General features: G+C 36.8%; 69 protein-coding genes, 2 pseudogenes and 1 riboswitch. Of the genes and pseudogenes, 59 read left to right on the top strand and 12 right to left on the bottom strand.

Annotated elements, in window-relative coordinates; translation table 11 throughout:
* The first annotated feature begins 243 nt into the window (after window positions 1–243).
* From ACFFIX_RS16250 to ACFFIX_RS16290, 9 genes are all read left to right on the top strand, one after another.
* Window positions 244–732: a GNAT family N-acetyltransferase gene (locus tag ACFFIX_RS16250; RefSeq protein WP_378935810.1), complete on the top strand. Its 489-nt coding sequence runs from the start codon at window positions 244–246 to the stop codon at window positions 730–732.
* A 1523-nt stretch (window positions 733–2255) separates the two neighbouring features.
* Window positions 2256–6266 (top strand): YobI family P-loop NTPase, encoded by a 4011-nt coding sequence (locus ACFFIX_RS16255; RefSeq protein ID WP_378935812.1) that lies wholly within the window; start codon window positions 2256–2258, stop codon window positions 6264–6266.
* A gap of 370 nt (window positions 6267–6636) precedes the next feature.
* A complete protein-coding gene (locus ACFFIX_RS16260) occupies window positions 6637–6915 on the top strand; it encodes an ArsR/SmtB family transcription factor (protein ID WP_378935814.1) in 279 nt (92 codons plus the stop codon).
* Window positions 6916–7025: 110 nt separating this feature from the next.
* The gene (gene glxB / locus ACFFIX_RS16265) at window positions 7026–7409 is read left to right on the top strand and encodes a methylglyoxalase (protein WP_378935816.1); all 384 of its coding nucleotides are present in this window, start codon (window positions 7026–7028) and stop codon (window positions 7407–7409) included.
* 140 nt (window positions 7410–7549) lie between these two features.
* Complete coding sequence (locus tag ACFFIX_RS16270) at window positions 7550–8257, top strand: DNA alkylation repair protein (protein ID WP_378935818.1); 708 nt, start codon at window positions 7550–7552, stop codon at window positions 8255–8257.
* A 521-nt stretch (window positions 8258–8778) separates the two neighbouring features.
* Window positions 8779–9432: a DUF1801 domain-containing protein gene (locus ACFFIX_RS16275; protein ID WP_378935819.1), complete on the top strand. Its 654-nt coding sequence runs from the start codon at window positions 8779–8781 to the stop codon at window positions 9430–9432.
* 772 nt (window positions 9433–10204) lie between these two features.
* On the top strand, window positions 10205–10522 hold the full coding sequence (locus ACFFIX_RS16280; protein ID WP_378935821.1) for an ArsR/SmtB family transcription factor: 318 nt from the start codon (window positions 10205–10207) through the stop codon (window positions 10520–10522).
* A 13-nt stretch (window positions 10523–10535) separates the two neighbouring features.
* A complete protein-coding gene (locus ACFFIX_RS16285; RefSeq protein ID WP_378935823.1) occupies window positions 10536–10961 on the top strand; it encodes an SRPBCC family protein in 426 nt (141 codons plus the stop codon).
* A 17-nt stretch (window positions 10962–10978) separates the two neighbouring features.
* A complete protein-coding gene (locus ACFFIX_RS16290; RefSeq protein WP_378935824.1) occupies window positions 10979–11371 on the top strand; it encodes an SRPBCC domain-containing protein in 393 nt (130 codons plus the stop codon).
* A 107-nt stretch (window positions 11372–11478) separates the two neighbouring features.
* Here the strand turns inward: ACFFIX_RS16290 and ACFFIX_RS16295 are convergent, their stop codons facing one another.
* Window positions 11479–11625 (bottom strand): hypothetical protein, encoded by a 147-nt coding sequence (locus tag ACFFIX_RS16295; protein ID WP_378935826.1) that lies wholly within the window; start codon window positions 11623–11625, stop codon window positions 11479–11481.
* A gap of 196 nt (window positions 11626–11821) precedes the next feature.
* Here ACFFIX_RS16295 and ACFFIX_RS16300 point away from each other — a divergent pair, with 196 nt between their 5' ends.
* The 24 genes from ACFFIX_RS16300 to ACFFIX_RS16415 all read left to right on the top strand — a co-directional run bounded on the left by ACFFIX_RS16300 (window position 11822) and on the right by ACFFIX_RS16415 (window position 48167).
* Window positions 11822–12712 (top strand): LysR family transcriptional regulator, encoded by an 891-nt coding sequence (locus ACFFIX_RS16300; RefSeq protein ID WP_378935827.1) that lies wholly within the window; start codon window positions 11822–11824, stop codon window positions 12710–12712.
* A 214-nt stretch (window positions 12713–12926) separates the two neighbouring features.
* Window positions 12927–14123, top strand: coding sequence for a M20 family metallopeptidase (locus ACFFIX_RS16305; RefSeq protein WP_378935829.1), 1197 nt, complete (start codon window positions 12927–12929; stop codon window positions 14121–14123).
* 53 nt (window positions 14124–14176) lie between these two features.
* A complete protein-coding gene (locus ACFFIX_RS16310; protein ID WP_378935831.1) occupies window positions 14177–15613 on the top strand; it encodes a YfcC family protein in 1437 nt (478 codons plus the stop codon).
* Window positions 15614–15658: 45 nt separating this feature from the next.
* The gene (locus tag ACFFIX_RS16315; protein ID WP_378935833.1) at window positions 15659–17389 is read left to right on the top strand and encodes a M28 family peptidase; all 1731 of its coding nucleotides are present in this window, start codon (window positions 15659–15661) and stop codon (window positions 17387–17389) included.
* A gap of 424 nt (window positions 17390–17813) precedes the next feature.
* On the top strand, window positions 17814–18071 hold the full coding sequence (locus ACFFIX_RS16320; RefSeq protein WP_378935968.1) for a hypothetical protein: 258 nt from the start codon (window positions 17814–17816) through the stop codon (window positions 18069–18071).
* 155 nt (window positions 18072–18226) lie between these two features.
* Window positions 18227–20170: a putative thiazole-containing bacteriocin maturation protein gene (locus tag ACFFIX_RS16325; RefSeq protein ID WP_378935835.1), complete on the top strand. Its 1944-nt coding sequence runs from the start codon at window positions 18227–18229 to the stop codon at window positions 20168–20170.
* The gene (locus ACFFIX_RS16330) at window positions 20167–22107 is read left to right on the top strand and encodes a TOMM precursor leader peptide-binding protein (protein ID WP_378935837.1); all 1941 of its coding nucleotides are present in this window, start codon (window positions 20167–20169) and stop codon (window positions 22105–22107) included. Before ACFFIX_RS16325 ends, ACFFIX_RS16330 begins: the two co-directional genes overlap by 4 nt.
* 23 nt (window positions 22108–22130) lie before the next feature.
* Complete coding sequence (locus ACFFIX_RS16335; protein ID WP_378935839.1) at window positions 22131–23702, top strand: SagB family peptide dehydrogenase; 1572 nt, start codon at window positions 22131–22133, stop codon at window positions 23700–23702.
* A gap of 342 nt (window positions 23703–24044) precedes the next feature.
* Window positions 24045–25412 (top strand): sigma-54 interaction domain-containing protein, encoded by a 1368-nt coding sequence (locus ACFFIX_RS16340; protein WP_378935841.1) that lies wholly within the window; start codon window positions 24045–24047, stop codon window positions 25410–25412.
* Between the two features lie 219 nt (window positions 25413–25631).
* The gene (locus ACFFIX_RS16345) at window positions 25632–27182 is read left to right on the top strand and encodes an AMP-binding protein (RefSeq protein WP_378935842.1); all 1551 of its coding nucleotides are present in this window, start codon (window positions 25632–25634) and stop codon (window positions 27180–27182) included.
* 12 nt (window positions 27183–27194) lie between these two features.
* Complete coding sequence (locus ACFFIX_RS16350) at window positions 27195–27986, top strand: enoyl-CoA hydratase (protein WP_378935844.1); 792 nt, start codon at window positions 27195–27197, stop codon at window positions 27984–27986.
* 164 nt (window positions 27987–28150) lie between these two features.
* Window positions 28151–29653 carry a sodium/proline symporter gene (locus tag ACFFIX_RS16355; RefSeq protein ID WP_378935846.1) on the top strand — a complete coding sequence of 501 codons (1503 nt, stop codon included), beginning with the start codon at window positions 28151–28153 and terminating at the stop codon, window positions 29651–29653.
* Window positions 29654–30061: 408 nt separating this feature from the next.
* On the top strand, window positions 30062–30235 hold the full coding sequence (locus tag ACFFIX_RS16360) for a hypothetical protein (RefSeq protein WP_378935848.1): 174 nt from the start codon (window positions 30062–30064) through the stop codon (window positions 30233–30235).
* A gap of 81 nt (window positions 30236–30316) precedes the next feature.
* Complete coding sequence (locus tag ACFFIX_RS16365) at window positions 30317–32482, top strand: sensor histidine kinase (RefSeq protein ID WP_378935850.1); 2166 nt, start codon at window positions 30317–30319, stop codon at window positions 32480–32482.
* Between the two features lies 1 nt (window position 32483).
* Window positions 32484–33851 carry a sigma-54-dependent transcriptional regulator gene (locus ACFFIX_RS16370; protein WP_378935852.1) on the top strand — a complete coding sequence of 456 codons (1368 nt, stop codon included), beginning with the start codon at window positions 32484–32486 and terminating at the stop codon, window positions 33849–33851.
* Window positions 33852–33861: 10 nt separating this feature from the next.
* Entirely contained in the window at window positions 33862–34806 is a 945-nt protein-coding gene (locus ACFFIX_RS16375) for an ABC transporter substrate-binding protein (RefSeq protein WP_378935854.1), read from the top strand.
* A gap of 334 nt (window positions 34807–35140) precedes the next feature.
* The gene (locus ACFFIX_RS16380) at window positions 35141–36277 is read left to right on the top strand and encodes a mandelate racemase/muconate lactonizing enzyme family protein (RefSeq protein WP_378935856.1); all 1137 of its coding nucleotides are present in this window, start codon (window positions 35141–35143) and stop codon (window positions 36275–36277) included.
* Between the two features lie 59 nt (window positions 36278–36336).
* Window positions 36337–37785 carry an aldehyde dehydrogenase gene (gene aldA / locus ACFFIX_RS16385; RefSeq protein ID WP_378935858.1) on the top strand — a complete coding sequence of 483 codons (1449 nt, stop codon included), beginning with the start codon at window positions 36337–36339 and terminating at the stop codon, window positions 37783–37785.
* A gap of 53 nt (window positions 37786–37838) precedes the next feature.
* Window positions 37839–39182, top strand: coding sequence for a lyase family protein (locus ACFFIX_RS16390; RefSeq protein ID WP_378935860.1), 1344 nt, complete (start codon window positions 37839–37841; stop codon window positions 39180–39182).
* Window positions 39169–40695: an aldehyde dehydrogenase family protein gene (locus tag ACFFIX_RS16395; protein ID WP_378935862.1), complete on the top strand. Its 1527-nt coding sequence runs from the start codon at window positions 39169–39171 to the stop codon at window positions 40693–40695. Before ACFFIX_RS16390 ends, ACFFIX_RS16395 begins: the two co-directional genes overlap by 14 nt.
* Before the next feature lie 34 nt (window positions 40696–40729).
* The gene (locus tag ACFFIX_RS16400; RefSeq protein ID WP_378935864.1) at window positions 40730–41896 is read left to right on the top strand and encodes a Zn-dependent alcohol dehydrogenase; all 1167 of its coding nucleotides are present in this window, start codon (window positions 40730–40732) and stop codon (window positions 41894–41896) included.
* Window positions 41897–41958: 62 nt separating this feature from the next.
* Window positions 41959–43152 carry an iron-containing alcohol dehydrogenase gene (locus ACFFIX_RS16405; RefSeq protein ID WP_378935866.1) on the top strand — a complete coding sequence of 398 codons (1194 nt, stop codon included), beginning with the start codon at window positions 41959–41961 and terminating at the stop codon, window positions 43150–43152.
* 101 nt (window positions 43153–43253) lie between these two features.
* The gene (locus tag ACFFIX_RS16410) at window positions 43254–44807 is read left to right on the top strand and encodes a BCCT family transporter (RefSeq protein WP_378935868.1); all 1554 of its coding nucleotides are present in this window, start codon (window positions 43254–43256) and stop codon (window positions 44805–44807) included.
* Between the two features lie 207 nt (window positions 44808–45014).
* Window positions 45015–48167 (top strand): DUF3427 domain-containing protein, encoded by a 3153-nt coding sequence (locus ACFFIX_RS16415; protein WP_378935869.1) that lies wholly within the window; start codon window positions 45015–45017, stop codon window positions 48165–48167.
* 19 nt (window positions 48168–48186) lie between these two features.
* On the opposite strand, the gene ACFFIX_RS16420 is transcribed toward ACFFIX_RS16415, so the two are convergent.
* The gene (locus ACFFIX_RS16420; RefSeq protein ID WP_378935871.1) at window positions 48187–48594 is read right to left on the bottom strand and encodes a (deoxy)nucleoside triphosphate pyrophosphohydrolase; all 408 of its coding nucleotides are present in this window, start codon (window positions 48592–48594) and stop codon (window positions 48187–48189) included.
* A gap of 161 nt (window positions 48595–48755) precedes the next feature.
* On the opposite strand from ACFFIX_RS16420, the gene ACFFIX_RS16425 reads away from it, so the two are divergent.
* Window positions 48756–48965 (top strand): hypothetical protein, encoded by a 210-nt coding sequence (locus ACFFIX_RS16425; protein WP_378935873.1) that lies wholly within the window; start codon window positions 48756–48758, stop codon window positions 48963–48965.
* A gap of 162 nt (window positions 48966–49127) precedes the next feature.
* A complete protein-coding gene (locus tag ACFFIX_RS16430) occupies window positions 49128–50687 on the top strand; it encodes a fatty acid--CoA ligase (protein WP_378935875.1) in 1560 nt (519 codons plus the stop codon).
* Between the two features lie 190 nt (window positions 50688–50877).
* On the opposite strand, the pseudogene ACFFIX_RS16435 reads toward ACFFIX_RS16430, so the two are convergent.
* A pseudogene (locus tag ACFFIX_RS16435) lies at window positions 50878–50982 on the bottom strand (acyl-CoA dehydrogenase family protein); the annotation flags it as partial.
* Between the two features lie 20 nt (window positions 50983–51002).
* On the bottom strand, window positions 51003–51929 hold the full coding sequence (locus tag ACFFIX_RS16440) for a bifunctional helix-turn-helix transcriptional regulator/GNAT family N-acetyltransferase (protein ID WP_378935877.1): 927 nt from the start codon (window positions 51927–51929) through the stop codon (window positions 51003–51005).
* 233 nt (window positions 51930–52162) lie between these two features.
* On the opposite strand from ACFFIX_RS16440, the gene ACFFIX_RS16445 reads away from it, so the two are divergent.
* Window positions 52163–53422 carry a DEAD/DEAH box helicase gene (locus ACFFIX_RS16445; protein ID WP_378935970.1) on the top strand — a complete coding sequence of 420 codons (1260 nt, stop codon included), beginning with the start codon at window positions 52163–52165 and terminating at the stop codon, window positions 53420–53422.
* Window positions 53423–53647: 225 nt separating this feature from the next.
* Here the strand turns inward: ACFFIX_RS16445 and ACFFIX_RS16450 are convergent, their stop codons facing one another.
* Window positions 53648–53770, bottom strand: coding sequence for a hypothetical protein (locus ACFFIX_RS16450; RefSeq protein ID WP_378935879.1), 123 nt, complete (start codon window positions 53768–53770; stop codon window positions 53648–53650).
* 178 nt (window positions 53771–53948) lie between these two features.
* Here ACFFIX_RS16450 and ACFFIX_RS16455 point away from each other — a divergent pair, with 178 nt between their 5' ends.
* The 4 genes from ACFFIX_RS16455 to ACFFIX_RS16470 all read left to right on the top strand — a co-directional run bounded on the left by ACFFIX_RS16455 (window position 53949) and on the right by ACFFIX_RS16470 (window position 57922).
* A complete protein-coding gene (locus ACFFIX_RS16455; RefSeq protein ID WP_378935881.1) occupies window positions 53949–54893 on the top strand; it encodes a beta-ketoacyl-ACP synthase III in 945 nt (314 codons plus the stop codon).
* A gap of 130 nt (window positions 54894–55023) precedes the next feature.
* On the top strand, window positions 55024–56259 hold the full coding sequence (gene fabF, locus ACFFIX_RS16460; RefSeq protein WP_378935883.1) for a beta-ketoacyl-ACP synthase II: 1236 nt from the start codon (window positions 55024–55026) through the stop codon (window positions 56257–56259).
* Between the two features lie 249 nt (window positions 56260–56508).
* A complete protein-coding gene (locus ACFFIX_RS16465) occupies window positions 56509–56697 on the top strand; it encodes an STAS domain-containing protein (RefSeq protein ID WP_378935972.1) in 189 nt (62 codons plus the stop codon).
* An 85-nt stretch (window positions 56698–56782) separates the two neighbouring features.
* The gene (locus ACFFIX_RS16470) at window positions 56783–57922 is read left to right on the top strand and encodes a M20 family metallopeptidase (protein WP_378935885.1); all 1140 of its coding nucleotides are present in this window, start codon (window positions 56783–56785) and stop codon (window positions 57920–57922) included.
* Here the strand turns inward: ACFFIX_RS16470 and ACFFIX_RS16475 are convergent.
* Together ACFFIX_RS16475 and ACFFIX_RS16480 are read right to left on the bottom strand one after the other, a co-directional pair.
* Complete coding sequence (locus tag ACFFIX_RS16475) at window positions 57919–58686, bottom strand: VanW family protein (RefSeq protein ID WP_378935887.1); 768 nt, start codon at window positions 58684–58686, stop codon at window positions 57919–57921. The genes ACFFIX_RS16470 and ACFFIX_RS16475 overlap by 4 nt on opposite strands.
* Before the next feature lie 37 nt (window positions 58687–58723).
* Window positions 58724–59572, bottom strand: coding sequence for a hypothetical protein (locus ACFFIX_RS16480; RefSeq protein ID WP_378935889.1), 849 nt, complete (start codon window positions 59570–59572; stop codon window positions 58724–58726).
* A 252-nt stretch (window positions 59573–59824) separates the two neighbouring features.
* Between ACFFIX_RS16480 and ACFFIX_RS16485 the strand changes: the two genes are divergently transcribed.
* Both ACFFIX_RS16485 and ACFFIX_RS16490 read left to right on the top strand, forming a co-directional pair.
* A complete protein-coding gene (locus ACFFIX_RS16485) occupies window positions 59825–60199 on the top strand; it encodes a nucleotide excision repair endonuclease (RefSeq protein ID WP_378935891.1) in 375 nt (124 codons plus the stop codon).
* Window positions 60200–60374: 175 nt separating this feature from the next.
* Window positions 60375–61820 (top strand): DEAD/DEAH box helicase, encoded by a 1446-nt coding sequence (locus ACFFIX_RS16490; RefSeq protein WP_378935893.1) that lies wholly within the window; start codon window positions 60375–60377, stop codon window positions 61818–61820.
* Window positions 61821–61926: 106 nt separating this feature from the next.
* On the opposite strand, the gene ACFFIX_RS16495 is transcribed toward ACFFIX_RS16490, so the two are convergent.
* Window positions 61927–63357: a Na+/H+ antiporter NhaC family protein gene (locus ACFFIX_RS16495; RefSeq protein WP_378935895.1), complete on the bottom strand. Its 1431-nt coding sequence runs from the start codon at window positions 63355–63357 to the stop codon at window positions 61927–61929.
* 147 nt (window positions 63358–63504) lie between these two features.
* Here ACFFIX_RS16495 and ltaE point away from each other — a divergent pair, with 147 nt between their 5' ends.
* The 4 genes from ltaE to ACFFIX_RS16515 all read left to right on the top strand — a co-directional run bounded on the left by ltaE (window position 63505) and on the right by ACFFIX_RS16515 (window position 66819).
* Window positions 63505–64527 (top strand): low-specificity L-threonine aldolase, encoded by a 1023-nt coding sequence (ltaE, locus tag ACFFIX_RS16500; protein WP_378935897.1) that lies wholly within the window; start codon window positions 63505–63507, stop codon window positions 64525–64527.
* Between the two features lie 71 nt (window positions 64528–64598).
* Window positions 64599–65219 (top strand): YitT family protein, encoded by a 621-nt coding sequence (locus tag ACFFIX_RS16505; protein ID WP_378935899.1) that lies wholly within the window; start codon window positions 64599–64601, stop codon window positions 65217–65219.
* 5 nt (window positions 65220–65224) lie between these two features.
* On the top strand, window positions 65225–65455 hold the full coding sequence (locus ACFFIX_RS16510; RefSeq protein WP_378935901.1) for a hypothetical protein: 231 nt from the start codon (window positions 65225–65227) through the stop codon (window positions 65453–65455).
* 989 nt (window positions 65456–66444) lie between these two features.
* On the top strand, window positions 66445–66819 hold the full coding sequence (locus ACFFIX_RS16515) for a sporulation protein (protein ID WP_378935903.1): 375 nt from the start codon (window positions 66445–66447) through the stop codon (window positions 66817–66819).
* A gap of 41 nt (window positions 66820–66860) precedes the next feature.
* Here ACFFIX_RS16515 and ACFFIX_RS16520 read toward each other — a convergent pair whose 3' ends face one another.
* A complete protein-coding gene (locus tag ACFFIX_RS16520) occupies window positions 66861–67250 on the bottom strand; it encodes a VOC family protein (RefSeq protein ID WP_378935904.1) in 390 nt (129 codons plus the stop codon).
* Between the two features lie 536 nt (window positions 67251–67786).
* Here ACFFIX_RS16520 and pepF point away from each other — a divergent pair.
* The 10 genes from pepF to ACFFIX_RS16570 all read left to right on the top strand — a co-directional run bounded on the left by pepF (window position 67787) and on the right by ACFFIX_RS16570 (window position 81901).
* Window positions 67787–69574, top strand: a complete 1788-nt coding sequence (gene pepF / locus ACFFIX_RS16525; RefSeq protein WP_378935906.1) for an oligoendopeptidase F — start codon at window positions 67787–67789, stop codon at window positions 69572–69574.
* Between the two features lie 79 nt (window positions 69575–69653).
* Complete coding sequence (locus ACFFIX_RS16530) at window positions 69654–70085, top strand: acyl-CoA thioesterase (protein ID WP_378935908.1); 432 nt, start codon at window positions 69654–69656, stop codon at window positions 70083–70085.
* A gap of 12 nt (window positions 70086–70097) precedes the next feature.
* Complete coding sequence (locus tag ACFFIX_RS16535) at window positions 70098–70865, top strand: 3-hydroxyacyl-CoA dehydrogenase (RefSeq protein WP_378935910.1); 768 nt, start codon at window positions 70098–70100, stop codon at window positions 70863–70865.
* A 73-nt stretch (window positions 70866–70938) separates the two neighbouring features.
* Window positions 70939–72084 (top strand): acyl-CoA dehydrogenase family protein, encoded by a 1146-nt coding sequence (locus ACFFIX_RS16540; protein ID WP_378935912.1) that lies wholly within the window; start codon window positions 70939–70941, stop codon window positions 72082–72084.
* A gap of 46 nt (window positions 72085–72130) precedes the next feature.
* Window positions 72131–73282 carry a thiolase family protein gene (locus ACFFIX_RS16545; RefSeq protein ID WP_378935914.1) on the top strand — a complete coding sequence of 384 codons (1152 nt, stop codon included), beginning with the start codon at window positions 72131–72133 and terminating at the stop codon, window positions 73280–73282.
* 255 nt (window positions 73283–73537) lie between these two features.
* Window positions 73538–74485 carry an oxygen-dependent tRNA uridine(34) hydroxylase TrhO gene (gene trhO, locus ACFFIX_RS16550; protein ID WP_378935916.1) on the top strand — a complete coding sequence of 316 codons (948 nt, stop codon included), beginning with the start codon at window positions 73538–73540 and terminating at the stop codon, window positions 74483–74485.
* 683 nt (window positions 74486–75168) lie between these two features.
* Window positions 75169–75361: riboswitch (cobalamin riboswitch) on the top strand.
* Window positions 75362–75617: 256 nt separating this feature from the next.
* Complete coding sequence (metE, locus tag ACFFIX_RS16555; protein ID WP_378935918.1) at window positions 75618–77918, top strand: 5-methyltetrahydropteroyltriglutamate--homocysteine S-methyltransferase; 2301 nt, start codon at window positions 75618–75620, stop codon at window positions 77916–77918.
* Between the two features lie 30 nt (window positions 77919–77948).
* Complete coding sequence (locus ACFFIX_RS16560) at window positions 77949–78422, top strand: acyl-CoA thioesterase (RefSeq protein ID WP_378935920.1); 474 nt, start codon at window positions 77949–77951, stop codon at window positions 78420–78422.
* Window positions 78423–78664: 242 nt separating this feature from the next.
* Window positions 78665–80545 carry a molecular chaperone HtpG gene (gene htpG, locus ACFFIX_RS16565; RefSeq protein WP_378935922.1) on the top strand — a complete coding sequence of 627 codons (1881 nt, stop codon included), beginning with the start codon at window positions 78665–78667 and terminating at the stop codon, window positions 80543–80545.
* A gap of 174 nt (window positions 80546–80719) precedes the next feature.
* Window positions 80720–81901, top strand: coding sequence for a glycoside hydrolase family 18 protein (locus ACFFIX_RS16570; RefSeq protein ID WP_378935924.1), 1182 nt, complete (start codon window positions 80720–80722; stop codon window positions 81899–81901).
* 377 nt (window positions 81902–82278) lie between these two features.
* Here ACFFIX_RS16570 and ACFFIX_RS16575 read toward each other — a convergent pair whose 3' ends face one another.
* The 3 genes and pseudogenes from ACFFIX_RS16575 to ACFFIX_RS16585 form a co-directional block, all read right to left on the bottom strand.
* Window positions 82279–82875: a class I SAM-dependent methyltransferase gene (locus ACFFIX_RS16575; protein WP_378935974.1), complete on the bottom strand. Its 597-nt coding sequence runs from the start codon at window positions 82873–82875 to the stop codon at window positions 82279–82281.
* Window positions 82876–83028: 153 nt separating this feature from the next.
* Window positions 83029–83157: pseudogene (locus ACFFIX_RS16580) on the bottom strand (hypothetical protein); the annotation flags it as partial.
* 268 nt (window positions 83158–83425) lie between these two features.
* The gene (locus tag ACFFIX_RS16585) at window positions 83426–83860 is read right to left on the bottom strand and encodes an RrF2 family transcriptional regulator (protein WP_378935926.1); all 435 of its coding nucleotides are present in this window, start codon (window positions 83858–83860) and stop codon (window positions 83426–83428) included.
* A gap of 110 nt (window positions 83861–83970) precedes the next feature.
* Here ACFFIX_RS16585 and ACFFIX_RS16590 point away from each other — a divergent pair, with 110 nt between their 5' ends.
* From ACFFIX_RS16590 to ACFFIX_RS16600, 3 genes are all read left to right on the top strand, one after another.
* Window positions 83971–84096 (top strand): hypothetical protein, encoded by a 126-nt coding sequence (locus ACFFIX_RS16590; protein ID WP_378935928.1) that lies wholly within the window; start codon window positions 83971–83973, stop codon window positions 84094–84096.
* Between the two features lie 247 nt (window positions 84097–84343).
* Window positions 84344–85729, top strand: coding sequence for an L-cystine transporter (locus ACFFIX_RS16595; RefSeq protein ID WP_378935930.1), 1386 nt, complete (start codon window positions 84344–84346; stop codon window positions 85727–85729).
* Between the two features lie 653 nt (window positions 85730–86382).
* Entirely contained in the window at window positions 86383–87273 is an 891-nt protein-coding gene (locus ACFFIX_RS16600; protein WP_378935932.1) for a nitrilase-related carbon-nitrogen hydrolase, read from the top strand.
* Window positions 87274–87748: the final 475 nt, after the last annotated feature.

Raw genomic sequence — 87748 nt, forward strand, 5'->3', positions numbered from 1 at the left:
AATCATAAAAGAGGTTAATAGAATTGGAAATCATGTGGCTCACTTTTTATGTGATCAAACTCTTGGAAAGTGGCTCAAATTTAGATTATCAAATACAATCGAGCTGCAGCTTTTTATTAAAAGGTGTTTTCGTATAGAATGGTACTTCTTAATAATACAATATTTTTTTTTATTTTATCCCAGGGATTCTTACAAATTATGATAATATTCAATAAAAATCGTTTACAAAATCGGGGGATAATAATGAGAATTTTTGATACGGAAAGATTAAGATTAAGACCTCTTAAGGTTGGGGATTCACAAGAGGTTGAAGAATTAGCTAGAGAGTATGATGTTTCAAAATCAACGTTGACTATACCACATCCTTATCCAGAAGGTTCTGCGAAAGATTTTATTGAAAAAGTTTTAGATTCCGAGAAAAGAGGAGAATTATTTAATTTCGCAATTACAAGTAAAGAAACACAAAATTTAATTGGAATGATAAATATTAAACTTTCGGGAAGACATAGCCGTGGAGAATTAGGTTATTGGATTGGTAAACCTTTTTGGAATATAGGGTATGGCACAGAGGCAGCGAGGGCTGTTCTAGAGTTTGGTTTTAACGATTTAAACTTAAACAAAGTTTACGCTCAAGCATTTAAAGAAACTCCTGGTTCTTGGAGAATTATGGAGAAGATTGGATTGAAATATGAAGGCACTTTAAAACAACACGTTTATAGATTTGAAATATAATTTAGCTCAATACGGTTTATTGAAGGATGAATTCTTAGGAAGAGAATGTCGTTCAATCAAAGGAGTTCTCATCGAATTGAAGGAGTTATTCAACAAACTGGGCGCGATTCTTTAGGATCGCGTCCTTTTCGTGTATCGGGCCATATTCTGGAGTAAGGAAGGAAAGACAGAGATTGGTGCCACACCTGCTCAAAAATTCGGCAAAACCGAAAAGAAATATGAAATATACGATCTTATTTTTCCTCGAAAAAAACTGAAAAATTAATAAGATTATGTGGTAATATATGTTAAAATGGGTATTTCTCCCCGAAAACCTAGATTTGAAATCATTGAGAACAATGTAGTTATTAGTGTTAAGAACCACTTAGAAGAGGGAGTAGATTTAGATTGTTTCAACATTTTCAACATAATTTATCAAATAATTTCACCTTTAGGAGTGAAATTCAATCAGTAATTATATCTTTATCCAAATTCAGAAAGAGTGGCTAGAATAACCGTATCCTTCAATAAAGATGATTATGATGATTTAAATATAAAAATGAAAGGTAGGATGACATAACTTTATATTACAATCGGGAGCTTATCTGTTAAAACGTAAGTGCATTATATTAGAATAAAATGGTTGAGTTTGTCATTACGTTTTGAAATAACTGGTAATAATCTATGAAGAAGTTTAAAAAAGCTGATATTTATTCATTTTTGTGAATTTGTTACCAACATTTATGTGCGTGAAATGTTGATAAATATCCTCCCTAACATTGGACTGCCTCCTTTTTCCGTTATCTTTTCAATAATGATATCATATTAAGAAAATTTTAAAAATAAACCTTGTTAGTGGTGATAATAAAAGCAAAATATATGATATTAGGGGTCGATGAATTTGTGGGCTTTGATTATGTTGAAATGCTTTATGCCTTTTAAATCTTATTAAAGGGGAGACTTTCTGAAAAATCTTTGGCTAATACCCTATAAGATCGTTATTAAGCAATCGGGCCCGTTTATTGAGAAACGCGTCTTTTCAAGTATCGGTCCAGATTGTGGAGGAACTCTGGTATTACGTAGTAGACTAAATACTGCGCAACAATGAAATTTAAGTTTTGTTTAATACTATATTTTCTTAGCAATGAGTTCGAAGAGGAATATACTGCAAAGGTACCTTATATAAAATACATGGTACCTTCTTTTTTAAACTATGGGATAATTTAGATGTGACAGCAATGGAGAGAGTAATAAATATTTATTTAGGATGATTATTTTAGCCTTTTTATATATTAAATTATTCCGGATATTTACTGAACACTAAAAAGCCCCATTAATTAGTTATTAATGGTTTATCATGCTAGCTTGCAATTGTATAGAAGTAATTCATCTCGATTTTTAGTATAATATTCTAAAAGTGTATATAGAAATGAAAGGAAATACGAAGGAAATTCAATATGTTATACATAATCAATATAAATTTTGAAGAACATACTGTAGGTTTTCCATTGTTTAAGTAGCATTAAGGGGTGAGAGTTTAAAGGATGGAACAATTAATTGAATTTGAAAGCTTAGCAGCAAAGAAGAAGCTAGAAGGAGATGCAGAGTTTTATCTTACAGTTTTAGATAAAGCATTAAATGATGAAGCTAATCTAAATCTCGCGATTACAGGTGGCTACGGAGCAGGGAAAACGACAATCATCGATTCATATTTCGATCAAAACGGAGAGAAAGCTAAAAAGATGTTGAGAGTATCAATTGCTACTTTCCAAACCGAGCAAGTTCGATCAGAAACTAATAATGAAATAACCGAAAATTTATTAGAGCAACAGATATTACAGCAAATGTTTTATCAAGTTAATCCCGACAAAATTCCAAATTCAAAGTTCACGAAAATTAGTGATCTATCTTTTTGGTATGTTTTTCGTAGATTGATATTTTTATTAACAGTAATAGCGTTTACTTATCTTACAGTCAGTCGAGGATGGTTTACTAAAATTCATACTTACTTTAGTGAGAATATAAAGAATGCTTTTTTGAGCAATAGCCTGTCAATAGTAGCAATATGGCTATTTTTATTATTAGTTGGTGTGTCTATTTATCTTTTACTCTTAGTCTTCAGAAAATTAGGTGTCAGCAAGTTTGGTGTAGCCAGCACGAGGATAGAGTTCAATTTCCAAGATGGAAGTACTGTTTTTAATCACTACCTAGATGAGATTATCTATCTATTTAAAAAAACAGATTATAAATATATCGTTTTTGAAGACTTGGACCGATTTGGCAATGTAACGGTTTTTGAAAGGCTTAGAAGCCTAAATACAACTATTAATAATGCTGCGCGATTAAAGAATAGGGATATTAAATTTATTTATGCACTAAAAGACGATATTTTTTCTAACGAGGATGAAACAGAGTTAATCTACAATCGAACTAAGTTCTTTGATTTTATTATTCCAACAGTCAAAGTTCTGCATGGCTCCAACGCAGAGTCTGAGTTTTTGAAGAAACTAAAAGGGATTAAAAAAATAGAGTCAATTGATATCTCTAACACTAATCAATCCATAAGTGGAAATTTAATTGAAGATATAGCAATATTCATTAATGATAAAAGAACGTTGGTCAATATCTGCAATGAGTTTGAAATCTATCGACACAGACTAAAGAATTCTAGTATCACGTACAGTCATCTTTTTGCTTTCATTGTATATAAGAACATCTATCCAAAAGATTATTCTGACTTGCTTGAGAATAGAGGGATAGTTCATAGTGTTTTTCAAGAAAAAGATCAACTCATTTCTTCATTAGAGGAAAAGATTCAAAAATTACATGTTGTTTCGTCTAATGGACTCGGTAGTATTTTGACTGAAAAGCAGGACCTATCAATTCTCTTCATTAAAAAGCGAAATTTATTAGGTAAGAATGTTCAATTTACACAAGGACATGTTAATCTAAGTAACTCTTACCTAAATCATTTAAACGCGGGGAATCAATTATTTGATTTTGTTACAGTTAGTAAAATTACTGGAGAAATAGTAATTAAACAAAATGAGTCTTTAGTTGTAAGATTCAATGATATAGATGATTTCATGACAATTGATTCAGTTAATTATCTGGACCTGTATAAAGAGTTTGAAAACAACAAAGTTAAAAAGCAAGACGAATTAAATAGCCAAATCTCAAAATTGAAGGAAAAGATTAAGCACATTAGAACAAAGTCAATCTCAAGATTACTTATAGAAGATAGAATAGAACTTCATGTCGACCTATCATATAAACGGTTGTTACATTTACTGATACGTAAAAATTGGTTGAACGAATCATATGAAGATTTTCTTACTGTATTCCGTGAAGGTACTCTAAGTGCTAACGACAATGAATTAATGAAATTAATTAAACTAGGTTCTGTAGAACAGATGCTAGAGTACGAACTGAAGAACAAAGGGAAGATTGCAGAAAAGGTTAGGGTAGATGATATTAACAGTATTGCTGCAGTAAATATTGACTTTATAGAGCGTCTACTAGTTCATAAAACTGAAGGCAACACTGAAAAAGTAGAGAAGATTATCGACGTAATCTTCCGAGACATTGAAGTGAATTTCGACCTTCTTTTTGAGTTCTTATTATTGTTGAAGTCTAGAGAAGCTATTAGTCCTTCAAAGAACTTGGTTAGGGACTTCTTAAACTTAGCTATCCTCAACGAAATGGATATATGGGATATAACAAATAATATAGAAGTTACAGAAGAAGTTAAAGGTTGTTATGCAACAATAATATTGGAAAATGCTACTGCGGAAAGTTTATTAGGATTAGAAAGTATTGAATGTTTGGGTACTTTCGTTTCTCAACAATTAGATGTAATTACATTGCCAGAAACTGAAGAATTTTATGAGGCATCAGCTATTCTTGGGGTGAAATTCACTTCGTTGGAAGGTATACCAGAGCATGCTCTTGAGAAAGTAAAAGAAATCAATGGGTATGAGATTAATCTACACAATCTAAGAACAATCCTTAACAGTAACCATGTTTCAATGAAGTTAATACAGAGTGAACAATTTGTTTATGATTATTACAAAATTAATATAAGCGATTTTATAAACAACGTAATACTAAAGCAAGATGTTTATAAAGAAGAGGAATCTATATTTATTGAATTTATACAAAAAAAAATTGATACTGAAGCTATTAATGTTAACACAATAGAATCGTTGATCGAGCATTGGGATGGAGTAATTGAGAACTTAACAGAAGTAAAAGCCTTTATTGCTCTTAAAAAGATTTACGAGTTAAAGAAGTTTACTCTTACATGGCAAAACATTAGTTATTGTAAACACGTTTACAAGGAAAATAGTCAAGATTTTGATGTAGACTATATCTTATCAACTGATGGAAATTGGACAGAACTCATTGAAAAAAGTTATAAAGAAGTTCAGAATGTGTATGTAAATGATGATAAGTATTTGGATTTTGTGAAAACTATTCTACAGTCAAAGAATACTAAGAATCCGAGAGTTAAAGAATTTATTGATAGCCTACATTATTATGTAACTTTAGCTGAAAGTGCAAACATAAGTCCAGATGTCGTAAAACAACTGGTTCGCAGTAAAGTTCTTGCATGGGATCCAGACATATACCGTTCAATTGATACTAAACAACTTAAAAAGGAATACGTTCTTGATACCTTTAAAGAAGCTCAAAAAGATCTAAGTACTTTAATAGAAGATGATGAATTAATTTGGTCCTTTGAACTGTTAGAATCGCTTCTCGAATGTGAGATGATTAATTCGACCCGTATTGAAAAGTATGTAGTAAATAGAATTCAAGAAATTGAAGCACCAGAATTTATTAGTATCCTAGATAAAAAGTTAATTGGACATAATGCTGAGGCGCTTGAAATCATGCTAAATGATTCTAATGAAATAAAATTGATTAAGTATTTGATGTACCTTATTTCTAATGATTATTCGTATGTAGTAATTGAAGTAATAAGGAATCATCAAATACCATGGGATCATGAATTATATGATAGGGTCAAATCACATGATGTTGATTCGGCAAGCCATTTGTTGTTGGGTAATCAAGACAAAATCAAAGATATTCAGATGGATCAAGAATTGTTTGAGTCTCTTATAATAAATTCAGATGATGTTCAATTAAGCTTGAATACTATTAAAAGATCATCAAAGGGTATAAAGATAAACTCTCAAATTTCTAATAGAATTTTTGAACAACTATTAGAGGATTCAAAACTAGTTCTTGAGAACATGGACAAGGCTTTAATTGTTAAAATTGTAAGGTATTTAGAAATAGGAAATGCAGCTAGTTTTCTATTGCAATTTTTCAAATTTGATCAATTAACCAGAGATGAGATTTTTGACATTCTTTCAAAATTGGAACATCCATTTGAGAATATAAAAAAGAATGGGAAAAGTTTTGAAATCAGTGTAACTAACGAGAACTTGGTAAAACTCTTGGATTATTTTAAAAGTGATTTATTAGTAATATACGAGTACGAAGAACTTGAAAAAGGGTATTTGGTAAGAAATAAAAAAAAATAAAAGACAAGAGTATAAATACATATGAAAAGGCATTTGAGCCTGATTTCTTTAATCTTACAAATATTTCTCATAGTCTTCTTCATCGAACGGGTGCTAATATTTAAAAAAGAAAGATGAAAAAACTATAGATCCGTTTGCTGCACAGTACAACGAAACTATTCATTAGAAAAGGGGGATATTCAAGAATCTAGCGCGTTTATGTAGGAACGCGTCTCTATTCTTGTATCAATCAGGGACTTTCTCCTATGTCGTGTCTGCTGGAAATTGTTCAGTTGTTACTGTTAAGATTGCATGATATGGTTTCTTTATCACGCAACTCTACAGTTGCTTATACTTGACAAGCAACCGTATAGTTGCATATGCTAGTTATATGAACTGTGACAAAGACGCTATATTCAAAGCACTCGGCGACTCGACTCGGCGGCTGATATTAGACGAACTATCCGACCGCAACGAGCAGACGTTGTATGAACTTACGGTACGTCTTATTACGCAGCATGACCTTGCCATTTCGCGACAGGCGATCGCTAAACATCTCTCTGCATTGGAAGAAGCAGGACTGGTAAAATCAAAACGAAAGGGAAAATATCGAGTACTAATGTTCAACAACGAACCACTTAAAAACTTGCTGAAAGGATGGATAGAGTAATTTTATAAAATCGGAACAGGACTTCTTACGAATGTATGGGTTGTTTTGAGTGCAACCAGATTGGTAGTACAGCACCATGCGGCACAAATATCAAAGGAGGCAAAAACAGTATGAAAATCATTGTTACAAGTATATTCGTACAAGACCAAGACAAGGCACTGGAATTTTATTCAGAAAAGCTGGGATTTGTAAAAAAGCATGACGTTCCTATGGGGAAATTCAGGTGGATTACGCTTGTTTCTCCCGATGCTCATGACGGTACCGAGCTACTACTCGAACCGAATGAGCATCCTGCCGCAAAGGAGTATCAAAAGAAGATATCTGCCGAGGGCATCCCAGCAACAATGTTTGGCGTTGCAGATATTCATAAAGAGTACAAACGATTATTGGAAAACGGCGTGAAGTTTACTATGGAGCCGACAAAAATGGGCGAAGTCACAATAGCTGTCTTCGACGATACATGCGGCAACCTTATTCAGATAGTGCAGAAGTAACTTTAAGTTTTTAATAACAACAAGCTAGAGAATCAGAACAGGTAATGAGCATTGCTTTAGAATTAAGATTATTTCATTAAAGTGGCTTTAATGGGGTAACGAAAAAAGCCCAAATTTCCAAAGGAAGGAAGTATAAAACTATGGACCTCGAAACAGTTGTGCAGGAGCTTGAATCCCTCGGTAAGGAACGAACTAAAAAAATGTACATATCCAACGGTGCGCACGAGCCGCTTTTTGGCGTGGCTACAGGTGCTATGAAACCAATTGCAAAGAAAATAAAAAAAAATCAACGTTTAGCTGAAGAGCTTTATGCCACAGGTAACTACGATGCAATGTACTTTGCAGGCATTATTGCAGACCCAAAAGCCATGACTGAGTCGGATTTTGATCGTTGGATGGATGGAGCGTATTTTTATATGCTGTCCGATTATGTGGTTGCAGTAACTTTAGCTGAAACAGATATTGCACAAGACGTTGCCGATAAATGGATCGCAAGCGGCGACGAGCTAAGAATGTCAGCGGGCTGGAGTTGTTACTGCTGGCTTTTAGGGAATCGCCTAGACATTGAATTTTCCGAAAACAAGATTTCCAATATGCTTGATATTGTGAAAAATAAGATTCATGATTCGCCAGATCGAACGAAATCCGCTATGAATAATTTTCTATACACCGTGGGGATTTCATATTTGCCGCTACATGAAAAGGCAGACGAGACCGCAAAGGAAGTAGGTACTGTAGAAATCAAACGGGACAAGAAAAAAAGCAGTTTCATAAATGCTTACGAAAGTATTCAAAAAGAAATTGATAGAGGCAAGCTTGGTTTCAAACGCAAATATGTAAGATGTTAATAATTAGCTTATCATCGGGGTGTTGATCCAAGAAGGATTGACGCTCTTTTTGTTGAAGTTACTGAACTAACGGTTAGTGGAATAAACTTATCGGATAGGAAAGTGGTAATTTTTGAGAAAAGGCGCTCTCCTTACTCAAGAAAAGCGGCAATAAATGAAAAAACTTAACAGGTGTTTTTAACATTTTTATGTTAATTAACACCTAATGCAATTTTTATAAGTAACCAAATGCTTATCCCAGGAATCAAAAACAACATAGGTAAAAAAACAGGACCAAATAGCACTCCATGACATGCTCTAGGGTTTTTAGGGGTAGAGTTTCTACACAAAAAGGAAATTGGAATAATTATTTAATTAAAATGAGGTTAATTGTTTTATTTTTTTGTTGTTTTTTATCTGTTGTTTCTAATGCTTTATAAATATTCAAGAAAAGCAAAAAAATGACAGATAGAATTGAAGAAATTGAGATTGATCATTCTTGACTGTCAGCTGATCGAAAAATTGAAGAGGGGTGTTCCTTGATGACAAATAGTAGAATGAATCCTAAGGTTGATGAATTTTTAAGTAAAGCTAAAAAGTGGAAGGAAGAATATGAGAAGTTGAGAAATATCGTTCTTGACTGTGAGTTGACCGAAGAATTTAAGTGGATGCATCCTTGTTACACGTTTGAGAAAAAAAACATAGTTTTAATACATGGATTTAAAGAATATTGTGCGCTTCTGTTTCACAAAGGTACCTTGTTACAGGATGCCCATGGGATTCTAATCCAACAAACGGAGAATGTACAGGCTGCGCGCCAGATTAGGTTCACCAATGTTCAAGAAATAGTTGAAATGGAAACCATCTTGAAAGCCTATATTTATGAAGCCATTGAAGTTGAAAAAGCCGGTTTGGATGTGAATTTTAAAAAGAATGAAGAATACATAATTCCTGAAGAACTTCAAAATAAATTCGATGAAATCCCTACCTTGAAAACTGCTTTTAAAAGCTTGACGCCGGGACGGCAAAGAGCATACATTCTTTATTTTTCGGGGCCCAAACAATCCAAAACTCGAGAATCAAGGGTTGAAAAATATATGCAGCAAATTCTGGGTGGAAAGGGATTAAAGGATTGCACTTGTGGACTATCTCAAAAGCAACCCTCCTGTGACGGCTCGCACAAGAATATTCGATAAGAAAATAAATTAATCAAACTTTACGATATTACCTCACTTTGCGTTCATTCGAACTCCTTTTTAGATCGCAGGTAACACTCAATCAAATAACTTAAAATGAAAAAAAACAAAAAAGTGATTCGTAGAGTATAAGCAAACTAACGTGTAACAGGCTTACGCATTACCAGGAAAGAAAAGAAAAATACTGCACACAAAAATGTACCCTTTGGCTTTTTGATACAGACACAACGGAGATGAATAATCTAATGGAAAATCGGGGCTGTCCAATAAGTCCCTAAAAGGAAAGCAGACAGGAAAAATGATCAATTTTTCGTGCCTGATTTTTTGTGCATTTGTTTATTCACTTCGGAAATGCTCATTTCATAAGGATGATTCCTTTTGTCATAAATTTAAACCAAGAGTGGATTGTAGCGGAAGGCACTTGACTCCTGCGGGGTGTAGAGGAAAGGTCGAGACCCCGGAGGCGTAGGTGAGGAGGCTCTACTTCCTCCCCGCGGAAAGCAAGTGCCTGTAGCAGAAAGGAACGGTCAAGGTTCAAAATGAAAAACAACATTCATAGAGAATAGAGTCTTCCCAAAAACGGGGCTGTCGGAAAGTCATCTTTCACTGACTTTCTGGGCAGCCCCATTTTTTTAGTTATTGGAAATTTAGCTCTTTTATAATTACTCCATTTTTAAATAATAATTACAATGGGAGTAGAAAAGATATGTATATAATGTAGCATACACTTAATTAAGTTGACGCTTAATTAAGTGTATGCTAAATTATAAATATGATTGAAAAAGTTATTCATTCCATCTCAGAGCCTAATCGGAGAAACATCCTTTATTTATTACGTAATAATGAGCTAAGTTCTAGTGAAATTGCTACTTACTTTCGTATTTCTGCACCTGCAATCTCACAGCATTTAAAAGTTTTACAAAACTCAGGGCTAGTTGTTGTCCGCAAAGAAGGGACAAAACGCTACTATCGCATTAGAAGGGAAGGCTTTAAAGAATTAAGGGAGTATTTAGATAGCTTTTGGGACGATAGCTTGCTGCTATTAAAGGAAGCAGCTGAAGCAGAAGAAAGGAGAAATCGTGATAGTTGATTCAAAGGAAAGTTTGAAAAAGCAAATTTATATTAAATGCAGCCCAAAGACGTTATTTTCTTTTTTTACTAACCCAGAAAAAATGGTCCAGTGGATCGGAAAGAATGTATTAATGGATCCTACAATTGGGGGAAAATACCGGATTGATATAAACGGTCAAGACATTGCTATCGGAGAATTTAAAGAAATTGTTCCTTATGAAAAAGTGGTTTGGACGTGGGGTTGGAATGATTCTGACATCATGCCACCAGGATCTAGCACCGTTGAATTCAATCTGATTCCTCATGATGGTGGGACAATTCTTGAATTACATCACTACAATCTCCCGGTTGAAAAATTCAAATCCAATAGTAATGGCTGGTCGCATTACATGAACCGACTTCAAATCTTAGCTGAGGGAACTGATCCAGGGATCGACCCTTGGTCAATAAAGGAATAATAATAGGAGGAATTTTTATGACATTCACAATCAAGCAGGAAAAATTATTTAAAGAAACTCCGCAAAAAATATATCAAGCACTCATTGATTCAGCTCAATTTAGCCAAGTAACGGGTGGAGCTCCAACAGAAATCAGTAGTGAATCAGGTGGTGCCTTTTCTTTATTTGGAGGGATGATCTATGGAAGAAATATTGAGTTAATTTCCAATGTTAGAATGGTCCAAGCATGGCGTGCTGGTAACTGGGAAGAAGGTGTTTATTCGATTGTTAAGATCGAGTTAAAAGAAAAAGGAGAAGAAACACTTTTAGAATTAACTCACACAGGTTTTCCTGAAGGCCAAGGCGAGCATCTTTCAACAGGTTGGGAAGAGAATTATTGGGGACCATTAAAAAAATATTTGGAAAAGTAAAAAATAGATTTCGCAGTGGACAAGCCTACGGGCATAAGGACAATTTTGAAAAGACTGAACTCTAAAAGAAACAGTGTTCAGTCTTTTTTTGATTAAGATACAAATACTTATGAATTCTTATTTTTATTTGGAATTCTATTGTTTTGACTACCATTTCCTCTGGAAAATTCCTTCGGTTCAACATCATGTCCATTTTCGATTGCTCTTTTTTCAGCTCTTGAGCGAATTTGTCGTCCATCACTTTGGTTACCCATATCATCATACTCCTTTACCTATTTATCATAAATAGCATTGGTTTTTTTCATGAAAAATATTTATTTAAGAATTAATCTAAGCGGAGAATAATGGGAAGCCTTTAAAGCATTTATGTAAAGACAACACCCTTACACTATGTTTAAATAGAAAATAACTTAATAAATCTAGTTTAAAATAATAGGGCAGGTGATTGTTTTGGATGAGAAGGATTGTCTGATCTTGCAATATTTGTATGAGGATTCGAATTTAACAAAGGCAGCAGAACGTTTTTATATGACACAGCCAGCTTTGACGTATCGATTGCGGCAAATTGAAAAGGAATTTCAGATTAAGATCTTCTCAAAGAATGGGAAAAACATTAAGATAACACCTGCTGGTATCTATATAGTAGAGTATGCGAAAAGAATGCTTACTGATTTACGCAAGACGAAAGAATACTTACTTAATATGGGAAATGTAGTGCAAGGAAATTTAAAAATAGGCGTAAGCAGCAACTTCGGACTTTACCAATTGCCTTCGATTTTAGAATATTTAGTGAACCAATATCCGAAAGTTCATGTGAATGTGGATACAGGTTTTAGTACGGAAATGCTTGATTTGCTTATGGAAGGCACGATTGATGTTGCAATAGTAAAAGGGGATTATAATTGGTCAGATCAAAAGTATCTTCTCAATGAAGAAAATATTTGCCTGATTGCGAAGAATGAAATTGATTTACATGAACTTCCTAAATATCCGATGATTAATCGAAAAGAGCCAGCTGTATTGATGAAATATAAAAATATATCATCAAGTCCTTTAGACAAAAGCATTGAACGCTGGTGGGACGAACGATATGATCAATCACCGTTTATTTCCATGCAGGTAGACAGCTATGAGACGTGTAAAGAGATGGTGAAAAGAGGACTAGGGTATGCAATAATACCAAGGGCATTCATTAACGAAATGGATGAATTAACTTGTCAGGATTTAATTTTTAAAGACGGTCAGGAACTGAAAAGAAGAACATGGATGATCTATCGTGAATCATCCCTGCAATTAGCCACAGTCTCTACATTTGTAAATTATATAAAGAATATTGGTTAAAAAGAGAGAACACTACAAATGGTGTTCTCTTTTTCTTCTTTTAAAAAACTATTCCGTAATAGTAATTAATAAAGTATTATATTTCTGTATATTTATACTATAAAAAAATTTTATATATAACCAAAAAAACATTAATTGTACTTATAGTTCTAGAGAACGTAAAATGAATAATCAAATCATGAATTTTCAGAATGTTGAGGGAGGTTGTATATTTATGAGTTTTGGTTTGGTAGAAGGAAAAGATGCGATTCAAGCAGCTGTAGATGCTCGTGACCATGAGCTACGTGAATTATCGTTAAAGATTCACGCGAACCCTGAACTTTGCTTTCATGAATATCAGGCAATGGAATGGTTAACAGAACCTTTAGAAAAAGCTGGTTTTGAAATTGAAAAAGGAATATCCAATCTAGAAACATCGTTTAGAGCAATTTGGGAAGGAAAGCCTGGTGGACCGACCGTTGCCTTATTAGCAGAATACGATGCCTTAAAAGGACTTGGCCATGGATGTGGACATAATATTATTGGAACATCCACAGTCGGTGCGGCTTTAGCATTAAAAGAGGCACATCCAAATCTTCCAGGGAAAATCGTTGTTATAGGCACACCTGCTGAAGAAGAAGGTGGAGGCAAAATCATAATGGTTCAAGACAACGTATTTGAAGATATTGATGTGGTGATGATGTGTCATCCGCAGAAACAATCGATGGTCCTTCGCGGTGGACTAGCATGTGTCGATGCAACATTTAAATATTATGGAAAATCGGCGCATGCATCTTCTGCCCCAGAAAAAGGAATCAGTGCTCTTGACGCTGTGATTAACACATTTGTTACTGTCAACTCATTGCGACAATTTTTCAAAGATGATATTAGAATTCATGGGATTATCACAAAAGGCGGAGAAGCAACAAATGTTGTACCGGACTACTGTGAAGCAGAATTTTTATTAAGAGCGGAGACAGTAGAAGAACTGAATGTCGTTCGCGACAAGGTATACGCAGCTGCGCGTCATGCTACAGAAGCGGTTGGTGCAAGGATTGAAATCACAGAGGGTCTCGTTTATGCGGAACGAAATAATAATAAAACGTTAGCCTCCTTATTTAAAGAGAATTTGGAATTATTAGGTGAAGAGGTAATCGAGCCACCAAAAAAAGGAGGAATCGGTTCGTCTGACATAGGAAATGTCGGTCAAGTAACCGCTACGATTCATCCGTATATCAAAATTACGGATGTTGCCATCACTCATACTCCAGAATTTGTCGAAGCTTCAAAATCAGAGGCTGGCATGCAGGGCTTAAATAAGGCAGCAAAAGCCTTAGCAATGACTGCTTATGACGTATGCTGCAATAATGCTCATTTCCAAGCGATCCGAGAAGAATTTGAGATGTGGAAGATGAAAAAACAATCTAAGTAAGTACAAGTTGAATTTATCATTAGTTAAATCCTATAAAAAAGGTGGTTTTTATATTGAATACGAAATCAACAATTGAACCAAAAGCAAAACCTCCGTCGAAATTAGCTAGCTTTTTCAAAATGCCACATACATTTGTTATTATTGTTTTCATTATTTTATTAGCTGCACTCTTAACATATATTTTACCAGCAGGTGAATTTGATCGAGTTGAGGATGAAGAAACAGGTAATACGGTTGTAGTAGAAAATACATTTCAATCAGTTGAGCAAAATCCCGTTAGTCTTATTGAGGTCCCATTAGCCATTGTTCAAGGGTTAACAAGTGCAAGTGATACCGTATTTTTCATTTTTATCATCGGTGGAGTGTTCCAAATTATTAATTCTACGGGAACGATTGAAGCAGTAACAGCAAGGGTTGGAAAAACCTTTATGAATCGCAGACTTGTCGTCATCCCGATATTTTTAACTTTGTTTTCTGTTGGTGGCTTTACAATGGGAATGTCTGCAGAGGTTATGGCGTTTGTACCAATCGGAATTGCGATTGCTAGATCGTTGGGATATGATGCGATAACAGGTACTGCCATGGTGATGTTGGGTGCAGCTAGCGGATTTACAGCAGGGTTGTTAAATCCTTTTAACGTAGGAATTGCTCAATCAATTGCAGAGATTCCATTATTTTCTGGCATGTGGCTACGAGCAATTTTATTAGTTGTTTTGTTAGTTGTCACAAGTGCTTATATTATTCGCTATGCCAAAAAGGTGAAAAAAGATCCTTCCCTTAGCCTTTCTTTAGAACTTGAAAAAGAGGAAGGGGCAGGAAAAATGGATATCTTGGCCTCTTTACCAAATTTAAAGGTAACTCATTATTTAACCATCATAGCTGTGGTTGCAGGTTTCGGTGTCTTAATTTGGGGTGTCTCAAGCAAAGGTTGGTGGATGGAGGAGCTTGCGGCGTTTTTCTTATCATTAGGTATTGTTGTTGGATTTTTATCAAAGTATGGACCAAGTAAAATTGCGAAGGAATTTGTGATCGGAGCAAAGGAAATTACCTTTGGTGCTTTTATCGTCGGTATTGCCAAAGGAGTTGTGGTCGTCTTAGAACAGGGTGCGATCATTGATTCAGTTGTAAATGGAATGTTTACTTCAATTGCTCATTTGCCAAGTCAAATTCAAGTGTTAGGTATTTATGCCGCCCAAAACATCATGAACATCTTTATTACTTCTGGTACAGGGCAAGCAGCAACGACCATGCCAATTTTAGTACCTCTTGCTGATTTAATTGACGTGTCAAGACAAACGACGGTTTTAATTTTCCAATTAGGAGACGGCTTATCCAATTGTATCCTTCCTACTTCTGCAATGCTTATGGGAAGTCTCGCTGTTTCTAAGATTAAATATCAAGATTGGATCAAATTTTTCTGGCCATTGCTTTTAATCTGGGTAGTCATTGGAGCTGGTTTTATCCTATTCGCAGATTATATTCATTATTAAAAATTATTACTTCTCCATTTTGTAAAGAAGTAAAGGGTGAATAAATTGAATAACTATAAATTTAATCCTTCAACATATGATGGACTGTTGGAATTGATTGAAAAACAACAATTGGATGAACATATAAAAACGTTGACCCAGTGGGAACGATTAACAGGAGAACATGAGGCAGAACAAGCTGCTGATTATATTTTAGAACAGCTTAAAAATTTTGGAGTCCAAAAGGAACGTTATGAATTTGATGGGTATTTCAGTGATCCAATCCATGGAGAAGTGATCGTAAGCTCTTCTGAAAATTTTAGCATAAACGCAAAGGCGCGCTCATTTAGCCAGCATTGCCCGGAAGGAATCGAAGGAGAAGCTGTTTATGACTTCTTCAGTGAAGAAGGTTATAACGGTACTGACCAGATGGACCGTTATCAAAACTTTAAAGGGAAAATTGTTGTGAGCTGGAATTTTTATGAGGATTACGTTAAGAAAATCGAGAGTGCTGGTGCGAAGGGATTAATTCATATTTGGCCATCACCTGAAACGGTCATTCATGAAGAAACGGTAGGCGCAATTTGGGGAACTCCTACTATTGATAATGTAGATCAGTTAACAAGCATACCTGTCGTAGGGATTAATAATCATGATGGGTTGCATTTATTGAAACGAATGGAAAAAGAAGATACCAAAGTCATCGTGAAAACAAATGTACAGAGTGGAATAAAACGAGTAAGTTTACCGATTGCATCGATACCAGGAAAGACAGATCAATACATTTTAGTTTCAGGTCATTACGATTCATGGCATAAAGGCGCAACCGATAATGCCGGCGGTAATGCATTATTGCTTGAATTAGCCCGGATATTCTCAAGTGAAAAAGGAAGTTTGCTTCGAGGGATTAAATTGGCATGGTGGCCAGGTCATTCAAATGGAAGATATGCGGGCTCTACTTGGTATTGTGATCATTTTTGGAATGAAATCAATGAAAATTGTATCGCACACATCAATGTAGATTTCCCTGGAACAAAAGGTAGCATTAACGTCATACCACGGTCAAGCTCTATTGAAGATAAACGATTATTAGAATACATTATCGCATATTTTACAGGTCAAAAGCCAAATCATTTCGCATACCTTCCTCGCGGTGCAGATCAATCTTTCTGGGGGACGAATATACCGATTCATATTCAGTTCAAGTATGAACAAGCAGAAAAAATCTATCAAACTCCTGGCGGGAATTGGTGGTGGCATACAGAGGAAGATTTGTATGACAAAATAGATTTAGAACTTTTAGTTCGAGATACGAAGATGCATATTTCCCTGGTCCATGAACTTGCCAATTTGGAAATTCTGCCAATTAATTTAAGATCGTTTGTAGATAATACCAGAAAAATTATCGAAGAAGTGGACAGAAATTCTGATGATCAATTTGATTTTACACCGATTCATGATGCGCTAGGTTTCCTTTCTAAAAGGGTAAAGACACTTTCAGAAACAGAAATAGAACATGTTGATGCATTTAACAACCTATTAAAAATAGTTGGAGGAACATTAAATAGACTAATGTTTTCTTATTCTAGTAAATATGAATATGATAATACCTTCCCATTTCAACCTTATCCAGGTTTAGCAAAAGTGAAAAATATCTACTCGGGCAATGTATCATCAGAAGATTTTTTATTTACCATGACATATTTTATTAGGCAAAGAAATCGTTTTGTGAATGAAGTAAGAGAGGTATGTTGTAGAATTGATGATTATCTAAAGATTATTTTCTGTAATTCATAATTTAGATTAATGTAAGCACCCCCTAAATATACTATTTAATTAAAAATTACAAGATTGCAAAGGAACACGGCATCGTTTTTAACAAGTGCCGTGTTTTTAGCGTTTTAGCTATTACTTTATCAACGTTTGATGTTCTAAAAGCCCACTGAATTAGTGCTCCTCCAACTTCTGTTGTATAACCATTCTTCCCTATAGTCCCTTTCAATTCCTTTAGCTCTCTGGAAACCAAATAAAAATAGGTATTTGAATCAGTAACAATACCCAAGCAGAGTTCATATTTTGTTGAGGAGAGTATTCAAAGTATGGGTTTTAGTCTCTTGTTACACAATTGTTTTCGTTCGGATCCCCTTTTAGGTGATTGGCACATGTTGTTAATTTAAATATGGAGGTAATAAATGTGAATAATTTCCAAAATGAACTTCAAATGTTGAATGTTGGTGATTTCCAGGCGAACGAGGCAATTCCTTGGGACCCTAATCAAAACTATACGGATCAAGATCGACAAATTGGGATTTTTTTCAGATGTTTTAGTTGTTTCAATTGTTTTAACTGCTTTAACTGCTTTAATTGCTTTAATTGTTTTCGTTGCTCTAATTGCTTTCGCTGTGGTGGCAATTGCGGCGGTCGTTGCGGTGGTCGTTGTGGCGGTCGTTGTGGCGGGGGACGTTGCGGCGGTCGATAATTTTAGTTTTCGAGAAAAACCCCTGCATAAATTGCAGGGGTTTTTCTTGAAAAGATTAGACATAAGAGACAAATTACGGTACATAGGATTGTAGTGGAAATGGAATATGAAGCTATTTTTAATTTTTGGACAGCTCACGGATAAGGAGGAGCGGAATGACAAATTTGAACCCTTCTATGTGTCTGAAGGTGAAAAGGGACACTTTTTTTCTCCCTGATCCAAACAGCGGTGTGTATTTTCGAAACAATTTGAGTTCGTTCCATATGAAAGGCAGTACGATAGATCAGTGGGTTAACAAACTGATTCCAATGTTCAATGGTGAGTACACGTTGGGGGATTTGACAAATGGATTGCCGGGTCCATATCGAGATCGTGTGTATGAAATTGCAGAAGTGCTATATCAAAACGGGTTTGTTCGGGATGTAAGTCAAGACCGTCCTCATCAATTGGGAGATCAGATTCTTAAAAAGTTTGCTTCTCAAATTGAGTTTTTAGAAAACTTTGGTGATTCAGGTGCGTACCGTTTTCAAGCCTACCGTCAGACCAAAGTGTTGGCTATCGGCTCAGGCTCTTTTTTTGTCTCGTTAGTTTCTTCGTTGATTGAAACTGGATTACCTAAGTTTCATGTGTTGATTACGGACTCAATACCGACAAATCGGCTGCGGTTAGAAGAATTGGTTGTACATGCCCGAAAAACGGACCCCGAGGTAGCTGTAGAGGAGGTCAACCTGAGAAAGGAGGGGGAAAGTTCTTGGCGGGAAATCGTGCAGTCGTTTGATTCGATTTTGTATGTGTCCCAGGAAGGCGATGTAGAGGAACTACGAGCTCTTCATAAGATTTGTAGGGAAGAAAAAAAGCTGTTCCTCCCTGCTATTTTTCTGCATCAGGTGGGTCTGGCAGGTCCTCTGGTTCATCCAGACTCTGAAGGATGTTGGGAGTCTGCTTGGCGCAGCATACACCAATCAGTGTTTGATAATGACGAGCAATTACACAGCTTCACTTCCACAGCGGGAGCGATGTTGGCCAATGTGGTCGTGTTTGAACTGTTTAAAAACGTCACGAGATTAACTGAATCAGAACAGATAAATCAATTCTTCCTGCTTGATTTGGATACGTTGGAAGGAAATTGGCATTCGTTCATGCCTCATCTACTAGTGACCGGACGTGCTGCAGCTGAATGGGTTCAAGATTTTGATTTAAAGCTCAAACAGATTTCGAGCAGAGGAGAACCGAGAGGGTTGCTTATGTACTTTAGCCAGTTGACATCAAAGGAATCCGGTATTTTTCATCTTTTAGAGGAGGAGGATTTAAAGCAGTTACCGTTAGCACAATGTCGCGTTCAAGTAGTTGACCCGTTGTCGGAAGGACCTGCAGAGCTGCTACCAAGTTTTGTCTGTTCAGAATTGACACATGAGAAGGCCCGGAAAGAAGCGGGTCTATCTGGAATTGAAGCGTATGTGTCGCGGATGGTGGATATGCTCGTTACCACACTTCCTCCACAACAGAAAGAAGAGAAGAGTATCGTAGAATCCGAGGAATATGTTGGTATCGGAGTGGGAGAAACAATTGCAGAAGGCGTTTGTCGTGGATTGCAAAAGTGTTTAACAGTGGAAATGAGCAAACAACTGGTCGATCAGAAGAATGTTGTCTCTCGGGTGCAGTTAAGTGATGTAGAAGATGAACGTTGCCGGTTTTATTTACAGGCACTTACCACGATGCAGGGTGCACCGATCATCGGCTTGGGAAATGAAGTGTCCGGCTTTCCTTCGATATGGGTCGGTACAAATAATCGCTGGTATGGAAGTGTAGGTTTGAATACAACAAGGGCGTTGCAAAAAGCGTTACAACAGGCGCTTATGGATGGGGAAAATCAAGGGTTGATTGATTCGTCCGTGTTTTTGGTAGAAAAGGTACCCAAAAGCCTAGTAATCCATACGAGTGAAGACATATCACAATCCGAGGTCTTGCAATCCGCAATGCAAGTCTTAGAACGGAACAACAAGAGGCTCTTGGTTTTCGAACTAGCATTGGAACCATTATGGAAAAAGGAACTGTTAAGTGTGTATGGTATGTTGCTACGAGAGGAGGAATCCCGGTGAGTGCAGTGGTAGTCGTTGTCGGAGAAGGAATTTTAGCCGACCACGTGTGTGAAGAATTGTCAGCCCAATACCAGGTAGTTCGATATAATGATTTCGAGTCAGGACTACCTGAAGCGACTGAATTAGTTCTAGTGTTGCACGATGCTTGGAATCCCTCCGTTCATCAAAAAGCGGAAGAGGTTTTACGTCCAACCGGCATCCGTTGGCTACGAGGCTTCATTTCATTTGGAGAAGGAGTGGTCGGGCCGCTAGTTCGCTCGGACACAAAAGGGTGCTCTCAATGTGCGGATTTGCGATACCTTATGGCAGGACGCGATCGTAAAGAGATGTGGGAAATTGGGCAGAAGTTAGCAGCGGAAGGTGGAATATCACGTGACGCGTGGGCATCGCGTATAGGGCTTTTACAAATCGCTCACCTACTCGGGGCTGAGGTACAAAGGATATTGCAAAGTGATAAGGTGCACTCGGAAGGACGGGTATGTTTAATCAATCTGAATACACTAAAAAGTTCATGGCATACTTTTCTGCCTGATCCATTATGTCCGGTTTGTAGTCAATTACCTGACGATTCACCAACCGCGGCTCGAATGTCACTCAAACCAAGTCCAAAGATTGAAGGCAGTTACCGCTGCCGTTCGATGGACGATCTAAATAAAGTTCTCGTTAAAGACTATCTGGATCACCGGACGGGTATTTTTAATGGAAAAATGTATGACCTTGTACCGCCTTTTGCTGATGTAGGTGTAAATTTACCGTTATTCTCAGGGGACGAGGGTGTAGCAGGCCGGACTCATTCATACGCATTAAGCGAGTTAACTGCCATTTTGGAGGGCTTGGAGCGGTCCTGCGGTATAACACCACGTGGAAAACGGACAGTGGTCTATGATAGTTACAATAATCTGAAAGATCAAGCGCTTAATCCTATCAAAGTAGGAGTTCATGCGAAGGAACAGTACGCACGGCCTGATTTTCCATTTGAACAGTTTAACCCTGATCGTCCGATAAATTGGGTATGGGGCTACTCGGTATTGCAAGAGCGTCCAATTTTGGTTCCTGAGTTGCTTGCCTATTACAGCTTGGGGTGTGGAAAAGGATTTGTCTATGAAACTTCCAACGGATGCGCATTAGGAGGTAGTTTGGAGGAAGCCATTTTCTACGGTATTTTGGAAGTGGTGGAACGTGATTCGTTCCTAATGACTTGGTACGCAGAGTTGTCCCTCCCACGTCTTGACCCTTATTCCGCTAATGATCAAGAATTGCTGTTGATGATCGACCGTGTGCGGGCCGTGGGAGGATATGATCTGCATTTTTATAACTCGACGATGGAACACGGAATTCCAAGCGTTTGGGCGATGGCAAAAAATAGGAAGCAAAAGGGATTGAATATCATCTGTGCAGCTGGAGCTCATCTGGATCCAGTACAGGCGGTCAAAAGCACGATTCACGAGTTGGCTGCCATGATGCAGACGCTTGATGAGAAATTAGAGACGAACCAGGAAGAGTTTATGCGAATGCTGCAAGATCCTTCCTTGGTGCAGAAGATGGATGATCATGGCATGCTGTACGGTTTGCCGCAGGCTCAAGAACGCCTAGAGTTTTTGCTAGACGATAATCGTCCGATGCGAACGTTTGCTGAGGAATTCAAGTGGAAGTCGAATCATACAGATCTGACCGATGATCTGCATGACATTCTTCAGAAGTTTCGTCAATTGAACCTCGATGTGATTGTGGTGGATCAGTCGACATCGGAAACGAAACGAAACGGACTGCATTGCGTGAAAGTGCTGATTCCGGGGATGTTGCCAATGACATTCGGACATCACCTTACGAGAGTGACAGGTCTAGAGAGGGTGCTACGGGTACCAATGGAACTTGGGTTTACGAAGCAACCGCTGACACTTGAACAGCTCAATCCACATCCACATCCGTTTCCATAAGTGGTAACTAGGAGGGTAGGAATTTGGGTCTAGAGACATTTTTGCACAATCTACATTTTGACATTGACAAGGCAAGCCCAACGGACTGGGAAGTGGATTGGGAAGATGCACCGCTTCCGTATAAGCTCTACCGTGACTTGCCTGTTTTTCCGCTATCGCTGGAAGTACCACTGACGCTTGAAGAATTGGAAGCACCAGAACAGCCTAATCTTCGGAAAATCGGTCATTTTCTCTGGTATGTATTCGGCCTTACTCAATTTTCCCAGTCAGCTTTTCCTACTACAGATCAAGCGCCGGAACTAATGCAGTCGTCTCGGCGATTTGTTCCTTCTGGTGGGGCCTTGTATCCAAACGAGTTGTACATTTATCTGAAGATGGAGGATTTGCCTATCGGGGTGTACCATTATGATGTGGCACACCATCGTTTAGTATGCCTGAGAGAGGGTAATTTCGATTCATATATAGCCCGGGCCCTAGGTAATCGCTGTGACGTGTCCGCTTGTTTTGGTACGGTTTTTGTGTCAACAATGTTTTGGAAAAACTTCTATAAATACAATAACTTTGCTTACCGCCTGCAAGGGTTGGATACTGGTGTGCTGATTGGACAGATACTGGAAGTAGCAAAACGGTTTGGTTTTGCTTCAGGTGTGTACTTTCAATATCTAGATCGGGCGATCAACCATCTACTTGGACTAACCGAGGAAGAAGAGAGTGTGTATGCAGTTATCCCTCTAACAGTGGAACCTACAAGTTGGTTTACGAATGGGGGTGGCAGAGATGAGCTTGTTTCTGCTACCGAACTGTGCCTGGAGTTGCAAGCGATTCAAACTAATCACTACATCAGGTCACAGAGGATCAAAGAGTTTCCAATGTTAACGAAGATGAATGAAGCGTCCATGCTAGAATCAACACAATCGTTTCGGCAAATAAAGCCGAGGGAGAAGTTGAATTGTGAGAGTCAAGTGGTAGCTCTCCCTCACATGAAGCGGTTATCGTATGATCTAGCGTCGGTTTGTCAAAAGCGATTTTCACCAGACATGGATTTCATTTTTGGAAAGGTAAGCATGTTTCAGTTGGCCACTCTGCTGCATGAAGCTACGTCCGCATACTTGTATCGAAACGATTTGGATGAAACACATAAGGAGCGCGAGTCCCGTGTCTCACTGTATGGCTGTTTGAAGAATGTTGAAGACATTCCTGACGGTGCTTATCATTATGATAGTGATAATCATGTGTTACGCCAGGTAGATCTCGGTGATCATCGACTTCGTATGCAATCCGGAATGTCTGCAGGGAATGTGAATTTATTCCAAGTGCCGCTTTGCTTTCATGTGGCAGGGGATAAAGATCACTTCATATCGGAACTGGGGTACAGAGGATATCGTATTCAACAAATGGAAGCGGGCATGCTCGTGCAACGATTACTGTTAGTAGCGTCAGCTCTAGAGATGGGAGGACACCCACTACTCGGATTTGATGCGAACCTGTGTGATGAAATATACAAAATGGACCGACAAGGAAAAACCAGCCTAATTCAAATCCCGATCGGTCCCTATCGACCGCGCCCTTGGATAAAGGGAAGTTTACAAAGCTAATGAAGGTGAAAATGAAGCTATTTAAAAGCGGATAATATGTCCACAGGGTCAACATAAGTTGAATAAAATAAATTGAAGAACCATCTATCATTGAACCTGATAGGCGGTTCTTTTCGATACTCTTGGAGATTTGTAGATCTAATGTTAAGATTTACTAGAAAATTACTCCTATTAAATTACGAAAATCTTACCTAGAAGTGATGAGTTACCTTCCTCAAAATTAAAAGAATTAAGAGTCAATATACATATAACCCATTATTAAATATAACTAGTTAAAAGCGCACTGAATTTTAATTAATGCTAGTATATAAATAAAGAACTCTTGTAAGAGGAGAATATTGAATGGAAAAGACTGAATTTTTAAATAATGAAGTATTGCTAGATTCAATATTTGAAAGCGTTTACGATGGGGTTGTAATCGTGGATAGTAATGGAGATATTCGCTATATGAGCGACAACTATTGCCGTTTTTTAAAAGTTGAACAAAGTAAAGTGATTGGTGAACATGTGACAAATGTAATTGAGAATACGAGAATGCATTTAGTAGTACAGACTGGGAAGGAAGAAATGACAGATTTACAATTCTTACGTGGGGATTATGTGATTGCTAATCGAATTCCAATCCTTAAAAATAAAAAAATCATCGCTGCAATTGGGACAATCATATTTCGTGATCTAGAAGAATGGAAAAAAATGAACAGTCACATTAAGGGGATGTTATCTGAACTTAACTTTTATCGTAATGAATGGAAGGAAATCAACGGCTCAAAATATTCCTTGCACGACATGGTTGGAAACTCTCAAAAAATAACCGAGTTAAAGGAACAAGTATTAAAGATATCTAGCGGCGATATCTCCGTACTAATTAGAGGTGAAAGTGGTACGGGGAAAGAGATAATTGCTCATAGTATTCATCTGCTTAGTGACAGAAGTGAAAAACGGTTTGTTAAAGTGAACTGTGGATCAATTCCGGAACATTTGTTAGAATCTGAACTATTTGGATATGAAGAGGGTGCGTTTACAGGGGCAAAAAAGGGAGGGAAAATCGGGAAGTTTCAATTCGCGGATGGAGGAACCATTTTTCTAGACGAAGTAGGAGATATGCCTCAACATATGCAAACGAAGTTATTAAGAGTGCTTCAGGAAAAGGAATATGAGCCAGTAGGTTCTCTACAGTCAAAGGAAATTGATGTTCGAGTTATTACAGCTACAAATCGACCTTTAGAAAAAATGATCGAAAACAAGCTTTTTCGAGAAGACCTGTTTTATAGGATTAACGCTGTGCAGTTGTTTCTTCCGCCATTAAGAGAACGAAGAGAAGATATTTCAATCCTAGTAAAACATTTTCTGAAAAAGGCCTCAACTCGGATTAGAAAGCGAGTCACATCGTTTCAACCAGAGGTCATTTCAATAATGGAGCAATATGATTGGCCAGGAAACATTAGAGAATTAGAAAATGTTATTGATGCATGTATCCACTTATCAGATAACGAGGTTATTGAGACGGATACACTTCCAGAGTATTTGAGAACCCAGACGTGGAAAGTAGAAGAGAGAAGTCTAAGAGAAATTGTGGAGGAAACAGAAAAGAAAGTGATCGAAAGAGTTCTTAAACGTGTGAATTTTGATAAAATCAAAGCTGCGAAAGCTCTAGGAATGGGAAAGTCTAGCTTGTACGAAAAAATAAAAAAGTATCAAATCACTGATTAAATCCGGAATCGTGGAAATTTCTCCAGAATTCCGGATTTTTTTATTGTCCTTTACTATAGCTATTAAAAAGATATTGTTAAAGATTAGTTTCCGTAGATCCGGAAAATATATATGGTATTTTTTAACTAAGAATTCAGAGAACACTGAAATATATAAGTTTATACCTTTTGGCACAAAACTTGCTATTAAAGTGATAGTGAATAGAGAGGAGGAGTTTTCTTGGATATCGGTTATTTCTCAAGAAGAATTTCAAGTGACTCAAGGACAGTGAACCCTTATAAAATTGCAATAAAAGATGAAGTAGGAAATTGTTGGACGTATGAAGAGCTCGATCAAATATCTAATTCTTATGCAAATAAACTACTTCAAATTGGAATTCGAAAAGGGGATCGTGTCGGTATTTTGCTTTATAACTGCCTTGAATATTTTGGTCTTTATTTTGCTATTGCAAAGATAGGAGGAATCGCGGTTCGTCTAAATTTTAGGCTTTCAAGTGCTGAATTTGAATATGCATTAAGCGATTCAGATACAAAAATTTTGTGCTTCCACTCGAACTTAGCTTCTCAGTTGGATTCCATTCGAGAATGTGTACCTGTTGAGCATTATATTTGTTTGCCGAATCGAAACCAGACAATTCCAGATTGGTCAGTGCCCTGGAGTGTTTTAGAGAGTGGTTCAGTAGCTGAAATTAATGCAGATCAACTTAAAATGAGCGACCCAGTCATGCTGATGTATACGTCAGGAACAACGGGAAGGCCTAAAGCTGCAATTTGGACACATGAAACGACATTTTGGTTTTCTGTCATGCAAGCATTGAAATGGAATTTCACAGGAACGGAAGTTGGAATGACGACCGGACCACTCTACCATGTCGGGGCAATGGAGGATCTCGCACTTCCAGTTCTTTTGATGGGTGGAACTGTTGTTATTACAAGAAGCCAAGGTTTTGAGATTGAGAGAATTCTCTCCGTAATTGAAAACGAAAATGTAACTGATTGTTTTTTGTTTCCTTTTATGATTTATGAAATGTTAAATTCGCCATTAATCGACCAGCATGAGCTAGCAAATTTACGAACAATTTATACTGGCGGAGATCCTCTAATGCCATGGGCACTTGAACAACTAAAGCAAACATTTCCTCATATTGAGGTAGTTCAAGTTTACGGACTAACAGAAGGAACACCAATCGCAGCCTCTTTAGATCCACAAGACGCCTTTACAAAAGGTCATACTGTTGGAAAGCCGATGCCTCTTACAGAAATTAAAATTATTAATGATAGTGGAACACCAGTATCTGTCGGAGAAATTGGAGAAATTTCGATTAAAAGTCCAGCGGTTTCAGTGGGCTATTGGCGAAAGCCTGAGGCTACGAAGGAAACCTTTATAAACGGATGGTGTAAAACGGGAGATTTAGGAAGATTTGATGAGGATGGCTTCCTAACTATTGCAGGCAGAAAGAAGGACATGATTCGGAGTGGCGGTGAAAACATTTACTCAGCAGAAATTGAGGATGTTTTATTCCGGTACCACAAGGTCAAGGATGTCTCGATCATAGGTATCCCTCATTCAAAATACATTGAAGCTGTATGTGCAATTGTTGTAAAGAAAATAGGAGAGAATCTTACTGAGGAAGAGATTATTGAATATTGTAAAAAACATCTTGCTAGCTATAAAAAACCTAAAAAGGTCATCTTTGTTAACGATTTGCCTAGAACACCTTCTGGTAAGGTTAAGAAATATCTATTAAGACAAGAGTTTAGTAGTATTTGAGGAGGATATAGGATGGAAAAGCAGCAAGTTGTATCATGGTCGAAAGAGGGGAATATTGCAACGATTTTAATAAAAAATCCACCTTTAAATGTGCTAAATGTAGATGTGATTGAACAATTGTCACTGGTTGCAGATGAAATTGTAAGCGATTTCAATATAAAAGTCGTCATTCTTACTGGTTCAGGTACAAAGGCTTTTGTTGCAGGAGGAGATATTAAAGGCTTTCCAGATTGGATGGGAAAAGGGATGGAGGAAGCAAAGGAAAAGTCACTTTGGCTCCAGAAACCACTAAATAAAATAGATCGTTTGCCTCAACCAACAATCGCTGCAATTAACGGTCATGCATTAGGGGGAGGTTGCGAGCTTGCATTATGCTGTGACATTCGCATTGCAGAAGAACATGTGCAGATTGGTCTGCCTGAAATTAAGTTAGGTCTGTTTCCAGGGGCAGGGGGAACTCAAAGGCTTCCGCGATTAATTGGTAAATCTAAAGCAAAGGAAATGATCTTTACAGGGGAGGCGCTAACAGCAGAAAAGGCGAAACAAATTGGACTTGTCAGTCATGTCGTTCCAGCTGGGAAATCACTTGAAAAAGCAAAAGAACTGGCAAAAAAGATGTGTAGCTTTTCTTTACCATCTCTTTCTTATGCTAAACGTGCCATAGATGATGGGTGTGAACAATCAATTGAGAAAGGTCTAGTAATTGAGGCAGTTAATTTTGGTCATGTTTTTCAAACGAAAGACGTGAAGGAAGGTGTGGAAGCCTTTATTCAAAAACGAAAGCCAAACTTTGTTGATCAGTAAATAATAAAGTATCAATATACCAAACTATTTCAAGGAGGTTTTTAAATGTTTGGATTATCATCATTAATGACTTTTATGTTATTTGTATTTTGGCCTTTATCACTAGTAGCAGCGGGGATCTGGGGTGCTATGGCATTCAAAAATGAAGAAGAGGGTGATGTTTAATGATACTTACTATAGGAGTACTATATTTACTCGTTATTTTAATTATCGGGTTATTTTCAATGAAACATCAGAAGGACATGGACACGTTCTATACAGGAGGAAGAAGGTTTGGTCCTTGGCTTGTTGCCCTAGCAATTTCTTCAACTACTATGTCTGGTTATGGTTTTATAGGGCTAACTGGCCTCGTATATGAGCATGGTTATGCAATTTTTATGATCGGGATTTTTGCAACGGCTGGTATTTTTGTTAGTTTTTTAGTACTTGCAAAACCAATGAGACGAATTACTCAAAAATTTGGTGCACTAACGATTCCAGATTTGTTAGAGATTCGATATAACAGTAAAGCTGTTCGTGGAATCACAGCACTAGCGATTCTAGGGGGAGCTATTGGTTATCAAATGGCGCAATACAAAGCGTTAGGTAATATGTTACAAACAGTTCTGGGTGTAGATTACAAGCTTGCCTTATTCATAGGGGTTGCTATTTTAACAGTTTACGTCGTTGGCGGTGGGATGATTAGTGCTGTTTGGACTGACCTCGTTCAAATGATCGTGATGGTCGTTGGGGCGCTTATCGTTTTTATCGGCGGAATGAGGATGGTTGGTGGAATGTCGCAGTTAAACACAGAGTTGGAAAGCATTAACCCTGACATGGTGCAGGCCTTCCATACGACAGGTCCAATTGGGATTTTTGCCTTCATCTCCTATTTTTTCATTTATGTTATAGGACATCAAGGACAACCGCATGTTGTATCAAAGTTTTATATGATTAGAAAACTTTCTATGCTGAAATGGGCTTGCATTATCGCTGCATCAACATATGCACTTACAGCTCTACTATGGTTTGTTGGTCTTTATACTAGGGTCATGGTTGAGCGTGGGGAGATGGCTGTTCCTGCATCACCTGATCTTGTCGCACCAATGTTTATCGAAACTTTCTTTCCCCCGCTTGTTGCAGGTATTATTTTTGCAGCTGTAATGGCAGCGATTATGTCAACAAGTGAAGCATTTCTCTTGGTTGCCAGTTCTTCCATTGTAAGAGATATTTACCAACAAATTATTAAAAAGGGTGAAAAGATTCCAGAAAAGACAGAGCTTGCTCTCTCTAGATGGATTACACTAGCAGTTATCGTTGTAACATTTTTACTTTCGTTAAACCCGCCAGATATAGTAGGGTGGCTAGGAAACGCATCATGGGGTATCTTTGCAGCATCTCTAGTTCCGGTTTTAAGCATTGGTATATTGTGGAAAAGAGCAACGCGCATCGCGGCAATATGGTCATCATCACTAGGGTTTATTTTTAGTGTAGGGCTTTATATATTGAAAGTAAAAGAAATTTATGTTCCTGCCCTAGACACAGGGGCAATCGCATTAATTATTTCAACTGTGTCATTTGTGGGTATATCACTGATAACAAAAGCGGAGTCTAGTCCTATATTTGAGGAAAAGGGAAGGCAGATTGAAAAAGGAATAGAATCACCAGCGAGTATTGATGCAGGATAACTAATAGCCTGTGTAAAAGTACCTCATATTAATAGTTCATAAAGACTGGCCAACACTGAAGAAAAATAACAGGGTCAGTCTTTTTATGATCTCAACTTTTGCAGAATGAAGTCAGAAAATAGACCTTAATATACCACAGACTGTCCTTCCTAAAAGCCACTGTCCACCCGAAATTTGGCGACGAATTGTCGACATACTTTGGGTAGTGACCAGGCACTTTTTAGTGATCAAGAGCTGTAAAAGAAGCGACAAATAAATTCATGTATTATAATCATAGTATAGTTAAACGATGAGAAACGGAGGAACAGAAATGAAATGCTCTGAAGTTCGTCAGCATTTCCCAGAACGCTGTGTCTTAGTGGAACATTAACATCAATAACTAAAGGAAAAGAAAGAGTCATAGAAGAAATGTCAGTAATTGACGACTTTGAGAACGGCAATGCAGCATGGAAAGTATATAAAAGACTACATGCTGAAAACCAAACTCGTGAATTATATATTTTTCACACAAATAATGAAGAAGTAAAAGTAATTGTAGCTCCTTTTAGGTATAGGTATATGCCATTAATTAGTATTGAATAAAAAGGATCATAGTACTATGATAAATAATATATTTCTTTATAAGAGACGTACCTCCTCTTTCTAAGTTATGGAGGCGATGAAATGAAAACGCTTTATACAAAATTGATTGAACCGATCAAACGAAGTATCACAAAAAAATACGTTATTTTATTTGCAATTACTTTTATTCTTCCGACTATCCTTATTTACCAATTAATCGTTGGGTATGCAGAACGAATGATTGAAAGAGACATTATCGAAACAAATATATCTGATACGGATAGCTTAGTAAAAAGAATTAATAAAGAAATATCTGAAATTGTCCTTCAATTACAATTAATTTCTGGGAACGATACAGATGATGAACTTGATGTAGATTTAATCTATCAACGCTCAAAACTAGCAATCTCTCAAAGTGCTATTATTCATACGTTATATTTTTTAAATGACGAAAAAAAATTAATATTTGAAGCACCTTTTGTTCCTAGAGTGGAGGATTCAATTGTCTATGATTATCCGAAATTTGAGGAGGTTAAATGGAATCGAAATTATGCAGTTTCTGATTATACGATTAATTTTCGTGACGACTTGGCTGTTTCAGTCGCAGTTCCAGTATTTAATGATAAACAGCAGTTTATAGGAGTTTTAGTAGCTGAACTGAGTCAGGACTTTCTAGCAGATACTTTAAGAAGTTTTAGTGTTTCAAGAGGGCATTTTAGTTATATTGTTGATAGGAAGGGTAGAGTGTTCTCCTCATCTAATGAAAAGGAAATTGGTTTTGATTATTCATCTGAATTAATTTTTAACAAATTATTACATGATTCATTTGGAGTTATGAAGGAAGACTATTTAGACGAAAAAAGTATCATTGCCTATCAAACGATGCGTGATGGTTGGGGACTAGTATATGGGGTTCCAGAAAACATTGCTTTTGAGCCTATTCGAAAGCTTTCATTTCTTTTTACGATTAGTTTTTTAGGAATTATCGCTCTTTCTCTTCTTTTTATTTGGATGGGCATTCGCAATATCGTCTATCCAATTGTTCGTCTAACAAAATATTCTAAACAATACCGTGAAAAAATGTTCTTCGAGTCTGAAAATGAGTATCCGAACGAACGAAATGATGAGGTAGGAGAGTTAAGAAGAACAATTATCTCAGTTGGAAATAGTAATTTTAAGAACCAAAAAATGTTAGAGGAGAAGGAAAGATACCTTCATGATGTAATCGAGGGAATTCCTTATGGAATCATAACAATTAATAAAGATGCGATTATTACATATGTAAATCAACAGCTAGAAAAAATGGTTGGTTATTCTCGTGAAGAAATGATCGGTATTCCTCTATCTGAACTTCCCATAAAGAATGATAACAGAGATTTCAAGTTGCTCCATTCTTTAGTTTCTCACCAACCATCAAGCGAGAGTGAAAGTTATATTATAAATGCTGATGGACAAAAGCTTATGATAAAAATTGCGACAGCTAGATTTTATAACGAGCAAAAAGAGTCAATTGGAAGTATCGCTGTTCTACAAGACATTTCACAAGTGAAACTTTTAGAATCACGACTAAAGCAAAATGATAAACTTGCTCTCATTGGACAAATCACAACCGGAATTGCTCATGAGATTAAAAACCCATTAGCGATTTTATCAGGATCCTCGGAATTATTAGTTGAAGAAGTAGAGGAAGCAGCTTGCCCAGAAGAAATTATTGAATTGTCAAAGGACATTAAACAGGTAGTCGTTCGGATGAACGTAATTGCCAATAATTTTTTGAGTTTTGCCAAGATTAATAAAAAAGATGCAGAACCCATTGATGTTAGGAACGTGATGGAAGAAGTACTGCATCTAGTGCGACTAAAATCAACTGAGTCGAAAGTACAAGTCATTCGAGATTTTGATTTTGTGCCAAAACTGATAGGTGTCGAAGATCAGTTAATACAAGCTTTTTTAAATTTAATCTTAAATGCTTTAGATGCAATGTCAAAGGGTGGAACACTTACTGTTTTTATTTATGAGAAAAAACAAGTGCGAGAAGGCCAATTTGTTATTGTGAAAATAGTAGACACAGGTCAGGGGATTCCTGAAAAAGAAATAAAGTGGCTATTTGATCCATTTTTTTCGACAAAAGAAACAGGGAACGGTCTTGGATTAACAATTGCAAGAGACATTATTCGAGAGCACAACGGAGAATTAACAATTCATAGTTCCAATGATGGAACAAAAGTAGAATGTTGTTTTTTTGTAGGACACGAGGGGAACGTGTAAAATGACTAAAAATTTGTCAGTGTTAATCGTAGATGATGAAGTACAGCTTTGCAAACTAATCGCCCGTAAATTAAAGAAGACTGATGTAATCACGTATCTTGCCCATAGTGGGAATGAAGCACTTTCAATAGTTAAAACCCAACATGTTGATGCTGTAATTTTAGATTATATGCTTCCAGATATGACTGGATTGGATGTTCTAAAAAAAATACAGAAAATGAATAAAAGAATCCCAGTGGTTATGTTAACAGCATTTAGTAACGTAGAAAGTGCTGTTTCAGCAATGAAACTAGGTGCCGTCGATTATTTAAATAAACCGATGGATTTAGAAGAATTAAAAAATATTGTGTTGAAAATTTGTAATCAAAAAAGTAATGAGAATAAAACAATAGAAAAAGAAGTTCGGGACACCTTTGCCTTTCAAAGTAATAAAATGAAAAAAATCATCGACCTTTTGAAACAAGTGTCAGAAACAGATGCTAGTATTTTAATCTTAGGGGAAAGTGGTGTTGGTAAAACAACCCTTGCCAAATGGATTCATGAACAAAGTAATCGTAAGAAAGGACCACTTCTGGCAATAAATTGTGCGACAACTCCCGAGTTTTTATTAGAAGGCGAATTATTTGGTAATCAACAAGGAACAGCTAGCGAGGCAAATCATACAGAAAGCGGAAAAATAGCAGCATCTTCTGGAGGGACAATTTTCTTGGACGAAATCGGTGAGATATCTCCGAACATGCAAGCAAAACTATTGAATGTTATAGAAAACAAGCAAGTCATGCAACTAGGCAAGAAAGATTACCAGTCTGTAGATGTACGAATTATAACTGCAACAAATAAGAACCTTAAAGAACTAGTGAAAAATAGAATATTCAGGGAAGACTTGTATTATCGGTTAAATTTAATAGAAATTGAGATTCCACCTCTAAGAGAGAGAAAAGAGGATATACCTATTTTTATTGAACACCAGATTTCACTACTAAATAGCAAGTACAACAAGGACCTTAAAATTGATCGTAAAAGTATGACTATTTTTCAAAATCATTACTGGCCAGGAAATATACGTGAATTACTTAATGCACTAGAGCGTGTTCACATTCTAAAGCGTTTTGGAACAATCCTGCCGGAAGATTTAGTTCACACTTCTTTTCAATTTGAACCAACCGATGACGATGCCTCAACAAATCATGCAGATAATCACAACTTCCTATCAGGGAATCTTCCACAGATTTTAGAAGAAGTCGAAGAGAAAATGATTAAGCAAGCGTTAGAAGAAACAAATGGAAATCAAACAAAAGCAGCAGAAAAACTAGGTATAGCAAGACATACACTTATCTATAAAGTGAAAAAATTCGGCTTGAAGATATAGGGTGGTTACTATGACATTTAAAGCCCTTTTATTTAAAAATTCCTTTCTCATCATAATTTCGATACTTTTTTTGACTTCGTGTAGTCTACGAGAGAAAGAGGAGAAAAAGAGACCAATTCCTTCAACTGATTTACCAACAATTACAATAGGTGCCAAGTCATTAACAGAACAATATATCTTAATGACGATGACATCAATACTTTTACGCGATAGAGGATATAGCGTCAATGAAATTCGCTTTTTGGACAGCCCCGCTATCCGTAGCGCGATTGAAGAACAAGTGATTGATTTGTATTGGGAATACACGAATACTGCTAGAATGTATTATCATAAATATCCACCAATCTATGATCCATATGAGGCCTTTGATACAGTAAAAAAAGAAGACGAGCGTAAAAATATCATATGGCTTGAAAATAGCCATTTTAACAGCAGTTGGGGGATTATGGTTAAAAAGGGGTTAGCAAAGCAACATCAGTTAAAGACAGTTAGCGATTTAATTGAATATATGAAAAAAAGTAATCATCAATTAAAGTTCGCCACAAATGAGGAATTTTTAATACGAGAAGACGGATTAAATCATTTAGAGAAAGTTTATGAATTTACCTTGTCTGAAAATCAATTACTAGCGATAGAATCAGACTTATTGACCCTTGCAGTGCGAGAAGAGCGAGTTGATGTATCTATTGGAATGGTCTCAGATAGTCGGATTAGTGAATATGGCTTACTACTCTTAGAAGATGATCAAAAAGCTTTCCCACCATATAATGCTGCACCTGTTGTTACAAAGAAAATAATCGAAAATTACCCTGATATTCAATCAATTCTAGTAAAGTTGTCAAAAAGCATCACACATCAAGAAATGATCCAATTAAATTATCAAGTAGACGTTCTACATATCGAAGAAACGAAAGTAGCGAAAGTATTTCTTGAAGAAAAGGGATTAATTAATTAACGTTTGTTCTATTTTTTCAATTAGATAGTAAACTGAGGACCGATCTTTAATAGACGGTCTTTTTGTTGTTGGAAAAAACCTAGTCGCTTCTTTGATTTAAGTGTAAGTTGTAGTATTTTTATTCATTATAAATTTGCTTGATCACTGGAGAAAGGCGAGTTGAGTTAAATAAATTGAAAATTTATAACATTGTATAATTTTTCTACAATTAGTGAAGAAAATTCATACAACCAGAGAAAAAAGAAGAGTGCTAAGATACGGCTATAATAAAAGTTTTACTTTTGACTTTAGTTTTGAAAACAAAAGTGAAGGCGTTAGCAATAGGAGGACTAAAATGAAAATTACTTCAATCGACATCAAACAATATTTACTGCCACTAGAACCACCATTTAAAGCAGCTTGGGATCCGGAACCGCGCAAGAAATTTGCTACAACAGTTGTATACGTACATACAGATGAAGGAATTACTGGTGTTGGTTCAGGCGACCTAATGATGGGTTTTGAAGGTAATGAACATTTATTTATTGGGCAAGATCCATTTGCAATTGAGCGTCATGCACAAGTGATTGATAATATTGATTTCCACTATGGTCGCTGCTGGCCGTTAGATTTAGCTCTTTGGGACTTGATGGGAAAAGCAACAGGTCAACCAGTTTATAAATTACTCGGTGGTCGATCGAATAAAATACTCGCTTACGCATCTACAGGTGAGATCGTTACACCTGAAGAACGAGCAGTAGGTTTTGTTGAACAAGGATTTAAAGCAATGAAAATTCGGTTTCATCACAAAGATGTTCGTGATGACATTAAAGTAGTCGAAGCCGTTAGAAAAGCAGTTGGTGACAAACTTGAGATAATGGTCGATGCAAACCAAGGATGGAAAATGCCATGGGATGTGGAAAGTACTTGGGATTTGAAAATGGCCTATCAAGTGGCAAAGGAATTAGAATCGTTAAATGTGTTTTGGCTAGAAGAGCCCCTTCCATGTCACCAATTTGATTTAATGGCAAAACTTCGTGATAAGGTTGGAATTCGCATTGCAGGTGGAGAGATGAACCGAAATTGGTATGACTTTAGAGAAATGAATAAGGTGGGTGCACTTGATGTGTATCAACCAGATGTTGCACTAGCAGGCGGAATTACTCAAACGAAGAAAGTCGCAGAACTTGTACAAGGAAGTGGTGCTTGGTTTAGCCCACATACATGGACAAATGGAATCGGATTACTTGCTAACTTACATTTAGCAGCTGCAATAAGCAATTGTCCATATTTAGAGTTCCCTTACGATCCCCCTGCATGGTCAAATGATCGTCGTGACTATATCCAAAAAGATCGTTTAATGATTGATTCTGATGGATACTTGGTAGCACCAGAAAAACCAGGATTAGGCATAGAGTTAGATGAGGAAGCGCTCAGAAAATATGAGATTAGACATTTCTATGTGGGTGAAAGTGGAAACGTCCCGGTTTAATAATTGTAAGCGCTAACGATGGATTAAACCAAACGATAGAAAATTTCAGAAAACAAAGGGTGGATTTTTTGAAACAGTATCAAGCATATATTCAGGGAAAATTTGTAGAAAGTTCAAATCAAACGTACTTGGATGTACAATATCCCGCAACTCAAGAAATTGTGGCTAAAGTACCTGCTTTAACCGAAGAAGATACGAATAAAGCGATTGATAGTGCTGTCGAGGCTTTTCGGAGTTGGAAATCAGTCCCAGCCTATCAAAGAGCAGAATATGTTATGAACTTACTTAACCTAATGAGAAAAGAAGAGCATTTAGATAGAATCGCAAAAGCAATCACATTAGAAACTGGCAAACCGTTGTCCGCAGCAAAATCAGAAGCTTTTTATGCGACAGATCTTGGAGAATATCAATCACAATGGGCAAGAAGAATTGAAGGAGAAATTGTCGAGAGTGACAATGCTGATGAAAAGATTCTCATGTACAAGGAACCATTGGGGGTCATTGTCACGATTATTCCTTGGAACTTTCCGATTTATGTGTTAATTAGGAAAGTAATTCCAGCCCTTATTTCAGGAAACACAGTTGTGATCAAACCTAGTATTAAATCGCCTACCTCTGCTTTGGAATTTGCAGAGTGTGTTGATAAAGCAGGTTTTCCTGAAGGAGTGATCAATATCGTCACTGGAGATGACAATGTTGTTGGTGAAACGCTAACCTCCTCAACTAAAGTAAACATGGTCACGTTCACTGGCAGCACAAGAGTTGGAAAGATGATTGCTGAAAAATGTGTGAAGAATATGGTGAGAACATCATTAGAACTTGGTGGGAAAGCACCTGCAATCGTTATGGAAGACGTCGATCTCGACTTAGCTGTGAATGCTGTTAAAGGTGGAAGATTAGCCAATTCCGGTCAAGTGTGTAATAACACGGAAAGAGTGTATGTTCATAACAGTGTTGTAAATGAGTTTACAAAACGTCTAATCGAAAAGTTTCAAGAGGTTCAAATTGGCGATGGATTAGAAAATCCAGATATTGAAATGGGATGCTTGATTAGTGCTGGTGATGTAAAACGAGTACACAATATGGTCCTTGATGCGGAACAAGAAGGCGCTACAATTTTATGCGGTGGTAGTTTAATCGAAGGATTAAGTGACAGCTTTTATCCACCAACGCTTTTGGGAAATTGTACACAAAATATGAAAATCGTTACTGATGAAGTGTTTGGTCCCGTGCTTCCTATTATCACATTTGAATCATTAGAAGAAGTGATTGAAATGGCTAATGATTCAGAATACGGACTGACTTCAAATATCTATACAAACAATTACAAGTATGTGATGGAATTAACGACAAGGCTTGAATGTGGAGAAGTATACGTTAATAGACAGCAAGGTGAAGCCTATCAAGGATTTCATGCTGGATGGAAGCAATCAGGTATTGGCGGAGATGATGGAAAACACGGATTTGAGGAGTTTTTACAAATCAAAACGGTTTATCTAAAGTATTAACTAGCATTTTTGTTTTACACAAATTGATAGAGTAGCAGAAGAAGGTGTCACTTTTGAAAAAAATCAGAATCGAAGAAGACATGTTCGGTGCCGTTGAACTTCCTAGCTATGTACTATATGGAATCAATACGTATAGAACAGTAGAAAATCTATCATTCTCAGGTAAAACGCTTAGTAGGTATCCTGAATACATCAAAGCACTAGCACGCGTAAAAAAAGCTGCAGCATTAGCTAATTTAGAATCAGGCTTGTTACCCAGATCAATAGGGAATGCAATCGTTTCAGCATGTGATGAACTTATATCAGGAAATCATCACGAACATTTTCCAGTTGATATGTTACATGGTGGTGGCGGTATTGGTACGAATATGAATACGAACGAAGTAATCTCGAATCTAGCGAATAAAAGCTTGGGAGGTGCACTAGGAGACTATGCGCCGGTCCACCCGATAGATCATGTGAATGCTTCTCAATCGACATCTGATGTGTGTCATACCGCAATTAGACTAGCTATTACCGAAAAGTTTCCGAGTCTTCGACAAGAAATTGAAGCAGTTATGCAGACAATATTTGAGAAAGTTGTCGAATTTAAAGAGGTAACGACCATTGCTCGCACATGCTTACAAGATGCGATGCGAGTGAAGGTGGCTGACAAGTTTAGTGGGTATGAAGCAATGCTAAGGCGGCGATTTGCAACACTAAATGAAGCAGTTATTCCGTTACAAAAAATAAACCTCGGTGGTACTGTCATTGGATCAGGTGTTGGAGCTCCAAAAGAATATCGGGATGTTATCGTTCAAAAGCTTTGCGAAGTTACTAAAATACAGCTTCGTCACCGTGATAACTTATTTGATGCAGCTCAAAATATCGATGATCTAGCAAACGTTTCAACCGAATTACGTTTGTTAGCATCTTGTCTTATTAAACTAGCAAAAGATTTACGACTCCTTTCATCAGGACCTGAGGCTGGTTTCGGGGAGATTATTTTACCTGCTGTACAGGCAGGATCATCATTTTTTCCTGGTAAGGTGAATCCTGTTATTCCAGAGACGTTAATTCAGAGTTGTTTCCAAGTTATTGGTAACGATCGTGCGGTCGAAGCCACACTTGAGCATGGTGAGTTAGATTTAAATGTGTTTGAAGGATCAGCAGCTACTAATATATTTGATTCAATGACGATGCTCGAAAAAACGCTATCCTCCTTTCGAGAAAACTGTTTAAAAGGTTTAAAAGTGAATGAAAAGCGCTGTGAGAATTTATCTAACACGGTAATCCCATTAGTGGTTGAACTGAAGGAAAGACATGGCTACAAAGCTATTACACAATTAATGAAGGAAACAGGCATAGACGGAGTAAAAACGTATTTTTATGGAGGCGACAAAATTGACAAAAACTGAGGAAACCATTTATTTTGATGGAATTCATCAACCAAAATTAGCATGGGCAAAAGAATGGTTAAAGGAAACAAAGAAATTATATATCGATGGACAATGGGTGAACAGTTCAAGTGAAGAAATAATTGAATCAATTAATCCTGCGAATGGTCAAGTAACAGGTTCTATTCACAGCGCAACAGAAGCAGACGTCAATAAGGCTGTACAAGCAGCAAGAGATGCGTTTGACCAAGGTCCTTGGCAAGATGTGACTCGTAAAGAACGTGCGAAAAAGTTGCGACAAATTAGTGCTCTTATAATCGAACACCAAGCAGAACTTGCAACTCTCGAATCACTAGATAACGGAAAGCTATACAAAGAGTCTTATCAAGATGACGTTCAAGAAGCGGCTGATTTATTTGAGTACTATGCGGGTTGGACAGATAAATATTACGGTGAAAACAATCCAGTTGAAGGTGATTTCTTAAGTTATACGACTCGTGATCCAATTGGCGTATGCGGTCAAATTGTTCCATTTAATTTTCCAATTTGTATGGCTGTTTGGAAGCTTGCACCTGCTCTGGCAATGGCAAATACAGTCGTTCTTAAACCTTCGAGCACAACATCTTATTCTGCGATTCGTCTTTTCGAAATTATTGATGAGGCAGGAATTTTACCACCAGGTGTTTTGAATTTAATACTTGGTAAAGGATCGATTGGTTCCTTTATTAGTCGTCATATGGATGTTGACAAAATTTCTTTTACCGGAAGCACTGGTGTTGGAAAGAAATTGGTTCATGACTCAGCTGACTCAAATTTAAAAACAGTTACGTTGGAACTTGGTGGAAAATCACCAAATATAATTTTCAGCGATGCACCAGACTTAGACGCAGCCATTGAACGTTCATTCTTCGGTTTATTCACTCATAAAGGAGAAAAATGTTCGGCTCCTACACGTCTTTTTGCTCAGCGTGATATTTACAACCGAGTTGTAGAAAAACTTGTGGAGTTTGCCAACAGTTATAAATGCGGAGATCCTTTCGATCCTGAAAGTAATCAAGGACCTCAAGTCTCTAAAGCTCATATGGAGTCTATTTTAAGTTATATTGAAGCAGGTAAAAACGAAGGAGCTCGGCTTGTAGCAGGTGGGGATAGAGATGTGACGGGAGAAAATGCAAATGGCTATTTTATTCGTCCAACAATTTTTGCTGATGTAATGAACAAAATGACAATTGCACAAGAAGAAATATTCGGTCCTGTCCTGTGTATCATTCCATTTGATACAGAAGAAGAAGTCATTGCAATGGCAAATGATTCGATATACGGATTAGCAGCAGGTCTTTGGACAAAGGACATATCCCGTGCAAACCGTGTCGCAAGGAAACTTGAAGCTGGAATGGTCTTTATTAACAAGTACGGTTGTTATGACTTTGCTAGTCCGTTCGGTGGTTGGAAACAAAGCGGTTGGGGCAAAGAGTACGCAGTTCATTCGTTACAATCTTATACGAAAACAAAAGCGATTTGGGTTGCGTATTAATCAAAATAATTAGATAGAATCGAGGGAAAGAAAGATGAAGATGAAAGCTGCAGTTATGACAGGTGTTGGAAAACCACTTGAAATATTGGCGGTGGATCTTGCTGAACCAAAGGCAAATGAAGTACTTGTAAAAATAGCAGCAACAGGTGTTTGCCACAGTGATCTAAACGCAATAAATGATGAAACAACACCAACGCCAACCATTCTAGGTCATGAAGGTGCAGGGATTGTGGCTGCTGTCGGACCCAATGTAGCAAAGGTGAAAGTTGGGGATAAAGTGGCGTTAAGCTGGGTTCCTTATTGTGGAACATGTGAATTTTGTGTCACTGGTGCAGTTCATTTATGTGAGTCTGCTTTTGGTCCAATGTTTGCTGGAACCCTATTAGATGGAACTTCACGTTTGAGTAAAGACGGGGAGAAGGTTTATCACAATTCCTTGCTATCCACATTTGCAGAGTATGCAGTCGTTCCAGAAATGTCGTGCGTTAAACTTCCAGATGCAATGCCACTTGCACAAGCTTCTCTTATTGGATGCGGTGTGGCAACAGGATACGGTGCAGCAGTAAACGCAGCAAAAGTTACCCCAGGTTCAACCGTAGCCGTGTTTGGTATTGGTGGAGTGGGAGTTAATGCCATTCAGGGAGCGCGAATTGCAGGAGCATCAAAAATTATAGCATGTGACGTAAAGCCTGCAAACCTTGAGATAGCCAGAAAATTTGGTGCTACTCATACGATTAATGTTGCAAAAGAAAATGTTGATGAAGCGTTAAAAGGGCTAACAGGTGGATTCGGCGTTCATTTTGCAATCGATTGTTCTGGTCATACAGGTGCAACTGAAAGTGCCTGGAAAGCGACACGAAAAGGAGGAACTGTTGTTGCAGTGGGTGCCTTTAATCCAACGATGAACTTAAGTATCCCAGCAGGTGGATTTCATCGCGTCGGGAAGGTACTGAAAGGAAGTTTCTATGGAGATACTCAACCCTTCCGTGACTTTCCAGCAATTTCACAGCTTTATCTCGACGGGAAATTTTTGCTGGATGAACTTGTTCTTGATCGAATTAGCCTAGATGACATTAATCAAGCCTTTGATTCTTTTAATGACTGTAATTGCATTAATGTTGGGCGTTCAGTTATTGAATTTTCCGCCGAACCCGCACAAAAGGCATTACCAGAAAACGATGCCTTGGACATTGTATCTTAGGATGAAAAACAATATCACAAGTTTTAGAAGTAGGATATAGATGGACTATAGGAGGAATCATTTTGAGTCATTCTTTTGAATTTATACCACAAACTCGTATCGCCTTTGGAATTGATCGTTCCTTAATGATTGGGAGCGATGTAAAGGATATAAGTGGGGAAAACAAGGTTGTGTTGGTCACAGATCCTGGCGTAATAAACGTAGGGCTAGCAGAAATTGTGATAAAAGCGTTAGAAAAAGAAGGTATAGATACTAGGGTGTTTAGTAATGTACAAAGTGACCCAACAGCTGCTTCTATCGATGAAGCAGCTGAAATAATACGCTCATTTGATGCCAAATGTGTAATTGGGTTGGGTGGAGGATCATCAATGGATGTTGCGAAAATGGCTGCACTTGTAGCAGGAGATCGTCATCCAGCAATGCATTATGCACTCATGAAAAACCCTTTTGCTCCAAAAATAGTTAAAACGATTATGCTTCCAACAACCTCAGGAACAGGTGCAGAAGTGACCAGTACGGTCGTATTTTCAACTGATGAGAAAAGAAAAGTATGGGGTTGGGCAGCCGATATGTTACCTGATCTTGCGATTCTAGAACCGAGATTTACGACCGCTCTTCCCAATTTTTTAACAGCGGCGACAACACTAGATGCGTTGGTTCACGCAATTGAGGCGTATGCTGGAAAAAGATCAAATTTGCTTATAGAAACGTTAAGTTTACAGGCAATTCGTTTAATTGCTCAAAATTTAGAAATAGCTTTGAGAACACCAGATGACTTAGAGGCACGTGGAAAGCTTGCTTTTGCAGCAACACTTGCAGGAATGGCGATTGAACATGGGGGAACTGGGATTGCCCATTGTATTGGTCACGCCCTCGGAACCCTCGGTCGAATCCACCATGGTCGTGCAGTCTCAATTGCTTTGAAAGCAACTTATCATTGGAATGTAGAAGCGGCAATAGAAATTCATGCAGAAATAGCTCGCGCCCTTGGTGTGAAGGAAGAAGGATTAACCGAAACTGAATTGGCTTTAGCAGGCTGTAATGAATTTAATCGATTGGTTGAAATCAGTGGGTTGACCGTTTCACTAAAAGAGGATCACTTATCAGAAACAGAAATTGAACGCTTCGTTGAAATTATGTTGTCAGAAGAAAATGCACCAATGCGTTTGAATAACTGTCGCCTCGCCACAAAAGAAGAGTTAGGAATGTTTGCGAAAGAAATCTTGACTACTTCAGAAGTAGGCGTGACGAAATAATTAGAGGGTAGTTGCCCAAAAATGAGGGCAACAGATTCAATATACGTTTCCAAATCTTGATTACAGTGAAAGCGCTTTCTATAAACAAAGGGGGAAGAAAGATGAAAGCAATAAAACATTTTGTGTTCTGGCCACCATTTTTACTCGTATTTGCAGCTGCAGTATTAAGTTTTACAAACAAAGATGCATTTACTGGGATGGCTAATGGTGCAAACAACTGGTTAATTGCAAATTTCGGTTGGATTTTTAGTTTAGCTGGTTTACTAATGGTTGTCGTTTGTATTGGCGTCTATTTCTCTAAACTTGGAAAGGTGAGAATCGGTGGAGAGAGTGCTAAGCCAATGTTGTCGTTTCGAAATTGGTTTGCCATTACCTTAACAACGACAATTGCAGCAGGAATTACATTTTGGGGTATAGCTGAACCAATTTACCATTTAACAACGCCTCCGGAATCATTAGGACTGGAGCCGAATAGCCCGCAAGCAGCTATATTTTCGATGTCAACAATGTACTTGCACTGGACAATTACTCCCTATGCAATTTATTGCATTCCTGCACTTATGTTTGCATTTGCTTACTATAATATGAAAAGACCTTTTAGTTTAGGATCGACATTAGCCCCTTTGTTTGGTAACAAGGTAGATGGAAAGTTAGGGAAAACAATCGATGCTGTGTGTTTGTATACACTTGCACTTGGTATGGCTTCAGCAATGGGAACAAGCATTTTAAATATTTCAGGTGGAGTAAATTACCTAACCGGGATGGAGAGTTCACCTTTACTTTGGGGTATTATTGCTGCAGTTGTTATGATTACATTTATCATTTCTGCTTCGACTGGCCTAATGAAAGGAATTCGTATTCTTTCGGATATTAACTTTAAATTATTTCTTTTCATTATCGTGTTTATGTTTGTAGTTGGTCCAACTGCATTTTTGTTAAACTTAGGAACGGAGTCTTTTGGTAATTATTTGACTAATTTTTTTGATAAAAGCTTATTTACTGGTGCAGCAGGAGGGGACCAATGGCCACAATGGTGGACCACATTTTATTGGGCTAACTGGTTCTCATGGGCAGCGATTACAGCATTGTTCTTAGGAAGAATTGCATATGGTCAAACAGTAAGAGCAGTGATACTTGTTAACTTTGTTTTGCCAGCTGTGTTTAGTGGGATTTGGATGACAATATTCAGTGGTACATCTATTTATCTACAATTAAAAGATGGAAACCTAGGAGATATTTTGACGAATAGTGGACCAGAAGCCTTACTATATTCAGTTTTAGCTACAATACCGTTAGCAGAATTTATTATTCCAGTTTATCTGTTCATCGTTTTTATATCATTTGTCACAGCTGCAGACTCAACACTTGCAGCTATGGGAGGAATTAGTTCAACTGGGATTACTCCACAAAGCCCTGAGCCAGCGGTTTTAATTAAAGTGATTTGGGGCGTGACAATCAGCGTTGTTGCATGGGTTATGATTAGTTATGCTCAAATTGATGGAATCAAAATGCTTTCTAATCTAGGTGGAGTACCAGCAGTAATACTCGGACTCTTTATCGTAGTCGCTCTCATAAAAGTAGCGAAATCACCCGAGAAGTATGATAAAACTTTAGAGGAAACAATAGATGAGGAAAATCAACAAAAGGCAGGATGAAGATAAAAGTAGATTAAGAGGCTGTGATCCATTTGGATCACAGCCTCTTAATCATGGTAATAACAAATGGTCATAGATGTCATTTTTTTCTGAGAAAAATTTCCATTACATGTTAAAATATAGAGAGGTTTATTATAGAATTAATTATCGTTTGAAATAATAAGAAGAATGATTGCACCAAGCAGTCTCAAAACATGAGGTGTAACTATGCTAAAACAAGGTATTTATGAGGAAATCATAAATCAAAAACTAAAGACTGAAATTAATAGCTTAGATCTTGATAGATACGAATTCGGTAAAGAAAAGTTAGATGTTGAAGAAGCTAGAAAAATATTATCTACTTATATTTCCCACATAACTAGAAAGGCATTAAAGTTTCTAAGAGAGAATGAAAAAGATGATAATGAAGCGTTAGTAGAGCAAATAAAGATCTGTAACGAAATTATTTCTTTATTAAGCGCAAAACTTGATTATGAAGATTTTAAGAGTTTACATATTGGAGAAGAAGGAGAAATTCTCACTTCTGTATATTCACGAATTAATTCAGTGAAGAGTATAAGAAAAGGTGAAATTATTAGGCCTGTTACACCTATTTCACAAAGCTCGTTATTTACTGGTTCAAACTATGAACCGAACATGTTAGGTGAATTAAAGAAGGAAATTTTAACTTCGGATTCTATTGACATGCTTGTTTCCTTTATTAAATGGAGTGGTCTAAGATGTATCATTGAAGAACTACAAACCTTTACAGAAAAAGGTGGGGGTTTACGTGTAATTACCACATCTTACATGGAAGCAACCGATTATAAAGCAATTGTAGAGTTAAGTAAGTTGTCCAATACTGAAATAAAAGTCTCTTATGATGTAGAAAGAACAAGACTTCATGCTAAAGCATATCTTTTTAAACGTGAGACTGGATTTAGTACGGCATATATTGGATCATCTAACCTTTCAAATCCAGCCCTGACATCAGGTCTTGAATGGAACATTAAAGTTACAGAAAAAGATTCCTTCGACATTCTTAAGAAATTTGAAGCAACATTTGAGAGCTATTGGAATGATAGAGAGTTTAAGTGTTTTAATAATAAAAATCAACAAGATCAAGAATTTCTTAGACTAGCATTGTCTAAAAATAAACAAAAAGAAGAAAATAATTTTCACTTTACTTTTGATATCAGACCCTTTCACTACCAAAAAGAAATTCTAGAGAAGCTTCAAGTGGAGAGAGAAGTGTTCAATAGAAATAAAAATTTGGTAGTCGCTGCAACTGGGGTAGGGAAGACGGTTATATCTGCTTTTGATTATAAACAATTTAAAGCTAAAAATATAAACCAAGCTAGAATGCTTTTTGTTGCTCATAGGGAAGAGATATTGAAGCAAAGTAGAGATACATTCCGTGCGATATTAAAAGACGCAAACTTTGGTGACCTACTTGTTGGTAATCATCTTCCATCCTCTATAGAGTATTTATTTGTTAGTATTCAAAGCTTTAACAGCAATAAGATGTATGAAACCACAATGAGTGATTATTACGATTTCATTATTGTAGATGAATTTCATCATGCTGCGGCAGAATCTTATCAAAAGCTTCTTCTACACTACCAACCTAAAGTATTACTTGGTTTAACAGCAACGCCTGAACGTATGGATGGAAAAGATATATTATCTTACTTCGATGATACGATTGCAGCTGAAATTAGGCTAACCGAAGCTGTTAATCAAAAGCTTCTTTCACCATTTCAGTATTTTTGCGTAAGTGATTCGGTAGATCTTTCTAAACTGAAGTGGAGTCGCAAAGGGTACAATATTAAAGAATTAGAAAATGTATATACTTCAAATCATCTGAGAAGTAATCAAATCATTAAAAGCATTAATAAGTATGTAACTTCTATAAACGATGTAAAGGGTCTCGGGTTTTGTGTTTCTGTAGAGCATGCTAAATATATGGCCAATTATTTTAACAACAGTGGTATACCCTCGATTTCCCTATACGGAAATGTTAGTAATACTGTAAGAAACGAAGCAAAATATAAACTAGTGAGTGGAGAAATCAAATTCATTTTTGTTGTAGATTTATACAATGAAGGAATTGACATTCCAGAAGTTAATACGGTCATATTTTTGAGACCGACTGAGAGTTTAACTATTTTCCTCCAACAGCTTGGTAGAGGGCTACGTCTTTCAGAGGGAAAAGACTGTTTAACAGTTTTAGATTTTGTGGGACAAGCTCACCATAATTATAATTTTGAAGAGAAGTTCAGGGCTATTTTAGGAAAAACTAAATACTCAATTGAGCATTATGTAGAGAACGGATTCTTTAACTTGCCCAAAGGATGCTTTATCCAATTAGAGAAACAGGCAAAAGAATATATTCTTAGAAATATTAAATCAAGTGCAAATACGAAAGGCAATTTAATCTCAAAGATGAAGTACTTCCACCATGATACTGGCTTTGAATTAACATTGATTAATTTTTTAAGGTATTATCATTTGACCCTTTATGACTTTTATGGGAAAAGTAAAGATCGAAGCTTTGCGCGATTTATGGTTTTTGCTGAAGCGAAGGATAATTTTAGTTGCATAAATGAAAAATACATCACAAGTCGTTTGCCAAATCTCTTTCATATAAATTCAAGAAAACTTCTAGAGTTTTTTATGCAGTATATAAAAGAGTGTACAGTTAGAACAGAAGAAGAAAAGCTTATGTTAGCGATGTTATATTATTCTTTTTATCAAAATCACCCAGAAAAAGAGGGATTTGCTTCAATGGAAGAAGGTTTAAACCAGATTATCTTCGTTGAAGAGTTTAAGCAAGAAATACTAGAAATCCTTAACTTCCAATATAACTCTTTAGAGACGATGGAAATTGACAATGAATTCAATTTTCCTTGTCCGTTACAGGTTCATAGTAGGTATTCAACAGCACAAGTGCTGGCTGCCCTTGGGTACTTTAATGCATCAGAGAGTCCATCTTTTAGAGAAGGGGTAAAACACTTTAAAGATAAAAAGTTAGATATCTTCTTCACTACTTTAAATAAATCTGAAAAAGATTTTTCACCTTCCACACTTTACGATGATTATGCTATCAATGAAACTCTTTTCCACTGGCAAACTCAGTCAAGAGTTGCAGAAGGAAGTGATATAGCTAATCGTTACATGACACATAAGAAAAAAGGACATAAACTTGCTCTCTTCGTTAGAGAGTATAAGAGAGAACAGGGCTTAACGTCGTCATTCATATTTTTAGGATTAGTTGACTATATTAAACACTCAGGAAGCAAACCAGTAAGCTTCGTATGGAGTCTACATGAAGAGATCCCGCCTTACTTAGTTCCTAGGGCAAATAAAAATATACTTTAGTGAAAAATATAGTCTTCTTTTATATGAGAAGACTATTTTCATTTATTAACTGTTCTACAGCTGGAATATCAGCAGGAGCCCACTTTAAAGAATCTAGATTTTCTATGTTTAGCCAGATAAGTTTTGAATGCTCGCTAGCGACCGGAGTACCCGCAGTTATACCACACTTAATACATATTAGGTTAACAATAAAAGAATCATACTCATGGGTATTATCATGGTATAAATTCTTTGTTTCAATTTTAATATCTAGTTCTTCATGTATTTCTCTTTCTAAAGCTGAATAAATGTCTTCATTTTTCTCGACTTTACCACCTGGAAACTCCCACATATTTGGTAGTGTCATACTAAGAGATCTAAGCGCACATAAGATTTCATTTTGTTCATTCTCAATAATGGCTGCGACTACTTTAATTGTTTTCTTCAAAGTTTACCTCCTTCGATTTATTTCAATATTAATTAATAGTACCATTTTGCATTATAATAGTATCAACCTTCACTTATAAAAGTGTTTTATTTCTTTCTTTGTACTATAATAAAATAACAGCACTAAAATATTATGATCTTGTTCAACAAAGGAGAGACGATATGTCTAACATAGAAAACAACGACCAAAACACAGAACAACCTGAAAAAAAGAAGGTTAGTTTGCAGGAGCTTATGAAGCAGCAGCTAGAAAAAAAGAAGCAAGCACAAGCTAGTGGGCAACAAAACAATAAGGGCTTAGGTTCTAACCAACGTATGAAAAGTCAACAAGCGAAAAAAGCTAGCACAACAAGACGAAAAATGGGTGGTTAATTACACCGAAGATACCGCGCGGGTTCTCCTGAATCTGTAGCGGTTTTTTTTATTTAATAATCAATAGAAGGAATTTTCTGACTTTTGTTGAAATACTATATTAAGTTACATAGAGTTTATTTTTATTAAAGAATTACACACGTTCTAGTGGGAGGAATGTAAATGAACTTAACACTTGGTTTGTTGTTTGAGCAAACAGTCAATAAGTACCCTAACAAAGAAGCACTTGTAGATCGCTCAAGAGGGATTCGTTGGACTTATGAACAGTGGGATAAGGAAGTTAATAAATTAGCAAATGCTTTAATAGGTTCAGGTGTACGAAAAGGAGATCGCGTCTCAACCTTTCTTTTTAATTCATATGAATTAGGAACCGTTTATTTTGCCGCTGCAAAGATTGGAGCGATTATTAATCCGATTAATTTTCGTTTAAGAGCGGATGAAGTGTCTTATATTTTAAATGATGCAAAACCGAAAATTGTTTTATTTGAACAAGCATTAGAGCCTCAAATAACCAAAGTACATGAGCAATTTCCTTCTATTTCTTTCTGGTACATCGATGTATCTACACCTTCTTATGCTGCATATTATCATGATCGAGTGAAGGCAGCAGAATCTACACCTCCAACTATTGAAGTCTCAGAAAATGATATCTACGCAATTATGTATACAAGTGGAACGACAGGGCGACCAAAAGGGGTTATGCATCGTCACAGTAATATGGTTGAACAAAGCTTAATTTGCAAGAGTGCGTTGAGTGTTACACCTGATGATATAGGTCTTGTTACTGCTCCAATGTTCCATTGTGCTGAGCTCCATTGTTGCTTTTTACCACGCGTTCATGCAGGTGCAACAAATATAATTATCCATCACTTTGATCCGAAAGTGGTATTAAATACGGTGAAGGAAGAAAAGGTCTCGTTATTGTTTGCAGCACCAACGATGTGGAATATGATTCTACAAGAAGATATACAACTCTATGATTTATCATCTTTACGATTAGGACTATATGGTGCTGCTCCGATGGCACCTGCTTTAGTAAATGCTTGCAAGGAACAATTGGGAATTGACCTCGTCCAAGCGTATGGCATGACGGAAATGGGTCCTGCGATTACGTTTTTAGGCAAAGATGAACAGCTTTCAAAAGCAGGATCAGCTGGTAAAGCTTGTTTTAATCATGAAATCAGAGTTGTTAGACCAAATGAGAGTGGACCGTCTGAGCCAGAGGATCTTTTGCCAGCTGGTGAAGTCGGTGAAATTATCGTCAAAGGTCCATGTATGATGGTGGGTTATTATAACAGGGAAAAGGCAAGTGAGGAAGCGATGTATAAAGGGTGGTATCACTCGGGTGATCTTGGCTATTTAGATGAAGATGGTTATTTATTTGTTGCAGATCGGGTCGATGATATGGTTATTAGTGGTGGGGAAAATGTCTATCCACGGGAAGTAGAGGACGTGTTATATGAACATGAAGGAATCCTAGATGTAGCGGTCCTAGGCGAGCCTGATGAATTTTGGGGTGAAAAAGTCATCGCAATCGTTGTAAGAAAGAATCAAAATCTAACCGCAGATGAACTAGAATACTTCTGTAAAAATTCTGAAAGGCTCGCTCCCTATAAACGTCCGAGAAGGTATGTATTTGTAGAGGAATTACCGCGAAATGCGAGTGGGAAAATTCAAAAGTTTTTATTACGTGAAGGATTAGCTAGTGAGACTATTAATTAATTTAGAGTAAATAGGGGTAGCTTCAAGAAAATGCGGATTTACTACTCTAAGGAAATGGAAAGATATAAAGCCTAATTTATTCGCGTTTAAGGCGAGGAATTAGGCTTTTGATGTTCAATAAGCGCGCCATATAACCGAATAGGATCACAATTATCGTTAATAGGATGAAGTTTTAATTTATATTTCTTTTCTATGTGCTCAAAAGATGTTTTGGAATTACGATTCTTTGAATTTCATTTGTACCTTCATAAATTTATGTGACCTTTGCATCACGGAATAACCTTTCAACAGGGATTTCTACTTTTAAACTGTATGCTATTCATCAGCAAGATTTAAATCCCATCTTTCTTCGATCAATGTGGTTTCAATCCATTCGTCATTGGGTTTCTCTTCAGTTAGTGTGAAATTGTATTTTTGATAAAGATAGCGAGCAGCCTCTAGTATGCTCACTGTCCACAAGAAAACATGCTGGTAGCGTTGTTCTCTACAGAAACTGAGGGCAGTTTCCATGAGTTTTTTCCCGATTCCCATTCCATGATAGCTTCCATCTAATACAAACCACCTTAACTGAGCTACTTTATCATTGGACCCAGTTATCGCAATTGAACCAACGATTTCACCATTCACTTCAGCAACCCAAAGATCTCCTCCATCGCTATTGATCATAAATTCTGTCAAGCCCTTCATTACGTAATATTCAAACATTTGGCCAAAACCATATGTTTTTTCGTAAAACCTACCATGAAGATGAGCAACGTAACCAACATCTCCGGGTTGAAAAGAACGAATGGATACTTCTGACTGGAAAGAATTTTCTTTTGAAAAGATGGATTCGATTGTTTCCATGGATGTTATAAGCCTGGACAGATCACGTTTCGATAAGGATTGAATCATTTTACCTACTTCACGATTTGCATTTTCAACCAAATTATTAAAAATTTCTTTACCATAATCCGTTAGATAGAGTAAATACTGACGTTTATCGTCAGAAGATTGATGTTTAAAAATGATTTTTTCTTCCTCGAATTTTTGGACAATTCGGCTCATATACCCACGGTCAATTCCGAGAGTTTCTCTAACTTCCGTCGCTGTACAACCATTTCTTAAATTGATTTCAGTTATTACGCGTGCTTCCGTAAAAGGAAAAGGTTGATTGTAGATTTCTTGATCGATTTTACCTAGAACATTTGAATAATACCTGTTGAATTTCCTGATGTTTTCTACATTTTGAATTGACTCCATACCGGTGATCCTCCTTAAAATTCATAATATTCATATTATAAGGAAAATAGTTGACTGAATCAACTTCTTTAATGAGGATCGGTTATCTTAAAGAATTGCTTGATTGGAAAATAGATTGGGTTTTGAATCAATTTAAGCGTTATTTCGTAAATCACCCATCATTATGCTATAGTTAAAAAGCCTTTGTATAGACAAAATACAGAGATATTTTTAAGAAAAGAGACGTGATGGCATTGCCTGACTTTTTACAACTTGGAATACGAAAAGAAATTTATCATACTTTAAAATCATTGGGATTAGTTACACCCACTCCTATACAAGAAAAAACGATTCCTTCGATACTTGAAGGAAAAGATGTAATTGCGCAAGCACAGACAGGGACAGGGAAGACTTTTGCTTTTGTGCTTCCAATTCTTGAGAAAATTGATAGTAGTAAACCAGATGTTCAAGCTTTAATTTTAACTCCGACTCGTGAACTGGCTCAACAAATTACAAAAGAAATTAAAAAATTGATCGAGAATCTAGAAGATCTAAATGTTTTAGCAGTTTATGGTGGTCAGGATGTAACACATCAGTTAAAAAAGCTAAAAGGTGCTCAGCATATCGTTGTAGCGACTCCAGGTCGTTTAATAGATCACATTCGACGAGATACAATCGACCTTTCAACTGTTACCATGTTTGTACTTGATGAAGCCGATCAAATGCTACATATGGGCTTTCTTCCAGAGGTAGAAACGATTATTTATGAAACAAGTTCTTCACGTCAAACGATGCTGTTTTCTGCGACAATGCCTAGCGAAATCATTTCTCTAGCAAAAAAATATATGAATGTTCCAGAAAATATTTCAATAAAAACAAAAAAAGTAACACTGGAAGAAATCAAACAAATTGCAATTGAAACAACTGATCGTCGAAAACAAGAGACACTTTTGCATTTGCTTAAAGAACATCGCCCTTACTTGGCAATCATTTTCTGCCGCACCAAAATTCGTGCCAAAAAGCTTCAAGAAGCCCTCATTACAAGTGGCTATGATTCGGACGAGCTACACGGTGATTTGTCACAAGCAAAACGTGAGCGAGCGATGAAACGTTTTCGAGAAGCAAAAAGCCAATTTTTAGTTGCAACAGATGTGGCAGCCAGAGGACTAGATGTAGAAGGTGTAACCCATGTGTTTAACTATGACATTCCTGAAGATGTTGAAAGCTATCTGCACCGAATTGGAAGAACAGGTCGTGCTGGTGGTGAAGGTGTCGCTTACACATTGGTCGCACCAAGAGACATCGAACACCTAAAGATGATTGAAAAAGGGATTAATCAAACGTTAGAGAAGCAAGTAATTAAAGGGGTAAGTGTTCCAGACAAAGAAGATTATGAAGAAGAACGAAAACAACAGATTAAGAAATCACGTCGAGGTTTCGATTCTCCTAGGGGAAGAGCAAATGACGGTAAAGAAAAGAAAACGCCTAACTCTCAAGGTAGAAGAACTAGATAAAGCTAAATGCAATATTGATGAAGAGAGAAGGTACCCATGCACCTTCTCTCATCTTATTTTAATAAAAAAAAGTATAGAATTTAAGAATAAGTACGCGTTTCTGAATCCAGCTCCAGCGCCTAGCCCCTCGAGGTCATAAGTCAATTCTAAATTGAAGGCAAAGAACGCCTTCTATTTAGAATCGCCTTATGCTTGTCGGGGCTGAACAAGGCGCTTGCGCTTTTTTTATCCCATATCTTTCTTCGTTATTTCACTTCTAATATTAATTTCCTTTGATATCTCTGCATCTTGTTTTTTGTTATTTGGGTATTTGTTTTTGCGTTCGCGGTTATCGTTTTTGTTTGTCATTTTCAGTCCTCCCTTCTTTCTCATCAAAATTAGTATGCTCAAGTCTGCATTTTAAATGAAAACTCTTTCACTTTCCTGTTTCTGCCCTTTTAATTCGTATGTATTTATTGTAGAATAGTTAATGTTATAGTAGATATTATGATCTGGTCATAACTTTTATAGGGGTAAGGGTGATTAAATGAAATGTGTTGGAATCATCGGTGTTGGGGCTTATGTTCCAGAAAAGATTGTGACTAACGTTGATTTTGAAAAACAATTAGATACTTCTGACGAATGGATTCGGACAAGAACTGGGATTGAAGAACGCAGGTTTGCTGACGATAACATGGACACGTCTGATATGGCAATTATTGCTGCGAAACATGCTTTGCTAAATGCGTCTCTAAATGCCTCCGATATAGATATGATCGTCGTTGCAACCGCAACCCCGGACTATGCTTTTCCATCGGTTGCATGCATTGTGCAAGAAGCTCTAGAAGTAAACCAGATACCAGCGATGGATGTAAGTGCCGCATGCTCGGGTTTTATCTTTGCTTTGGTTACGGCTAAACAATTTATTGAAAATAAAACATACAAAAATGTTCTTGTAATCGGATCTGAAAAGTTTTCGAAAATAACCGATTTATCAGATCGAAATACAGGTGTACTGTTCGGAGATGGAGCAGGGGCTGTGATACTCGGTGAGGTTTCTCAGAATAGAGGTTTTTTGTCCTCTGAATTAGGCTCTGACGGTACTGGGGGAAAACAATTATACGTAGATAAAAAAACAAATAAAGTGGCCATGAACGGCCGAGAAGTGTTTAAATTTGCAGTGCGCCAAATGTCTGAATCTAGTTTAAATGTAATCGAAAAAGCTGGTCTGGGGAAAGAAGATGTCGATTTTCTTATTCCACATCAAGCAAACATTCGCATTATCGATTCTGCTAGAGAAAAGCTTGGACTTGAAAAAGAAAACGTTTCTACTACCATAAAAAAACACGGAAACACATCTGCAGCTTCCATTCCGCTAGCTCTCTTTAATGAACTCCAAAATGGATTAATTAAAGACGACGATGTTATTGTCATGGTTGGATTTGGTGGTGGGTTAACTTGGGGATCTGTTTGTATGCGATGGGGGAAATAGTTAGAAAAGTGCAAGGCTTATGACCTTAGGTCCGAGGGCACTATACAACAACAACTTGTTAACCTCATTATCTAAGTGTTTCTATAAATAATTTCTGATAGTCAAAAAAAGTAGGATGGGGGAAGACAATATGAAAAAAAGAGTTGTTATTACAGGGGTTGGGGCAGTTACTCCAGTAGGAAACGATGCTTTTACAACCTGGGAAAATATTAAGAATGGCGTATCAGGCATTGCCCCATTGAGTAGAATTGACCCTGAGAAATTTAATGTAAAAGTAGCTGGAGAAGTTAAAGATTTCTCTCCAGAGGAATTTATGGATGGTAAGGAAGCAAGAAGGATGGCTCGTTTTGCACAGTTGGCGATTGCTACCAGTAAGATGGCGATCAAGGATGCTGGAGTTAAGGTTGGTGAAGATGTTGAGGCTGAACGTCTTGGTGTCTGGATTGGATCGGGCATTGGTGGATTGGATGCTTTTGAAGAACAACATAAACGATTTTTAGAAAAAGGACCTAAACGAGTTAGTCCTTTTATTATTCCGATGCTCATTCCAGATATGGCTTCAGGTCGTGTTTCAATAGAACTTGGCGCGAAGGCGATGAATAATTGCTCTGTGACAGCATGTGCTTCAGGAGCCAATTCAATTGGTGATGCATACCGAGTCATTCAAAATGGAATAGCAGATATGATGATTGCTGGTGGAGCTGAGGCTGCGATTACTGAAATGACAGTTGCAGGTTTTTCAAATATGACAGCACTATCTACGAATCCTGATCCTAAAACAGCAAGTCGACCTTTTGATAAGAATCGAGACGGGTTTGTTATAGCAGAAGGTTCAGGGATAGTGATATTAGAAGAATTAGACCACGCTCTGGCCAGGGGTGCAAAGATCTATGGAGAACTCGTAGGATACGGAGCAACTGGTGACGCTTATCATATCACAACACCTGCTCCAAATGGAGAAGGCGGTCAACGGGCAATGAAACTAGCTTTAAATGATGCAGGAATTTCTCCTGAACAAGTAGACTACATTAATGCTCACGGCACAAGTACTTTTTACAATGATCTGTACGAAACACAGGCAATAAAAGAAGTCTTTGGGAAACATTCTTATCAATTATCTGTAAGTTCTACGAAATCAATGACAGGGCACTTACTAGGCGCAGCTGGAGCGATTGAAGCCATATTTTCTCTATTGGCAATAAAAGAAGGCATCATCCCACCTACGATTAATTATGACACACCTGATGAAGAACTTGATTTGGATTATGTTCCGAACCATGCAAAGAAGGCAAATGTCGAGGTTGCATTGTCTAACTCATTAGGCTTTGGAGGACATAATGTAACATTGATATTCAAAAAGATGTAAGGGATTAATTATGACTAAAGCATGTAAAATTGAAAGAAATTTTACATGCTTTTTAAAATTTATCACACTTATATTTCCTTCGTTCAAGTATTAATTTATCGCCCTATCTATTATTCCATAAAAACGCTAAAATTGTTTTAGTGAGTTGATAGAGTTGAAACATAACTAGGAGGATTAATGGAAACCTCTCTCCAAAGATGTGCAGATCTCAAAAACTCTGAATTAATCATTGATTAATCCGGTGTTCCAATAGTGGATACGATGGTTGCGCAAGAACTCTTTCAAGTAGTAAGAGCACTTCAGCTAATCGGAGTTCGATCAACCTTTACTGGGTTACGTCCAGATATTGCTCAGACCGTGGTAAGTTTAGGAATTGATTTTAAAGAGATTAGAATGTTAGGTAGTCTCAAGCAGGCGTTAATGGAAATTGGGTTTTGATGTAAAATAGGAACAATTCTAACACTACCTAATAAGGTAAAAGTTAAATACAACATTTATTTGTAAGAGAGTAGGAAAGAGCTTCATGGAATTATTTTTACAAAAGCATCAAATTGAGATGCTAAAATGGATCGAAAAGCTAGTGAACATTGATAGTGGATCTTATTTTAAGCAAGGTGTAGATAAAATAGGAACATTATTAACAGAGAGTTACGAAAATTTAGGATTTAATGTAAAGGTTATCGAACAAGAGGAATTTGGAAACCATCTTATTATTCAGCATAAGGATGCTATTGATCCGAAAATAATTATCTTGGCACATATGGACACTGTTTTTGCTGAGGGCACGTCAAAAGATCGACCGTTTCATATTGAAGGCAATCGTGCATATGGTCCTGGTGTTATTGATATGAAAGCAAGTCAAATATCATTATTGTATGCAATTAAAGCACTCATCCACGAAGGTTACTTAGGCTTTAAAAATATCCGTATTGTGATCAATAGTGATGAGGAAGTTGGTTCGCCAAGCTCACGTGCTGTTATTGAACGTGAAGCAATAGGGAAGAAATACGCTCTCGTTATGGAGCCTGCTAGAAAAGATGGCTCTCTTGTTTCTTCGAGAAGAGGAAAAGGGAATTATACATTGATTGTCGAAGGAAAGGCAGCTCATTCTGGGATCGAACCTGAAAAAGGAAGAAGTGCTATTGAAGAACTAGCACATAAAATCATTCAGTTATACGAATTATCAGATCATGAAAAAGGAATCAGTGTAAATGTTGGTATGATAGAAGGTGGTTCAAGTGCTAACACCGTTTCGGATCATGCTGAAGCTCAGGTTGATATTAGAATGATTGCGATTGATCAAGCGGAAAGACTGGAAGAAAAGTTAGAAGAAATTTGTTCTTCAACTGGTGTTTCAGGCACCACTGTTTCCCTGGAAGGTGAAATGAACCGTCCACCCATGGAAAAAAATAAAAAAACACGTGCATTGTTACGAATTATTCAAGATGTTGGTGATGAAATTGGTGTAGAAATTGAAGATACAGCAACTGGTGGCGGCTCAGATGCCTCATTTACTTCAACACTTGGAGTAGCTACAATAGATGGTCTTGGCCCAGTAGGTGGAAATGCTCATAGTGAAAAAGAATATTTAGAGATCTATACATTAGTTGAACGTTCTCTCCTTTTAGCAACGATTATTGAACGATTATCAACGAAACGTTAACCTTCGATTTTTCTCGTATGAACTTCTCTTGGCAATATGTTAGACGAACTTGGCACTTTCCCGCGATTAAAGTCAATATCCTCAGAAGAGAAGATCATAATATGAAGTTGTCCGCCAATTACAGTAGCACGGATCAATAATGGCATATTGTGATGATTTGAAAAAGTAAAATCAGGACCGTACCAGCTTACAGTAGCATCCCGGTTTGGAGGAACATATGGGACTCGTCTGCTATGTGAATAACGTTCAATAATTTTTACCCCAGCACGGTCTACGGCATTAAAGAGGGTGGAGGAAACTTGGCAAATTCCGCCTCCAACACCTTCACTTAATTCTCCTTTCAAAAAGTATGTAACATAGTGACTAATCATTTTTGAACGAATTGAATCGAGGAGCTCACTATCTACTTTTGCATAAAGGGTTTGAACCGGAATTTCTAATGTAGCTGATCCTTTATTGTAAAAATACGTATAAAAACTCTTAGTAAACTCTTTGTGATCAAGTCTATACCCCGTTCGTTCATTCACCAAATTTCCATACTTATCAAGAGTTGCATTAACTGGCCTTTTATATACTTTCTTTTCTATGGATTGCTTGTACTGTTCGTATTTTAACGGGTCAATCATCGAGTCTTCAAATGGTGGCAGGCTAAATTCAGAACGCTCTACAGTGTCAATGGTTTCTCCTTTATAGTTAAGGGTTAAGTACTCGTATAGATCACTTGTGTGAAAAACCATTAACATTATAGCTAAGATAATTTTCATGTGAAATCCCACCTCCCATTCACTCAATTAACAACATTTAATCTAAAGAAGATAAAAATGGTTCCAAGTCAATTTTCCAGGGAGAGAACGGAGACGTTCTCATGAGTGGAAAAGATACTTCGGTTGTAATTGGTCCAGCATCCTTGATAAAAATCTTCAACTCGACAAGTACACTTGTTTCTAATGAGGTAATGTTCATTGTATTAGATGAATTAATTTTCCAATGAAGAGCCTCTATTTTTATTAACTTTTCTTCTTCTAGCTTTGTCAGGTGAAGAGTGTTTTTTTTAACTAATCCATTGTCTCCATTTTTGATCGCAACCAATAATACTTCCGTCATTTTAGAAGGGGAGAGATTTTTCATATATTCTTCGAGCTGACCTGCAGCCTTTAGAATCATCACATGATGAGATAAATCAGCACGCCCCTTCGAATGTGTTGTACTTCCAGTAAAATGAATACAGAAATGACCAGGGAAGTTGTTTTCAAGTGCACCTGCACCATGTGGCATTCCATGCATGGATGCAGCAATTAATTTGTCTTTTGTTAGAATTAACACCGCTTTACGACGCCAACTCCAGTTTCCATCGTAAATGTCTTTCATAATTTTCGTGTCTTTTCCAGTAAGTGGCTGTACATCAGCATGCTTACTCCCAGCTCTCCTTTGAACGTTAAAACTCTTGCCACTTTCCACATCAATTACTGTAAACTTGGCACCCTTCGGAAGTAATTCTTTCACCGTGTTCCAATTTTGAGCTTCTACTTGGAAACTAAATGGTGTAAATGCTTCTCCTTTTGAAGATAACGCATAGGTTGTATGTTGTTTTCCAATGACACAGACTAATAACAAAAGAAACCAAGTGGTGAGAAAAGTAGCTTTTTTCACAGCTTTCGTCAACTCCGAATTTATTAATTGAATAGTCCTAGTGTGACCAACTTTTTTTGTGAGATAGCTTTTAAAATATGGAAGATAGGTTTCGATTGTCTAGGTTACACTATTGGTGGAGATTATTACTTATTAACAGCTGTATTAATGGAAGATCATATGAGATAATAGAAACGTTCATTTTCGTCGAAGTTAAAAATTAACCAATATAACCGAAGATAGAACGTAATTAAAAATAGGAAGTGAATGCTAATGATTAAAATTGAGATACCTAAACCAGATCTAGTACTTACTAGAAATGATCAATATGGACAAACCGGCGAGGAAGAGGGAAGTAAAGCGTATGCTTTTGCAGAATTCATGCAAATTCCTAGAGATAAAGGCGGTATTTTCATGTTTTATAACATTAATGATGAATTAATGTATGTTGGAAAGGCGAGAAAATTAAGACAAAGAATTAAGAAGCATTTCGATGATAACGTATCTGCAATCAAAAACCACCGTGATGAAGTTGATAAAATTGAGGTGTGTTACGTAGAAGATGCAGTGGATAGAGAAATTTATGAGACCTTTATTATTAATAATCTACAGGCGAAATACAATGTAGATAAAGTGTTTTTTAGATAATTTGTAAGTCTTAACTTTCAGCTCATGACCTCCATTTGGTAAATTCTATACCACAAGGAGGTCATGAGCTTTACTGTTTTTCGACAAGACTACTTCAAAACATAATGAATACCTTCTTAACTTTGGTGGAAAAATAGTATACGTCTAACAATACATAATTAAATGAGGTTACAACATGGGGAACAAAAGCTTTAACGATTTTAAATTAAGTGAAAATATTCTTAGAGCACTTAAAAGCTTGAACTACGAAAAGCCAACCGACGTACAAAGTAAAGTCATCTCGCTTGCACTTGAAAAGAATGACATTGTCGTTAAATCTCAAACAGGTAGTGGAAAAACCGCAGCATTTGGTATACCTATCTGTGAAATGGTCGAGTGGGAAGAAAACAAACCACAAGCACTCATACTTACGCCAACGCGTGAGCTTGCTGCACAAGTGAAAGAGGATATCACCAATATTGGTAGATATAAACGTATAAAAGCGACTGCTGTTTACGGAAAACAACCTTTTGATAAACAAAAGTCAGAGTTGAAACAAAAAACACATGTCGTAGTTGGTACTCCTGGTCGTGTTCTAGATCATATAGAAAAAGGAACGTTTAAGTTAGAACGACTTGACTATTTAATTATTGATGAAGCTGATGAAATGCTAAATATGGGATTTATCGACGAAGTTGAAGCAATCATTCAAAAGCTTCCTACCAACAGAGTGACGATGTTATTTTCTGCAACCTTACCAGAAGACATCGAAAACCTCTGCTACAAATACATGAAACAACCGATTGATATTGAGGTCGAAGCGACTGAAATCACAACAAATAAAATTGAACACAGTCTCTATGAAGTAAATGATGAAGATAAGTTTTCCTTGCTAAAGGATGTTACGGTTGTTGAAAACCCAGATAGTTGTATTATTTTTTGTCGAACACAAGAAAAAGTGGATGGTGTCTTTCAGCAACTAGATCGCTCGAATTATCCTTGTGATAAAATTCACGGTGGTCTCTTTCAAGAGGATCGATTTGCTGTTATGAATGATTTCAAACGAGGAAAATTTCGCTATTTAGTTGCAACCGATGTAGCAGCAAGAGGAATCGATATTGAAAACATTACACATGTGATCAACTTTGATTTACCACTTGAAAAAGAAAGCTATGTCCATCGAACTGGAAGAACTGGCCGTGCAGGGAGATCTGGAAAAGCGATCACCTTCGTCACACCTTACGAGGGGAAGTTCTTATTAGAAATTGAAGAATATATTGGGTTTAAGATTCAGAAAAAAGAAAATCCACCAAAAGAACTCGTTCTTAACGGGAAAGATGATTTTGAAGAGAAACTAAACACGAAGCCAAGACTAAAAAAAGAGCGAAGTGCACAATTAACAAAAGAAATCATGAAGCTCTATTTTAATGGTGGGAAGAAAAAGAAAATTCGTGCCGTGGATTTTGTAGGTACAATCGCAAAAATTCCCGGAGTGACAATCGAGGACATTGGTATTATAACCATCCAAGAAAATGTTTCTTATGTTGATATTCTAAATGGTAAAGGTCCTCTTGTATTAAAGTCGATGAGAAATACAACAGTAAAAGGGAAATTGCTTAAAGTTCATGTAGCCAATAAGTAATATAGCCTCACAATAAGATACTTCTTGATATCCAGAATTGTATTGTGCTTCAGTTCCTTAAATGGGATTGAAGCTTATTTTATTTGCTGTTTCAAATAAAACCTGACTAAACAAAAAACAATGCACTAATAAGGTACAAAGCGATTGCGATGGCTCCGCCTATACAGGAAATTTTTAATTTATAACGCGCATACTCAACAAGCGTCATTTCTAGTATTGACGCTGTAGTTATTGTGGTATCACCCAATGGAGAAGTTAACGCACCAAATGTGCCACTTGCAAATACCGCACCTACAGTCAATGGTATTGATGCCCCAGTAGCTGTTGCCAAAGTAATGCCCAGCGGCATAAACAACCCCCATGTACCCCAAGAGGACCCAATAAAATAACCAACAATCGAACCAATCAGAAAGATAATTGCAGGAATCATAAAGGCAGGTAAAAAGGTTCCTAAGGTGGAACTAATAAATTCTGAAAAGCCAAGATCCTCAGCCGTTAGAGACAGTGCCCACACAAGAACAAGCATAATGATTGCCTGCATTAATTCATTTCCACCGTCAAAAAAATGATACAAAAGTTCATCCATTGGCTGTCTACGAAGCAAATAAAAAATAAATGTTAAAACGAGTGTTAAGAATACGGCCAGTAGCATAACAAATGTAGCGTCCGCTTTTGAAAAGGCATCAAATAGTGAATCGGCTCCTTTAGATGTTCCGTCTTGCCACAAAAGAAATAATGATAAGCCTAGTAGCAAAAAGAGGGGGATAATTAAATTCCAAGGTTGTGCTTTTACCAGGGACAATTCTTTTTTTATTCCGATTCGATGATACAAGTGTTCTTGCTGTTCTTTCATTATTGGTTCTAAATGATTTCCGGTTACTTCTTTTTTACTAGAAGATGGCCAAACTGTTTTTACAATTCCGATGACCAGCATAACAATGGCAAAAAAGTTAAACGGTATACTGAGTAAGAAAATATGGTAGGGGGACAGATCCAACTGATTTTCCTGAATGCCGCCTTCTACTAGTGACACCATAAAACCGACAAATGCTGTAGCTACGGGTAAAAGAACAATAACAGATGCTGTCGAAACATCCATCATGAAACCGACTTTTTGTTTAGATAATTTCATTTTTTCTAGAAGTGATTTGACTACAGGACCGATCATCATGATCCTAAACATTGGCATCATAAACGTAAAGGGAAGAGTAAACCAAATTAGTCCTAGTAATCCTCGCTCTGAGCTAATCTTCGTGCCGATATATTCCGAAAATCCTTTAATTCCACCAGATATTTTCATCATGCCGACAAGGCCGCCAAATAAATAAAGAAACCCGACGATCTTAATATTCGTTTCTTCGGACAATGTCTCAACAATATAATGAATGGTTTGTTGCGAGCCACCTAGAAAATTAAACTTAACAATCAATGAACCAACAAGTAGTCCAGTTACTAAACCAGGTAAAATTCGTTTTAACCAAATAGACATGACAATGACAATAAGAAAGGGTAACAGCGAAAGCCAAGTTTGGTCCAAAGTTCATCCTCCTTAACCGTTACCATTTTCCCCTATTTTTTAATTCTTCATTCTATCAAAAGTTTTTTAAATAATGAGTAGATGAAGAATCTTTCCTTAAATCATGATAACCTATATTAAAAGTGCTAAAAAATCGGAGTGAATATAATGGTTGATTTAAGAAGTGATACCGTAACAAAACCAACAACTGAAATGAGGAGAGCTGCTTTTGAAGCAGAGGTAGGTGACGATGTCTATAACGAAGATCCGACAGTACGTGAGTTGGAAGAAGTAGCCGCAGAAATACTAGGGAAAGAATCGGCAATGTTTGTTCCAAGTGGCACACAGGGGAATCAAATTGCTGTTTTAACTCATTGTGTTTCTGGTCAAGAAATTATACTCGAAGAACAATCACATATTTATTATTATGAAGGTGCGGCGATATCAGCGTTTGCAGGCGTTCAGCCAAGAACGATTAAAGGTGATCGTGGCGTGATGAATCCAAATATAATTGAAGCAGCGATACGAGAAGACGACATTCATGTTCCAGAGACTGGTCTTATTTGTATTGAAAATACTCATAATCGAGCAGGTGGGGCAGTGGTCCCTTTAGAAAATATGAAGCAAATACATAGCATTGCCAGGAAATACAATCTACCCATTCACTTAGATGGTGCAAGGTTATTTAATGCAGCAGTCGCAACTGGGATAGATGTTAAAGAATTTGCAGCGTACACGGATACTGTCCAAATTTGTCTTTCAAAAGGTCTTGGTGCTCCAGTGGGTTCAATTATCGCTGGATCCGAACAGTTTAATAAGAAAGCTAGAAAGTGGAGAAAAAGACTTGGGGGTGGCTTAAGACAAGCAGGAATCATTGCAGCTCCTGGCCTTGTAGCATTAACAACAATGGTCAATCGTCTAGAAGAAGATCATCGACATGCTAAGATTTTAGCAAATGGCTTAAGTCAGATTAGCGGATTAAGGATTGAAAATAATGTAGAAACGAACATCATTTTAGTTAATACAGAAAAATCAGGTCTAACATCACATCAATTTTTAGAACTATTAAAGCAGGCTGGAATACTAGCTGTTTCCTTCGGTCCTTATACGGTGAGATTTACAACACATTATGATGTTACTGCGACTCAGATTAAAGAAGTCATCGATAAAGTTGGCAAGCTAGTTAGTTGAATTGTTGTATACTAGCCTAATAAACTAATTTATCATCATTAGTCGCATTCAAACAACTAGGAGATTATCTTATGAACATACTACTAAAAAGCTGCATACTTGGAATCGGTGCCATTGTACAAGGTTTTGCAATGGCCGTCTTTTTATTTCCCCATTTGATCCCTTCTGGTGGTGCTGCTAGTGTAGGTGTCTTGTTTAATCATCTACTAAATGTGCCGTTTGCAATTACTCTTTGGGTACTAAATGCTTGTCTTTTACTAGCTGCAACAAAATGGCTTGGCAAAAGCAGTGCATTATGGACGATGTATTGTGTGACCATGACGTCCGCTACTGTCAATTTGATAATGCCCTCAATGATTCAACCTATTTCCAATGTGTTGATTGACCTTATCATTGGTTCTGTTTTCTTTGGGATTGGACTAGGTATACTGTTTCGGATGGGTGCTTCTTCTGGTGGAATGGACATTCTAGCTTTAATTATTGCAAAGTCAAGGGGCCTAACACCTGGTAAGCCACTTTTTTGGATTAATGGGAGCATATTGTTACTAACTGGCATTGTCGTTGACTGGAAAATTATTGTGTATGCTGTAGTTTGTCAATTTATCGGAACAAGAATTTTAGATAGTATCTACAAACTTAAATTTATAAATAGAAAAAGTAGTATGAAAGAACAAAGAATATCGAACATTTAATTGATGTGTCACCAGTCAATTATTTTACTAATAAAATTGAAGTACCAGAAGACTTAAAAGATCATAAAGAAGACCTCGATGCAGCTGTTAAAAATCTTACTGAATCGTATCATGCCAAAGCTGAAGAGTTAGCAAAGGAAAATCCTACTCTAGATGTAGCAAATGAAACTTTTGTTCAAGGGGAAGAAAAACTAGGGAATTATTTGAAGATCTCGGCTAAAATAAGCATACACTAAGCATAGAAGTTAATGGTTAAACCATTCACAATAAAATACCTGAAAAGTTAAACCAGTCCAAAATTACAATAACGGGTTCGGTTTACGAGTACAAAAACTTAAATAGCAAGCAAATAAACAGTTCAATTAGCATATTAATTGGACTGTTTATTTTCATTAACATAACAAGGTTTAGGTCAAAACCGCAACCAAAATAACACCTTTATGATTGCTGAAGAAAATGAGGAACTTATTGATTTACACATCATAAAAATATGGGAATGCGACCGTTATTTCCTATGGGTTTTGTCCTCTTAAGCTCTATGAAGGACATTTTTCCTGCTTTCCAAAGGGATTTTGTCCTTCATCAGCGTAATGAAGGACATTTCATCTTCTTTGCTATGGAATTTTGTCCTTCATCAGCGTAATGAAGGACATTTTTCCTGCTTTGCTAAGGGATTTTGTCCTTCATCAGCTTAATGAAGGACATTTCACTTCTTTGCTATGGAATTTTGTCCTTCATCAGCTTAATGAAGGACATTTTTCCTGCTTTGCTAAGGGATTTTGTCCTTCATCAGCGTAATGAAGGACATTTCATCTTCTTTGCTAAGGAATTTTGTCCTTCAACAGCTTAATGAAGGACATTTCCTCGACTTTGCTTCGGGGTTTTGTCCTTCATAATCACACCAAATGCACACACACTCCAATAAGTATTTCTACCTTTAGAACTTAACTTTCGAATTCTGAGAGAATAAGATAAAAAACAACATCTAACCTTGATATGATAACAAAAAACACACTGTGATTTCTTATGTGAAATACAGTGTGTTTCTCCCTGAGAAATGTTTGTTTGCACCTCTGTGAACCCGTCATTATTATAAGGACTGGTTTTTTTCTGAGAAAAATTGTTCGCTTTTTGAAACTTTTTTCAACTGTTAAGCGTATATAACTACAAACACGTTATTTTAATAGATTGAAAGGTGGTTATTTTCTTGTTGTTAAGGAAGTTTATGTCGAGGATGGGAATTGGGTCTGCAACGATTGATCTTGTCTTAAATGATGTTTCATATAGAGTAGGAGAGTGCATAAAAGGGGAGTACGTGATTATAGGCGGTACGATTGAACAGAAGATTAAGCGTATTGAGTCTGACCTTGTGCAAATTGTAAACAAGGATGAGGATCAAGTTAAGTTAATTGTAAATAATTCAATTTTATCAACAACAACCATTTTTTCAGAAGAAGAGAGAGTCATTTCATTTTCATGTGCTTTACCTGCAAATTTGCCGGTATCAGACAAACATACTTCATATCGTTTCATCACAAGGTTAATTTTTGACAATGGCGTAAACAGTATTGATCATGACGAAATTATTATTCAGACTTAACGAAAAAAGATAGCTCTCTTTTGAACTATCTTCAAGTATGATTATAAATCCTCTTGATCCACATTGAGTTCAATTAAGTTACCATCAGGATCGGTGCAGAATAGTTGAGCAAACCCACTTTGACTAGTTGGCTTTGCAAGAACTTCAATATTCTTTTTCTTTAACCAATTTATCGTGTCATAATAATTGTCAACTCTTAATGCAAAATGCCCTTCTCGGCTGTTTAATGTTTTATCATTACGGATGGTTTGTGATAAAGGGTCAACGATTAGATGAAGCTGTTGTGTTCCTATTGCAAACCATGCACCCGGAAAATTGAAGTTTGGTCGTTCTATTTCTGTTAAGCATAAAACGTCACGATAGAATTGCTTTGCTTTTTCTAAATCAGTCACAGAGAGACTTGTATGATGCAGTTCTTTATAATTGATCAATTTCTCAACTCCTTATATAACAGATGTACAATAGCTTGTTATAGTATATACGATATTTACTTAATGTGGCTGACTTGTTAAACGTTTGATAGGAGAAAAGTATAGTTTAAGGAGTTTTCCACACGGAATTACAATCCTATGAAACTATTGTTGTAATTGATTTCGAATTAACGCAAGGGCTCTTACTACGATATCAATATCTTCGCTAATACAGAGTTTTACACTCGTATCTTGGCATTTGTTAAGTTCTGTGTAAAGTTTTTTTAACTCTACTTTGAATATAACCTCTTCCTGACTATTCAATTTAATCATCCCTTCCATTAGGGAGTATTATATTATTGATATATTTGTAATATTTCAATAATATAATACCCTAAACTGTAAAATTTGAAACGAAAATTTAATTTTATCTAACTGCTAGAATTAAATTTTGAGAAAAGAAAGTCTATATTAAAGGGTTTAGCGTAAGAATATTGGAATATATTTAATAAAAGAGAAAAGAAAGTTATATAAATTGGGAAAAGGAGTTTTTTTTAATGAAATCCTATACTTCTAGAAACGAAGTACCAACAAATGAAAAGTGGAACTTAACAGATATATATTCTGATCAATATAAATGGGAAGAAGATTGTCAGCTTATTGAAAAAATGGCGGAGAAACTAAAGCGATCTGATGGTGAAATTCGCGATGGTAACTCCTTGTATCACTATCTAAAACTAAGAGAAGAATTATCTTTTCTATTCAATAAAGTCTATGCTTTTGCTATGTTGAAAGTGGATGAAAACACGAGGGAAACCAATGCCCAATCAATTTTAGATCGAGCGAAACAACTAAGTGTGAAAATTAGCGCTTCAACTTCCTTCTTTATGCCTTTCTTATTAGGCCTTGATGAAGATACATTAAAAGGATACATATCTGAAGAAAAACAGTTAGGATACTTCACAGAGGACTTATTGGAGTCTTTCCGTTACAAGGCACATGTTTTAAGTAAGGAGCAAGAAGAGGTTCTCTCCCAATTAGGTGAAGCACTCTCAGTTCCAGGCCATACATTTGGGATGATGAATAATGCCGATATAAAGTTTGGAGAGGTTACAAACGAAAACGGCGAAAGTATCGAACTTACCAGGGGAATGTACGCCAAATGGATAGAAGACGAAGACCGGGAAAAGCGAAGGGAAGCCTATAAGGCATATTATCAACCATATGTGCAATTAAAAAATTCCATTTCATCAACTCTGTCTGCAGCTATAAAAAATAATGTAACACTGGCTAGAATTCGACATTACCCTTCAGCGCTTGAAAAAGCTTTATTTGGTGATAACATACCGAAAGAAGTATATGAAAATCTCATAATCACTACAAAAAATAATCTTGCCCCACTCCACAAATATTCGAAAATTCGCAAGGAAAAGTTGAAGCTGAATGAACTACGCCAATTTGATATGAGTGTTCCACTCGTAAAAGGAGTAAAACAAGACATTTCTTATGAAGAAGCCTATGAAACAATGTGTAAGGCCTTAGCACCCCTAGGAGAAGACTATATAAAAATTCTACAAGAGTTTAAAGACGCCCGCTATATTGATGTCAGAGAAACACCAGGAAAACGGTCCGGTGCATACAATCTCGGTGTTTATGGCGTTCACCCATACATCCTTTTAAATCATCAGGATAATTTAGATAGTTTATTCACGTTAGCCCACGAATGTGGCCACGGTGTTCACAGTAAATTAAGTTCACAGCATCAGCCACAGATTACAGCACGTTATAGTATCTTTGTTGCAGAAGTAGCTTCTACCGTTAATGAGGTTCTTTTAATTAACTATCTATTAAATAATGAAAAGGATGTGGAAGTACGCAAACATTTACTCAATCATTATATTGACCAATTTAAAGGGACATTTTTCACGCAAGTAATGTTTGCTGAGTTTGAGAAGATAACACATGAACTGGCAGAAAAGGGATTGCCATTGAACGTTGAAGTGTTTAATCAAATCTATGAGACTTTGTTCAGAGAATACCATGGAGATGAAGTAATTTTTGATGATGAGGTAAAATATGGATGGGCAAGAATTCCACATTTCTATCGTCCTTTTTACGTATACAAATATGCAACTGGGTTTGCTTCGGCGATTCATATCGCAACCAAGATACTTGAAGGAGATCAGAAGACATTGACATCTTATTTAGAATTTTTAAAAAGCGGGAGTATAGATTATCCACTGGACCTATTAAAAAACACTGGTGTGGACCTAACAACAGCCTATCCAATCGAAAATTCTCTTAAACGGTTTGGAGAGTTGGTGGAAGAGTTCACTAAAATTTAAACAGGAATTCGTCATCTTTTATGGAAGACTATACATTGCTAACTAAAAGTGAAATGCAACTTCAGAGAGGAACGATAGAATGATAGAAGACTATCGATTTTCACACCGTCTTAAAGTACGTTACTCAGAAATCGACGGGCAAAAAATTGTTTTTAATGCGCATTATTTAACCTATTTGGATGTGGCTGTATCAGAGTACTTTCAAGAAGCTTTGCGGTTGGACATGACCACACTGTCAGAAAACGGTGAGTTTGATTTTGTACTAGCTAAATCAACACTCGAGTACAAAAGCTCAGCCCATCTTAACGACTGGTTAACGATTTGGTGTCGTATGGATAAGATCGGAAATACAAGTATGACGATGAGATTTAAGATTACGAGGGATGAGGTGAATTCTCCTCTCCTTTTGGCAAAAGTTATTTATGTTAGTTTCAATCCACACACCAAGTCTTCTCAGCCAGTCCCATTAATGATAAGAAACAAGGTTGAACAGTTTGAGGGGCGCACATAGGAGGGTTTCCAAATGAACATGAAAGAATGCAGAGCATTTGTTACAGGTGGAGCTTCAGGTTTAGGCGAAGCTACTGTTCGCGCGATTGTTGCACAAGGTGGGAAAGTGTTAATTGCTGATTTGTCCGAAGAAAAAAGGCACTTGCTTCGTGAGGAACTTACTGATTCCGTTTTGTTTGTAAAAACAGATGTAACAAGTGAAGAAGATGTGCATTCCGCTTTAGAACAGGGGATTAGTGCGTTTGGATCAATTAATACCGTTGTCAATTGTGCAGGTATCGGGGTAGCTGAAAAACTACTCAGTCGCAAAGGAACACATAAACTAGATAGTTTCACAAGAACGATTTCGATTAATCTTATTGGTACGTTTAATGTGATTCGGTTAGCTGCAGAACAGATGAAGAATAATCATATAAATGAACAAGAAGAGCGAGGAATCATTATTAACACAGCTTCAGTAGCTGCTTTCGAAGGTCAGGTTGGACAAGCAGCCTATAGCGCTTCAAAAGCTGGTATTGTTGGGATGACCTTACCAATCGCTAGAGAATTAGCCTCATATGGGATAAGAGTCATGACAATTGCACCTGGACTGTTTCACACTCCGATGTTTGATACTCTTCCACCAGAAGCTCGTGACTCACTTGGAAAAATGGTTCCGTTTCCGTCACGATTGGGTCTTCCAAATGAGTATGCAAAACTTGTTGAGAGTATCATAGAAAATCCAATGCTAAATGGAGAAACCATTCGATTAGATGGAGCGATTCGAATGCAACCCAAATAAATAGTAACTTTGGCACAAAATTTAAGCGCTTTCAATATAGTAACATATTGAAAAAATAAAGGAGATTATAAGGATGAGCCATCTTTACTTAACAAAGGATCACGAAATTTTTCGAGCATCACTAAGAAAATTTTTAGAAAAAGAAGCCTATCCTTTCTACGACCAGTGGGAGGAAGATCGAATGATCCCAAGGTCGTTTTGGCTAAAAATGGGTGAGCAGGGCTTTCTTTGTCCAGATATAGATGAAACATATGGAGGTAGTGGAGTAGACTGGGGTTTTTCTGTTGTCATTAATGAAGAGCTAGAGAGAGTCGGCTCAGGATTAGTGGGAGTTAGCCTTCACAATGATATCGTGGTTCCTTATATTACTTCATATGGAACAGAAGACCAGAAGCTCCGTTGGCTTCCAAAATGCGCTACGGGAGAAAACATTACAGCAATTGCAATGACTGAGCCAGGAACAGGCTCTGACCTCGCAAATATAAAAACAACAGCAAAGCTAGATGGTGATAATTATATTTTGAATGGACAAAAAACGTTTATTACAAATGGAATTCAATCAGATCTTATCCTAGTTGCTTGTAAAACCGACAGTGTTGTAGTTCCAAAGCATAAAGGAGTAAGTTTATTAATAGTAGAACGTGATGCAATAGGTTTTTCTAGAGGAAGAAAATTAAATAAAATTGGTCTTCATTGCCAGGATACCGCTGAATTGATTTTTGAGGACTGCATTGTGCCAAAAGAGAACTTGATTGGTGAAGAAGGTAAAGGATTTCTATACTTAATGGAAAAATTACAACAAGAACGTTTACTAGTGGCGATAGGAGCCCAAATTGCTTCAGAAGTCATGCTGCAAATGACGATTGATTATGTAAAAAGTAGAGAAGTGTTCGGTCAAGTAGTTAGTAAGTTTCAAAACACACAATTTAAAATTGTAGAAATGCTAACAGATATTGAATTGGGAAGATCATTTCTAGATCAGTTAATTGCTGACCATATGGAAGGAAAAGACATCGTTACAAAGGTATCAATGGCCAAATGGAAGCTAACTGATATTGCAAAAAATATCGCAGATGAATGTCTTCAGTTGCATGGTGGTTACGGATATATGGAAGAATACGAGATTGCAAGAAGATACCGTGATATACCGGTGGCAAGAATATACGCAGGAACAAATGAAATTATGAAAACGATCATAGCTAAGAATATAGGACTATAAGTAAAATGTGCAGTTACCTAATTTTCGTGTAGAGAGGAAGATTTAAATGAGAGAAGTAGTGATAGTTGAAGGCGTACGGAGTGCAGTTGGTCGAAGAAATGGAGTTCTTAAGGATATCAGGCCAGATGATTTGGCTGGAGAAGTGTTGAAAAAACTAATAGATCGTGCAGGGATTGATTCTGCTCTTATTGATGATGTGATTTTAGGCTGTGTAACCCAATCAGGTGAGCAAGCAGGAGATATTGCGAGAGTTGCAGCACTAATCGCTGGTTTCCCAATTGAAGTTCCTGGTACGACAATTGACCGTCAATGTGGCTCAAGTCAGCAAGCTGTACATTTTGCCTCACAAGCAATTCTAGCAGGTGACATGGACGTTGTCATTGCAGGTGGAGTGGAGAGTATGTCTCGTATACCGATTGGTTCGAATTATCAAGGAGCACCACTTAGCGATAAATTGAAAAGTCAATATGAAATGATCCATCAAGGAGTATCGGCGGAAAGAATTGCAGAGAAATATGGCTTCACTCGAGAAGAACTGGATCGTTTTTCGTTAGAAAGTCACGAAAAAGCGTTAGTAGCGCAAGCAGAGGGTTATTTTTCGAACGAAATCATTCCTGTTACTGTTACTTTGCCAGATGGCACTACTTTGGAGGTAATAGAAGATTCTGGCCCACGCAAGGAAACGTCTATGGAAGCGCTCTCTAATTTGAAAACGGTGTTTAAGGAAGATGGGGTTATTCACGCTGGTAATGCTAGTCAAATTAGTGATGGAGCAGCCGCTTTATTGTTAATGTCAAGAGAAAAGGCGGATGAATTAGGCTTAAAACCTCGGTTTCTTGTACATACTCGAGTAGTTGTCGGCTCAGATCCTACTCTTATGCTAACAGGGCCGATTCCTGCAACAAAAAAAGCACTAGAAAAATCAGGACTTTCAATTGATGATATTGATGTGTTCGAAGTAAATGAAGCGTTCGCATCTGTTCCGTTAGCATGGTTAAAAGAAACAGGAGCAGATCCTAAGAAACTAAACCCAAATGGTGGAGCGATTGCACTAGGTCATCCACTAGGAGCTAGTGGAGCCAGGTTGATGGTATCAATGATGCATGAACTAGAACGTACGGGAGGTCGGTTTGGCTTACAGACCATGTGCGAAGGACATGGGATGGCGAATGCTACGATTATTGAGAGAATAGGTTAAATATTGCTGCTAAGGTAATTTAAATAGATGCTTTAGTAAATGAACAAGTAATTGTTCAAAAATATGAGAGTATGAGGACTGATCGTCCAGTATTAAGCGATCAGTCTTTTTTTAGGTTATAAATGAGAAGAAAATGATTGCAATTTCTCTTGATTTTTGTTTTAATAGAGTGCGAACTTTTTAAGCGAAAAATAGCCGCAAGTAAACACTTCTGTATGGATATCTTGCAAATATAAATATAGAAGGTGAATTAAATTGGAGAATAAACAATTTCGCGTATTACTGCATTACCACTATGTTACAATTGAAAATCCAGAAGAATATACACAACAGCATTTAGAATTCTGTCAATCTCTTGGCTTAAAAGGTAGAATCTTAATCGCTCATGAAGGTATAAACGGCACGATATCTGGTACAGTTGAGCAAACAGACCAATATATGGCAACAATGAAAGAGGATCCTCGGTTTAAAGAGATGGTCTATAAAATAGATGAAGCAGATGAACATGCTTTCAAAAAAATGAAAGTCCGTCATAGACCGGAACTCGTCACTTTACGACTAGAAGATGATGTGAATCCTCTTGAGGTAACTGGAAAATATTATAGCCCAACAGAATTTTATGAAGCAATGCAACAGGAAGACACGGTAGTAATCGATGCTAGAAATGATTACGAATATTCATTAGGTCGTTTCCGTAATGCGATCATGCCTGATATAAATACATTTAAAGAACTGCCTGAATGGATTCGAGAAAATCGCAAACAATTCGAGGGCAAAAAGATCCTTACGTACTGTACAGGAGGAGTCCGCTGTGAAAAATTCTCAGGTTGGTTACGCAAAGAGGGATTTGAGGATGTAGCACAATTACATGGTGGCATCGTCACATATGGCAAGGACCCAGAAGTGCAAGGTAAACTATGGGATGGACAATGCTACGTGTTTGATGAAAGAATTAGCGTACCTGTTAATGGAGTAGAACCAACAGTTGTAGGCAGAGATTACTTTACAAATGAACCATGTGAGCGCTATGTTAACTGTGCAAACCCAGAATGCAATAAAAAAATTCTTTGTTCAGAAGAAAATGAACATAAATATTTACGTGCATGTAGTCATGAATGTAGAGTTAATTCAAGAAATAGATATATAAGCGAGCATGGTCTGACTGAAGAGTCTGTACAAGAACGTCTAGAAGCATTGGTCTAGTTTAATTTAAATGTGAGGAACCCCTTCTTATTTTGAAGGGGTTCACTTCAGAGGTGCAAACAAACAATTCTCAGGGAGAAAACACACTGTATTTCATAAGAAATCACAGTGTGTTTTTTGTTGTCATATCAAGGTTAGATGTTGTTTCTTGTCTTATTCTCTCCGAATTCGAAAGGTAAATTCTAAAGGTAGAAATAATTATTGGAGTGTGTGTGATTTATAGTGTGAATATTTATTGAAGTTTTATAGTGAACCAAGAAAAATGTCCTTTATAAAGCTTATGAAGGACAAAACTCTGTAGGAAAGCAGAGGAAATGTCCTTCATAAAGCTTATGAAGGATAAAGCTCCGTAGGAAAGCAGGGAAAATGTCCTTCATAGAGCTGATGGAGGACAAAACCCCGTAGGATAGAAAGCGAAATGTCCTTTGCAACGACTTGGAAAAAAACATATATGAATTTTCCCACGAATTAAGAGGTTAAAAACTTGTGAATGAGCCATTGAATTCGACTTGTTATTTAAATTTCTGCACCCCACAAGTGAACCCGTTACTTATTTTGAAAGGTTTTTTTGACAGGATGTGTTTGGCATGCTAATATGGCTATTAAATTCAAAATATTATAAAACATTAAAACTCTTAATCAAGAGAAGTGGAGGCAGCGTCCAACGCTTATCTTTAAAAAATTTAATATAAAACGCAATTAGGTGCTGTGTGAAAGATTTATACAGCTTAAAAGGGAAGTCGGTGAAATTCCGGCACGGTCCCGCCACTGTAATGGGGAGCAACTTATCAATCAACCACTGTTTCATATTGAAATGGGAAGGGATAAGAAGCGAAGATCCTAAGTCAGGAGACCTGCCTGTTGTATGTACTTTTGCTCTACGGGGATATAGGGGAGGGGTGAGGAATACGTGTTGAGGAAACCAGTAGGTCTCAACTCTAGTTAGCTATGCGTATGAATCTCTCTTTTCTATTTGAAAAGGGAGATTTTTTAGTTTAACTTCCATCAGTGACCTTCTGATGGTTAGTTAACCTTATCAGGTTCTTAGTGTCAGTTTCGACCAAAGGGAGTTACTGCCACTTAGGAACGTGGCTAGTTGAAGACGAAAACTATCGAAGGAGTGATAAATAAGATGAGTAAAGTAAAAAGCTCGAATTTAGGTTATCCAAGAATTGGTGAACAACGCGAATGGAAAAAGGCACTTGAACAGTTTTGGGCAGGAAAACTTGAAGAAAAATCATTCTTAAAAGAAATTGAAGGAATTCGTCTACATCATCTTCAGAAGCAAATTGATCAAGGAATAGACTTAATTCCGGTTGGAGATTTTAGCTTGTATGATCATGTACTTGATACAGCTGTTATGTTCGGTCTAGTTCCGAAGCGCTTTGAGTACGATGGAGGTAAAGTATCACTTGAAACATATTTTGATATTGCACGTGGTACGAATGGTGCGGTTGCATCCCAAATGACAAAATGGTTTAACACAAACTATCACTATATTGTTCCAGAACTGGATGAAGTAGAACCAACTCTTGTTGAAAACCGTCCACTTCAATTTTATAAAGAGGCGAAACACAAACTTGATATCGAAGGTAAGCCTGTTATCTTAGGACCTATAACATTTATAAAGCTGTCAAAAGGATATAAAGACAGTGACTTTAAAACAATTGTTAATCAATTTGTGCCGCTTTATGCTGACATATTACGTGAATTGCAAAAAGAAGGCGTAGAGTGGGTGCAAATCGATGAACCTATTTTATCGACAACACTTTTAAAAGAAGAGGTTGCTTTATTTAACGAAGTCTATCAAACATTGCGTGAAGCAGCACCAGAAGTGAAAATTATTTTGCAAACCTATTTTGAGAGCATTGAAAAATACGAAGATATCGTTTCACTCCCTGTTCAAGGAATTGGCCTAGATTTTGTACATGATCATGGGGAAAATCTTGCAGCTTTGAAAAAATATGGTTTCCCAAAAGATAAAGTGCTTGCTGCTGGAGTAATTGACGGACGGAACATATGGTGTGCGAATCTTGATGAAAAGTCCTCACTTCTTGCAGAGATTTCGGAGGTTGTTTCAAAGGATCGTCTCCTTGTACAGCCTTCATCAAGCTTACTACATGTACCAGTGACAGTTAAAAGCGAAAATACACTCGATGCAGTTATAAAAGATGCACTATCATTTGCAGATGAAAAATTATCTGAAATTGTAGTGCTTACAAAAGGATTAAACGCTGGGAAGGGAACAATACATAAGGAGATCACAGCGAGTATAAAAGCAATTGAGGAGTTAAATGAATCATCCTTTCGAAACAATAGACAAGTCCAAGAAGCCATTGAGAATTTGCATTCGTATAAAGCTGAACGTGAAGCACCATTTAAAATCCGTCAAGGTTTTCAAGAAAAGGCTTTTCAATTACCACTTCTTCCAACTACATCAATTGGAAGCTTCCCGCAAACACAAGAAGTAAGAAAACAGCGTTTAAAGTGGCGAAAAGGAGAGCTAACTGGTGAAGAGTATGGAACATATATAAAAGCTGAAATTAATAAATGGATAGAAATTCAAGAAGAACTTGGTCTAGATGTGTTTGTACATGGAGAATTTGAACGTACAGACATGGTTGAATATTTTGGTGAAAAATTAGATGGCTTTCAATTCACTAAATTCGGTTGGGTACAGTCATATGGTTCTCGATGTGTGAAGCCACCGCTTATATACGGTGACGTGAACTATTTAAAACCAATGACAGTCAAAGAAACCGTATATGCTCAAACGTTAACAGACAAACCTGTAAAAGGAATGTTGACAGGTCCCATTACAATTTTAAATTGGTCGTTTGTTCGCGATGATGTTTCACGCTACGTTGTTGCAAACCAAATTGCGCTAGCACTTCGAAAAGAAGTTGAAACACTTGAGGAGAATGGAATTCATATGATTCAAGTCGATGAACCAGCACTTCGTGAAGGGTTGCCATTAAAACGGGAAAAATGGGAAAGCTATCTTGACGCTGCAGTCTACGCATTTAAACTTGCAACAACATCTGTGCAAAACGGTACACAAATTCATACCCATATGTGTTATTCGGATTTTGCGGATATTATCGATGCGATTAAAGCGCTCGATGCTGATGTTATTTCGATCGAAACGTCAAGAAGTCATGGTGAATTAATTCATGCCTTTGAAGAAAATACGTATAACAAAGGCATCGGTCTTGGTGTATACGACATTCATAGTCCACGGATACCAAAGCTTGAAGAGATGACAAGAAACATAGATCGTGCTCTTCAAGTGCTTGATCCAAAGCTATTCTGGATTAATCCTGATTGCGGGTTAAAAACACGTGGTATTGATGAGACCGTCGAAGCACTTAGAGTGATGGTTAAAGCGGCAGAACAAACGAGAGAAAAGCTGCTCGTGGGAAAGGAACATTAAAGATACCAATCACGGAAGGAGTAAAATGAAATGGAACAAGCATATTCAGTAGAACGTTCGAGAACTATACAGACAAAACTTGTCCTTCCGCCTGATACGAATCAGTTAAAAACAATTTTAGGTGGGAAGGTTCTATCCCATATCGATGAAATCGCTGCCTTGGCAGCTATGAAGCACTGCAATAATGTGGTTGTCACAGCATCAATTGATTCTGTAGACTTCTTATCGTCTGCCACTGTTGGAGATGCTCTAAGTTTAGAAGCTAGTGTTACATCAACAGGAAGAACCCCCATGGAAGTATTTGTAAAAGTTTACTCTACTGACTTATTATTGGATAAGAAAACTTTAACTACGGAAGCTTTTCTTACAATGGTAGCTGTTGATCAAAACGGAAAACCGATTTCAGTTCCAAAAATAATACCCCATTCAAATGAAGAAAAAAGACTTTTTGAAACGGCACCTGCTCGTAAGGAGCATAGAAAAAATAGAGCAATGATTCGGTAGTATAAGTTCATTATTAATAGGCCAAATCCTTATGTTTCAAGGATTTGGCTTTTATATTACATCTATTTAATGAAATGTAAAATTAAAACTCACTTATTGACAACAAATAGAGTATATGATATTAAAATAATAGATTGGCACTTGAACAGCTAGAGTGCTAAACTTATACTTATCGGTCTTGCGAAGTACATATTACGTTTAAGTATGTTCAAGTCCGTTTATTTTTGAAAGGAGAGGTTTTAATGGTGAAACAAGAATTTAAAGCAGAATCCAAAAGATTGTTAGAAATGATGATCAATTCCATTTATTCTAAACGAGAGGTATTTTTAAGAGAGTTAATTTCAAATGCAAGTGATGCAATCGACAAAATTTATTACAAAGCTTTAACAGATGATACATTAACTTTTGACAATGATAGTTACTACATAAAAGTGTCTGCTGATAAGGACAACCGAATATTAACAATTACAGATACAGGTATTGGGATGACCAAAGAAGATCTTGAAAATAACCTTGGTATCATTGCAAAGAGTGGATCTTTAGCATTTAAAAGTGAAAATGAATTAAAGGATGGACATGACATTATTGGTCAGTTCGGGGTTGGATTTTATGCAGCATTCATGGTTGCCGACGTTGTGACTGTAATTAGTAAAGCTTTGGGTAGTGATGAAGCTTACAAGTGGGAATCAGAGGGTGCAGATGGATTCTCTATTACCCCACATGAAAAAGAGTCAGTTGGTACAGAGATTACTCTAAAAATTAAAGAGAACACTGAAGATGATAGTTATGAAGAGTTTTTAGAAGAGCGTCAATTAAAAGCCATCATCAAAAAATATTCTGATTTCGTTCGCTACCCAATCAAAATGGATGTTAGTGGACAACGACCTAAAGAAGATAGCGAAAATGAATTAGAAGATTATCAGGAAGAACAGATTGTTAACAGCATGGTTCCGATCTGGAGAAAAAATAAAAGTGAGCTAACTGCTGAAGATTACGAAAACTTTTATAATGAAAAGCATTACGGTTTCGACAAGCCAATCAAGCATATCCACCTCAGTGTCGATGGCAGTATCAGATATAATGCCATTTTGTATGTTCCTGAAAATATGCCCTATGACTACTATTCAAAGGAATATGAAAAAGGATTAGAGCTTTATTCCAATGGTGTATTAATCATGAACAAATGCGCAGACCTTTTACCTGATTATTTTAGTTTTGTAAAAGGAATGGTTGATTCTGAGGATTTATCTCTTAATATATCAAGAGAAATGTTGCAACATGATCGCCAATTGAAACTTATTGCAAAAAATATTAATAAAAAAATAAAAAGCCAATTGCAAAGTTTGTTAAAGGATGAAAGAGAAAAGTATGAAGAATTCTTTAAGTCTTTTGGCAGACAGTTGAAATATGGTGTTTATAGTGATTTTGGAACTCATAAAGAAACATTGCAGGATCTAATCATGTTCTATTCATCTAAAGAGAAGAAGCTCGTAACAATCGATGAATATGTCTCAAGAATGCCTGAAGATCAAAAATATATTTACTATGCTTCTGGAGAATCGAATGAAAGAATTGAAAAGCTCCCACAAACAGAGTTAGTTTCTGATAAAGGCTATGAAATTTTATACTTCACAGATGATATCGATGAGTTTGCTATCAAGATGATCGGGGTCTATAAAGAGAAAGAATTTAAATCAGTATCTAGTGGTGACTTAGGCATTGAAGCAGATGAAAGTCAAAATAATACCGAGTCAGAAGAAAACGAAAACAAAGAACTCTTCGACTTTATGAGAACTATTTTATCCGACAAAGTAAAGGATGTAAGAGTCTCAAAACGATTACGAACCCATCCGGTATGTTTATCAACAGATGGTGAAGTAACAATTGAAATGGAAAAAATTCTAAGTGCAATGCCTGATAACCAAAATATTAAAGCTGATAAAGTTTTAGAAATTAACAGCAATCATGAGGTATTCCAGTCATTAAAAGCTGCCTTTGAACAAGATAAAGAGAAGGTAAATTTATATACAAAATTATTGTACAACCAAGCTCTGCTGATTGAGGGATTGCCAATACAAGATCCTGTAGAATTTACAAATGATATGTGCAAAGTAATGGTATAAGTTAGCACTCGAACAGCCTCACACTTTTAGAAAAGTGTGAGGCTGTTTTTTTATTTTACGCCAAAAATTTATGTTGTCCATTGGGTTATCAGGGTTATATTACCACCCCTCTTTGTTCCCCTTTTTTGTTACTATTCTAGGAGACCATAGATTGTGAAAGGATGAATGGAGATAATGAAGAAAAGCATCTTTCTCCTATTGATAGTAGCAGTTTTGACTTTCACAGGAGGATTTATTTTAGGAGTTTTTTATTCTAGTAACGACACTCAACAAGAAAGATCTGACCCACAAACACTACAAAAAACAAAACAGGCACCGCAGTCAGCAAAATTTCCAATCCAAAAGCAAAAGCCAAAAATAGAACAGATAAATCCAAAAATACTAATGGGCTATGTACAGGATTTTCGGGACCCTGCTACAGTCGATTATTCGAATCTAACACACGTTATTTTCTCCTTTGCCCACCCTGCAAAAGATGGAAGTGTTCTGTTAAATGGAGATACAGCTTTAACTAACCTGCGATCGATGGTCCAAAAAGCACATCAACATGAAACTAAAGCAATTTTGGCAGTAGGGGGCTGGTATCACATTGAGGGTGGTGAATCGTACGAGTATTTCAAAACAGCGATTTCTAATTCAGCTTCTCGTACAAAGCTAACAAACGAGCTCATGGAACTAACTGAGCGAGAGAAGCTAGACGGAATTGACATTGATTTTGAACACCCACGCTCCAAGGAAGATGCAAAAAATTTGGCTGCTTTCACGAAAACTTTAAGTGAAAGACTTCATGAAAAAGATAAAGAATTATCAATTGCTGTTTATTCGAAGATTCATAGTGTAACAGGTACGGAAATCGCATCTGTTGTGTTTGATCCGATGATGTTTCAACATGTAGATCATGTCAACATCATGGCTTATGATGGTCAGTGGGATGGCGAATATAATGCTGCAAATTTATCTCCATACCCGTTTACTGAGAATATCGTCAATTATTGGACAAATCTTTTTGACGAACACAGCCTATCTAAAGACAAGCTAGTGCTTGGTGTCCCATCATATGCTCAACCTGAAAATGTGTCGATTAAACAAATGTCATACGCCGCAATCGTAAACAGCAATTCGAAAAATGCCAAGCTGGATATTGTCGAAATGAACGGAACCACCTATCATTACAATGGAATACCGACTATTCAAAAGAAAACCAAACTGGCGCTGGATCATGGATTTGGTGGGATGATGCTGTGGGAATCAGGTCTTGATGCACAAGGAGCACATAGTTTGACTGGTGCGATTTCTGACGTTTTGGAGAAAGAGGATAAGGAACGAGGGAATTATACTGTAAAATCTAATGAGTAAGATAGGATAAATGAATTTACCCTGATGAAGATAAAGATTATGTCGCTGGGGTATATCTATCCAGTATTGATGAAGGACTGGCTCCCCGAAAAAATGTAATGGCAAACACAATTCATGTTCTTTACGAAGAGAAAAGAATTATTATTACGGTTATTGAGGAAGATGAGGATACGGAATAATCGGTTTCCTTTTTATATACTAAAAGACTACCGATAAGACGTGTTATCAAAAACGAAATGTATAAAATGTCAAAAGAACCAGTCACATCAACAGGGAATAAACGAGACCAATGACATTTCACAATGTCAAAGGCCAAAACTCTTGATAGGAATGGTTCTTTTTTAGAGATTATGTGAACTAAGAAATTAAAAAAGAAATCACTTTATACTACTGGATATAAACATTGAGGCATCTTGATTCATGAAAATACCATTACCATGATAAAATGTTTTAATTTCAGTTGATTTAAATCCAACTTCGGATAATCTTTTTTTCAGTTCTTCATGCGAAAAACCGTTATGAACTTTCGGATGATTTATTTTATCGTTTTTGTCAAAATCAATAATAATTAGCTTACCATCATTATTTAAAATGTTGAACAGTTCTTGTAAAATTTTTTTAGTATCCGGAATATGAAGAAGGACTAGTGACATGAAAACTATGTCTGCCTGAAGTTCAGGAGTTTCTTGAGTGAAATCCGAATAAAGTACTTTTGAGTTGGTAATTCCTTTGTGAGAAATTTTAGCTTTCGCAACCTCCAACATTTGTTTTGATGAATCTATCAACAAAATAGAATCTACTAAATCTGATAATTCTAAACTAATTAGACCAGTACCACTCCCATAGTCTATTAAAGATTTTGATGTACTATTTCGTAATTCTGGTCTTACTTCCTTAATTATAATTTTAGCTAATTCAATTCTTTCTTCTGTATCATATCTTCTTGCTATCTGTTCAAAAACATTATTTTCCATATTACACTCCAATTCCCTATTTATTAAAAATGAAACATACGCAGCTTTGCTACCTTCACCTGCATTAATAATAAGCTGAGAAGGAGCAATAATAGAAGTATCGCCTGCAGCGAATACCCCTGGGACGTTGGTTTGACCGAATATATTTGTTTTGACGGCACCAGTTTTATTGGTTTCACAACCTAAAGTATCTTGCAGTTGAGAAGCATGATCCCATTGGACCTCTACAAATCCACCTTTTCGGGACAAAGACTCTCCATTATCAAATATAATAGTATGCATTTGTCCGTCATCCCCGTCAATTGCGGTAATCGTATCTTCCCACACTTGTATTCCTTTTTGTTAAATAGCAAGTATAGCTGTTCTTTCGAAAGGTCACTATCTCCATTTGTACATATGATAAGATTATTGGACCAGTTATATCCTAAGATAAGCGCTGCATTAAGACCAGCTGGCCCACCACCAATAATTGTACAATCATACATTAACATTTCATTCAACTCATTAACACTATTATAGAGTTATTTTGTCCATTATAATTCGAAAAATTTTAGGTACGGCTTGTTATATGTTTTTCTCCATCATGTTCTACTTTAGCTGCAATATCTTGAATGGTTTTCGTAGTCAGATAATACTTGAGTTTCTGTTCAGCACCATCCATTACCTGTTGGATGAGGCAATCGGCACTTTCAGTAGGATGATTTACATCGCATTGAAACATAGTGTGCCTTCCTTCAATCAGCTCTATTACCTGGAGAAACGTAATTTCGCTCGCTTCTTTTCGTAATTTATATCCACCATCTACACCTGGACTTGATTCAATTAAATTTCCTTTTACTAATGTCGCTAAAATTTTAGACAAATATGCTTGTGATAGTCCTTGTAACTGAGCTAAGGGTTTGACACCAATTGCTTTTCCTTTTGGAACCGTTGCTAAATGAACAAGCGTATGCAACGCATAATTTGTAGCCTTTGAAAATTTCATAATACCCTCCATTGAAACTATTATAGAGTTATTTTGACCATAATTATATATAATAAAGACACTACAAATAGTATGCAACTCTTTTCTCTTTCAAACAAAAGGTAATATATGTGAATCAGGAAGAAATTGTTGTTACAATTTCAAAAGATGTCGGTGATATGCTGCGTAAAGGGAATCAGGAACAGTCGATTGAAAAAGCAATTCTTAATTCCATTGCTCTCTTTATATCTATCTAAAGAAATCACTCTTGAAAGGGCAGCTTATTTAGCAAACAGTAATTTCACTGACTTTATACACTATTTGCAAAATAACAAAATTGAATGGATTGTTGGACAAATAGTGGATGTCTTCAATTGCACTTCCTAAATGAGATAAAATATTTTATAGGAATTAGCCTGTACTAAGTAATCTCACTTGACTACTCGGAATAACTATTCTATATTTTGAATAGCTTATATTAAGATGGAAAAGGAGGCTGAAGGAATGACAACGTTTTATATAATCATCAACATTGCTATTATGCTTTTATTCATTTTTGGTTTGTTTACGCTTCAAAAGAAACATGTTTCCTTCTCAAAGCGAGTTTTTATTGCTTTAGGTTTAGGAGTTGTGTTCGGTTTAGTCTTGCAGTTGATTTATGGAACTGCATCTGAAGTCATTTCAGGTACAATTGATTGGTTTAATATCGTAGGGAGTGGTTATGTAACACTACTACAAATGGTCGTCATGCCATTAGTTTTCATTTCAATATTGGGTGCTTTTACAAAAATAAAGCTATCTAATAATATTGGAAAAATTAGTGGATTAATTATTGCTATTTTAATAGGAACTACTGCAATCGCCGCAGCGGTTGGAATTGGAACTTCATTGGTATTTGATCTCGAAGCAATTGAAATAGAACAAGGCGATGCAGAAACAGAACGTGGTGAATATCTTGAAGAAAGGTTTGGAGAGGTTCAAGATCAAACTTTTCCACAACAGATCTTAAGCCTTTTACCAGCAAATCCGTTTTTAGATTTTACGGGCGCACGTCCTACTTCAACAATTGCAATTGTTATTTTTGCCGCAATATTAGGAATGGCCTATTTAGGTGTTAGAAAGAAAAATCAGGAACACGCAGATATGTTCGCTAAAATTGTAGATACTTTTTACTCAATTATAATGAGAGTTGTTACACTTATCTTACGCCTCACTCCATATGGAGTACTTGCGTTAATCACAAAAGTTACTGCAACTAGTGATTACAATGCAATTTGGAAATTGGGTGAATTTGTCCTAGCGTCTTATGTGGCACTAGCGATAATGTTTGCAATTCATTTACTATTAATAACTCTGTCTGGATTAAATCCAATAACGTATGTGAAAAAAGCGTTACCTGTATTAACATTCGCATTTACTTCTCGTACAAGTGCGGGTGCATTACCGCTTAATATTAAAACTCAAACAAGAGATCTAGGTGTTCCGGAGGGAACGGCTAACTTTGCAGGTTCATTTGGCCTTTCCATTGGGCAAAATGGTTGCGCAGGTGTCTATCCAGCAATGTTAGCAGTAATGATCGCTCCAACTGTTGGGATTAATCCATTGAGTCCATCCTTTATAGCAACCTTGATTGTTGTTGTAGCGATTAGCTCATTTGGGGTAGCTGGTGTCGGAGGGGGAGCAACTTTCGCAGCAATCCTTGTCTTATCTGCTATGGATCTTCCAGTTGCATTAGCAGGATTATTAATTTCTGTTGAACCACTTATTGATATGGGGCGCACTGCTGTAAATGTAAGTGGAAGTATGACTGCAGGAGTTCTAACAAGTAAAGCTACGAAAGAATTAGATACGAGTGTATATGATGATAACAGTCAACATGCTGAAGCATAGAGAAATTTAATAATGTCAAAAAGCAATAAAAAGGTACCAACCTAGCTTGTAAAGGAGAAGTAATTTTCCTCTACAAGCTTTTTGTGGTTCTGTTCTATAAAACAAACCCGGTTACGAGAACCATGTCGAACGATTTATTTGAGCTTCATTATTGAAACAAAGTATTTACAGTGTGTCTAGTTCGAGCAAAAACTTGTGAATAGAGGGATCTGAAACGTGGTGCAAGGCTTAATATTATTTTAATACTATTAAAGAATAAGAATAATTCTTTTGGTGGACGACCTCATTTTACATATTATTTCTTATAAATAGAATAGATTTAAAAGAGGGACAAAAAATAGGGAACTACTAATGCTGTTCATCCTAATAGGAGACGAAGTAGTTGCTGGCATACAATTACCGATTATTTTACATAATGGTAAGGAAAACACCTCCATGATTTAACACTCTGTATAATGCAAAGCTTATCTACAGCCTTTAAAATGAAATTAAATTACTGAAAATTTAGTATTTTTAGTATAACCTCAGTTACTTTTCAGAAATCTCCAGTAATGAAAGCGCTTTCCTTATAGTCTACAGATGTTCTGTTGTGAATTTCTGTGTTTTACACTTACGAACAATCTGTATCTCTAGAACTAAAGGGGGATGAAACTGTGTCAGATTTAGTGAAAATCGGCCTTATTCAGGCCTCAAACGATGTAGATGGAAATGAACCTGTTCAAGTTCATAAAGAAAAAGCAATTGAAAAACATATAAACCTTGTAATAGAAGCTGCTGAAAAAGGATCACAAATCATTTGTTTGCAGGAAATATTTTATGGACCTTATTTCTGTGCTGAGCAAAGCACGAAATGGTATGACGCTGCAGAAGAAATACCGAATGGTCCTACAACAAAACGATTTCAAGAGCTTGCAAAAGAGTTAGGAGTTGTGATTGTTCTACCAATTTATGAAAGAGAAGGTATTGCTACATATTACAACACTGCTGCTGTCATTGATGCTGATGGGTCGTACCTAGGGAAATATAGAAAGCAACATATTCCACATGTTGCGGTAGGGAACGAGGGCTGTGGGTTCTGGGAAAAGTATTACTTTAAACCAGGAAATTTAGGGTATCCAGTATTTGATACAGCTTTTGCAAAAATCGGTGTTTACATTTGTTATGACCGTCACTTCCCAGAAGGTGCCCGATTACTAGGATTAAAAGGTGCTGAAGTTGTTTTTAATCCATCTGCTACAGTTGCGGGATTATCTGAATACCTTTGGAAGCTAGAACAACCTGCCCATGCAGTTGCTAATGGCTATTATTTAGGAGCAATCAACCGTGTTGGTTATGAAGGACCATGGAATATGGGGGAATTTTATGGTCAATCGTATTTAGTAGATCCTCGCGGGAACTTTGTAGCGACGGGGAGCCGTGATCAAGACGAAGTAATTATCGGAGAGATGAATAAAAAGTTGATTCGAGAAGTGCGAGATGTATGGCAATTCTATCGTGACCGACGACCTGAAACATATAGTGAGATGACTGCTTTATTACCATAAATCGTACTAACAATACATCAAGAAATAATATAAGGGGGTGACTCAGGAACCTAAGTGTCAACCCTCTAACTTTAGTAGTATTTAGTCATTTTATTAGTTGGAAGATACTATTTACATGTGAAATTGGAGAGGTCAGACACATAAGAGTCACCCTCCCTTTATTTTCTACTAATCTATTATTTAGAAAAAAGCCACGTTCCTAAGTGTCAGTAACTCCTTCGGTCGGACTGACACTAAGAACCTGATTAAGTTCAACTAACCATCAGAAGTTCACTGATGGAAGTTTCACTAAGCCACGTTCCTAAGTGTCAGTAGCTCACGTTTGTCGGACTGACACTAAGAACCTGATTAAGTTCAACTAACCATCAGAAGATCGCTGATGGAAGTTTCACTAAGCCACGTTCCTAAGTGTCAGTAGCTCACGTTTGTCGGACTGACACTAAGAACCTGATTAAGTTCAACTAACCATCAGAAG

The organism is Metabacillus herbersteinensis (assembly GCF_042433335.1).
Classification (GTDB): domain Bacteria; phylum Bacillota; class Bacilli; order Bacillales; family Bacillaceae; genus Metabacillus; species Metabacillus herbersteinensis.

Excerpts from the sequence above, each read along its gene's own strand:
- ACFFIX_RS16250 (WP_378935810.1), top strand. The coding sequence starts at position 244 with ATGAGAATTTTTGATACGGAAAGATTAAGATTAAGACCTCTTAAGGTT.
- ACFFIX_RS16255 (WP_378935812.1), top strand. The coding sequence starts at position 2,256 with ATGGAACAATTAATTGAATTTGAAAGCTTAGCAGCAAAGAAGAAGCTA.
- ACFFIX_RS16260 (WP_378935814.1), top strand. The coding sequence starts at position 6,637 with ATGAACTGTGACAAAGACGCTATATTCAAAGCACTCGGCGACTCGACT.
- glxB (WP_378935816.1), top strand. The coding sequence starts at position 7,026 with ATGAAAATCATTGTTACAAGTATATTCGTACAAGACCAAGACAAGGCA.
- ACFFIX_RS16270 (WP_378935818.1), top strand. The coding sequence starts at position 7,550 with ATGGACCTCGAAACAGTTGTGCAGGAGCTTGAATCCCTCGGTAAGGAA.
- ACFFIX_RS16275 (WP_378935819.1), top strand. The coding sequence starts at position 8,779 with ATGACAAATAGTAGAATGAATCCTAAGGTTGATGAATTTTTAAGTAAA.
- ACFFIX_RS16280 (WP_378935821.1), top strand. The coding sequence starts at position 10,205 with ATGATTGAAAAAGTTATTCATTCCATCTCAGAGCCTAATCGGAGAAAC.
- ACFFIX_RS16290 (WP_378935824.1), top strand. The coding sequence starts at position 10,979 with ATGACATTCACAATCAAGCAGGAAAAATTATTTAAAGAAACTCCGCAA.
- ACFFIX_RS16295 (WP_378935826.1), bottom strand. The coding sequence starts at position 11,625 with ATGGGTAACCAAAGTGATGGACGACAAATTCGCTCAAGAGCTGAAAAA.
- ACFFIX_RS16305 (WP_378935829.1), top strand. The coding sequence starts at position 12,927 with ATGAGTTTTGGTTTGGTAGAAGGAAAAGATGCGATTCAAGCAGCTGTA.
- ACFFIX_RS16320 (WP_378935968.1), top strand. The coding sequence starts at position 17,814 with ATGTTGAATGTTGGTGATTTCCAGGCGAACGAGGCAATTCCTTGGGAC.
- ACFFIX_RS16325 (WP_378935835.1), top strand. The coding sequence starts at position 18,227 with ATGACAAATTTGAACCCTTCTATGTGTCTGAAGGTGAAAAGGGACACT.
- ACFFIX_RS16340 (WP_378935841.1), top strand. The coding sequence starts at position 24,045 with ATGGAAAAGACTGAATTTTTAAATAATGAAGTATTGCTAGATTCAATA.
- ACFFIX_RS16350 (WP_378935844.1), top strand. The coding sequence starts at position 27,195 with ATGGAAAAGCAGCAAGTTGTATCATGGTCGAAAGAGGGGAATATTGCA.
- ACFFIX_RS16355 (WP_378935846.1), top strand. The coding sequence starts at position 28,151 with ATGATACTTACTATAGGAGTACTATATTTACTCGTTATTTTAATTATC.
- ACFFIX_RS16360 (WP_378935848.1), top strand. The coding sequence starts at position 30,062 with ATGTCAGTAATTGACGACTTTGAGAACGGCAATGCAGCATGGAAAGTA.
- ACFFIX_RS16365 (WP_378935850.1), top strand. The coding sequence starts at position 30,317 with ATGAAAACGCTTTATACAAAATTGATTGAACCGATCAAACGAAGTATC.
- ACFFIX_RS16370 (WP_378935852.1), top strand. The coding sequence starts at position 32,484 with ATGACTAAAAATTTGTCAGTGTTAATCGTAGATGATGAAGTACAGCTT.
- ACFFIX_RS16375 (WP_378935854.1), top strand. The coding sequence starts at position 33,862 with ATGACATTTAAAGCCCTTTTATTTAAAAATTCCTTTCTCATCATAATT.
- ACFFIX_RS16380 (WP_378935856.1), top strand. The coding sequence starts at position 35,141 with ATGAAAATTACTTCAATCGACATCAAACAATATTTACTGCCACTAGAA.
- ACFFIX_RS16400 (WP_378935864.1), top strand. The coding sequence starts at position 40,730 with ATGAAGATGAAAGCTGCAGTTATGACAGGTGTTGGAAAACCACTTGAA.
- ACFFIX_RS16410 (WP_378935868.1), top strand. The coding sequence starts at position 43,254 with ATGAAAGCAATAAAACATTTTGTGTTCTGGCCACCATTTTTACTCGTA.
- ACFFIX_RS16415 (WP_378935869.1), top strand. The coding sequence starts at position 45,015 with ATGCTAAAACAAGGTATTTATGAGGAAATCATAAATCAAAAACTAAAG.
- ACFFIX_RS16425 (WP_378935873.1), top strand. The coding sequence starts at position 48,756 with ATGTCTAACATAGAAAACAACGACCAAAACACAGAACAACCTGAAAAA.
- ACFFIX_RS16430 (WP_378935875.1), top strand. The coding sequence starts at position 49,128 with ATGAACTTAACACTTGGTTTGTTGTTTGAGCAAACAGTCAATAAGTAC.
- ACFFIX_RS16440 (WP_378935877.1), bottom strand. The coding sequence starts at position 51,929 with ATGGAGTCAATTCAAAATGTAGAAAACATCAGGAAATTCAACAGGTAT.
- ACFFIX_RS16450 (WP_378935879.1), bottom strand. The coding sequence starts at position 53,770 with ATGACAAACAAAAACGATAACCGCGAACGCAAAAACAAATACCCAAAT.
- ACFFIX_RS16455 (WP_378935881.1), top strand. The coding sequence starts at position 53,949 with ATGAAATGTGTTGGAATCATCGGTGTTGGGGCTTATGTTCCAGAAAAG.
- fabF (WP_378935883.1), top strand. The coding sequence starts at position 55,024 with ATGAAAAAAAGAGTTGTTATTACAGGGGTTGGGGCAGTTACTCCAGTA.
- ACFFIX_RS16470 (WP_378935885.1), top strand. The coding sequence starts at position 56,783 with ATGGAATTATTTTTACAAAAGCATCAAATTGAGATGCTAAAATGGATC.
- ACFFIX_RS16475 (WP_378935887.1), bottom strand. The coding sequence starts at position 58,686 with ATGAAAATTATCTTAGCTATAATGTTAATGGTTTTTCACACAAGTGAT.
- ACFFIX_RS16485 (WP_378935891.1), top strand. The coding sequence starts at position 59,825 with ATGATTAAAATTGAGATACCTAAACCAGATCTAGTACTTACTAGAAAT.
- ACFFIX_RS16490 (WP_378935893.1), top strand. The coding sequence starts at position 60,375 with ATGGGGAACAAAAGCTTTAACGATTTTAAATTAAGTGAAAATATTCTT.
- ltaE (WP_378935897.1), top strand. The coding sequence starts at position 63,505 with ATGGTTGATTTAAGAAGTGATACCGTAACAAAACCAACAACTGAAATG.
- ACFFIX_RS16505 (WP_378935899.1), top strand. The coding sequence starts at position 64,599 with ATGAACATACTACTAAAAAGCTGCATACTTGGAATCGGTGCCATTGTA.
- ACFFIX_RS16515 (WP_378935903.1), top strand. The coding sequence starts at position 66,445 with ATGTCGAGGATGGGAATTGGGTCTGCAACGATTGATCTTGTCTTAAAT.
- pepF (WP_378935906.1), top strand. The coding sequence starts at position 67,787 with ATGAAATCCTATACTTCTAGAAACGAAGTACCAACAAATGAAAAGTGG.
- ACFFIX_RS16530 (WP_378935908.1), top strand. The coding sequence starts at position 69,654 with ATGATAGAAGACTATCGATTTTCACACCGTCTTAAAGTACGTTACTCA.
- ACFFIX_RS16535 (WP_378935910.1), top strand. The coding sequence starts at position 70,098 with ATGAACATGAAAGAATGCAGAGCATTTGTTACAGGTGGAGCTTCAGGT.
- ACFFIX_RS16540 (WP_378935912.1), top strand. The coding sequence starts at position 70,939 with ATGAGCCATCTTTACTTAACAAAGGATCACGAAATTTTTCGAGCATCA.
- ACFFIX_RS16545 (WP_378935914.1), top strand. The coding sequence starts at position 72,131 with ATGAGAGAAGTAGTGATAGTTGAAGGCGTACGGAGTGCAGTTGGTCGA.
- metE (WP_378935918.1), top strand. The coding sequence starts at position 75,618 with ATGAGTAAAGTAAAAAGCTCGAATTTAGGTTATCCAAGAATTGGTGAA.
- ACFFIX_RS16560 (WP_378935920.1), top strand. The coding sequence starts at position 77,949 with ATGGAACAAGCATATTCAGTAGAACGTTCGAGAACTATACAGACAAAA.
- htpG (WP_378935922.1), top strand. The coding sequence starts at position 78,665 with ATGGTGAAACAAGAATTTAAAGCAGAATCCAAAAGATTGTTAGAAATG.
- ACFFIX_RS16570 (WP_378935924.1), top strand. The coding sequence starts at position 80,720 with ATGAAGAAAAGCATCTTTCTCCTATTGATAGTAGCAGTTTTGACTTTC.
- ACFFIX_RS16575 (WP_378935974.1), bottom strand. The coding sequence starts at position 82,875 with ATGGAAAATAATGTTTTTGAACAGATAGCAAGAAGATATGATACAGAA.
- ACFFIX_RS16585 (WP_378935926.1), bottom strand. The coding sequence starts at position 83,860 with ATGAAATTTTCAAAGGCTACAAATTATGCGTTGCATACGCTTGTTCAT.
- ACFFIX_RS16595 (WP_378935930.1), top strand. The coding sequence starts at position 84,344 with ATGACAACGTTTTATATAATCATCAACATTGCTATTATGCTTTTATTC.